The following is a 114,889-nucleotide window of genomic DNA, read 5'->3' as shown; positions in this document are numbered from 1 at the left end:
CGCCCTGCCCACCACCATCGCCGCCCAGCGCTTCGTCACCGTGCCGGGCGAGACCGTCCTGGGCTTCACCGACGCGGACGCCGTGCAGCGGACCGTGCCCGTGGTCGCCTCGGACGGGACGGAGGACGCGCCGGCCGTCGTCTGGCGCACCGGCCCCCGCTCCACCGAGCCGCATCTGCTGGTCGTCGGCCAGCCGGGCAGCGGCACGACCTCCCTGCTGCGCTCGATCGCGCTCCAGGCCCTCCCCCACGGTGACGTCCTGATCGTCGAGGGCGGTGGCACCGGCGAGTACGCGTGCCTCACCGGCCGCGACGGCGTCCTGGCCGTCGAGTGCGGGCTCTCCGGCTCGCTGGCCACCCTGGAGTGGGCGGCGCACGAGACGGAACGACGGCTGATCGCCGCCAACCGGGCCCGGCAGGCGGGCCACCCGGCCCCCGAGGACACCCGACGGCCGCTCTGGATCCTCTTCGACCGGCCGAGCGTGCTCGGCGACCTGGCGGCCGCCGACGGCCGTCCCGACCCGCAGGAGCTGCTCCAGGTACCACTGCGGCACGGCCGCGCGGCCCAGGTCACGGTGGTGGTCGCCGAGCAGTTCGACAGCGCGGACACGCTGAGCGAGGCGGTACGCAGCCACACCAGGGCCCGGATCGTGCTCGGCCCCGCCACCCCCGACCGGATCGCCTCCGTCCTCGGCGCCGAGCCGCACACCACGCCGACGCCCCAGGTCCCCGCGGGCCGCGGCTACGCGCGCCTGGGCACCGGACCGGTGCTGCGCCTCCAGGTGCCGGCGACCCCCGACCCGTACGACGACGCGACCAGCGAGGCGCACCGGCAGGCGGTGCTCGAACTCCTCCCGGAGCGCCGCACGGAGACGACCATGGCGATCGAGACGGTCACCGTGAAGAGTCCCGAACCGGCCCCGGCGCCGCGCGCCGAGCCGGACCCCGGCCCGGCCCCGCTGCACGCTCCCGTTCCCGCGGAGGGCTGAGCACCACGCGTACGCGGAGAGGCCGGTGCGGACCCAGGTCCGTACCGGCCTCTCCGCGTGACACGCGACCGCTCGGGCGGCTACGCCACGAACGAGCGCGGCGGTTCGGTTCCCCCGCCCGCGCCCGACTCGACCAGCCGGGCCGCGGCGGCCAGCCGGGCGGCGGCCTCGTCGGCGACCGGTCCGCCGACCGTGAAGGGCAGCCGGACGAAGCCCTCGAAGGCCCCGTCCACACCGAACCGGGGGCCCGAGGGAACCCGGACACCGACCCTCTCCCCCGCCTCGGCGAGCCGGGAGCCGGAGAGACCTCCGGTGCGGACCCAGAGGGTGAGGCCGCCGCGCGGCACCGAGAACTCCCACTCCGGGAGCTCCCTGCGGACCGCGGCGACGAGCGCGTCCCGGTTCTCCCGCGCCTGGTCGCGGCGGAGGGTGACGGCCTCCTCCCAGCCCCCGGTGCGCATGAGCCAGTTCACGCCGAGCTGTTCGAGGACGGGGGTGCCGAGGTCGGCGTACGCGCGCGCGGCCACCAGGGAACGGATGACGTCGGGCGCGGCCCTGACCCAGCCGATGCGCATGCCCGCCCAGAAGGCCTTGCTCGCCGAGCCGACCGTGAGGACGGTGGAGCCGGCCGGGTCGAAGGCGCAGACCGGCCGGGGCATCTCCAGGTCGTCGTCCAGGTGGAGCTCGGCCATGGTCTCGTCCACGACCAGGACGGTGCCGGCCGAGCGGGCGGCGTCCACGAGCTGCCGGCGCTGGTCCTCGTCGGCCAGCGCGCCGGTCGGATTGTGGAAGTCGGCCACCACGTACGCGAGGCGGGGTGCCGCGTCGCGCAGCACCTGCCGCCAGCGGCCCAGGTCCCAGCTGCCGAGCCCCTCGGACATGGCGACGGGCACGAGCCGGGCCCCGGCCTCCCGCATCAGCTGGAGGATGTTGGCGTACGACGGGGACTCGACGGCGATGCGCTCACCACGGCCCGCGAACAGGTGGCAGATGGCGTCGATGGCCCCCATGGCACCGGTCGTGACCATGATCTGCTCGGGCATCGTGGGGATGCCGCGCGCGGTGTACCGGTCGGCGAGCATCTGCCGCAGCGCGGGAAGACCCGCCGGGTAGTCGCCGTGCGTGTGGGCGTAGGGCGGCAGTTCCTCAAGGGCGCCCTGCACTCCGCGGGTGAGCCAGGGCTCGGGCGCGGGCAGCGCCGCGCAGCCGAGGTCGATCATCGAACCGAGCGCCTCGGGGGGCAGCGGTTCGAGTCCTCGCGCCGGCAGCGGGTTCCCGGCCGGTACGGCGGTCCAGCTGCCGGCCCCCCGCCGCGACTCCAGGAAGCCCTCGGCGCGGAGCGCCTCGTACGCCGCGGCCACCGTCGTACGGCTGACGGTCAGGGCGAGGGCGAGTTCCCGCTCGGCGGGCAGCCTGGCGGCGACCGGGACCCGGCCCTCCAGGACGAGCAGCCGGATGCCGTCGGCCAGGGCGCGGTAGGCGGGCGGCTTCCGCGTCCCGGGTCCGGCGGGCCGCGGCTGCTGCGCCTGGAGCTGCCGGGCGAGCTGAGCCGGTCCCACCGCCGAAGTCCACTGGGCCATCGAAATCAGTCCACCTTCCTCAAATTGGCCATGGTTGGCACCCGTTCCACCGCCACAGAGTGTCATGAGCCAGTCCACTACCACCACCCTGGGGGGAAGAACCTTGTCCATCGCCTCCGGCCTCCACGGCCGGCACCTCACCCGTCGGCTCGTCCAGCTCTACGTGGGGCTGACGCTGTACGGGGTCAGCTCGGCGCTGCTGGTGCGCAGCGGTCTCGGTCTGGAGCCGTGGGGCGTGCTCCACCAGGGCCTCGCCGAGAAGACGGGCCTGACCATCGGCGTGGTGTCGATCATCGTCGGGGCCGTGGTGCTGCTGCTGTGGATCCCGATCCGGCAGCGGCCGGGGCTCGGCACGGTCTCCAACGTGTTCGTGATCGGCCTGGCGATGGACGGCACCCTGGCGCTCGTTCCGGACGTCCACGGCCTGGCGGGGCGGATCCCGCTGCTCGTGGCCGGCATCGTCCTCAACGGGGTGGCGACCGGCCTGTACATCGCGGCGCGCTTCGGCCCCGGCCCGCGCGACGGCCTGATGACGGGTCTGCACCGGATCACCGGCCGTTCGATCCGGCTGGTGCGGACGGCGATCGAGGTGGCGGTGGTCGCCACCGGCTTCCTGCTCGGCGGCTCGGTCGGTGTCGGCACGGTGCTGTACGCGCTGGCCATCGGACCCCTCGCCCAGTTCTTCCTTCGCTGGTTCGCCGTTCCCGAGCCGGACTCCGGAAGCACCTCGGTCGCCCCGGCGACACCGGAAGGCGCCATACTGCGGCGGTGACTCGCGTACGCCACCCCTACCTCGACCATCCCGCGCCCCTCCCGTTCGCCCACCGCGGCGGTACGGCGAACGGCCTGGAGAACACCGCGGCCGCCTTCCGCCGGGCCGCCGCCGCGGGCTACCGCTACTTCGAGACCGATGTGCACACGACGGCGGACGGGGCTCTCGTCGCCTTCCACGACGCGACCCTCGACCGGGTCACGGACGCCTCGGGCCGGATAGGCGACCTGCCGTGGGCGGCGGTGCGGGAGGCCCGCGTGGCGGGCAAGGAACCGCTGCCGCTCTTCGCCGACCTCCTGGACGAGTTCCCGGAGGCCCGCTGGAACGTGGACCTCAAGGCCGAGTCGGCGCTGTATCCGCTGGTGAACCTGATCCGCAAGAAGCGGGCCTGGGACCGGGTCTGCGTGGGCTCGTTCACCGAGGCCCGGGTCGCGCGGGCCCAGCGGATGGCGGGCCCCAGGCTGGCCACCTCGTTCGGCGTGCGCGGGGTGATCGGGCTGCGACTGCGTTCGTTCGGCATCCCGGCGGCGCTGCGGGCCGGGGCGATCGCCGCGCAGGTCCCCGAGCGGCAGGGCGGCATCCCGGTGGTGGACCGCCGCTTCGTGCGGGAGGCGCACGCGCGCGGGCTCCAGGTCCATGTGTGGACGGTGAACGATCCCGCGCGGATGAACACTCTCCTCGACCTGGGGGTCGATGGCATCATGACCGATCAACTGGAGACGCTGCGCTCGGTGCTGACCGAGCGGGGTGTGTGGGTCTGAGCGCGCGTCCCGGTGGCTCCGGACCCGGATCACCGGGCCCGGTCACGGGGACGAACGAGGGGGCGCGGCCTTGACCGCTGGAACCACCGAACCGGAGGAGTACGCCTCCGATCCCGCCGAACGCAAGCGGGAACAGCGGGGCTGGTACTTCTACGACTTCGCGTGCTCGGTCTACTCGACGAGCGTGCTCACCGTGTTCCTCGGCCCGTACCTGACCTCGGTGGCCCGGGCGGCGGCGGACGCGGAGGGCTATGTGCACCCGCTCGGGATACCCGTGCGGGCCGGCTCGCTCTTCGCGTACGCCGTGTCGGCCTCGATCGTGGTCGCGGTCCTGCTGATGCCGATGGTCGGCGCGATCGCGGACCGTACGGGCCGGAAGAAGCCGCTGCTCGCGGCCGCGGCCTACGTGGGCGCGACGGCCACGGCCGGAATGTTCTTCCTGGCGGGCGACCGGTATCTGCTGGGCACGTTCCTGCTGATCGTCGCGAACGCCTCGATCTCGGTCTCGATGGTGCTCTACAACGCCTATCTGCCGCAGATCGCGGAGCCGGACGAGCGGGACGCGGTCTCCTCGCGAGGCTGGGCCTTCGGCTACACGTCCGGCGCGCTGGTCCTCGTACTGAATCTGATCCTCTACTCGGGCCACGACTCCTTCGGTCTCACCGAGGGCGAGGCGGTCCGGATCTGTCTGGCCTCGGCCGGTGTCTGGTGGGGCGCCTTCACCGTCGTACCGCTGCGACGGCTGCGGGACCGCCAGGTCGGCCCGGAGGGACGGGAGGGCGCCGGCGGGGGCACGGTCGGCAGCGGCTGGCGGCAGCTGCGGGCGACCCTCAAGGACATGCGCAGGCATCCGCTGACGCTCTCCTTCCTGCTCGCCTACCTGGTCTACAACGACGGCGTGCAGACGGTGATCTCCCAGGCCTCGGTGTTCGGTTCGGAGGAACTGGGCCTCGACCAGACCACGCTCATCACGGCGGTCCTGCTGGTCCAGGTGCTCGCGGTGGCGGGCGCGCTCGGCATGGGGCGACTCGCCCGGTCGTACGGCGCCAAGCGGACGATTCTGGCATCGCTCGCGGTCTGGACGCTGATCCTGGTGGCGGGCTATCTCCTGCCGGCCGACGCGCCCGTGTTCTTCTTCTGTCTCGCGGCCGCGATCGGCCTGGTACTGGGCGGAAGCCAGGCTCTGTCGCGCTCGCTGTTCTCGCATCTGGTGCCGCGCGGCAAGGAGGCGGAGTACTTCTCGGCGTACGAGATGAGCGACCGGGGGCTCAGTTGGCTGGGTCCACTCGTGTTCGGTCTCGCGTATCAGCTGACCGGGAGCTACCGGGATGCCATCATCTCCCTGGTGATCTTCTTCGTGGTCGGCTTCGTCCTGCTCGCCAGGGTGCCGGTACGGCGCGCGGTGGAAGCCGCCGGGAACCCGATACCCGACCGTATTTAGACGTGGCAGTGAAAGGGCGGTAGTGTACGCGTTTGGCCTGCCAGGCGGACCGTTACTGCGTGCTGCTTTGGTGAAGACACCGGGTCACATCTGCCGTCAGATGTGACAAAACGGGCACTGGTGGGTACAACAAGGGGCGGCACGACGGGCGACGCATGACCCGGCACGGGAATCTTTACCGCCGACCGGACGTTGACCGGATAACGACGACAGCGACACCTGTCCTGTGGGCGACAAGCCCGGGAGGCACGATTCATGAGTGAGCGAGCTCTTCGCGGCACGCGCCTCGTGGTGACGAGCTACGAGACCGACCGCGGCATCGATCTGGCCCCGCGCCAGGCCGTGGAGTACGCATGCGAGAAGGGCCATCGTTTTGAGATGCCCTTCTCGGTGGAAGCGGAAATTCCGCCGGAGTGGGAGTGCAAGGTCTGCGGAATCCAGGCACTCCTGGTGGACGGGGACGGACCCGAGGAGAAGAAGGGCAAGCCTGCGCGTACGCACTGGGACATGCTCATGGAGCGACGCACCCGCGAGGAATTGGAGGAGGTCCTCGCCGAGAGGCTGGCCGTCCTGCGTTCCGGCGCCATGAACATCGCCGTGCATCCGCGCGACAGCCGCAAGTCCGCCTAGCGGACGCACCGGTGGCACAACGCCGCGGGGCCCGGTACACGAACTGTGTACCGGGCCCCGCGGCGTTTCCGTGCCCCGGTCCTCCGTCGCGACGGAGGACCGGGGCACGGGTGGAGCATCAGGACGTCAGGGGCGGGCGGGGCTCGTCGGCCCGACGCGGGCCCTGAGCGGCGTCCTCGCGGATGACCTCACCCTGGACGACCTTGCCGTCCGGGCGGTGGATACGAGCCTGCTGGAAGGCGTCCTGGAGGCTGCCGGGAGGAGCGGCGGCCATCCGGCGTTCGGCCGCCCGGTCCGCGTACCGCCCGAGGAGCGAGCGGACCGGGGGGATCAGCAGGAACAGGCCGAGGACGTCCGAGATCAGACCGGGGATCATCAGGAGCAGACCGCCGAGCATCAGGAAGCCGTTGCGGTCCTCCGCCCCGGTCCGCTCCGGCGCCGACGGCATGGTGCCCGTCTGCGCGGCGGCCTGGGCCTGCTGGAAGGTCGAGCCGAGGTTGCGGAAGGCACGGCGGCCGGCCCGCTTGACGACGGCGGCACCGAGCACGATGCCGCCGACGAGCAGGGCGAAGACGGTCAGTCCGCCGGCCGCGTCGGCCACCACCGTGAGCAGCCAGATCTCGAGGACCAGCCAGGCGGCGACGGCGAGCGGAAGGAAGGTACGCGCGCGTGAGCGCTTCGGGGCGAGGGGAGGCGTTGCGCCGGTCGTCATGGACCCCAGTGTGCCTGGCGCCCCGCCGGAACGTCGTAAAGGAAAGATCAGTACAGAACGCCCCGGCAGGCGGTCAGGAGGCCTTGCGGCCGAGCTTCCTGCCGACCTTCTCCACTCGCGCCGACAGGCCCCAGCCGGTGACCCTCCAGAGCGCCTCGACCACGATGTTCCGGCTCATCTTCGAATCGCCGATCTCGCGCTCCACGAAGGTGATCGGGACCTCGACGACATGGAAGCCTGCGGCGACGGCGCGGCGGGCCAGGTCGACCTGGAAGCAGTAGCCGGCCGAGGCCACGTCCTCCAGGCCCAGGCCTTCCAGGGTCTCCTTGCGGAAGGCCCGGTAGCCGCCGGTGACGTCGCGGATCGGCACGTCGAGCATCACGCGCGAGTAGAGGCTGCCGCCGCGGGAGATGAACTCGCGGGACTTCGGCCAGTTCACGATGCGGCCGCCCGGCACCCAGCGGGAGCCGAGGACGAGGTCCGCGCCCTTGAGGGCGGTGAGCAGCCGCGGGAGCTCCTCGGGCTGGTGGGAGCCGTCGGCGTCCATCTCGACGAGGACGCCGTACCCGTGCTCGATGCCCCACCGGAAGCCGGCGAGGTAGGCGGCACCGAGCCCCTCCTTGCCCTTGCGGTGGAGGACGTGCACATGGTCGTCGTCGGACGCGATCTCGTCCGCGAACTTGCCCGTACCGTCAGGGCTGTTGTCGTCGGCGACGAGGATGTGCGCCTCGGGTACGGCTTCCCGCACCCGCGCGACGATCGGCTTGATGTTCTCCGCCTCGTTGTAGGTCGGAATGATCACCAAGGCCTTGCCGAGCGGGCCGTAACGCCTCTGGCCACCGTCGTTCACTACTGCCCCTTCGGATACATACACAGGCCCCCACCATAGCGAGGTCCCCGGAGTGCTCCGGCGCGGCGGGTCTTCCGTGAGGGGCGGGGCGGCTGCCCGAGGGAGTCGGGACCCGAGGGCGAGGCGGTGGCCGGCAGGGCCGTTCACGCGTGTGACGTGCGGTGCGGGGCCCGTCGTCCTTCGGTCCGACCCGGGATCCGCTGGCGGCGGATCGACCGAAAGCCGTTGTCTACTGAACGTCCGGGCCCCACCCGGGTCGCACCTTCCGCCGGAGAAACCTTCCCTCGCGGCCGAGGCGCGGGCGGCGTTCGGCGCATGCGTGGAGATCCTGTCCGGTCGGACGTCCTGTGGTGGACGCGGAGAACCTACCCGCCCCCGACGGTCGACTGTCAACACCCGCTTGACCTGCGGAGACTTCCCAAAAGGCCAGGCCGGAGGGGAAGATCCGCAGGTCGGGGACAAGCGTGCGGAAGGGCTGTCCCTGGTGGGACATATCCCTACATCACTCGTTCGGCCGTACGAACACCGACTGCCCGTGCACGACCGTACGCAGACAGACGGGGAGGTCCACTCCGGGGGACAGATCGGGCAGACCGGGCGTTCCGGAGCGCGGGTCGGTGGACCAGCGGGCCACCCGGTCGTCGGGAGCCTGGACGACGAGTTCCTCGGTGCGCCAGACCGCGTAGTCGGCCGGTGCGCCCGGTACCAGCGTCCCCGCGTCGTCCCTGCCCACGGCCCGCCAGCCGCCCCGGGTGTGCGCGGTGAAGGCGGCGCGGGCGGAGATCCGGTGCTCGGGGGTGCGGTGGAACGCGGCGGCCCGGACAGTGCCCCAGGGGTCGAGCGGGGTCACCGGGCTGTCCGAGCCGAAGGCCAGCGGCACACCGGCGCGCAGAAGCGCCGCGTACGGGTTGAGGGTGCGGGCCCGCTCGGCGCCGAGCCGGTCGGCGTACATGCCCTCCTCGCCGCCCCACAGAGCGTCGAAGGCGGGCTGGACCGAGGCGGTGAGGCCGAGCTCGGCGAAGGCGGCGATGGTCTCGGGGCTGAGCATCTCGACGTGCTCGACGCGATGCCGGGCGGCCCGGATCCTGGCCAGGCCGAGCTTCTCGGCGGCGGCCCTGACCCCCTCCACGACGGCGGTCACGGCGGCGTCCCCGATGGCGTGGAAGCCGGCCTGGAGGCCGGCCTCGGTACAGGCCACGACATGGAGGGCGATGGTGGCCGCGTCCAGGTGGGCGGCCCCCGTGTGGCCGGTGTCGGCATGGTCGGCGTACGGCTCGTGCAGGCAGGCCGTGTGGGAGCCGAGGGAGCCGTCGGCGAACAGGTCGCCGGCCGCGCCCAGGGCGCCGAGGGCGCGGGCCCGCTCGACGTCGAGGTCCGCCCAGTAGCCGACGACCCGGGGGCCGGCCTCGTCGCGGGCCAGGTCCAGAAGGCCGGTGAAGTCGTCCTCGGAGGAGATGCGGGGGCCGCCGCACTCGTGCACGGTGCCGATGCCGAGGGAGGCGGCCCGGCTCCGGGCCGCGCGCTGCGCCTCGGTGCGCTGGCGCGCGGAGACGGCGCCGAAGGCGGCGGCCCGCACGGCATGGTGGGCGTCGCCGGTGAGCGGCCGCTGCCCGTCGCGGAAGCCGTCCAGGTCGCGGACGCCGGGGACGAGGTCCAGGAGGGCGGTGGTGACGACGGCCGAGTGGACGTCGATGCGGGTGAGGTAGAGCGGGCGTCCGCCGGTGAGCTCGTCGAGTTCGGCGCGGGTGAGCGGCCGGCGCTCGGGCCAGCGGGAGGCGTCCCAGCCGTGGCCGACGAGGATGCGGTCCTCGGGGCGGGCGGCGGCGTGGGCGCGGATCAGCTCCGCCGCCTCGGCGAGCGAGACGGCGGCGGACAGGTCGAGCCCGGTGAGGGCGAACCCGGTGGCGGTGGTGTGGACATGCGCGTCGACGAACGCCGGGGTGACGAGCGCGCCCTCCAGGTCGACCACCTCGTCCACACCGGTGGCGAAGGCGTCGGCCGCGCCCTCCGAGCCCACCCAGGCGACGTGCCCGCGCTCCACCACCATGGCGGTGGCGAAGGGGTCGGCGGGGCTGTGGACTTCTCCACCGCGCAGCAGAACGGTGCGGTGCTCGGCGGGAGACGCAGGGGGCATGGACTCACTCATGCGACCAGGCTAGGACCTGCCGGGACCCGGTTTGTCCGGCAGGTCCCCCTTGAGGGCCCGACGCGCACGCCGTACGGCCCGCACCCGCCTCGGCCGCACGGCCCCCACGCGCGCGTCGCGCGGCCCCGGTCGGGCGTCGTACGGCCCCGCCCGTGGGCGGCCGTTCCGGTCAGATGCGCGGCGGCCGCGCCTCGTACGGGGTGGAGAGGACGACGGTGGTGCGGCTGGAGACACCGGCCTGGGAACGGATGCGGCTGAGCAGGTGCTCCAGCTCCAGCGGGGTGGCGACCCGGACCTTGAGGATGTAGTTCTCGTCACCGGCGACGCTGTGGCAGGCCTCGATCTCCGGGATGTCGGCGAGCCGGTCGGGGGTGTCGTCGGGGGCGCTGGGGTCGAAGGGTTTGACCGAGATGAAGGCGGTCAGCGGCAGGCCCACGGCCTCCGGGTCCACGACGGCCGCATAGCCGCGGATGACTCCGCGCTGCTCCAGACGACGGACGCGCTGATGCACCGCCGACGTGGACAGGCCCGTGGCCTTACCCAGGTCGGTGTAGCTCATGCGCCCGTCCTTGACGAGCAACTCGACGATCTGACGATCCAGCTCCTCCATGCGGTGACCTTATTGCTCCCGCAGGGGAGCGGCACCGGCGGGGTCGACCACAATCGGGCGGTATGGGTCATCACGGGGCACCTGCGGCGGGCATGTGACGAACGCCACAGGTTTGCGTCCGGCCTCGGGTACTGCCACACGATTATGCGGACGGCCGCATGGGAAGTGCTTGCTGTGGTCGAGGCCGTACAGATCCGGCCGACCCACCCGAGGGGGAGATTCTCCATGCAGGAGCCTGTTGATTCGGTCGACACGTCCGAAGAGCTCGACGCGTACGACACCTTTGAGATGTTCCGGGTCATCTGCCCGGAGTGCGTGCAGCCGATCGCGCTGCTCGCGGACGAGGACGCGCTGCCGGAGCACGCGCTCTGCCCGACGCCGTGGAACCCCTTCGTCCTGACGGTCTGCCCGGGCACGGGCCTGTCGGCGACCGAGGCCCGCCCGGCCGACGACACCCTGGAGATCCAGGAGCAGGACACCGCCCTGCTCCTGACGCTCCCCCAGGGTCTCGACTGGCGCACGCAGCCGTTCTCGCACGTCGGCGGACCGGGTTCGCGCCCGATCCGGGTGCCGCACATGCGGCGCGCGGCCTAGGCCCCGTCCGGACGGGGCCTCCGGGCCCCTCCGCTCACCAGTAGCTTCCCCGCACCATCGCCGCCAGGGTGGCGTGGTGCAGGATCAGGCCGTCGGGGTCCGCGGGTACCTCGACCTCGCCGAAGCGGGCCTGCCGGTACGCGATCCTGAGCATCACGATCGCGTGCCGCAGCGCCGCGTAGAGGGTGTGGAACTCCATGTCGCGCGGGGTGTGTCCGGTCAGTTCCGCGTAGCGCCGTTCGACCGCGTCGCGCCGCAGGAATCCGGGCAGCCCCGGCTGACCGAAGCCGACGGTCAGGTCCTGGAAGAAGCGGTGCAGGTAGACCGCCCAGCCCAGGTCGACCTCCCGCGGGACACAGGCCGCCATCTCCCAGTCGAGGACGGCGGCGGGGACGAATCCGTCGTAGACGATGTTCCCGATGCGCGCGTCGCCCCAGCCGAGGACGGCCGGGCCCTCGTCGGCCGGCCAGTGCGCCTCCAGCCAGTCGAAGGCCGACTCGATGAGCGGCGAGGGCGCGAGCCCGTCCACCACCCAGGCGTAGTAGGCGCGTTGGGCGTCGACATGCCGACGCAATGGCGTCCCCGGCCCGTCCGGGAGCAGGAACTCGGCCTCCTTCGCCGGGAACTGGTCGTGGAGCCGGGCGAGGACGGAGACGGACTCGGCCTCCAGCAGGGCGCGTTCGTCGTCGGTGGCGGCGTGCAGCCAGTTCCCCTCGTACGTGTAGGGCATGACGTCCGGCGGGACCCGGCCCTCGGCGCGGGCCATCACGAAGAAGGGCGCGCCGAGCGGCTCGGGGTCCTCTTCGAGCCACAGCACGCGCGGCACGGGGATGTCGGTGTGCTCGCCGACCAGCCGCATGACTCGGTGCTGGCGTGCCATGTCGTACACGGGGAACACGGTGTACGCCGCGGGGTCGGCGGCCAGCCGCAGAGCGCAGCCGCATACCGGGGCGTCCGGGTGGTCGAGGTCGAAGAGCAGGGTCTCGCTGGACATGCCGTTGGACCCGGGCACGGCGAGCCCGGTGACACGGGCACCGGGCAGATGCCGGTCCAGCCAGGCCGTGAGCCGGCGCCCGAGTTCCTCGGGGTCGCGGGTGGTCGTGCGGGGGCGGGGCGCAGAGGTCACGGGGAGCTCCTCGGAGGGCCGTTGACGCGGGAGGGTTCGGTACAAGGGGCCGCTGACTCGGGAAGACCGGAACGAGGGAAGGCCGGCTCGGGAAGACCGGCGCGAGGGGCCGTCGGCCCGGAAGGCCGGCGTGAGGGGCCGTCACCTCGGGAAGACCGGCGCGAGGGGCCTTCACCTGGGAAAGGCCGGCGCTGGGGCCGCCGCGGAGGCGCGTCGTCCCCCCGACGCGAGAGGACGACGACTCCTCGGCGGGCCGCTCGACGCGCGGCCGCGAAGGTTGCTCAGCGGGCCGTCGACGTGTGGTCGGCGAAGCCGCTGGGGTCGTGGCGGCCGAACGAGCCGTGCTCGAAGATTCCGTAGCCGGTGTGGCCGTCGAGGGTGAAGCGGGCGGCGTGGTCGGTGACGCCGTACGCCGCCATGGGGTGGGCGGCCGGATCCGTGAGGTCGTAGACACGCCGGTCGATCCAGCCGCGGCCCTGCCAGGTGCCGTGCTGCCAGTCGGTGGCGGGCGGATAGCCTGCGCCGACGGCGAGCGGGGACGAGGCGAGGATGTCGACGCCTATCTCCAGGGGCTTTCCGGTCGGGTCGGTGAGGTGGACGGTGGCGCGTTCCGGGTGGCGGGTGCCCGTGCGGTACGTGATCTCGGTGCGGGGCCAGCCGAGTTGGGTGTCGCGGTGGCCGTTCCGCACGAGCACGGCCTCGTTGAGGGTGCGGTAGCCGTCGGCGTCCTCCTGGGCGATGACCATGAGGAAGCGGTCCTCGAAACGCATCGGGATCCAGAGCCAGTGGAAGCCCTCGGGGCGGAACTCGGCGCCGCGGCCGGGCTCCTCGCCGGGGATCGGACGGACTCCCCAGCTGCGGTCGCGGGTGCCGGTCCACTCCCCCGGCGTGACCGCGAACTCCTCGCCGCCTGCCCTGATCGTGCCCGCGCAGTGGCCGGCCTGGACGAAGCGGCGGCCTTCCAGGGTGAGGCGGCCGCCGTGGCGCTGGGTGTGGTGGGGTTCCCAGACGGCGGGGAAGTCGCCGGTCCAGCTCAGGTCGTACGAGAGGCCCTCGGGGTCGTCCGGATCGGCCGCGCAGCCCAGGGAGAGACGCTTGAGGGGCTCGTCGACGGTGATCGTGAACGGGCCGACGGCGAGGTTCGTCCGGTCGTCGCCGAGCGCGTCGGAGGCCCGGACGGCGTGCAGCCGGTCACCGACGCGGAGAGTGGCGTAGGCGTCGATGACCCCGGTGTTCGGGTAGACCCCGAGACCGGCGATGAGCAGGGCGCGGCCGGTGTGGTCGAAGACGTGGAAGATGCACCGGTCGTACGCATTGCGGTCGCCGCTGACGTGGTGCTTCATCGAGAGCGGGGCCTGGTGCACGGGGTATTCGTCGAGTGCGACGGGCCGGTCGTCGACGTGCCGGTGCACGGACATGGCTGACCTCCTGGTCGGCGAGGGCTGTCTTCCGCGAGGGAACCTGACGGTACGTCAGGTTCGAGTCGAGGGGCCAGAGTCGTGCACCGGGTACCGGACGAACTGCCGCTCGAATCCCCTCGGCGGTGACCACGGCCGCCGGGGCGCGTTGGTCCGGGCATGACCACGCTGTACACGACGCCCAGCGGAATCGGTCGGCACCGACAGGCCGAGCCGCGCCTTGAAGAATCGGTTCCTCACCCGCCGTCGGCGCCCGCCCCGACGGCCACGCCGGCGCATCCCCCTGCGCCGGTCCCCATCCCCGTCCCCGTACCGGCGCAGGCGCAGGCGCCGACCCACCTCCCCGCCGACCCGCCCATCTACAAGGCCGTGCTCTCCCTCTGGGCGAGCCAGGGACGTACCCTCCCGGGCCACCGCGACCAGGAGTGGGCGCGGCTCGCCTCGGGCCCCGTCTGGGCGGACCGCACGGTACGTGTCAACGGGACTCTGGTCCGGCCGGGCCACGGACGGTGACCACCACCCGGCGGATCTGACGGGAACGGACGCGGACACGCGGTGCGGCCGGATGGATCCGGCCTGCCCGGCGTGCGGGTACGGCCTGCCCTGCGCGAACCGACATCGCCCGGCGCATGAACCCTGCCTGCGCCCTGCGCGCTGCGCGCGAACCGGCCTGCCTGGCGCGCGCCCTCGCCCGGCCCTGCGCGCGAACCGGCCTGGCGCGCCGCCCTGCCCGCCCCGCGCGCGATCCTGCTGCCTAGCGCGCCACGCGATAGCGGAGGTACACGACCCTGGGACCGAACGTACGGGTCTCGACGAGTTCGAGTTCCACCTGGCGCTCGTTCCGGGCGAAGAACGGAATGCCACCGCCGACCAGCACCGGGTAGACCATGACCTGGTACTCGTCGATCAGGCCGAGCACGGCCGCCTCGGCGGCGAGCGTCGCGCCGCCGATCGCGATGTCGCCCTCCCCCGGCTCGGCGCGCAACCGTTCGATCTCCTCCGCCAACCCACCGGAGGCAAGGCGGGCACGCCCCTGCACCTCCGACAGCGTGCGGGAGAAGACCACCTTGGGGAGGGGCTTCCAGAGCGCGGTCCACTCGCGCCCGGCGTCGTCGAGCGACGGATCCTCGGCGGCGGTCTCCCAATACAGCATCGTCTCGTACAGCCGTCGGCCCAGCAGGTGGACGCCGACACCTCGGATCTCGTCGATCCAGAAGCGGAAGACCTCTTCGTCGGGGACCGTCCAGTCGAAGCCGCCGTCCGGCCCGACGATGTAGCCGTCGAGCGAGGTGCTCATCGAGTACGCACGCTGCGCATCAGAAGTCCTCCTCGGGAACAGGAGCCCCGCGCGGAGATCGCCGCGAGGGCGACTCCGGCTGCCCTGCTACCTTCCACCCTTCAGCAGCGCTCGGCTGATCACCACCCGCTGGATCTGGTTCGTGCCCTCGACGATCTGGAGCATCTTCGCCTCCCGCAGATACCGCTCCACGGGGAAGTCCGCCGTGTACCCGTACCCGCCGAGCACCTGCACCGCGTCCGTCGTGATCTGCATGGCGGCGTCCGAGCAGAACAGCTTCGCCATCGCCGCGCAGCGGCCGAAGGGCCGCCCTTCGTCCCGGAGCCGTGCCGCCTCCAGATAGAGCGCCCGGCCCGCCTCGATCCGGGTCGCCATGTCGGCGAGGAGGAAGCGGAGGCCCTGGAAGTCGGCGATCGGCCGGCCGAACTGGCGGCGCTCCATGGCGTACGCGACGGCCACGTCCAGGGCCGCCTGACCGAGTCCGACCGCGCAGGCGGCGATGCCCAGCCGCCCCGAGTCCAGGGCGTCGAGCGCGATGGCGAAGCCCTGACCCTCCGCACCGAGGCGCCGCGCGTCGGGGACCCGGACCCCGTCGAAGTGGAGCTGGGCCGTGGGCGAGCCCTTCATGCCCATCTTGCGTTCGGGCGGAGCCGCGCTCAGCCCCGGCGCGTCCCCGGGCACCAGGAAGGCGGTGATGCCCCGCGCACCCTCCTCGCCGGTCCGGGCCATGACCGTGCAGAAGTCGGCGATCCCGCCATGGGTGATCCACGCCTTGGTGCCGTCGATCACCCAGTCGCCGCCGTCGCCGTCCCGGACGGCCCGGGTACGGAGCGCCGCCGCGTCCGATCCGGCGGCCGGTTCGGAAAGGCAGTAGGCGCCGAGAAGGCCACCGCCCAGCATCGCGGGCAGATGGGCGGCTCGCTGCTCGTCGGTGCCGTAGCGGGCGAGGGCATGACAGGAGAGGCTGTGGACGCTGACGCCGAGCCCGACGGTGAGCCGGGCGGCGGCCAGCTCCTCCAGGACCTGGAGGTAGACCTCGTACGGCTGACCGCCCCCGCCGTGTTCGGGGTCGTAGGGCAGTCCGAGCAGCCCGGAGCGGGACAGCAGGGCGAACAGCTCGCGGGGGAAGTGTCCGGCGGCCTCCTCCTCGGCGGCGCGCGGAGCGATCTCCCGCCGGGCGATGTCCCGCGTCAGGGCGAGCAGCTCGCGGGCCTCGTCGGTGGGCAGCCGGCGTTCGACGCCGTCCGGGGTGGTGTCGGCCATGGCCGGGCGCTCCTCCCTGCCGGGCGCGGGCACGGGCACGGGCGTGCGGGGCGCGCGCGGGGTCGCGGGGAGTATGCCCGTTCGAGGCATCGGGATCACCCGGCGACCGGGGGATCACACGGACGCCGAGGGGCACGGCCGACCGACGTGGCCGTGCGCAGCGGTCCCACCGGCTCCGGACGGGCCCGGGGAGGCACGGCGGACCGAGGCGGCACGGGCGGACCGAGGCGGCAGTGCGGAGCGCTCCCGTCGGCTCAGAACGGGCCCCGTGGAGGCACGGCCGACCGAGGAGGCGGCCGTGCGGAGCACTCCCGTCGGCTCAGCGCCGACGGTCCGCCGACGTCACATGAGGCCGGCCCGGGTGACGAGCACGGCCAGCAGGACGACCAGGGTCCAGCCGAGGACGTGCTCGAGGAGCTTGGGACCCCGGTCGTCCTTCGGGCCGCCCGTCCGGGCGCGGACGAGGAGTCGGGTGGCGGCGGCGGAGGTGGAGGTCATGGCGACCACCTTGCGGTACGGGGGCGGCCCCGGGGTAGAGACGTCGGTCACGTCCCCCGGGGCCGCACCGTCGCGCCGGACGACGCCGAGGGCCGCGACTGCCCTGCGTCGGGCGGGCGAGGGCCGGTCGGGGAGGCAGAGGGAGCGGCCCCCTCCTGTGCCGGAGACCACTCCCCCGCTCGCGTCGTGCCGCTCGGTGCGGAGCCGGACGGAATCGGCCCTCGATCGGCTCTCCGGACAAGACCGGTCCGTGTGATCACGGCCCCGGCACCAGGAGCGACGGGCGGGCTCCCTTCGCCCACCCGCCCGTCGATCCGACCGGCGCGCCGCAGGTCAGGCCACGAGATAGCGAACCGCGTCGACGACGTGCGGACCGTACCCGAACGCCGCGCCGAGCCGTTCGAGGCGACGGTACGTCACGGGCGACAGGCGCGAGCAGAGCTTGTCTGCGGCCCTCAGCAGAAAGCGGAACGCGAGCTCCGAGCACACCGTCTCGGCGCAGCGCACCAGTGCGTCCCGCACCGGTTCCAGCGGCGGTTCCAGCGGCACGTGGCTCCGGTCCGGCCGCTGGTCGAGGCTCCCGACCAGCTCCACCACCTCGGCCGCCAGCCGCCGATGCTCCACCGCCACCGCGCTCTGCCCGCCCACCCCGCACGGGGGGTACGAGGAGCAGTCGGCCTCCGACGCGCCACTCGCACGCGCCAGGGGAACGGCCACGACGAGGAGCCGCTCCAGCCACGCGCGCTCGGCGCCCCGGATCTCCGGCGACCCGCCGTACGGCGGGTCCGTGGCCCGCCACAACAGGTTGAGCTCCTCGCCGTCGAGCCCCGAGTCCCGCAGCCGCAGGATGTCCTCGACGAGAAGGATGAGGCCCGTGGGGTCGCCCTCCGGGGCGCCGAGGTACGCCCGGACATGATCCAGCTCGTCCTCGGCGTCGAGGACCCAGTCCCCGTGGAAGGAGGACCCCAGCGCGGTCACACCGAAGTCGAAGTCCATCCACTCGTGCTGAGATTCCCGGTCATGCACGGAACTGCTCCTCGTCACAGCGGGTAGGCGGTCAGGACGTAGAAGCCGCCGGGCTTGTGCCCCTGCTTCACGGCCAGCGTCACGGAGAAGCGGTTGCTCGTCGTCCTCGTATGGTTGCCGAGGTGGTCGACACTGTCACCGAGCGACCCGGTCCCGTAGGTCCCCGTCAGCGTGAGCTGCTGCGGCTTTCCGGGCTTGCCGGAATCCCGTACCCACTTGTCGATGCGGGCCTTGTTCTCGTCGACGAGCTGGTTGACCGCCTTCTGCGCCAGGTCCGCGCTCGACCACCGCGAGCTGGGCGTGGGCCTGCCGATCTTCTCGGTCTTCTTGATCGCCAGGTTCTTCATCTGCTGCAGGTCCACGTCGACATGCTCGTCGAGGGTGTGCGCGACGCCCGGGAACAGGCGCTGGGCACGCCCCAGGTCGGTGCAGTTGTGGACGAGGACGTCCTCGGTGCCGATCTCGACGTAGTAGCTGTCGATACCGCTCACGTCGAGGTCGTACGTGTCCTGGTGCGCGGCGAATCGGGCCGTCGCGGTCACCGCGACCTGCGCGCCCTCCGCCGTCCGCAGACGGTCGCCTGCCACCACGGTGCCGGCGGACACCCAGGACCGGCGCTCGGGCAGCCAGTACCGGTGGCCCTCGGTGGACGTCACGGACGACTCCGTGCCGTCGCCCGCGGTGACCGTGAGGCGTACGAACGTCTTGTCCGTCAGGGAGGAGGTGAACGGCACCGACAGGACCGGCCGGGGCTCGGTCGGCTCCGTGTCGCCGCCGGCTTCGGTCGCCAGGACCAGGTCGCCCTCCCGGACGTCCTGGATCGTCCGGTGCGATCCGTCTGCCATCAGGACCCGCGTGCCCGCCGGGAAGCTGTTGCACGCGAAGACGTCGTCGGCCTTGCGGGCGGAGCGGATGTCGTCGGGAATGAGCTTGCCGCCGGTCTTGAGCCAGCGCAGCATCGCGAGCGAGCCCAGGATCCGGTCGGTGGTGCTCAGTTGCTCGCCCGTGCCGGAGTCCTTGCCGGTGAGGGCGTCCAGAATGCCCTTGCCGTCGCCGATGCCCGGCAGCAGGTCGAGCAGCAGGGACATCCTGCGCTCCTGCGCGGCGAGCTCCGCGGGTGACATGCCGTTCGCGCCGATGTTGTCGGCGATCTTCGAGAAGTCGAAGTCGATGTCCGGCAGTTCGTGGAGGCGGTCCGCCGCCTTGTTGAAGTCGGAGACCGCCTTCTTCGTCTGGTCCATGCCCTTGTTGGCCTGGGCGACGCCCTTGTTGAGCTCCTTCATGCCCTTGTTGGCCTGGTTCAGGCCCTTGTTGACCTGGTCGATGCCCCGGTTGACGTCGACCATCGCGTCGTTCATCTGGTCGAGGCCGGCGTTCATCTGGTCCATGCCCGCGATGGTCTGGTCGAGGGCCTTGTTGATGTCCTTGAAGAACCCGCCGATGTCCAGGATCTCCACGTCGTAGTCCGGCAGGGGCCTGGGCGGCTGGTGGTACTCCGGGGCGGCGAGGGTGAGCAGGACGAGGGCCAGGACGGAGTCGTTGTGATCGCCGAGGATCCGCGAGGCGTCCACCAGGTTGCCGCGGAGCCTGTCCAGGTGCGGCTTGGACGCCTTGAGCGCCTTGACCGTCTGGTCGAGGATCTGGCGCCTCTTCTCGGGATCCGTCTCCTTGTCCGGGTCCAGCAGGGCGAGGGGCTGCAGGCTGTCGAGCGCCCGAAGTTCCTTGTTCAACGCGACGAACGACGCGCCGCCGTCCCGCATCGCCTTCTGCGAGATGTAGAGATAGAGCCCCACGCCGACGCCGATCTTGACGGAGGTGAGCGCGAACTCCTTGTAACACTTCGGCCGCTCGAGCAGCGGCTTCTCACCGCACTGGGAGTACTTCGAGAACCGTGCCGCGATCTCCAGCAGTGTGGGTTCCCGCTCGGCCTGCCCGGCCGCCGCCGCGGTCCCCGCGCCCCCGACGACGGTCAGGCACAGGACGGTGACGAGCGTGACGATCTTCTGTTTGATGTGCTGATACATGCGTTCCTTACGGCGCGGACCCCCCGGGCCCGCGCTCCCCCTGGCGGCGAATCCGCCGCCGTCAATGCCGTGCGCATGACACAGCGCACGTGGTCGCGGCCGAGCGTAGACCGTTACCGCAGGTCATGATCATTCGGCGTTCGGCGGGGGAACGAGGGCCGGTTCGCGGCGGGATGACGGCGGACCGGTACGGCCGCCTCGCGCAGGACTGACAGGAACGCTGCCGTCAGGTCGTCGAGGCGGCCGCCGGTCCGTGCATGCTCACGCCAGGCCGAGATCCTGCAGCGCGCGGCGTTGGGTCGGTGACGGTCTGTGCGGCCAGTAGACGTAGCAGACCCCGCCCGTACCGCTTCTGACCTTGCCGTTCGCGTCGTAGCGCTTGGTGCGGAGCCAGATGTTCTCCCACTCGCGGCGTCGGTAGACCCGGCGGACGGCCTCGTTGCTCGGGGAGGCGGGGTCGTTCGCGATGATGTCGCCGTCCGCCGTGAAGCCGATGACGGTCATGAGGTGGCCTGAGGTGCCGTAGCCGGCCCCGGTCAGTTCCTCCTTGAGGAAGGACTGGGACGTTATGGCCGGGATGCCGGCCCGGACGAGGCTCTCCAGTTCGGTGAGCGAGCGCAGCCGGGTGACCACGGCGTTCATGTCGGGGTACGTGGCCGCGTAGGCGGCGTTGAAGGGCCAGTTGCCGCAGCCCTCGTACTGGTGGTCGAAGGTGAAGCGGGCCGCGTGGCAGACCTGGGGGTCGGCGAAGGCCGGGTTCACCCAGTCGAGGTCCTCGGCCGAGGGACGGCGCCCCCAGTACTCGACGATCATCTGGGAGGAGGTCGGGCTGCACCACGCCTCGCCGCCGTTGTCGTACTCGGGGTACTGCCCGACGTGGGTGTTCTGCGAATAGCGCGGCACGGCCAGCTCGCGGGCGAGCCCCGGGCCGGAGGCCGGGACCGTGAAGCGGTCCGGGATGTCCGAGGCCATCGCGCCGATCCGCCAGACCGTGGGCGTGAGACCGCTGCCCGGGGCGCGGTAGAGCGTCAGCCGCAGGCGGTACGAGGCCAGCCGCAGCCCGCTCGCCGTGTCGTCGATCGCGAAGGTGTCGGTCCAGACGGTGCTCCTGCCGTCGGTCTGGTCGTCGACCGAGGTCCGCCGGATGTCGCCGTCCCCGGAGGCCCAGCGGCCCAGGACGTACCAGGGGGTGGCGGTCGCGTCGGTGTACGTGCCGGACAGCTCGACCTGGAGCCAGGTGCCGGGCGGGGTGTGGGCGTTCCAGGAGGCGATGACCTCGGCGGCGGGCACGGTCGGGGTGTGCTCGGGCGAGGTCCAGACGGCGTACTCCCAAGCGGAGGTCCGCCCGGTGTGCGGGTCGGTGTAGTCGGTGCGCCCGGCCGGGGCGGCGAGGACCAGACCCGGGCGGTGTCCGGCGACCGCCCTCGTACCGGCCGCGCTGCCGCACCTCCAGTCCGTGTACGAGGCCCAGAAGCGGTTGTCGACGAGGCCGGGTGCGGGGGCGTGGCCCCGCCCCGCGTCCCCGGCGGAGGCCGGGTCCGCGCCCGGGCGGCGGGCGGCACGGTCGGGGACGGCGGCAACGGCGGGAGCGGCCGTGGCCGCCGTTCCGGCGGCCGCGAGGGCCGCTGCGAGAACGGTTCTGCGCGGGGTGGAGCTGGTCATGGACGGTGACCCCCAGTCGAGAACGGTGGGCGTACGAACCTGTGGACGAGCCGGACGAGCGAGCGGCAGGGCGAGCGGGCGGGCGTGGGGCGGGCCGGGTCTTGAGGCAGGGGGCCGGCGGACCGGGCCGGGCCCGCGGGCGGGCGGGCACGCGGGCGTAGTGGCCTCCGGGCGCCGGGACCCGCAGGGCGCACGGACGGGCCGCGCGCGCCCCACTATCGCGGCTTCCACCACGCCTCCGCCAGCACTTCGCCCCGCGTCGCCGCACCAATATTGGTCTCTACCACTGACGGCGGTACCTCCCTGACCTGCGACGGTCCCCCACTCCCCTACCCTGGGCCCATGAACGACCTCGATCGCGCGGCCCACGCGCTGCTCCGGCTGCCGCCCTCCTGCGGACCGGTCCGGCTGATCGCGGTCGACGGCCACGCGGGCTCCGGCAAGTCCACGCTGGCCGCCCGCCTCTCCACCGCCCTGGGCGACGCCCCCGTCCTCCACCTCGACGACCTCGCCACGCACGAGGAGCTCTTCGAGTGGACCGGGCGGCTGCGGGAGCAGGTCCTCGGTCCCCTCGCGCGCGGCGAGAGCGCGTCGTACCGTCCGTACGACTGGAACCTCCACCGCTTCGGCGAGACGCGCGAGCTCCCGCCGGCCCCGGTCGTCCTCGTCGAGGGGGTCGGCGTGGGACGGGCGGTGGTGCGGCCGTTCCTCGCGTGGCTGCTGTGGATGGAGCGCGGTCCCGAGGAGTCGTGGGCGCGGGGCCGCCATCGGGACGGCCCGGACCAGGCCGCTTTCTGGGACGGCTGGACCGTGGCGGAGACTCGCCATTTCGCCGGGGACCCCTCCCGGCCCTTCGCCGACACCCTGGTACGCGAGCGCCACGAGGGGTACGACTGGCTCCCCGGGCCGGGTGTGACAGCGGGCACGGACCAGATCATCACGTACCGTGACGGCTTCATGTCCGTGAACTGAGGGGCCGAAAGTCCGCTTTCGCAAGTGCCTCAACTCCGCTTGACCCAAGGGGCGTACAGGTCTTACGTTCTGAATGTGCGGCTTTTCGGAGCCGCCGCGGACGCGAAGCCCCCGGTTGTTCCCCCGTGATCGGGGGCTTCGTTCTGCCCCTGACGGCCCTCCCAAGGGCCCTTCGCGGCCCCTGATGCTCACCCAGGGTCACCGCTTCCGGATCATGTGCTTCTCCTTAAGTACACACCCCCTGCGCAGGTACGATGCCCCCAGGTGCGGTCAAATCCCGTCCATGCGAAGACGGTTGTGGGGGACCCGATGGACATCGGCACGCAGGGCGCGCAGGCCCCGGCCGAGCTCGCCTGGCTGCGCGGAATCGACGCCTACACGATGGGCGCGTATCCGCAGGCGGAGGACGAGTTTCGGACGGCGGTAAGGATCGACCCCGGGATGGCGGACGCCTGGCTCGGGTTGCACGCGCTCCGGGTCGACACCACGACCGCGCTGTTACGCATGTACCGCAGCCGCGACCGCTTCGGCGAGCAGCGGACCCGGTACCGGCGCACCCTCAACTCCTGGTACTGGCTGGGCTGGTGGGTGCAGCCGGTCCTGGAGAGCCCGCGCGACCTGCTGCTCGCGCACGCCTCCCACTGGCTCGACGGGCGCCACGTACCGGAGCTGGACCGCGCCCTCGCGGGGCTCCCCCCGGTCGACACCGACCCCCAGGTCCGCTTTCTGCACGCCTGCCGGGCCTATCTCGTCAAGGACTGGGACCAGCTCGTCCGGTACACCGAGACCCTGGTCGACGATCCGCTGCTCGGCATCGAGGCCGGGCTCTTCGGCGGCATGGCCCGGGTGCGCCTGGAGATGTACGGGCAGGCCGAGCCGCTGCTGTCGGCCTCGCTGATGCGCTGCCGCAGCGAGCAGCCCCAGCGCAAGGAGCTGCGGTACTGGCTGGCCCGCGCCCACGAGGGGACCGGCCGCAGCGCCGCAGCCCTGCCCCTCTACCGGGCCGTGCACCGGATCGACCCCACCTTCATGGACACGGCGGCCCGGCTCGCGGCGATCGCCGAGTACGACGGCTTCGAGGGGTACGACGACCCGGCCGGGCTCGCGACGGTCGCCCTGGGCACCGCCGGCGGCGGTCTCGGCCAGGACACCGCGGACCCGGCGCCGGGCGCCGAGCCCGACCCGGCCGGCCCGCTGGGCGACGGAGTGCGCCTCGCGCCCGATCCCGTGCCGCCGATGGCCCCGGTGACGCCGCCGGAGACCGTACGCCAGAAGGCCCCGGTGCCGTCCCAGCCGGTGCCACCGCGTTTTCCCGCGGGCCCCACCGATCCGGTGCTGCTCGCGGAGGCGCTCGCCGAACTGGAGGGCATGGTCGGCCTGGAACCGGTGAAGCGTCAGGTCAAGGCGTTGTCGGCGCAGCTGGAGATGGCGCGGCTCCGCGCCGGCGAGGGACTTCCGGTCCAGCCGCCCAAACGTCACTTCGTCTTCTCCGGCCCCTCGGGCACCGGGAAGACCACCGTCGCGCGGATCCTCGGCCGGGTCTTCTACGCCCTCGGACTGCTCGGCGGCGACCATCTCGTGGAGGCCCAACGGGCCGATCTGGTGGGCGAGTTCCTCGGGCAGACCGCGGTCAAGGCCAATGAGCTGATCGACTCGGCCGTCGGCGGGGTGCTCTTCGTGGACGAGGCGTACGCCCTCTCCAACACCGGCTACAGCAAGGGCGACGCCTACGGGGACGAGGCCCTCCAGGTGCTCCTCAAACGGGCCGAGGACAACCGCGACCATCTCGTGGTCATCCTGGCCGGCTACCCGGAGGGCATGGACCGGCTGCTCAACACCAACCCCGGACTCTCCTCCCGGTTCACCACCCGGGTGGACTTCCCCTCGTACCGGCCGCTGGAACTCACCGCCATAGGCGAGGTCCTCGCCGCGGCCAACGGCGACGGCTGGGACGACGAGGCCCGCGACGAGCTGCGCTCGATCAGCGGGCACGTCGTCGAGCAGGGCTGGATCGACGAGCTGGGCAACGGCCGCTTCCTGCGCACCCTGTACGAGAAGTCCTGCGCCTACCGCGATCTGCGGCTCTCCGGCTACGCCGGCACGCCGACCCGGGACGATCTGGCGACCCTGCGGCTCGCCGACCTGATGCAGGCCTACGGCGAGGTCCTGTCGGGCCGGGGCCCGGTCGACCGCGGCCCCCAGCAGGAGCCCCCGGGCTACTAGGACCCGGGCTGCCGGAACCCGGGCCCACTGCCCTGGCGAGGGACCCGACGACCGTCGGGGCGGGCCCCGGAGGGACCGCCCCGACGTGCGCACCGCTCCTACGCGGTGGGCACCCGGTCCGACGCCACCCGGTGGGCGGGGTCGCGGACCTCGCCCACCAGCATCTCCAGGACGTCCTCCAGGGCGACCAGGCCGAGCACCCGGCCCGAGCCGTCCGCGACCTGCGCCAGATGGGTCGCGGCGCGACGCATCACGGTGAGGGTGTCGTCGAGGGGCAGTTCGGCGCGGAGCGTGGCCATCGGCCGCCACAGCCGCTGGGGCACCGCCCGCTCCCGTTCGTCCAGGTCGAGGACGTCCTTCACGTGCACGAAGCCCATGAAGACGGTACCCGGCTCGGCGCGGACCGGGAAGCGTGAGTACCCGGTGCGTACGGTCAGCTCCTCGATCTCGCGCGGGGTGACCGTCGGCGGGACCGTGACCAGGGAGGACGAGGTGATGAGGACGTCCGTCACCGGGCGGGTGCCCAGTTCGAGGGCGTCCTCCAGGCGCTCCTGCTCCGCCGGGTCGAGCAGTCCGGCCTGGCCGGCGTCCTCGACGAGGCGGCCGAGCTGGGCGCTGGTGAAGACCGCCTCCACCTCGTCCTTCGGCTCGACCTTGAACGCCCGCAGGACCAGCCGGGCGCAGGCGCCGAGCGCGGCCGTCACGGGCCGGCAGAGCCGGGCGAAGCCGACCAGGCCGGGGGCGAGCCAGAGCGCGGTCCGCTCGGGCGCGGCCATCGCCAGGTTCTTCGGGACCATCTCGCCGATGACGAGGTGGAGGAAGACGACCGCGGCGAGGGCGATGACATAGCCGAGCGGATGGACGAGCCCGTCCGGGACCCCGACCGCGTGGAAGACGGGTTCGAGGAGACGGGCCACGGTCGGCTCGGCGACGGCGCCGAGCGTCAGCGAGCAGACGGTGATGCCGAACTGCGCGGCCGCCATCATCTGCGGCAGATTCTCCAGACCGTGCAGGACCTGCTTGGCACGGGCGCCGCCGAGCGGCTCGATCTGGCTGCGGCGCACGGAGACGAGCGCGAACTCGGCTCCGACGAAGAAGCCGTTGGCCAGGACGAGGAAGACGGCGAAGAGAAGCGGCAGGGTGCTCATCGGACCGCCTCCGCCCCGACGGGAACGGGCCCGTCCAGGTGGCCGGCCACCGGATCCGGAACCGGCTCGGACGCCGGGCCCGACAGCGGTTCCGACGTCGGATCGGACACCGGATCGGACGCCGGGTCCGTCCGCACGATCCGTACGCGCTCGGCGCGGTAGCGGTCGACCTGGCGCACCGAGAGCCGCCAGCCGGGCAGTTCGGCCCGGTCGCCGGGGGCGGGGATGCGCCCCAGGAGATCCGCGACGAGCCCGGCGACGGTCTCGTACGGCCCGTCGGGCACGTCGAGGCCTATCCGGCGCAGGGTGTGGACCCGGCAGGACCCGTCGGCCTCCCAGGCGGGCCGGCCGTCCTCGGCGGGAGCGGCGGCCAGCTCGGGCCGTCCGTCGGCCACCGTGTCGTGCTCGTCGCGGACCTCGCCGACGAGTTCCTCGACGATGTCCTCCAGAGTGACGACACCGGCCGTGCCGCCGTACTCGTCGACGACCACCGCGATCGGCTGCTCCCTGCGCAGCCGCTCCAGAAGGGTCTGGGCGGGCAGCGTCTCGGGCACGAGGAGCGGCGGGACCGCGATCCGGCCGACGGGGGTGCGCAGCCGGGCGTGCGGCGAGACGGCGAGCGCGTCCTTGAGGTGGACCATGCCGACGATCTCGTCGATGCGGTCGCGGTAGACGGGGAAGCGCGAGAGGCCGGTGGCCCGGGTGAGGTTGAGGACGTCGGCCGCGGTGGCGTCCCACTGGAGGGCGCTCACCTTCACGCGCGGGGTCATGACCTGCTCGGCGGTGAGGCCGCCGAGGGACAGGGTCCGTACGAAGAGGTCGGCGGTGTCCTGTTCGAGCGCGCCCGCCAGGGCGGAGTGCCGGGCCAGGGAGACCAGTTCGCCGGGGGTGCGGACGGAGTCCAGCTCCTCGGTGGGCTCGACGCCCAGGAGTCGTACGAGCCGGTTCGCGACCTGGTTGAGCAGCGAGATCACCGGCCGGAAGAGGGCGGAGAAGTACCGCTGCGGGGTGGCGACGAAACGGGCCACCTGGAGCGGCCGGGAGACCGCCCAGTTCTTCGGTACGAGCTCGCCGACCACCATCTGGACGGCGGAGGCGAGCAGCATCCCGATCACCACCGCGATCCCGGAGACGGCCCCGGAGGGCAGTCCGGTCGCGGTGAGCGGTCCGTGCAGCAGTCCGGCGAGCGCGGGCTCGGCGAGCATGCCGACGACCAGGGAGGTGATGGTGATGCCCAGCTGGGTGCCGGAGAGCTGGAAGGACAGCTCGCGCAGGGCGGTGACGACGGTGCGGGCGCGCCGGTCGCCGGCGGCCGCGGCCCGCTCGGCCTCGGCGCGCTCGACGGTCACGAGTCCGAACTCGGCGGCCACGAAGAAGCCGTTGGCGAGGATCAGGACGAAGGCCGCGACGAGCAGCAGAAGGGAGACGATCATGCCGCCGCCTCCTGGGAGGGGGCGGCGCAGGTACTACCGGACGATCCGTCCATTGCTGGAGGGAGTCACTCCTCGGGTCGAAGGGTGGCCTCACGGGCCGCGAGACCGCGGCCCTGCACACGCGAGGCGGTGGTGCCGCTCGGCACCACCGCCTCCAGAGTAGTCACGCGAAGGCCCCGAGGGGCAGGGGGTCGGCCCCCGGATGGGGTACGTCACGCCCCCGGCCGTCGGACCGTCCGCTCTCCCCGGGCCGTCAGGCCGTACGCTCAGCCCCCGGCCGTCAGGCCGTCTGCTCCGCGCCCGTGCCGCGGCTGTCGGCCAGGGCACGCAGGGCGCGGGCGTCCCGGATGGCCGCCTCCTTGGCGATGCCGGGCTGGATGCCCAGCACCGGCAGGCTGGTGCCGTCGCTCAGGTCGAGGAAGACCCAGGGGTCGCCGGGGCGCAGGTTGACCTTGAGGATCTCCGCCCAGGCCAGCCGCCGGGTCCGGGTGATGTTGACGACCGTGACGCCCTCGTCGTCGGCGACGACCTTGGGGCGGCTCAGCAGCGCAAGGATTCCCGAGAGCAGCGCGGCGGTGAAGAAGAAGCTGGCGCGCTCCCCCGGGCCGAGCCGCTCCAGCAACACCGCGACGACGCTGATGACAACGAAGATCGCGACGCTCATCGTGATCAGGACGACCCGGGTGCGCCCGGGGCGGAACGTGACCGGCAGGACGGGCGTCTGTGCTTGGGACATCGGTGGTTCCTCGGAGCCTTCGGTGCGGGCGGTCCGTGCCGTCAGAGGCGGCAGGCGTGGATGGCGGTGGTGAGGATGGCGCGGGCACCGATCTCGTACAGGTCGTCCATGATCCGCTGCGCCTCCTTGGCGGGGACCATCGCGCGGACGGCGACCCATCCCTCGTTGTGCAGCGGGGAGACGGTCGGCGACTCCAGGCCCGGGGTGAGGGCGACGGCCTGCTCCAGGTGCTCGGCGCGGCAGTCGTAGTCCATCATCACGTACGAGCGGGCGACGAGGACGCCCTGGAGGCGGCGCATGAACTGCTGGACCTGCGGGTTGTCGTCGGTGGCGCCGTGGCGGCGGATCACGACGGCCTCGGAGGTGAGGATCGGCTCGCCGATGACCTCGAGTCCGGCGTTGCGCAGGCTGGTGCCGGTCTCGACGACGTCCGCGATGATCTGGGCGACGCCCAGCTGGATCGCGGTCTCGACGGCGCCGTCCAGGTGCACGACGGAGGCGTCGATGCCCTGGTCGGCGAGGTGCTTGGCGACGATGCCCTCGTAGGAGGTGGCGATCGTCATGCCGCCGAAGTCCTCCGGGCCGTTCGCGGTGCCCGGGCGGGTGGCGTACCGGAAGGTGGAGCGGCCGAAGTTCAGCGCGAGGATCTCCTCGGCGCTGGCGCCGGAGTCCAGCAGCAGGTCACGGCCGGTGATGCCGATGTCCAGCTTCCCGGAGGCGACGTAGATCGCGATGTCCTTCGGGCGCAGGTAGAAGAACTCGACCTCGTTGTCGGGGTCGATGACGACGAGCTCCTTGGACTCCTTGCGCTGGCGGTAGCCGGCCTCATGGAGCATTGCCGACGCAGGTCCGGAGAGGGAACCCTTGTTGGGGACGGCGATGCGCAGCATGGGGTGAGCTTCCTTTGCCTGGGAGTGGTGGGGAGTCCGGGGCGGCACGCGCCCGGAGGGGTGTGCTCAGAGGTGGGCGTAGACGTCGTCGAGCGAGATCCCGCGGGCGACCATCATCACCTGGACGTGGTACAGCAGCTGCGAGATCTCCTCGGCGGCCGCTTCCTTGCCCTCGTACTCGGCGGCCATCCAGACCTCGGCGGCCTCTTCGACGACCTTCTTGCCGATGGCATGAACACCCTTGTCCACCAGTTCCGCGGTGCGGGAGGTGGCCGGGTCGCCGGTCTCGGCCTTGAGCTTGAGCTCGGCGAAGAGCTCTTCGAAGGTTTTACGGGTTCCGTTCGCCATGATGGTCCTAAGAGTACGGGGTAAGGGTCGCGTCATCAGCGCCAGGGTTCGCTCACCGTGCGCAGCGTGGTCGCGGTGGCGACGGCGGCGGTGACGGCCTCGTGGCCCTTGTCCTCGCTGGATCCTTCGAGGCCGGCCCGGTCGAGAGCCTGCTCTTCGGTGTCGACGGTGAGGACACCGAATCCGACGGGTACGCCGGTGTCGATCGAGACCTGGGTGAGGCCGTGGGTGACGCCCTGGCACACGTACTCGAAGTGCGGCGTTCCGCCGCGGATGACGACGCCGAGCGCCACGATGGCATCGTAGCCGCGCCCCGCGAGGACCTTCGCCACGACCGGGAGCTCGAAGCTGCCGGGGACGCGGAGGAGGGTCGGCTCCTCGATGCCCAGCTCGCTCAGGGCGCGCAGGGCGCCGTCGACGAGACCGTCCATGATCTTCTCGTGCCACTGCGCCGCGATGACCGCGACCCGCAGGTCGCCGCAGTTCTTCACGCTGAGGACGGGTGCGCCCTTGCCGCTCATGATTCTCCTTGCAGGTGGATACGTACGTGATTACTGGTTGGCGCAGGTGGAGGCCGAGGAGCCGTCCAGCCAGGGCAGGTCGTGCCCCATCCGGTCCCGCTTGGTGCGCAGGTAGCGGAGGTTGTGCTCGCCGGCCGTGACGGGCATGGGCTCGCGGCCCTCGACCGTGAGGCCGTGCCGGGTCAGGGCGTCGATCTTGTCGGGGTTGTTGGTCATCAGACGCAGGCTCCGGACGCCGAGGTCGACGAGGATCTGCGCACCGGCCGCGTAGTCGCGGGCGTCGGCGGGCAGTCCGAGTTCCAGGTTGGCGTCGAGGGTGTCGCGGCCGCGTTCCTGGAGCTCGTACGCGCGGAGCTTGGACAGCAGGCCGATGCCGCGGCCCTCGTGGCCCCGGAGGTAGACGACGACGCCTCGGCCGGCCTCGGTGATGCGGTCCATGGAGGCCTGCAGCTGGGGGCCGCAGTCGCAGCGCAGCGAGTGGAAGATGTCGCCGGTCAGGCACTCGGAGTGGACCCGGACCAGGACGTCCTCGCCGTCGCCGATCTCGCCGTGGACGAGGGCGACGTGCTCGACTCCGTCCACGGTGGAGCGGTAGCCGTACGCGGTGAAGTCGCCGTGTGCGGTGGGGAGCTGGACCTCGGCCTCGCGGCGGACGGTCGGCTCGGCGGAGCGCCGGTAGGCGATCAGGTCCTCGATGGAGATGATCGTGAGGCCGTGCTTGCGGGCGAAGGGGACCAGCTCGGGCAGGCGCAGCATGACGCCGTCCTCGCCGGCGATCTCGACGATCGCGCCGGCCGGGCGGAGGCCGGCGAGGCGGGCGAGGTCGACGGCGGCCTCGGTGTGGCCGTTGCGGGCCAGGACGCCGCCGGGCTTGGCGCGGAGCGGGAAGATGTGGCCGGGCCGTACGAAGTCGGAGGCCTCGTGGTTGCCGCTCGCGAGCATCCGCAGGGTGGTGGCGCGGTCGGCGGCGGAGATGCCGGTGGTGACGCCGTGGGCGGGGCCCGCGTCGACGGAGACGGTGAAGGCCGTGCTCATCGACTCGGTGTTGTGCTCGACCATCTGCGGGAGCTGGAGACGCTCCAGTTCGTCGTTCTCCATGGGCGCGCAGATCAGTCCGCGGCACTCGCTCATCATGAAGGCGACGACCTCGGGGGTGGCCTTCTCGGCGGCGATGACGAGGTCGCCCTCGTTCTCGCGGTCCTCGTCGTCGACGACGACGACGGGGCGGCCGGCGGCGATGTCGCGGATGGCCTGCTCGACGGGGTCGAGGGCGAGGTCGGTGGCGTCCCAGAGGGGAAGGGCGGCGCTCATGCGTGGGCTCCTTCCAGAGCGGTGTCGGGGGTCGTGCGCGTCCGGAGCCACCAGTCGCGCATGCCCCAGACGACGAGGGCGAAGTAGATGACGTAGACCAGGCCGGAGAAGGCGAGGCCGCTGTTGAAGGCGAGCGGGACGCCGACGAGGTCGACGAGGAGCCAGGCGAACCAGAACTCGACCAGGCCGCGGGCCTGGGCGATCATCGCGACGAGGGTGCCGACGAAGATGTACGCGTCGGCCCACGGGCTCCAGGAGAGCGACGGGTAGAGGGTGAAGAGGCCGCCGACGGCGAGGGTGCCGACCGTCGCGCCGGCGAGGAGCAGTCCGCGCTCCGTCCAGGTGGCGAAGCGGACGGCGATGGAGCCGTCCTGGGCCTGCCGCCTGCCCCGGTTCCACTGCCACCAGCCCCAGGCGGCGACGCCGATGACGAGGAGCTGCTTGCCGACGCCGCCGGAGAGGTGGGCGGAGGCGTAGGCGCCGACGAGGATCAGGCCGGAGAGCAGCTGGGCGGGCCAGGTGAGGATGGAGCGGCGCCAGCCGAGCGCGAGGGCTATGAGTCCGATCGTGTTGCCGATCATGTCGGACCACATGATGTGCTGACCGAAGGCGCTGAAGGCCTCGGAGTTGAGCCAGCTCACTTGTCGCTCTCCTTGGCGTTCGGGCCGAGCAGCCGCTCGACGTACTTGGCGATGACGTCCACTTCGAGGTTGACCGGGTCGCCGGACTGCTTGATGCCGAGCGTGGTCAGGTCGAGGGTGGTGGGGATGAGGCTGATGGTGAACCAGTCGTCGGTGACCTCGACGACGGTGAGGCTCACGCCGTCGACCGTGATCGAGCCCTTCTCGACGACGTACCGGGAGAGGTGGGCGGGGAGGCCGACCTTGACGAGCTCCCAGTGCTCGGACGGGGTGCGCTCCAGGATCGTGCCGGTGCCGTCCACGTGGCCCTGGACGATGTGACCGCCGAGGCGGCCGCCGACGGCCATGGGACGCTCCAGGTTGACGCGGGAGCCGACCTCCAGGGCGCCGAGGCTGGACCGCTTGAGGGTCTCGGCCATGACGTCGGCGGTGAACTCGCCGTCGCCGAACTCGACGACCGTGAGACAGACACCGTTGACGGCGATGGAGTCGCCGTGCTGGGCGCCTTCCGTGACCAGGGGACCGCGCAGGCGGAAGCGGGAGGCGTCCTCCAGCTGCTCTACGGCGGTGACCTCGCCCAGTTCTTCGACGATTCCGGTGAACACGGTCAGGCTCCCTTGAGGGTGGCGGTGAGGTGCGGGGTGGCGGTGATGCGGAGGTCGGGTCCGACGCGCACGGTCTCGGTGACGTCGAGCCGCAACGCTTCGGTGATGGTGCCGATTCCCGCCTCGGCGAGCGCGTTCGGGCCGGCGCCGAGGAGGACGGGGGCGAGATAGCCGACGACCTGGTCGACGGCGCCGGCGGCGACGAAGGCCCCCGCGAGGGTGGGGCCGCCTTCGAGGAGGACGGAGCGGACGCCGCGCGCGTGGAGGGCGTCCAGGAGGGCGGGTACGGACAGGCCGCGCTCGGCCCTGGGGAGGCGTACGACGTCGGCGCCGTCGAGGGAGGTCCCGGCGTCGTCCGCGATCGCGATCAGGGTGGGGGCCGCGTCGTCCAGGACGCGGGCACCGGGCTGCACGGCGGTCGCCTCGGTGTCGACGACGACCCGGAGCGGCTGGACGGCCCCCTCGATGCCGCGTACGGCCAGATGGGGGTCGTCCGCGCGGGCGGTGCCGGAGCCGACCACGACGGCGTCGGCCTCGGCGCGCAGCCGGTGGACGTCGGCGCGGGAGTCGGCGGAGGTGATCCAGCGGGAGGTGCCGTCGGCGGCGGCGATCCGGCCGTCGAGGGTGGCGGCGTACTTCCAGCGGACGAAGGGACGGCCGTGCCGTACGGAGGTGAGCCAGGCGATGTTGCCGGCCTCGGCCTCGGCCTCCAGGAGGCCCTGCTCGACCTGGGCCCCGGCGGCGCGCAGGGTGTCGGCACCGCCGGTGGCCTGCGGGTTCGGGTCACCGACGGCGTAGACGACCCGGCTGACGCCGGCCTCGATCAGGGCCTGGGCGCAGGGGCCGGTGCGGCCGGTGTGGTTGCAGGGTTCGAGGGTGACGTAGGCGGTTCCGCCGCGGGCGAGGACGCCTGCCTCGCGCAGGGCGTGGACCTCGGCGTGGGGGCCGCCGGCGCGCTGGTGGAAGCCCTCACCGACCACGTGTCCGGAGGCGTCGGCGATGACGCATCCGACGACCGGGTTGGGGCTGGTGGCGCCGAGACCGCGTGCGGCGAGCTCGACGGCGCGTCGCATGGCGGTGATGTCGGCCTGCTGGGCCACCGGGTCCTCCTGCCTCTTCGGGCACGGACTCCGGGGCCTGTCGATGACGACAGAGAGCGGGACGACGCCTCGTGCAGGGTGCGCCGAGGCCGCGGCCCTCCGGGTACGCCGATCGATGTCGATACGGCGACCAGCGGACGTACGGCCGGCACACCCCTGACAGGGTTCGCCCGCCGCGCACTGCCTCCCATCCGGACTTTCACCGTCGGTCCAGGAATTTCACCTGGTCAACCGGCCGCTGGCTGCGGACGGGTCGCGGACTATACCGCCGGTTCGGAATTACACCGACCCCGGAGTGCGCTGCTGCTGATACAGGGCCAGTGTGCCACGTCCCGCGAGGGGCGATGCGGCCGAGTTCCTGTGGTCTGGCTCACAGGATCCCGCAGAACTCTTCGATGGTCCAGACCTATTGACGCACTGGTCTAGTCCTCTTAATCTCCGTGTCACCTCCTAGGAACGGTCCGGCGGCGTGCGCACTCCACGGGCCCAACACGACCCACCCCTTTGTTCGTTGTGTTCCATGACCTCCCCAGGAGGACCCGATCGTGCTGTCCCCCACCGCGAAAAGAGCCTCGCTGCTCTCCTCCGGCGCGGCCGTCGCCGGACTTCTGCTCAGTTCGCTCTCCGGCGGCGTCTCGTACGCCGCCGACAACGAGTCCTGTCGCCCCGACGGGCTCTACAAGACCCCGGGCGTCGACGTCCCGTACTGCTCGGTCTACGACACCGCGGGCCGCGAGAAGATGGGTGCGGACCACCAGCGCCGGGTCATCGGCTACTTCACCGGCTGGCGCGACGGCAAGAACGGCCAGCCCGCCTACCTGGCCAAGGACATCCCGTGGGAGAAGATCACCCACATCAACTACGCCTTCGGCCACATCGGCGGGGACAACAAGCTCTCCGTCGGCACGGACGGTCCGACCAACGCGGCGACCGGGATGACCTGGCCCGGTGTCGCCGGCGCCGAGATGGACCCCGCGTACGCCTACAAGGGCCACTTCAACCTGCTCAACAAGTTCAAGAAGCAGCACCCGAACGTGAAGACGCTGATCTCGGTCGGCGGCTGGGCCGAGACCGGCGGCTACTTCGCCGACAACGGCGACCGGGTCGACTCCGGCGGCTTCTACTCGATGGCCACCAACGCCGACGGTTCGGTCAACCAGGCCGGGATCGACACCTTCGCCGCGTCGTCCGTCGAGTTCATCCGGAAGTACGGGTTCAACGGCGTCGACATCGACTACGAGTACCCGACGACCATGAAGGACGCCGGAAACCCGCTCGACTGGCAGCTCGCCAACGCGCGCCGCGCCGGACTCGTGCAGGGCTACGCGGCCCTCATGAAGACCCTGCGCGAGAAGCTCGACGCGGCCGGCGCCGCCGACGGCAAGCACTACCTGCTGACCGTCGCCGCCCCCTCCTCCGGCTACCTGCTGCGGGGCATGGAGACCTTCCAGATGCAGAAGTATCTGGACTACGTCAACATCATGTCCTACGACCTGCACGGCGCCTGGAACGAGTACGTCGGGCCCAACGCCTCCCTCTTCGACGACGGCAAGGACGGCGAGCTCGCCGCCGCCAACGTCTACGGCTCGGCCCAGTACGGCAACATCGGGTACCTCAACACCGACTGGGCGTACCACTACTTCCGCGGCTCGATGCCGGCCGGCCGGATCAACATCGGTCTGCCCTACTACACCCGCGGCCACAAGAACGTGCAGGGCGGCACCGACGGCCTGTGGGGCAAGGCCTCCGCGACCACCTGCCCGGCCGGAGCCGGTCTGACCAAGTGCGGTGACGGCGCCACCGGCATCGACAACCTGTGGCACGACAAGGACACCAACGGTGTCGAGTCGCCCGCCGGCTCCAACCCGATGTGGCACGCCAAGAACCTCGAGAAGGGGATCGTCGGCGACTACGTCACGCAGTACGGCTTCCCTGCGAACACCACCCTGACCGGCACCTACGCCCGCAAGTACGACTCGACCCTGGTCGCGCCGTGGCTGTGGAACGCGCAGAAGAAGGTCTTCCTCTCCACCGAGGACGAGCAGTCGGTGGCCGCCAAGGCCGACTACGTGGTCGACAAGGGCATCGGCGGCACGATGGTCTGGGAGATGGCCGGCGACTACGCCTGGAACGCCGCCAAGGGCCAGTACGAGATGGGCTCGACGCTCACCTCCCTGATGTACGACAAGTTCAAGGCGGCCGCCCCGTACGGCGCGAAGAAGTCCAACGCGGCCCTGCCGACGCAGGCCGTGAAGATCGACGCTCAGTTCACCGAGTTCAAGCTGGGTGACTCGAACTACCCGATCACCCCGAAGATCAAGATCACCAACAACACCGCGGCGACCCTCCCGGGCGGCACGGAGTTCCAGTTCGACTACGGGACCTCGGCCCCGGCCAACGCCTCCGACCAGTCGGGCTTCGGCACGAAGGTGATCAGCAGCGACCACACGGGAAGCAACGTGGGCGGTCTGAAGGGCGACTTCCACCGCGTCTCCCTGAAGCTCCCGGCCTGGCAGTCGCTGGCCCCGGGCGCCACGGTCGACCTGGCGTTCAACTACTACCTGCCGGTGTCCACCCCCTCCAACTGGACGGTGAACATCAACGGCACGACGTACGCCCTCGCCGGTGACCTGGCGCGCGGCACGACGGTGGTGGAGCCGGGCACGACGACCCCGCCGACCACGCCGCCCACCACGCCGCCCACCACGCCGCCGACGACCCCGCCCACGACTCCCCCGACCACGCCGCCGACGACGCCGCCCACCGGCTGCGGCACGGTCCCGGCCTACGTGGCCGGCACGGTCTACAACGCGGGCAACGAGGTCTCCCACAACGGCCGCAGGTACAAGGCCCAGTGGTGGACCCAGAACGAGACGCCGGGCACGACCGGCGAGTGGGGTGTCTGGAAGGACCTGGGTCCCTGCTGACGCACCCCCTCTGAACCCCCGGCGGCGGAACATCACGGCCCTTGCCGCCGCCGGGCCCCCAGCGCCGCGCCCCCCTGTCCGGGGCGCGGCGCCTCCGCATGTGCGGAGGAGACCGAGGGCGGTCAGTCTTGAGACATGAGCACGATCCTGGTGACCGGTGGCACGGGAACCCTCGGCCGGCCCGTCTGTGAGCGGCTGCGCGCGGACGGCCACGACGTACGGGTCCTCAGCAGGCACTCACCGCCCTACGCGGTCGACCTCCGGCAGGGCGGGCCGCTGCTCGACCGCGCCGTCGACGGGGTCGACGCGGTCGTTCACTGCAGCAACATCCTGCGCGGCGACAAGGACGCCGCCCGCGTCCTGATCGAGGCGGCCCGGCGGGCCGGAGTGCCCCATCTGCTCTACATCTCGATCATCGGGGTCGACCGGGTGCCGCTCGGCTACTACCGCACCAAGTACGCGGTCGAGCGCATGATCCAGGGCTCGGGCATCGGCTGGACGCTGCTGCGCACCACGCAGTTCCACGACCTGGTCCTCCAGCTGCTGCAGGGCCTGGCCAAGCCGCCCGTGATGCTGCTGCCCAAGGAGGTACGGGACCAGCCCCTGGAGGTGACGGAGGCGGCCACGCGCCTCGCCGAGCTGGCCGCGGGCCCGCCGTCGGGCCGGGTGGAGGACCTGGGCGGCCCCGAGATCCGGACCTTCGTCGAGCTGGCCCGCTCCTATCTGCGGGCGAGCGGCCGGCGGCGCCGTCTCGTCGAGGTGCCGCTGCCGGGCAGGGTCTACCGGGGGCTGCGGCGCGGCGAGCACCTGGCACCGGACCGCGCGGTGGGGCGGATGACGTTCGACGAATTCCTGACGCGGCGGTTCGGCAGGGCGGGCGGCACGGCGAGGGGAGCCTGAAGCCCTGTTCCGCACGAAGCCCCGCTCCGGAGTACCGCCGTTCCTGGGTCACACCGTTCCGGAGTCACACCGTTCCGAGGTCCGGGCCGTTCCGGAGTCCCGCCGTTCCACGGTCCGGGCCGTTCCGGAGTCCCGCCGTTCACGGTCCGGGCCGTTCCGGAGTCCACCGTTCCGGAGTGCCGCCGTTCTAGAGTCCCGCCGCCCGCGCCCCGAAGAGCGCGTCCTGCGCCGTGTCCCGGGCCAGGAGCAGGGCGCCGCGCAGCACCGCCGCGCCCCCCAGGGCCGTCGCGCGGACCTCCGTACGGAGTGGGGAGAGGGCGGCGAGTTCGGCCTCCACGCGCGCGGCGAGCGGGGCGCCGCCCTGGTGTCCGGTCTCCCCGGCGAGGACCACGCAGCCGGGGTCGAGGACCGACACGACGGCGGCCGCACCGATCGCGAGGCGGCGGGCCAGGGCGTCGAGGAAGGCGGCGTGTCCCGAGCCGAGCGCCGCTCCCGTGGCCGGGCCCACCCCTGCCAGCGCCTCCGCCGCCGTGAGGCCGTGGGTGGCGGCGAGGGACTCGACGGCCGCCGCGCAGGCCAGCTCGTGGAAGCCGCCGTCGCAGCCGGTGGCCGAGGGGAGCCCCGAGGTACCGGGCACGGGCAGGAAACCGATCTCGCCCGCGCCGCCCGAGGCCCCGCGGCGCAGTCGCCCGCCGAGGACGACGGCCGCGCCGACGCCCTGGCCGAGCCAGAGCAGGACGAAGTCCTCGCGGTCGCGGGCCGCTCCCCCGCGCAGTTCGGCGACGGCGGCGAGGTTGGTCTCGTTCTCGACGAGGACGTGGGCGGGCAGCCGTTCCTGGAGGACGCCGACGAGCCGCCGGTGCCAGGCGGGCAGTCCCGAGGAGTCGCGGAGTTCGCCGGAGGCCGGGTCGATGAGGCCGGGGGCGCCGACGGCCACGCTGTGCAGCCGGTCGGCGCCCGCCTCCTTCACGGTCCGTTCCAGGAGCGCGACCGCGTTCTCGACGGCGGGGCCGGTGTCGCTGTCGTCGCCGACGGGCACGGAGGCCTCGGCGAGGGTGGTGCCGAGCAGGTCGGCGACGGTGACGGAGACCGAGCGGGTCCGTACGTCGAGGGCGGCGAGGTGCGCGCGGTCGGCGACGAGCCCGTACAGCTTGGCGTTGGGTCCCCGGCGTTCGGCTCCGGACTCCCCGACGACATGGACGAGCCCGGAGCCCTGGAGCCGCTCGACGAGGTCGGCGACGGTGGGCCGGGAGAGTCCGGTGAGGGTCTTGAGCTGAGTGGCCGTCAACGGGCCTTCGTCCTGGAGCAGTCGCAGGGCGAACCGGTCGTTGATGGCTCGTGCGGTGCTCGGGGATGCGGCCATGCGGCGATCCTCTCAGACGCGCTCGGGTGCGGATGCCGCACGGCGGTCTATTTATCAGGCAGGGTTCCTGATAGTTTACGGCCGCACCACCCGACAACGCCACATCACCACCCAGGGAGGGCCCATGGCGGCGGAGACCGTCACCAGCACCGAACGCCTGCGGCGGGCGCGCTTCGCCGTCGCCGCCGTCTTCTGCGTCCACGGCTCCGTCACCGGCAGTTTCGCCACGCGCATCCCCTGGATCCAGGAGCACGCGGGCGTGAGCGCGGGGCAGCTGGGGCTCGCGCTCGCCTTTCCGGCCCTCGGCGCCTCCGTCGCGATGCCGCTGGCCGGAGCCGTGTCCCACCGGTTCGGCGCCCGCACGGCGCTGCGCGGCCTGCTGACCCTCTGGACGCTCGCCCTGACGCTGCCCGCGCTCGCCCCGAACATCTGGGGCCTGTGCGCCGCGTTGTTCGTGTACGGCGCGACCGCCGGCATGTCCGACGTGGCGATGAACGCGCTCGGGGTGGAGACCGAGAACCGGCTCGGCAAGTCCATCATGTCGAGCCTGCACGGCATGTGGAGCGCGGGCGCCCTCATCGGCTCCGCCGCCGGTACGGTCGCCGCCCACCTCGGCGGCGACGCCCGGCTCCACCACCTGATCGCGGCCCTGGTCCTCACCGCTCTCGGCCTGCTCTTCTGCCAGGGCGTCCTGGACATGAGGAGCACGCCGGACGAGGAGCCGCCACCGCGCTTCTCGCTGCCGCCGAAGTCCGCGCTGATCATCGGCGCGATCGGCTTCTGCGCGGTGTTCGCGGAGGGCGCCAGCCTCGACTGGTCGGCCGTCTACCTCCGGGACGAGCTGGGGAGCTCCGCCGGGCTCGCGGCCGCCTCCACGACCGCCTTCGCACTGACGATGACCGTCGCGCGCCTGGCCGGCGACCGGGTCGTGGACCGGTTCGGGGCGGTCCGTACGGTACGGGTCGGCGGCGCCGTCGCCACCCTCGGCGGGGTCCTGGTCGTCGTCGCCCCGCACGCCGCGGTCGCCATGGCCGGATTCGGTCTCATCGGGCTCGGGGTCGCGGTCGTCGTCCCGCTCGCCTTCGCCGCGGCCGGGCGCAGCGGCCCGAACCCGAGCCAGGCCATCGCGGGCGTCGCCACCATCACGTACACCTCGGGGCTCATCGCCCCCTCGGCGATCGGCGGCATCGCCGACGCGACCTCTCTGGTCTTCTCGTTCGGCCTGGTCACCCTGCTCGCCCTGGGGCTCGTCGTGGGCGCGGGGGTCCTCAGGACCGGCGGGCGGGAGACCGCACCGGCGAAGCCCGCTCCGGAGAAGGCCCCGGGGCCCGTCGGGTAGCGGTCCCGGGCCGGGGCGGGCGGCTGGACCGGGCCCCGGCAACCGTCCCCGACCTCCGGCGGCGCATACCATGTGGCTGATCTTTTACGGTCACGACACGACCGCCTGAACCGGAGAACGGGAGCCACCTCATGAACCTCGGCGTGCGCTGGACCTTGCACGGCGACGGGAAGACACCCGCTCCCGGAGCCGTCGTCCGCCCGGACGAACGGCTCTCCTGGCCCCGTACCGCCGGTCTCGGCGCCCAGCACGTGGTCGCCATGTTCGGGGCGTCGTTCGTCGCCCCCGTGCTCATGGGCCTCGACCCGAACCTCGCGATCATGATGTCCGGTGTCGCGACCGCGATCTTCCTGCTCGCGACCCGCGGCACGGTTCCCTCCTACCTGGGCTGCTCGCTCTCGTTCGTCGGTGTCGCCGCCGCGATCCGGGCCTCCGGCGGCACCAGCGCCACCGTGACCGGCGCGGTGCTCGTCGTCGGAGCGGTGCTCTTCCTCGCCGGTCTCGCGGTCAGGAGGTTCGGCGCGCGGATCATCCACGCGGCGATGCCGCCGATCGTGACCGGCGCCGTCGTCATGCTGATCGGCTTCAACCTGGCCCCGGTCACCGCGGCGACGTACTGGCCGCAGGACCAGTGGACGGCCCTCCTCACGATGCTGTTCACCGGCCTCGCCGTCGTCTGTCTGCGCGGCTTCTGGTCCCGGATCGCGATCTTCCTCGGCCTGATCTTCGGCTACGGCATCTCGTGGATCTTCGACCTGGTCTTCGGCAGGATCAACTCGATGTCCGCGAGCGGCCAGGTCACCGACCACTGGCGGCTCGACCTCTCCGGCGTCTCCCAGGCCGACTGGATCGGCCTGCCCTCGTTCCACGGCCCGAGCTTCGAGTGGTCCGCGATCCTGGTCGCGCTGCCCGTCGTCATCGCCCTGATCGCCGAGAACGCCGGACACGTCAAGGCGGTCGGCGAGATGACCGGCAGGCCGCTGGACGACCAGCTCGGTACCGCGATCGCCGCCGACGGCGCCGCCTCGATGCTGTCGACGGCCGTGGGCGGCCCGCCGAACACCACGTACTCCGAGAACATCGGTGTCATGGCCGCCACCCGGGTCTACTCGACGGCCGCCTACTGGGCCGCCGCCGGCTTCGCCCTGCTCTTCGGCCTCTGCCCGAAGTTCGGCGCGGTCGTCGCCGCCATCCCCGGTGGTGTCCTCGGCGGCATCACCGTGATCCTGTACGGCATGATCGGCCTGCTCGGCGCCCAGATCTGGATCAACGCCAAGGTCGACCTGCGCAACCCGCTGAACCTGGTCCCGGCCGCCGCGGGCATCATCATCGGCGTCGGCGGGGTGAAGCTGACCTTCACGGACACCTTCGAGCTGGGCGGCATCGCGCTCGGCACGATCGTCGTCATCACCGGCTACCACGTGCTGCGGGCCTTCGCCCCGGCCCACCTCAAGCAGCAGGAGCCGCTGCTCGACTCCGGCACCAGCTCGTACGAGGGCACGTCGGGCGAGAGCACGTCCGGCGACGAGCCGCTGTCGAAGAACTGAGTGATTCGCCCGTTCTGGGTAAGCCGGGCCGGAGGAGTTCCCTCCCGGGCCCGGCGACTGGGAGCCTGCCCGCATGGCGCAGACCCAGCAGATCGGGCAGAGCGAACAGACACAGCGGGTCGGGCGGCAGCCCGGCCCGTTCCTCGCGGTCGACCCCGTGGTGGACCGGATGCGGGCGTTCCGGTCGGCCTGGCATCCGGCCGACGGGGTCGCCGTCTTCAACCGGGTCTATCTGACCGTCACCGAGGAGATCGGCCATGCGATCGAGGCGGGCGGCTTCGCCGACCGGCGTGCCGCCGCCACCCTCGACGTGCGGTTCGCCGAGCGGTACCTGACCGCGGTCGACGCGGCCGCGACCGGCCGCCCCTCCCCCGCCTGCTGGCGGCCGCTGTTCCGCTACCGCCGCCATCCCGGCGTCCGGCCGCTGCAGTTCGCGCTGGCCGGGATCAACGCCCACATCGGCCACGACCTGGCCCTCGCGGTGGTCGACACCTGCCGGGTCCTGGAGTGCGCGCCGGCCGACCTGGAGGACGAGTTCGACCGGGTCGGCGACGTCCTGGTCCTCCTGGAGGAGCGCATCCGGGAGGAACTGATGCCGGGCCCGGACCTCCTGGAGATCGCGGACCCGCTGACACATCTGCTCGGCTGCTGGAGCCTCGACCGGGCCCGCGACGGGGCCTGGCTGGCGGCGCGCTCGCTGTGGCAGCTGCGCGGCCTGCCCGAGCTGGCCGAGGAGTTCACGGAACGCCTCGACCGCTCGGTGGGCCTGGTGGGACGGATGCTCCTCACGCCCCTGACCAGGCCCTGACCCGCGGGGGGGATCAGTCCTCCGGCAGCTCGACCGGCGCGATCTCGTCGTACACGTCGCCCGGACCCGGGTTGGTGGCGTCGGTACCGCCGCCGAAGTGGTGCATCACGCCCCACACCGCGTTGAGGGCCGTCTGGACCGCGCCCTCGGCCCAGCCGGCCGTCCAGGAGATGTCGTCGCCCGCGAGGAAGATGCCCCGCTTGTCCTCGGGCAGCCGGTCCTGCATGAAGTGGGTGAACAGGCGCCGCTGGTAGCGGTAGTGACCGGGCAGGTTCGCCTTGAACGCGCCCATGAAGTAGGGCTCGTTCTCCCAGGAGACCGTCACCGGGTTGCCGATGATGTGCTTCCGGATGTCGACCTTGGGGTAGATCTCGCCGAGCGACTTCAGCATGACCTCCATCCGCTCGTTCGCGGACAGCGGCAGCCACTTCAGGCTGTCGTCGCACCAGGTGTACGACAGGCAGATGGTGGCCGGCTTGTCCGGGCCGTCGTCCAGGAGGTACGTGCCACGGGTCATCCGGTCGGTCAGCGTCATCGACATGACGTCACGGCCGGTCTCCTCGTCCTTGTCCAGCCAGAACGGCCGGTCCACGGGCACGAAGAGCTTGGACGACTCCATGTAGTGGGTGCGCTCGATCGCCGTCCAGTGGTCGATCGGGAAGAGCGAGTCGTCACAGGCGATCTTGGAGAGCAGCATCCAGGACTGGGCGGTGAAGATCGCCGCCTGGAAGGTACGGATGTCGCCGGAGGCGTCGGTGACGGTGATCCGGTTGCCGGCGGTCCGGTTCAGCCGGGTCACGGCGGGCTTCGGGGTGCCCTCGTGCAGGGAGCTGAGCGAGGTGCCCTGCGCCCAGTGGACGATCTTCTCCGGCTCGCGCTCCCACAGGCGCAGCGGCAGCTGCTGCGAGCCGCCGACGATGCCGCGGTGGTGGTCGTCGGCCTCGGTGTAGACGACGCGGAGGATCTCCAGGATGGAGTTGGGGAAGTCGGTGTCCCAGCCGCCGGTGCCGAAGCCGACCTGGCCGAAGATCTCGCGGTGCCGGAAGGACTTGAAGGACTCCGACTCGCAGAGGAAGCCGTAGAAGGTCTGGTTGTCGAGCTTCTCGACGAGCTTCGACCAGATCTCACGGATGCGCGGGACATCGCGCTCGCGCATGGCCTGGTTCATGTCGGAGAAGTCGGCGCCCTCGTCGAGGCAGGCGTTCCACGCGTTCATCACGTCGCGGTAGACCTGCGGGAGGTCGTCGACGGTGGTGGCGTAGTGCGACTCGCCCTTGAGGTCGACGACGGTCGAGGGGGTCGTCTCGGCCAGCGGGTTCGGGAAGGGCGTGGTCTCCAGGCCGACCAGGTCGATGTAGTGCTGGAGCGCGGTCGAGGAGGGCGGGAAGCGCATGGCGCCCATCTCGGCGGTGAGGCCCTCGGTCGCGGTGCCCTCGAAGCCGACGGTACGCAGCCGGCCACCGATCTCGTCGGCCTCGTAGACGACGGGCTTGAGGCCCATCTTCATCAGCTCGTACGCGGCGATGATGCCGGAGAGTCCGCCGCCGATGACGGCGACCTCGGTGCCGTGCTCGGTCGCCGGTATCTGGCCGAGACCGGCCGGGTGGGCCAGGAAGTCGTCGTAGGCGTACGGGAAGTCCGGACCGAACATGGTGATCGGCGGCTGGCCGTCGCTGTGGGGGACGGCGGTCGTGGGCACCGTGGACGTCATGGGGTACGGACTCCTTGCACGGAAAGGGGGTGAGTCTTGGCGACTGCGCGAGGTGGGGGCGGGGCGGCTCAGACGAGAGAGCCGTAAAGGCCCGGGCGCCGGTCGCGGAGATAGGGGTTCTCGCCGCGGGAGGCCGCGAGGAAGGCCGGGTCGACGTCGCCGAGGACGAGGTCCTCGCCGCGCCCGGCGCGGGCCCGGGCGGTGCCGTCGGGGCCCGCCAGGGTGGAGAGGCCGACGAACTCGAACGCGCCCTCCGGGCCGGTCCGGTTGGCGTAGGCGATGTAGAGCTGGTTCTCGAAGGCGCGGACCGGCACCACGGACAGGGGCACGACCTCGGCGGGGTGCATGAGCGCGGTCGGCACGAGGAGGAGGTCCGTACCGGCCAGCGCGTGCGCCCGCACGTTCTCGGGGAACTCGACGTCGTAGCAGATCATCATGCCGACGGTCAGGCCGTCGAGCTCCGCCTGGACGACGGCCCGGTCACCGGGGGTGAACCACTTCAGCTCGAAGTCGCCGAAGAGGTGGGTCTTCCGGTACTGCGCGAGCGGGACGCCGTCGGCGCCGATGAGCTGCGCGGAGTTGTACAGGACCCCGTGCTGCTCGGTGTCCCGCTCCGGGTAGCCGTAGCCGACGGCCAGGCCGTGGCGCACGGCGATCGCCGCGACGGCGCGGGCGGAGGGGCCGTCGACAGGCTCGGCCAGTCGGGCGATGTCGGCGCCGATGGCGTACCCGGTGAGGAAGAGCTCGGGGACGAGCAGCAGTCCCGCTCCGGCGGCGGCGGCGCGTCCGGCGGCCTCGTCGAGGATCTTGAGGTTGGCGGCCACGTCACCGAGTTCGCCGGAGCTCTGGAGCAGGGCGGTGCGCAGCGCGGGCATGCGTGATCCTCGGAGGTCGGAGTACAGGGGGAAGACGTCAAAAACGGTACGGTTTCGCGCTTGCTCGGGACAAGACGGCAGCGTTGCGGACCGACCGTCGAACCGTTGCGCGATCGACCGGTGGGGCGGCGATTCGTTGCGTACGGCTCCGCCCGGGGTCGCGGTCCGCCTCCGCCGCGCGGCGGAGGCGGAACCGTCCTGCGGCTCGACGCCGTGCGCCGGGCGCCGCGGAAGAGTGGTGGTCGTCCGGAGGGAACCCCCGGACGACCTGCCGAAAGGACCGAGTAGCCATGAACCGCCGTACGAAGATCGTCGCCGTCTCCGCCGCCGTCCTGCTCACCCTGGGGGCCGGGGGCATGGCCGCCGCTTCGGCGGAGGACAGCCACCGCTCCGCCGCGGCTCCGGCCGCCGTATCGGAGGCCGCCGCGCTGACCGGCTCGGCCAAGCTGTACCGCCCGGCCGGGGACGACATCACGTTCTCCTTCGACGCGCATCTGGCGGAGAAGGACCGGCAGGATCCGATGAAGGCCACCGGCACCTTCCGCTTCAGCCACTACAAGGGCGACTGGGGCGGGTACGCCAAGGTGAAGGTCGACTGCCTCACCACGGGCGGCAAGGTGGCCGTCGTGTCCGGTGTCGTCGTCGAGACGGACGTGAAGGAGTTCCGGAAGGCGCGGGTGGGCGTCACGGTGCACGACGCCCCCGGCGGCGACCGGCTCGGCTACACCTGGATGACCGCCGACCCGCAGAAGGACAAGGTGCCGCCGTGCATCAGCGGCGCGCCGTTCGAGAAGGTCGAGAAGGGCACGGGCGACTTCGAGGTCGTGCCCTGGGAGTTCGTCTACCCGACCGAGTAGACCGCCCCACGGGGGTGGGCGGGCGGAGGGCGGTGCGGGAACCACGGCCCGCACCGCCCCGCCGGCCGGCGTCCCCGCGGGGCTACGCGGGCGAACCCGAGGAGAAGCGTCGCAGCAGCGGCGACAGCACCAGGACGGACTTGGTGCGCTCCACGAAGGGCTCGCCCGCGATCCGCTCCAGGACCCGCTCGAAGTGGCGCATGTCCGAGGCGAAGACCTGGACGACGGCGTCCGCGTCGCCGGTGACGGTCGACGCGGACACCACCTCGGGGTACCGCTCCAGACCTCGCCGGATGTCGTCCGGCGAGGTGTTGTGGCGACAGTAGATCTCGACGAAGCCCTCGGTCTCCCAGCCGAGCGCCGCCGGGTCCACCCGTACGGTGAATCCGGTGATGGCGCCCTCGGCCCTGAGCCGGTCCACGCGCCGCTTCACGGCGGGGGCGGAGAGTCCGACGAGCGAGCCGATGTCGGCGTAGCTGCGGCGGGCGTCTTCCGCGAGGGCGTGGACGATGCGTTCGTCGAGGTCGTTGAGTCGCACTACGGGTGGATCACTTCTCTGCTGAGGTCTCTGCCACGGTCGGCGCGGAGGCCAGTCGGGAGCGGCGCATGCCGTACAGGAAGTAGAACACGAGGCCCGCGGCCATCCAGCAACCGAAGACCACCCAGGTGACCGAGTCCAGGCTGAACATGTTGTACACGCAGAACAGGAAGCCCAGGACGGGGAAGGTCCAGCCGAGCGGCACGCGGAAGGTGCGGTCCATGGTCGGACGGGTGCGGCGAAGCACGATCACCGCGATGTTGACCAGGGCGAAGGCGAACAGGGTGCCGATGCTGGTCGCGTCGACGAGCTTGCCCAGCGGGATGACGGAGGCGAGCGCGCCGCAGAACAGCGACACGAGGACGGTGTTCACCCGCGGGGTGCCGGTCTTGGCGTTGACCTTGCCGAAGACCTTGGGAACGAGGCCGTCGCGGGACATCGCGAAGAGCACACGGGTCTGGCCGTAGAGCACGGTGAGCACGACGCTGGCGATCGAGATGACGGCGCCGGCGGCGAGCAGGGTGCCCCAGAACTTCTGGCCGCTGACGTCGTTCATGATCGCGGCGAGCGTGGCCTCGGAACCGTCGAAGTCCTTCCAGTTCCACGCGCCGACGGCGACGGCCGCGACCAGGACGTAGAGGACCGTGACGATGAGCAGCGAGAGCATGATCGCGCGGGGCAGGTCACGCTTCGGGTCCTTCGCCTCCTCACCGGCGGTGGAGGCGGCGTCGAAGCCGATGTACGAGAAGAAGAGGCTCGCGCCGGCGGCGCTGACGCCGGCCATGCCGAGCGGCATGAAGTCGGCGTAGTTGCCGGACTTGAAGCCCATGAAGCCGATGGCGCAGAAGAGCACGAGCGCGGCGATCTTCACGAAGACCATGATCGTGTTGACCACGGCGGACTCACGGGCGCCGCCGAGCAGGAACACCATGGCGAGCAGCACCACGATGAGGCCGGGCAGATTGATCACGCCGCCCTCACCCGGGGCCGAGGAGAGCACGTCGGGGATGGTGACGCCGATCGTGCCGTCGAGCAGCTCGTTGAGGTACTCGCCCCAGCCGACGGCCACGGCGGCGACCGAGACGCCGTACTCCAGGACCAGGCACCAGCCGCAGACCCAGGCGACGAGTTCACCCATCGTTGCGTAAGCGTACGAGTAGGAGGAACCCGCGACCGGTATGGAGCCGGCCAGCTCGGCGTACGAGAGGGCGGAGAACAGAGCCGTGAGGCCGGCGATGACGAAGGCGATGGTGACCGCGGGGCCGGCCTTCGGAACGGCGTCGCCGAGCACGACGAAGATGCCGGTGCCGAGCGTGGCACCGATGCTGATCATGGTCAGCTGCCACATGGAGAGCGAGCGGCGGAGATTGCCACCCTCGCCCTGCCCACCCTCTGCGACCAGCTGTTCCACCGGCTTGCGCCGGGTCAGTGCGCCGAGAGCGGAGGTCTTGCGGGTGGCCGATTCCTCGACCGGTGGGGCTGCGCCATGGTCCAGCACTGCGGAGGCTCCTTATCGCTGCCTGTCGTCGTGACGTGGGACCGCGGCGGTACGCGGGCATGACGAAAGAAGCCCACGGGGGAGGGGAACCGCCGAGCAGGCGGTCCCCGCCACTCCTGGTACGAGGCATGAGCCTAAGGGGCGGAGGTTCGCACTCGTAATGCAGGGTTGTTGCGCACTGCCGAATGATCATTGCGCGCTCGGGTCGCAGACGGGGAAACATTGCGCTCCCCCGCATGAATCCACACATTGGGGGTGTGAACCGGCCTCTTCCGAGCATTGACTCCTCATGCCCCATGACCCACGCTGCGAGGCCACGACGACCCCCCGATCGGAGGCACAGGTGGGCTGGCTCGACCCGGCGCCGTTCCTGCGCGGTACGGCCTGGCTGGACGGGAACCGGCCGGTGCGCGCCGATCCCGACGACCTGGAACGCCTGCCGTGGGACATCGCCGAGCGGGCCGCGCTCCCCATCGGCGTACGCATCGAGTTCACGGCCGCCCCCGGCACGCGCGCGGTGCGGCTGCGCTACCGGGCGGCCGTCCCGGAGTCCGGCGACCCGCTCGCCGGACTCCGCCACTGCTTCGCCCTCTGGAGCGGTACGCGGCTCGTCGGCGAGGCCTGTGCCGCCCCGGCCCCCGAGGCCACCGTGACGCTCCCGCTGCCCCCGGGCGGCGGTGTGTTCACCCTCCACCTCCCGGAGGGCCAGGCGCCGGTGCCGCTCGCCCTGCAGGCCCTCGGCGGGGCGCTTTCCCCCGCCCCCGCGCAGCCCCGCTGGCTGGTCCACGGCGATTCGATCACCGAGGGCTGGTGGTCGACCCGCCCGGCCCACTCCTGGCCCGCCACGGCGGGACGGCTCCTGGGCCTCGACGCGGTGAACCTCGGGTACGCGGGCGGGGCACGCGGCGAGCTCCCGCTCGCCGAACACCTGGCGCGGCTCCCCGGCGAGGTGATCACCCTCGCGTTCGGCACCAACTGCTGGTCCACGGTGCCCGCGACGGCCGACTGGCTCTACGCCACCGTCCGGGCCTTCGTGAGCCTGGTCCGCCAAGGCCACCCGGACACCCCGCTGCTGATCGTCTCGCCCGTGCTGCGCCCGGCGGCCGAGCACACCCGCAACGTCCTGGGAGCGACCCTCACGGAGCTGCGCAGGGCCATGGAGCGGGCCGGCCGGGATCTGGCGGCCGAGGGCGACACACGGCTCCTGGTGCTCCCGGGACGGCCCCTGCTCGGCCCTGAGCACCTGGCGGACGGACTGCACCCGGACGACCGGGGCCACGCCAGGATCGCGGCGGCGGTCGCGGAGGTCCTCGGCGGCGTCCTGGAACCTCCGCTCAGGCGTCCGGCGTCGTGAGGTCCCTGACCAGGAAGGTGCAGGGATCGGCTTCCTCGTGCGTGCGCCCGTCCGGGTCCGTCCAGCTCCAGCGGTCGGTGTACGCGACGACGGGCCCGTAGCCGAGCCGGCGGTACAGCGCCGCCGCCCGTGGGTTGTCGTGCCCCACGCCGAGCCCCAGGGCCGTCCCGCCGCGTTCCCGCGTCAGCTCTTCGGCCGCGTGGATCAGGGCCGTGCCGATGCCCTGTCCCCGAAGCTCCGCCCGTACGTCGAGGCCGTTGAACTCGGGGCACTCCCCGACCGCGGCCCGCACCCCGGGGGCCGCGCAGCCGTCCCAGCGGACCTGTCCGTGGCCGATGGGCACCCCGTCCCGCCAGGCGAGGAGGTACGTGCCCGTCCCGGCCTCCTGGCGCGCGAACCGGTCCGCGTGGCGCGTCGGCGCCCCCGGCGTGGGAAGGTGCCGGTCGAGCAGGGGCAGGTCGGCGGCGCGGCAGGGCCGGATCTCCGTACGGTCCACATGGTCCATGCGGCGACCGTACGGGACGACAGCGGGCCCCCGGGAGGGAGTTTCCCGGGGGCCCGCTGGTGTCACGACGTGACGGGACTAGCTCCAGCTGGCGTGCAGCGGCTTGCCCTCGGCGTAGCCCGCGGCGGACTGGATGCCGATCACGGCCTTCTCCTCGAACTCGGCGAGCGAGCCGGCACCGGCGTAGGTGCAGGAGGAGCGGACACCCGCGATGATCGAGTCGATCAGGTCCTCGACGCCCGGGCGGGCCGGGTCGAGGAACATCCGCGAGGTGGAGATGCCCTCCTCGAAGAGACCCTTGCGGGCGCGGTCGTAGGCCGACTCCTCGCTCGTGCGGTTCTGCACGGCGCGGGCCGAGGCCATGCCGAACGACTCCTTGTACGGGCGGCCGTCGGCGGTGTGCTGGAGGTCGCCCGGGGACTCGTACGTCCCGGCGAACCAGGAGCCGATCATCACGTTGGACGCGCCCGCGGCGAGCGCCATGGCGACATCGCGCGGGTGCCGGACGCCACCGTCGGCCCAGACGTGCTTGCCGAACTTCTTGGCCTCGGCGGCGCACTCCAGGACGGCGGAGAACTGCGGGCGGCCGACGCCGGTCATCATGCGCGTGGTGCACATGGCGCCGGGGCCCACGCCGACCTTGATGATGTCCGCGCCGGCCTCGATGAGGTCGCGGACGCCCTCGGCGGCGACGATGTTGCCGGCGACGATCGGGACCTGCGGGTCGAGGGCGCGCACGGCCTTGATCGCGGCGATCATCGACTCCTGGTGGCCGTGCGCCGTGTCGATGACGAGCGTGTCGACGCCCGCGTCGAGCAGCTGCTTGGCCTTGCCCGTGAAGTCGCCGTTGATGCCGACGGCGGCGGCGATGCGCAGCTTGCCGTCGGCGTCGGTGGCCGGGGTGTACAGGGTCGCGCGGAGCGCCCCCCTGCGGGTCAGGATGCCGACCAGACGGCCGTCCTTGTCCACGGCCGGCGCGTAGCGCCGGTTGGCGTGGTCGAGCGTGTTGAAGGCGTCGCGCGGCTCGATGTCGGCGTCGAGGAGCAGCAGGTCCTTCGACATGACCTCGGAGAGCTGCGTGAAGCGGTCCACCCCGGACAGGTCGGCGTCGGTGACGACACCGACCGGACGGCGGTCCTCGTCGACGACGACGGCGGCGTCGTGCGCCCGCTTGGGCAGCAGCGAGAGCGCGTCGGCGACGGTCTGGTGGGGGGCGAGGACGATCGGGGTGTCGAGCACGTGGTGACGGCTCTTGACCCACGAGATCACGTCGGTGACGACCTCGATCGGGATGTCCTGCGGGATGACGACCAGTCCGCCACGGCGGGCGACGGTCTCGGCCATACGGCGGCCGGCGATGGCGGTCATGTTGGCCACGACCAGCGGGATCGTGGTCCCGGTTCCGTCCGGCGAGGAGAGGTCCACCGCCTGGCGGGAACCGACGGCCGAGCGGCTCGGCACCATGAACACATCGTCGTACGTCAGGTCGTAGGGCGGCTTGACGTCATTGAGGAAACGCACGTGCTGACATCCCAGTCGTTCGGATCGGCCCCTAGGCATTTCAGCCAGGGGAAAAAGCACGTAGTTCATTGTCCCACGCCTGTACGAATACCAGCCCCGGGCTAATCATCCGAGGCTTGCGGCAGGGGCTTCGTCGGATCCTCCGAAAGCCTCCCCCAGGGCGACGAGGACCGTGAGGTGGGTGGGGCGCTGATCGACGGCTGTGGCGAAGACGTCCTGGGCGGTCCGCCACTCACGCGGGCGCGTCCCGGCGTACTCCTGCCAGCCGGTGACGACGAGGGTGACCGGCTCGGGCAGATCGGTGAGGCAGTCGGCGAGGGCGTCCCAGTTCCGGCCGAACCAGTCGGGCAGGGCGAGGACGGCGGCACACCGGTCCATGAGTCCGGCCTTGTCCGTGACGCCGGTCAGGTCGAGGACGACGGGATCGTCAATTCTCATCCGTGATCACCTCCCGGAAGGTCTCGTAGTGGTCGTCGGTCCAGTAGATCTCGCCGCCCCGCCCGGCGACGATCCGGCGCGCTCCGCGGTCGCGTTCACCGGGCGTCCTCACGGTGTACTCGCGGTAGTAGCCGCGTGGCTCACGGGGCAGGATCCGCTCGAAGTCGGAGAAGACGGCGCCGTCCTTGGCGTACGGGTAGGGGCCGCCGCGCGCGATGAGGTCGAGTGTCTTCCGCGCCTCGGGCGGCAGGTCGGCGGCCCGCACGGTCGGGAGTCCTGAGGTTCCGGTGGGCGCGACGGCCTCGGCGGTGGCGCCGGTGGCGGTACGGGCGGGAGCGGCCGGGCCGGCACCGCCGCTCGACGAGGAGCACCCGGCCAGGAGGACACCGAGGACGAGCGCGAGGAGCATGCGCGAGGGCCGGAGCGACATGTCCCGAACATACCGTTACGGGATGGCTCCGGCCCTCGACCGACTCGACTGACGCGACTGACGCGGTCCTCGTTCAGACGCCGTCCGGGTCCGTCCGGTCGAGCGCCGGGTGGGTACCCGGGCTGGACTCGGTGAGCAGGTAGTCCGCCGCCGCGCGGTCGGTGACCAGGCTGGTGACGAGGCCGGAGCGGAGCACCGCGCCGATCGCCGCCGCCTTCCGCTGGCCGCCCGCGATGGCCACGACCTCGGGGATCCGGCGCAGCCTGTCCGCCTCGACGGTGATGCAGCGCTCGCCCAGATCGCGGCCGACCCGGCGCCCCTCGGCGTCGAAGAGGTGCGCGGACATCTCGGCGGCGACGCCGAGCGAGGCGTAGTGGGCGCGCTCCTCGTCCGAGAGCATGTCGTGGACGGTCGAGATGCCCGGTTCCCAGGAGCCGATGGAGACGCAGGCGACGGTCACCTTGTCGAAGTACTCGAAGGCCCGCGCGATGCCGGTCTGGCTGCGCAGGGCCGCCGCGGTCGCCGGGTCCGGCAGCAGCATGGGCGCGTAGATCGGGTGCGCCTCGCCGCCGGAGACCTGGGCGGCGCGGCGGACGGCCTCGACCGAGCCGCGCTCGGCGGTGCCGGCGTCGTACACACCGGTGAGCTGCACGACGGTGCACGGGGGCAGCCGGTCGAGCGCCGCCGCCATGTGGATGGTGGAGCGGCCCCAGGCGAGGCCCAGGACGTCGCCCTCGGTCACGAGCTCGCCGAGCAGGTCGGCCGCGACCTCGCCGAGGTTCTCGGGGTCGGGCGACTCGTCCTCGCCCTCCGCAGGGGACTCGACGACGACGGCGTGGCGGAGCCCGTAGCGGGCACGGAGCGCGTCGGAGCGCTCGGCGTCCAGCTCGGCCGGTACGCGGATCTCGATGCGTACGAGATCGCGCTCCAGGGCGGTCTCCAGGACCCGGGCCACCTTGAAGCGGCTCACGCCGAACTCCTCGGCGATCTGGATCTTGGACTTGCCCTCGAGGTAGAAGCGACGGGCCATGGCCGCCGCCTGCACCAGCTCCGCGGGGCCCATCCGCAGGGCTGACCGTCCCGCCGACATACCCGCCACCGCGATCTCCTCACCTGTTCACGTACCGCTGTTCACGTACCGACGTTCATGTAGCGCTGTTCGCGTACCGCTGTCGTTCACACTCTGGACTCGCCGTCCATCCTGTCAGATGCGGCGGGCCTTGATCAGTCCTGTCGGCGGCCCGACGGACCGCGTTCATCAGCCGGAGGCTCAGTGGCCACATGCCCACGGGGCGGTGGCCGTCACGGCCTCCGCGCGGGCCCGCAGCGAGGCGACGGCGGCGGCCGGGTCGGCCGCGCCGTAGACCGCGGAACCCGCCACGAAGACATCGGCGCCGGCCTCCGCGCACCGCTCGATCGTGGACTCGGCGACCCCGCCGTCGACCTGGAGCCACAGCTCAAGACCGTGCTTGGAGATCAGCTCACGGGTACGTCGGATCTTGGGCAGCATGATGTCGAGGAAGGCCTGGCCGCCGAAGCCGGGCTCGACGGTCATGATCAGCAGCATGTCGAGCTCGGGGAGCAGGTCCTCGTAGGGCTCGATGGGCGTGGCCGGCTTGAGCGCCATCGAGGCACGCGCGCCCTTGGCCCGGATCTCGCGCGCGAGACGGACGGGCGCCGCGGCCGCCTCGACGTGGAAGGTCACCGAACCGGCGCCCGCCTCGACGTACCGGGGCGCCCAGCGGTCGGGGTCCTCGATCATCAGATGGCAGTCGAGGGGGGTGTCCGTCGCACGGGCGAGCGACTCCACGATCGGCACACCCAGGGTCAGGTTGGGCACGAAGTGGTTGTCCATCACATCGACGTGGAGCCAGTCGGCCCCGTCGACGGCCTTCGCCTCATCGGCGAGCCGGGCGAAGTCCGCGGACAGAATGCTGGGGTTGATCTGCGCCATGAGCCAAGCCTCCCACGTTCTTGGGCACTTCTTTGCCGCCGAGCGGTTTCGGTTGCGGTCCAGACCACTTTCGGTGCGAAGCGACGAGCCGGGACCGGCGCAGACCGGGAGATTACGGTCAGGTGATCGAGGGGTCGGCGGACCGCGGGGTCATGCCGTGCGGCGGATGAGCGCCAGATACATGGCGTCCGTACCGTGCAGATGCGGCCAGAGCTGGAGATCCGGACCGTCGCCGAGCGCCGGAACGCCCGGCAGCAGCGGGCGGGCGTCGATCAGCTCGGCGCCGCCGACCTTCTTCAGGACGTCGTCGACGACCACCCGGGTCTCGGCGAGGTGCGGCGAACACGTCGCGTACCCCACGACACCGCCGACGCGGACCGCGCCGAGCGCCTCGGTGAGCAGGGCGCGCTGGAGCGGCGCGAAGCCGTCGAGATCCTCGGGGCGACGGCGCCAGCGGGCCTCGGGGCGACGGCGCAGGGCGCCGAGGCCCGAGCAGGGCACGTCCATGAGAACCCGGTCGAAGGAGCCGGGGCGCCACGGCGGGCGGGTGCCGTCGGCGGCGATCACCTGGTACGGGCCGGGGTTGCCGGCGAGGGCGCGCTCGACGAGGCGCGCGCGGTGCGGCTGCTTCTCGGAGGCGAGCAGAGCGGCGCCCCGCTCGGAGGCGAGGGCCGCCAGGAGCGCGGCCTTGCCGCCGGGGCCCGCGCAGCCGTCGAGCCAGCGGGCGTCGGGGCCGTCGAGCGGCGCGTCGGCGAGGGCGATCGCGACCAGCTGGCTGCCCTCGTCCTGGACGCCGGCCCGGCCGTCCTTGACCGCATCGATGGCGCCGGGCTCGCCGCCCTCGGCCATCCGCACGGCGTACGGCGACCAGCGGCCCGGCAGGGTCTCGGTGGCCTCGGCGAGCTCGTCGGTGGTGGACCGGCCGGGACGGGCGACGAGGGTGACCTCGGGGCGCTCGTTGTCGGCCTCCAGGAGGTCCTCGATCCCGGCGCGGCCGCCGCCGAGGGAGTCCCAGAGCGCCGAGACCACCCAGCGGGGGTGCGAGTGGACGACCGCGAGGTGGTCCTCGGGGTCCGCGTCGTACGGCGGGGCGACCTGCGCCACCCAGGCGTCGAGGTCCTGCTGCGAGATCTTCCGCAGCACGGCGTTCACGAACTTGGCCCGCCCGTCGCCGAGCACGACCCGCGCCAGCTCGACACTGGCGGAGACGGCGGCGTGGGTGGGGATCCGGGTGCCGAGCAGCTGGTGGGCACCGAGCGCGAGCACGTCGAGCACCGGCGGGTCGACCTCGCGCAGCGGCCGGTCGATGCAGGCGGCGATGATCGCGTCGTACGTGCCCTGGCGGCGCAGCGTCCCGTAGACCAGCTCGGTCGCGAGCGCCGCGTCCCGGCCGTCGAAGTTCCCGCCCTCGCGGGCCTTCTTGAGGAGCGGCGGCAGCACCAGGTTCGCGTAGGCGTCCCGCTCGTCCACCGCCCTCAGCGCCTCGAAGGCGAGCATCCGGACGGGGTCCTTCTGGGGCCGCCGGTAGGGCTTGTGGGGACGGCGACGTGCCTGCTCGCTCAAAGGTGCTCCGCGTGACGAAATGACGAGGTCGAACCCCCCAAGCCTACGTCCGCCGCGCCCCCGCCCGCTCCGGGGCCCTGAGGGGACCTCGCCTCCCGTCTCCCCCGGGGGGCTTCGGGGACCTCGTCCCCCGTCGGTCCCCGGGTCCGCGGGGGTCTCAGACCCCGAGGACCTCGCCCGGCGCGATCCGCACGCCGCGCGCCCAGTCGGCGGCCTTCATCGGCTTCTTGCCCTGGGGCTGGACCCAGAGGAGCTCGACGGCGTACGAGCCGGTGCCCGCGTACACGTTGTTCTTGCCCGCGGCGAGCTGCCCCGGGGCCAGGTCGGTACGGTCGGGCAGCGGGGTGACCTGGATCAACTTGAGGCGCTCGCCCCGGAAGACCGTCCAGGCGCCGGGGGCCGGGGTGCAGCCGCGGACCACGCGGTCCACCCGCAGCGCGGGGGCGGCGAAGTCGACGTGGGCGTCCTCGACCTGGATCTTCGGGGCGAGGGTGATCCCCTCGACCGGCTGCGGAACGGCCTGGAGCGCGCCGTCCTCGATGCCGTCCATGGTGGCGGCGAGCAGCCCGGCACCGGCGAACGCGAGCCGGGTGAGCAGGTCGCCGCTGGTGTCGGTGGGCCGGATGTCCTCGGTCACGACGCCGTAGACCGGGCCGGAGTCCAGGCCCTCCTCGATCAGGAAGGTGGACGCGCCCGTCACCTCGTCGCCCGCCATCAGCGAGTGCTGCACGGGGGCCGCGCCCCGCCAGGCCGGCAGGAGCGAGAAGTGCAGGTTGACCCAGCCCCGGGCGGGGATGTCGAGGGCGACCTTGGGCAGCAGTGCGCCGTAGGCGACGACGGGGCAGCAGTCCGGGGCGATCTCCCGCAGCCGGGCGAGGAATTCCTCGTCGCGGGGCCTGGCCGGCTTCAGGACCTCGATCCCGGCCTCCTCCGCCCGCTGGGCCACCGGGCTGGCCACGAGCCGCCGGCCGCGGCCGGCCGGGGCGTCCGGCCGGGTGACGACGGCGGCCACCTCGTGCCGGCCGGAGGCGAGCAGGGCGTCCAGGGCGGGAACGGCGACCTCGGGGGTGCCTGCGAAGACGAGCTTCATGCGTGTCGACTGCCTGTCTCTCCGGGGGCTTTACGGGCAGCGCACCAGTCTAGAGGCCCCTGATGGAGGGGGCGTACGGAAGGACGAGCGCCCCGCGCATATGCGTGTACGCCCCCGCAGCGTGACCCAACCCCGGGTGGCGCGTTGGTCAAGAGAGATTGACCGAATCGGGTCGCCGTTCCCCCCTGCGACCCTTCCCCTTACATGCCGGTTCGAGAGGCTTTCACATGGCCGACCACGCAACCCACGACGCCCAGGCTCGGGCGAGTCTGCACCTGCTGGTGCGGGACATCGAGCGGGTCCGGCGGCAGGTGGACGCACTGCGCACGCTCACGGCCCAGCTGGGCAATGTCTACCGCCCTCGCCGCTCCGGCCCGTCCACGGGCTTCGTCGTCTACGGGCGGGCCCCCGCCCCCACCGTTCGTCTCGCCCAGGAGCTGCGGGACAGTGTCGAGACCCTGGTGACCGCCGCGGTCGACTTCGACCGCTCGCTCGGGTTCTCCTGGGACGCGGTGGGCTCCGCGCTCGGAGTCACCAAGCAGGCCGTCCACCGCCGTTACGGTGCCCGGCGCGCCCCCCAGCCGGGCGTCGCCATCGACCAGGACCCGATCGTGGAGCCGACGCCGACCCGCACACTCCCCTCGGTGCCGGCCGCCCGCTCCATGCCCCCGCAGCCGACCTCGGGCAGTGCCTCCCTCCGCGAGGAGCCGCGGACGTCGGCCTTCCCCGGCCCGCGCAACGGCTGACCCGCGAGCGCCGTACGGCCGTCCGTCCCCCACGGGGGCGGGCGGCCGTCCCCTTGTACGGGGCCGCTCCACCGTGCGGGGCCCCACTGTGCGGAGCCCCACTGTGCGGGGCTCCACGCCCCGCGACCCGTCAGCCGATGTCCGGCGGGTCCACCCGGATCCGCACCGGGTCCCCGCCACCCCGCGTCATCCGCGCCGCCCTGGCCTGTTTGAGCGCGGTCGCCAGGGCCGCGCCACTGCCCGGCGGGACCCGCACCAGGGCGCGCTCCCACTGCTCGCCCGGCGGCGGGTCGCCCGGCCGCCGGGGTCCCCCGGGGCGGACCACCGGCAGCGGCACCGGGCCGAGCACCTCGGCGTCGGCGGGCAGCCCCGCCGCCGCGAGCAGGCCTGCGACCGCCTCCGGCGGACCCGTGACCGCCGCCATCCGGGAGACAGGCGGGAAGCCCAGCTCGGCACGTTCGGCCAGCTCGCGCTGGGCGTGCCCGACCGGGTCCCAGCGGACGAGCGCCTGAACGGGCCGGAGCGTCGGCTCTGCGACCACGACCACGGTGCCGCCGTCGGGCTGACCCCGGACGAGCGAGGCCGCGTCGATCCAGCGGCGCAGGGCCTCCTCGCCCGCCCGCAGATCAGGCCGGCCGAGCATGGCCCAGCCGTCGAGGAGCAGCGCGGCCGCGTAGCCGCCCTCGGCGACCGGCTCGGCGCCGGGGGTGGAGACGACGAGCGCGGGGCGGCCCGGCACGGTGTCCAGGATGTGGTCCCGTCCCGAGGTCCTCACCGGCACCGCGGGGAACGCCCGGCCGAGCTCCTCCGCCGTCCGGCGCGCGCCGACGACCTGGGCCCGCAGCCGGGTCGAGCCGCACTCCACGCAGTGCCAGTCGGAGGCCCCGCGCCCGCACCAGCCGCAGTGCAGCTCCTGCTGCTCGGGAGCCTCCAGGGGTCCGGCGCAGTGGCGGCAGCGGGCGGGCGTACGACACCGCTCGCAGGCGAGCCTCGGTACGTACCCCCGGCGGGGCACCTGGACCAGGACCGGCCCGGTCTTGAGCCCTTCGCGCACGGTCTGCCAGGCCAGCGAGGGGAGCCGCGCGGCGCGCGCGGCCTCGTCGCGGGCCAGTTCGCCGTCGCCCACGGTCCGGATCAGCGGGGCGGCCCTGCGGACCTGCTCGCGTCCGGCGAACAGCGCCTTGGCCCAGCCGGACTCGACGAGCTGGGCGGCCTCGACGGTGCAGCCGGTACTGCCGAGGAGGAAGGCGCAGCGGTCGTGGGCGGCGCGGAGCAGCAGGACCTCACGCGCGTGGGGCTGCGGTGCGTGCGGTTCGCTGTGGCTGCCGTCGCCGTCGTCCCAGATGACGACGAGCCCGAGGTCCCGGACGGGCGCGAACATCGCGGCCCGGGTGCCGACGACGGCCCGCACCGCGCCGCGCCGCACGGCGAGCCACTGCGCGTACCGCTTCTCGGGGCCCGCCTCGGCGGTGAGCAGGGCGTGCCGCCCCTCCCCCAGGACGGCGGTGAGCGCCGCGTCGACCCGCCCCGCCGCACGCCCGTCGGGTACGACGACGAGGGCGCCCCGGCCGGAGGCCAGGGTGGCGCCGACGGCGCGGGCGATCTCCTCGGCCCAGTGCGGTCCCGGGAGCGCGTTCCAGACGGCCCGGGGTGCCCCACCGCGCGCGAGTGAGTCGAGGAACGCGGGCCCCCGCTCGTACCGCGTCCAGCTGCCGGGTTCCGGAGTGGCGGGCGGCGGCAGCGGCTCCGGCGAGGGGCGCCCCTCGGCTCGGGCGCTGCGCGGCGGCACGGCGAGCTGGAGCACGTCGGCGAGGCTTCCGGCGTACCGGTCGGCGACGGCACGGGCGAGCCCGAGGAGTTCGGGGCCGAGGACCGGTTCCGGGGACACGACGTCGGCGAGGGCGGCCAGGGGTCCGGAGTAGTCGGAGGTGGCCCGGCGCTCGACGAGGAAGCCGTCGATGAGCCGGCCGCCCTCCCGGCGTCCGTTCTTGACCTGGTGCGCCCCCGCGCCGAACCGCACCCGGACCCGCACGCCGGGCTGTGCGGCCTCGTCCAGTTCCTCGGGGACCGCGTAGTCGAAGAACTGGTCGAGATGGAGCGACCCCTTGTTCACCACGACCCGCGCGACGGGCAGCTCCTTGGCCAGCGCGGCCCCGCGCCAGGTCCGCGGCTTGGCACGCGGCACCTTCGCCTGCCGCACGGTCTCCCGGATGAGCGCGAGCTGCTCGGGTTCAGCGGTCTCGCCGGGGTTCTCTTTCTCGCTGCTCACAGCCCCATACCTACCAGACGCCACCGACAGCCGGACATGCCGAAGCCCGGCACCCCGAGGGGTGCCGGGCTTCGGTCACGTGTGTCCGGGGACCTACAGGCCGGCGGCCTGCTTCAGGGCGTCCACGCGGTCCGTGCGCTCCCAGGTGAAGTCCGGCAGCTCGCGGCCGAAGTGGCCGTACGCGGCGGTCTGGGAGTAGATCGGGCGGAGCAGGTCGAGGTCACGGATGATCGCGGCCGGGCGGAGGTCGAAGACCTCGGCGATGGCGTTCTCGATCTTCTCGTTGTCGACGGTGTTGGTGCCGAAGGTCTCGACGAAGAGACCGACGGGCTCGGCCTTGCCGATCGCGTAGGCGACCTGGACCTCGCAGCGCGCGGCGAGGCCGGCGGCGACGACGTTCTTGGCGACCCAGCGCATGGCGTAGGCGGCCGAGCGGTCGACCTTGGACGGGTCCTTGCCGGAGAAGGCGCCGCCACCGTGGCGGGCCATGCCGCCGTAGGTGTCGATGATGATCTTGCGGCCGGTGAGGCCGGCGTCGCCCATCGGGCCGCCGATCTCGAAGCGGCCGGTCGGGTTCACCAGGAGGCGGTAGCCGTCGGTGTCGAGCTTGATGCCGTCCTCGACGAGCTGCTTGAGCACGTGCTCGACGACGAACTCGCGGATGTCGGGCGCGAGCAGCGACTCCAGGTCGATGTCGGACGCGTGCTGCGAGGAGACGACGACCGTGTCGAGGCGGACGGCCTTGTCGCCGTCGTACTCGATGGTGACCTGGGTCTTGCCGTCGGGGCGCAGGTACGGGATGGTGCCGTTCTTGCGGACCTCGGTCAGCCGGCGGGAGAGCCGGTGCGCGATGTGGATCGGCAGCGGCATCAGCTCGGGGGTCTCGTCCGACGCGTAGCCGAACATCAGGCCCTGGTCGCCGGCGCCCTGCTTGTCCAGCTCGTCCTCATCGCCCTCGACCCGCTGCTCGTACGCGGTGTCCACGCCCTGGGCGATGTCCGGGGACTGAGACCCGATGGACACCGACACGCCGCAGGAGGCGCCGTCGAAGCCCTTCTTCGAGGAGTCGTAACCGATCTCGAGGATCTTGTTCCGGACGAGGGTCGGGATGTCCGCCCACGCCTTGGTGGTCACCTCACCGGCGACGTGCACGAGGCCGGTGGTGATCAGCGTCTCGACGGCGACGCGCGAGGTGGGGTCCTCTCGCAGCAGTGCGTCGAGGATGGTGTCGCTGATCTGGTCAGCGATCTTGTCGGGGTGTCCCTCGGTGACGGACTCCGAGGTGAACAGACGACGGGACACAACGCTCCCTGGGGTTGCAGCGGCTGCTGGCTCTTCTTTGACGGACCGGCAGGGGGCTGCGCCCCAAGACGTTCCGCGGACAGTCTATCGGTCGTGGTCGCGGGATGGACCAGGTGTCTCGCCTGGCGAATGCCCTGAGCGGGTGAATCCGGCCGCTTCACGGCGGGTGAACGCCCTGATGGGGCGTACATCACACGCGCCCCGCTGGATTCCTGGTCCCCCTGCGGCCGGATGCGTCAGGTCGTGGCGCGCAGCCGCGGCAGGACCAGGTCCCAGACCGTCTCGGCGAGCGCTTCCTTCGGACCGTACGGTACGGGGGTCTCGGCGCCGTCCGAGGCGAGCACGACGGCCTCGTTCTCCTCGGACCCGAAGGTCTTGCGCTCCCCCACCTCGTTGACGACGAGCAGGTCGCAGCCCTTGCGGCGGAGCTTCTCGCGGCCGTTGGCGAGGACGTCGTCGGTCTCGGCGGCGAATCCGACGACCACCTGACCCGGCAGGGCCCGGTCGGCGGAGATCTCGGCGAGGATGTCGGGGTTGCGGACGAGCTCGACGGTGGGCGCTCCGCCGTCGTCCTTCTTCTTGATCTTCCCGCCGGCGTAGACGGCCGGGCGGAAGTCGGCCACGGCGGCCGCCATCACCACGGCGTCGGCGTCGGCGACGGCCTTGAGCACGGCCTCCCGGAGCTGGAGGGCGGTGCCGACGTGCACGACGTCGACGCCGGCCGGATCGGGGATGCCGGTGTTGGCCTCGACGAGGGTGACCCTGGCTCCCCGGGCGGCGGCGGCCCGCGCGAGCGCGTATCCCTGCTTCCCGGAGGAGCGGTTGCCCAGGTAGCGGACGGGGTCGAGGGGCTCCCGGGTGCCGCCGGCGCTGACCACGACATGCCGGCCGGCGAGGTCGGGGGCCGCGGCGCCCCGGGCGAGGATCCGCCGGCAGACCTCGAAGATCTCCGCCGGGTCGGGCAGCCGGCCCTTGCCGGTGTCGACGCCGGTGAGGCGGCCGACGGCCGGCTCGATCACGACGGCGCCGCGGCGGCGCAGGGTCGCCACGTTCTCCTGGGTCGCCGGGTGCTCCCACATCTCGGTGTGCATGGCGGGGGCGAAGACGACGGGACAGCGCGCGGTGAGCAGCGTGTTGGTGAGCAGGTCGTCCGCGAGGCCGTGGGCGGCCTTGGCGAGCATGTCGGCGGTGGCGGGGGCGACGACGACGAGGTCGGCGGCCTGGCCGATCCGGACGTGCGGCACCTCGTGGACGCTCTCCCACACCTCGGTCGAGACGGGGTTGCCGGAGAGCGCGGACCAGGTGGCGGCGCCGACGAAGTGGAGGGCGGAGTCGGTGGGGACGACGCGGACGTCGTGGCCCGACTCGGTGAGCCGCCGGAGCAGCTCGCAGGCCTTGTAGGCGGCGATGCCGCCGGTGACCCCCAGAACGACCTTCGGCTTGCTCACCACTGCCACTCCCCGCGCTCGGATGCCTACGACTCCATGAGACACCACAGGCCCGGCGGATGTTCCGCCGGGCCTGTGGTGAAGAAACGTGACGTGCTTACGTGGCCGGGCCCTCGATGGCCTCGGACGTCAGCAGACCCGCGTTGATCTCGCGCAGGGCGATCGAGAGCGGCTTCTCGTGGACGTGGGTGTCGACCAGCGGACCCACGTACTCCAGCAGGCCCTCGCCGAGCTGGGAGTAGTACGCATTGATCTGACGCGCGCGCTTGGCCGCGTAGATCACGAGGCTGTACTTCGAGTCCGTGGCCTCGAGCAGCTCGTCGATCGGCGGGTTGATGATGCCCTCGGGCGCGGTGATGGAAGAGGACACGCTCTACCTTCCGAAGATGGAAAAAAGGATCGGACAGCCGTTGGGTGTCCGGGGGAACAAGTGGATCATTCCCCAGAAGTCAACAGCATCAACGTTAGCAGCTCACGCGCAACGTCCTCGACGGAGGTGTTGACGAGCGTGGTGTCGAACTCCGACTCGGCGGCCAGCTCGACCTTCGCCGCGGCGAGACGGCGCTCGATGACCTCGGGCGACTCGGTGCCGCGGCCGGTGAGGCGGCGGACCAGTTCCTCCCAGCTCGGCGGGGCCAGGAAGACCAGCTGGGACTCGGGCATCGAGTCCTTCACCTGGCGGGCGCCCTGGAGGTCGATCTCCAGGAGCACGGGCTCGCCGGCGTCGAGGCGGTCGAGGACCGCGCGGCGCGGGGTGCCGTACCGGTTGCCCGCGAACTCGGCCCATTCGAGGAGCTCACCGTTGGCGATCAGCTTGTCGAACTCGTCGTCCGTCACGAAGAAGTAGTGGACGCCGTGCTTCTCGCCGGGGCGGGGCTTCCGTGTCGTCGCCGACACCGAGAGCCAGACCTCGGGGTGGACCTTGCGCATATGAGCGACGACCGTGCTCTTGCCGACCCCTGAGGGGCCGGAGAGCACGGTCAGCCGCGGACGTACCTCTGCTGCCATGCAGCGATTATTCCAGCTTTACCGGGGTGCCCGGGACGCGAGTCCCGGATCGGTAGCCGGACCGGTCGCCGGATCAGGCGCCGGTGCTGCCGAACTCGCGCTCCAGGGAGGCGATCTGGTTGGAACCGAGACCGCGCACTCGGCGGCTCTCGGAGATGCCGAGTCGCTCCATGATCTGCTTGGCGCGGACCTTGCCCACGCCGGGCAGGGACTCGAGCAGCGCGGAGACCTTCATCTTGCCGATGACGTCGTTCTCCTGGCCGGTCTTGATGACCTCGTGGAGGGAGGCGCCGGAGTGCTTGAGTCGATTCTTGACCTCGGCCCGCTCCCGGCGAGCCGCGGCGGCCTTTTCGAGCGCGGCTGCGCGCTGTTCAGGGGTAAGGGGCGGAAGAGCCACGCCTACGTCACCTCGGATGTCGATCTGTCGGATACGGACCGGTGAGGAACCTCGCGCCCCACACCAGTGGAGCGACGCTCAACGGAGTGGTCGTTGAACGCCTGCTCTGCCCCGGAGACTAGCGGCCGAGGCCGCTCCAGTCAGCGAGAACGAAGGAAAAGTCCTGGTCAGCATCGACCGACCGGGACTTTTCCGGCATAACGACCCGGTTTTGAGCCAAGTTTTCGTCAAGTAGTGAGACGGCCCGGTGGGACGGGTCGTCCCACCGGGCCGAAACAGTGCCGACATCCGGGTCGGTCCGCTCCGACCTGCGGAGAGACCGTGAAGCTCGTTACCCGCCGACGGCCGCGCGGATCTCGTCCGCGTACCGGTGCGCCGAGTCCCGCAGGGCGGCCGCGTCGGGTCCGTGCCTCAGCACCCCGCGACTGACGTTCGGGACGACGTTGCCGACGGCCGCGCCGAAGACGGCCCGGAGGTCGGCCGGGGTCGCGCCCTGGGCACCGATGCCGGGGGCGAGGAGCGGGCCGTTGATGTCCAGGTCGAACGAGGACAGGTCGCCGAGCGTGGCACCGACGACCGCCCCGAAGGAGCCCATCGGGGTCTCCCCCGCGTTCTCCGCGGCGAGGTGGCCCAGCATGGTGGCGCCGATCGTGCGGCCGTCCTCACGGACGGCCCGCTGGACCTCCGCGCCCTCCGGGTTGGACGTCAGGGCCAGGACGAAGAGACCGGCGCCGGACTCGCGGGCCAGGTCGACGGCCGGCTTCAGGGAGCCGTAGCCGAGGTACGGGGAGACCGTGAGCGCGTCGGAGAAGAGCGGGGAGTCCTTCCGCAGGTAGGTCTCGGCGTACGCGGCCATGGTCGAGCCGATGTCGCCGCGCTTGGCGTCCATGACGACCAGGCCCCCCGCCGCGCGCAGATCGGCGGTGGCGCGCTCCAGGACGGCGATGCCGCGCGAGCCGAAGCGCTCGAAGAAGGCGGACTGCGGCTTGAAGACGGCCACGGTGTCCGCGAGCGCCTCGACGACGGTGAAGGTGAACCGCTCCAGACCGGCGATGTCGTCGGTCAGGCCCCAGGAGTCGAGCAGGGCGGCGTGCGGGTCGATGCCGACGCAGAGCGGGCCGCGCTCGTCCATGGCGGAACGCAGGCGGGTGCCGAAGGAGAGGGTCACTTGGCGGCCTTTCGGGAGTCGGCGCCGACGGCCTCGGCGAGGGTGGCGTAGGGGGAGGCCGCGAGGCGCGCGGCGAGGCCCTTGTGGATCGCGCGGGCGTAGAACGGACCCTCGTAGATGAAGGCGCTGTAGCCCTGGATCAGGGTGGCGCCGGCGAGGATGCGCTGCCAGGCGTCCTCGGCGTTCTCGATGCCGCCGACGCCCACGAGGACCAGCCGGTCGCCCACGCGCGCGTGGAGGCGCCTGAGGACCGCGAGGGAGCGCTCCTTGACGGGCGCGCCGGACAGACCGCCGGTCTCCTTGATCAGCGCGGGGTCGGACTTCAGGCCGAGGCCCTCGCGCGCGATGGTGGTGTTGGTGGCGATGATGCCGTCGAGGCCGAGCTCCAGGGCGAGGTCGGCGACCGCGTCGACGTCCTCGTCGGCCAGGTCGGGGGCGATCTTGACCAGGAGCGGGACCCGGCGGTCGGTGACCGTGCGGTCGGCGGCTTCCCGTACGGCGGTGAGGAGCGGTCGCAGGGACTCGGTGGCCTGGAGGTTGCGCAGGCCGGGGGTGTTCGGCGAGGAGACGTTCACGACGAGGTAGTCGGCGTGCGCGGCGAGGCGCTCGGTGGACTTCACGTAGTCGGCGGCGGCCTCGGCCTCGGGGACGACCTTCGTCTTGCCGATGTTGACGCCGACGACGGTCTTGAAGACCGGTACGCGCGCGTGGAGGCGTTCGGCGACGGCGGCGGAGCCCTCGTTGTTGAAGCCCATGCGGTTGATGAGCGCGCGGTCCGGGATCAGCCGGAAGAGGCGCTTCTTCGGGTTGCCGGGCTGGGCCTCTCCGGTGACGGTGCCGATCTCGACGTGGTCGAAGCCGAGCATCGACATGCCGTCGATGGCGACGGCGTTCTTGTCGAAGCCGGCGGCGAGCCCGAAGGGGCCGTGCATCCGCAGGCCGAGGGCCTCGGTGCGCAGCTCCTTGTGACGGGGCGCGAGGACGGCGGCGGCGAAGGTCCGCAGGACGGGGACGCTGGCGGCGAGGCGGATCCAGCGGAAGGCCAGGTAGTGGGCCTTCTCGGGGTCCATGCGCTTGAAGACGAGGTCGAAGAAGAACTTGTACATGTGGGTGTCCTCAGCAAGAGGGGGACACCGTTTCCGGTGTCCCCCTCGTGGGTTGCTAGTCGCGGGCCGCGGTCAGGTGTTCCGCGTGTTCCTGGAGCGAGCGGACCCCGACATCGCCCCGGTTGAGCGCGTCGATGCCCTGGACGGCCGCGGCGAGCGCCTGGACCGTGGTGAGGCACGGGACGCTGCGCGCCACCGCGGCCGTACGGATCTCGTAGCCGTCGAGGCGGCCACCGGTGCCGTACGGGGTGTTGACGATCAGGTCGACCTGGCCGTCGTGGATGAGCTGGACGATCGTCTTCTCGCCGTTCGGGCCCTCGCCCTCGCTCAGCTTGCGCACGATCGTGGCGTTGATGCCGTTGCGCTTGAGGACCTCGGCGGTGCCGGAGGTGGCGAGCAGCTCGAAGCCGTGGGCGACGAGCTCGCGCGCCGGGAAGATCATCGAGCGCTTGTCGCGGTTGGCGACGGAGATGAACGCGCGGCCCTTGGTGGGCAGCGGGCCGTAGGCGCCGGCCTGCGACTTGGCGTACGCCGTGCCGAAGACCGCGTCGATTCCCATGACCTCGCCGGTGGAGCGCATCTCCGGGCCGAGGACCGTGTCGACGCCGCGGCCGTGCACGTCGCGGAAGCGCGACCACGGCATCACGGCCTCCTTGACGGAGATCGGCGCGTCGAGCGGCAGGGTGCCGCCGTCGCCGGTCTTCGGCAGCAGGCCCTCGGCGCGCAGCTCGGCGATGGTGGCGCCGAGCGAGATGCGGGCGGCGGCCTTCGCGAGCGGGACGGCGGTCGCCTTCGAGGTGAAGGGGACGGTCCGCGAGGCCCGCGGGTTCGCCTCGAGGACGTAGAGGATGTCGCCGGCCATGGCGAACTGGATGTTGATCAGGCCGCGCACGCCGACGCCCTTGGCGATGGCCTCGGTGGAGGCGCGCAGGCGCTTGATGTCGAAGCCGCCGAGGGTGATCGGGGGCAGGGCGCAGGCCGAGTCGCCGGAGTGGATGCCGGCTTCCTCGATGTGCTCCATGACGCCGCCGAGGTAGAGCTCGTGGCCGTCGTAGAGGGCGTCGACGTCGATCTCGATGGCGTCGTCGAGGAAGCGGTCGACCAGGACCGGCCGGGTGGGGCTGATCTCGGTGGACTCGGCGATGTACGACTCCAGGCGGGTCTCGTCGTACACGATCTCCATGCCGCGGCCGCCGAGCACGTACGAGGGGCGTACGAGGACGGGGTAGCCGATCTCGTCGGCGATGGCCTTGGCGCCGGCGAAGGTGGTCGCGGTGCCGTGCTTGGGGGCCGGGAGGCCCGCGTCGGCGAGGACCTGGCCGAAGGCGCCGCGGTCCTCGGCGGCGTGGATGGCCTCCGGGGAGGTGCCGACGACCGGCACGCCGTTGTCCTTGAGCGCCTGCGAGAGGCCCAGCGGGGTCTGGCCGCCGAGCTGGACGACGACACCGGCGACGGGGCCCGCGAGGGTCTCGGCGTGGACGATCTCCAGCACGTCCTCGAGCGTCAGCGGCTCGAAGTACAGGCGGTCGGAGGTGTCGTAGTCCGTCGAGACGGTCTCCGGGTTGCAGTTGACCATCACGGTCTCGTAGCCGGCGTCGCTCAGGGCGAAGGAGGCGTGGACACAGGAGTAGTCGAACTCGATGCCCTGGCCGATGCGGTTCGGGCCGGAGCCCAGGATGATCACCGCGGGCTTGGTGCGGGGCGCGACCTCGGTCTCCTCGTCGTACGAGGAGTAGAAGTACGGCGTCTTGGCGGCGAACTCGGCGGCGCAGGTGTCGACCGTCTTGTAGACCGGGCGGACGCCGAGGGCGTGCCGGACCTCGCGGACGACGTCCTCGCGCAGACCGCGGATCTCGGCGATCTGGGCGTCGGAGAAGCCGTGGCGCTTGGCCTCGGCGAGGATCTCCGGGTTGAGCTTGTCGGCGGCGCCCAGCTCGTCGGCGATCTCCTTGATCAGGAAGAGCTGGTCGACGAACCACGGGTCGATCCTCGTGGCGTCGAAGACCTCCTCCGGGGTGGCTCCGGCGCGGATGGCCTGCATGACGGTGTTGATGCGCCCGTCGGTCGGACGGACCGCGTCGCGGAGCAGCTCGGCCTTGTCGCCGGGCTCGCCGACGAAGGTGAACTGCGAGCCCTTCTTCTCCAGGGAGCGCAGGGCCTTCTGGAGGGCCTCGGTGAAGTTGCGGCCGATCGCCATGGCCTCGCCGACCGACTTCATGGTCGTGGTCAGCGTGGAGTCGGCGGAGGGGAACTTCTCGAAGGCGAACCGCGGAGCCTTGACGACGACGTAGTCGAGCGTGGGCTCGAAGGACGCCGGGGTCTTCTCCGTGATGTCGTTCGGGATCTCGTCCAGCGTGTAGCCGACGGCGAGACGGGCCGCGATCTTGGCGATCGGGAAGCCGGTCGCCTTGGAGGCGAGCGCCGAGGAGCGGGAGACGCGCGGGTTCATCTCGATGACGATGATCCGGCCGTCGACCGGGTCGATCGCGAACTGGATGTTGCAGCCGCCGGTGTCGACGCCGACCTCGCGGATGATCGCGATGCCGATGTCGCGCAGCCGCTGGTACTCGCGGTCGGTGAGGGTCATCGCCGGGGCGACGGTGATCGAGTCGCCGGTGTGGACGCCCATCGGGTCGAAGTTCTCGATGGAGCAGACGACCACGACGTTGTCGTTCTTGTCGCGCATCAGCTCCAGCTCGTACTCCTTCCAGCCGAGGATGGACTCCTCCAGGAGCACCTCGGTGGTCGGGGAGAGCGTCAGGCCCTGGCCGGCGATGCGGCGCAGCTCCTCCTCGTCGTGGGCGAAGCCGGAGCCGGCGCCGCCCATGGTGAAGGAGGGGCGGACGACGACGGGGTAGCCGCCGAGGGTGTCGACGCCCTTGATGACGTCGTCCATCGAGTGGCAGATGACCGAGCGGGCGGACTCGCCGTAGCCGATCTTGGCCTTGACGGCCTCGACGACGCCCTTGAAGAGGTCGCGGTCCTCGCCCTTGTTGATGGCCTCGACGTTGGCGCCGATGAGCTCGACGCCGTACTTCTCCAGGACGCCCTGCTCGTGCATGGAGATCGCGGTGTTGAGCGCGGTCTGGCCGCCGAGGGTGGGCAGGAGGGCGTCGGGGCGCTCCTTGGCGATGATCTTCTCGACGAACTCGGGGGTGATCGGCTCGACGTACGTGGCGTCGGCGATCTCCGGGTCGGTCATGATCGTGGCCGGGTTGGAGTTGACCAGGATCACCCGCAGGCCCTCGGCCTTGAGGATGCGGCAGGCCTGGGTACCCGAGTAGTCGAACTCGGCGGCCTGGCCGATGACGATCGGGCCGGAGCCGATGACCAGGACGGACTGGATATCGGTGCGCTTAGGCACGCTCGGCCTCCATCAGGGATACGAAGCGGTCGAAGAGGTACGCGGCGTCGTGCGGGCCCGCGGCCGCCTCGGGGTGGTACTGCACGGAGAAGGCCGGCTGGTCGAGCAGCTGGAGGCCTTCCACGACGTTGTCGTTCAGGCAGACGTGCGAGACCTCGGCACGCCCGAAGGGGGTCTCGGAGACCTGGTCGAGGGGCGCGTCGACGGCGAAGCCGTGGTTGTGCGCGGTGATCTCGACCTTGCCGGTCGTACGGTCCTGGACCGGCTGGTTGATGCCCCGGTGGCCGTACTTCAGCTTGTAGGTGCCGAAGCCGAGCGCGCGGCCGAGGATCTGGTTGCCGAAGCAGATGCCGAACAGCGGCGTCCTGCGCTCCAGGACCGCCTGCATGAGGGCGACGGGGCCGTCCGCGGTGGCCGGGTCGCCCGGGCCGTTGGAGAAGAACACGCCGTCCGGGGCGACCGCGTACACGTCCTCGACGGTCGCGGTGGCGGGCAGCACGTGGACCTCGATGCCGCGCTCGGCCATGCGGTGCGGGGTCATGCCCTTGATGCCGAGGTCGATCGCGGCGACGGTGAACTTCTTGGTGCCGATCGCGGGGACGACGTACGTCTCCTTGGTGGCGACCTCGGCGGAGAGGTCCGCGCCCTTCATCTCGGGCTGCTGGCGGACCTCGGCGAGCATGGTGCCCTCGTCGGGCAGCGCGCTGCCGGAGAAGATGCCGACGCGCATGGCGCCGCTCTCGCGCAGGTGGCGGGTGAGGGCGCGGGTGTCGACGCCGGAGATGCCGACGACGCCCTGGTCGCGGAGCTCCTCGTCCAGCGAGCGCCGGGCGCGCCAGTTGGAGGAGACGCGGGCGGGGTCGCGGACGACGTAGCCGGAGACCCAGATGCGGCCGGACTCGGGGTCCTCGTCGTTGACGCCCGTGTTGCCGACGTGCGGGGAGGTCATGACGACGACCTGGCGGTGGTACGACGGGTCGGTGAGGGTCTCCTGGTAGCCGGTCATGCCGGTGGAGAACACGGCCTCGCCGAAGGTCTCCCCCACGGCCCCGTAGGCGCGGCCGCGGAAGATGCGGCCGTCCTCCAGGACGAGTACGGCGGGAACCTTGCTGGTTCCCCGGGTGGAGGTCGTCATCGTGCGATGCCTTCCGTCGTGGTGGTCATGGAGTTGATGGCCTCGACCCAGGCGGTGTGCTCGGCCGCCCGGTCGGACCGGAAGCCCGAGTCGAGCAGCGTGCCGCCGTGCGTCCAGGTGACGATCAGCAGGCCGCCCTCGGCGAGGACCTTGCCCGCGATGCCCTTGTCGAGGCGGGCCTCGCGCAGGGCCTCGGCCGGGACGAAGAAGTCGTTCGCCCCGGGGCGTACGACCGCGAGCCCGGCGTCGGTGAGCGTGAGCTCGACGCGGCTGCGGGTGCCGAGGCCGTGGGCCACGATCCGGTCGAGCCACTGCCCGGCGGTCGTGGAGCCGTGGTAGCGCCCGCTGAGAGTCAGTGTCGCCGTACCGGCCGTCTCGGGCGCGGTGGGGAGTTCGGGGAGGTCCGACTGGAGGCTGCCGCGCCACTTCCAGCCCTGGCGCATCAGCCAGTACACGAAGGCGATGAAGAGCAGCAGTCCGGCGACCCAGCCGAGCCGTCCGGCCCAGTCGGTCACCTCCGCCGACTTCTGATCGGCAGCCTCTGCGGCGATTGCGATGAGTGGTGTCACGCCAGCTTCCCGTCCACGACCGTTGCCCGGCCCCGCAGGAAGGTGTGGGTGACGCGTCCCGGCAGCTCACGGCCCTCGTAGGGGGTGTTTCGGCTGCGGGAGGCGAAGTCCGCGGGGTCCACGACACCACGGTAAGCCGGATCGACCAGCGTCAGGTTCGCGGGCTCACCAGCCGAGACGGGTCGTCCGTGGCCCTTGGCCCGTCCGATGCGGGCGGGCGCGAAGGACATCCGGTCGGCGACGCCGGCCCAGTCGAGGAGGCCGGTCTCGACCATCGTCTGCTGGACGACGGAGAGCGCGGTCTCCAGGCCGACCATGCCCATGGCGGCCGCGGCCCACTCGCAGTCCTTGTCCTCGTGGGGGTGCGGGGCGTGGTCGGTGGCGACGATGTCGATCGTGCCGTCGGCCAGCGCCTCGCGGAGCGCGAGGACGTCCTTCTCGGTGCGCAGCGGCGGGTTGACCTTGTAGACCGGGTTGTAGCTCCGGACCATCTCGTCGGTGAGGAGGAGGTGGTGCGGGGTGACCTCGGCGGTGACGTCGATGCCGCGGGACTTGGCCCAGCGGACGATCTCGACGGAGCCGGCGGTGGAGAGGTGGCAGATGTGGACGCGGGAGCCGACGTGCTCGGCGAGGAGGACGTCGCGGGCGATGATCGACTCCTCGGCGACGGCCGGCCAGCCGCCGAGACCGAGCTCGGCCGAGACGATGCCCTCGTTCATCTGGGCGCCCTCGGTGAGGCGGGGCTCCTGGGCGTGCTGGGCGACGACGCCGTCGAAGGCCTTCACGTACTCCAGGGCGCGGCGCATGATCACGGCGTCGTCGACGCACTTGCCGTCGTCGGAGAAGACGGTGACGCCGGCGGCGGAGTCGTGCATGGCGCCGAGCTCGGCGAGCTTCCTGCCCTCCAGGCCGACGGTGACGGCGCCGATGGGCTGCACGTCGCAGTAGCCGGACTCCTTGCCGAGCCGGTAGACCTGCTCGACGACACCGGCGGTGTCGGCGACCGGGTGGGTGTTGGCCATGGCGAAGACGGCCGTGAAGCCGCCGGAGGCGGCGGCACGGGTGCCGGTGAGGACGGTCTCGGAGTCCTCGCGGCCGGGCTCGCGCAGGTGGGTGTGGAGGTCGACGAGGCCGGGCAGCAGGATCTGGCCGTCGGCCTCGATCACGGTGGCGCCCTCGGCGGAGAGACCGGTACCGACCTCGACGACGGTCTCGCCGTCGATCAGCACGTCCTGGACGGCGCCGCCCAGCACCTGCGCACCGCGGATAAGAGTCTTGCTCATGGTTACTTGTTCTCCTCGGTACGGGTGTGGGTGACGGCGGAGTCGTTGCCGCCCAGAAGCAGGTAGAGGACCGCCATCCGGACGGAGACGCCGTTGGCGACCTGCTCGACGACCGTGCAGCGGTCGGAGTCGGCGACCTCGGCGGTGATCTCCATGCCGCGGACCATGGGGCCGGGGTGCATGACGATGGCGTGCTCGGGCATCCTCGCCATCCGCTCGCCGTCCAGCCCGTACCGGCGCGAGTACTCGCGCTCGGTGGGGAAGAAGGCGGCGTTCATCCGCTCGCGCTGCACACGCAGCATCATGACCGCGTCGGACTTCGGCAGCACGCGGTCGAGGTCGTACGAGATCTCGCAGGGCCAGGTCTCGACGCCGACGGGGACCAGGGTGGGCGGGGCCACCAGGGTGACCTCGGCGCCGAGGGTGTGCAGCAGGTCGACGTTGGAGCGGGCGACCCGGCTGTGCAGGACGTCGCCGACGAGCGTGATCCGCCTGCCCTCGAGGTCGCGGCCGAGCCCGGCGTCCCGGCCGACCAGGCGGCGGCGCATGGTGAAGGCGTCCAGGAGGGCCTGGGTGGGGTGCTGGTGGGTGCCGTCGCCGGCGTTGATGACGGGGGCGTCGATCCAGCCGGAGGTGGCGAGTCGGTACGGGGCCCCGGAGGCGCCGTGACGGATGACGACCGCGTCGACGCCCATGGCCTCCAGGGTCTGCGCGGTGTCCTTGAGGGACTCGCCCTTGGAGACGCTGGAGCCCTTGGCCGCGAAGTTGATCACGTCGGCGGAGAGGCGCTTCTCGGCGGCCTCGAAGGAGATCCGGGTCCGGGTGGAGTCCTCGAAGAACAGGTTGCAGATGGTCCGGCCGCGCAGGGTCGGCAGCTTCCGGATGGGCCGGTCGGCCACCCGGGCCATCTCCTCGGCGGTGTCGAGGATCAGGACGGCGTCGTCGCGGGTGAGGTCGGCGGCCGAGATGAGGTGACGCATCATCGGGGTGTCTCTCCGTGGTGGGGAGGTGTGAGGGCATGCGGGGGCGCAGGGGGGTGCCCCGGCCCCGCGGGGGAAAGCCGGTCCGGCTAGGCGGTGGGCCGGGCGCCGAGCAGGACGGTGTCGCGCCCGTCCTCCTCGGCGAGCTGGACCTTGACCGTCTCCCGCAGCGACGTGGGGAGGTTCTTGCCGACGTAGTCGGCGCGGATCGGAAGCTCGCGGTGGCCGCGGTCGACGAGGACGGCGAGCTGGACCGCACGGGGGCGGCCGATGTCGCCGAGGGCGTCGAGGGCGGCGCGGATGGTGCGGCCGGAGAAGAGCACGTCGTCGACGAGGACGACCAGGCGGCCGTCGATGCCGTCACCGGGGATCTCGGTGCGGCCGATGGCACGGGCCGGCTTCATCCGCAGGTCGTCCCGGTACATGGTGATGTCCAGGGATCCGACCGGGATCTTGGTGCCGGTGATCGATTCGAGCTTCTCGGCGAGCCGGCGGGCGAGGAAGACACCGCGGGTGGGAATGCCGAGGAGAACCACGTCGTCTGCGCCCTTGGCGCGCTCGACGATCTCGTGTGCGATGCGGGTCAGGACCCGCGCGATGTCCGGGGCCTCGAGAACGGGCCGCGCGTCGTCGCCGTACTGCTGCTGGGTGTCCATGAAGAAACGGACCTCCTTCTCCGCCTCACGGGACGGCTCTTAAAGGACGTCGGATTTGCGACGTCAACGATACCAGGGGTGGACGGAGGCCTCCCTCGCACCCCTGGCGCCACTCCGGGCACCGTCCCCCGGGAGGGGGCGGTACGGACCGTTCGGCTTGACGGGAAAGAGTAACGCTGCGTAACCTCACAGTGAGTTACCAGCCGCGCGGCGCAGCCGCATGTCGTCACAGCGTCCGGGAGCGTTATGTCCAGCGAATACGCAAAGCAGCTCGGGGCCAAACTCCGTGCCATCCGCACCCAGCAGGGTCTCTCGCTCCACGGGGTGGAGGAGAAGTCCCAGGGCCGCTGGAAGGCCGTGGTGGTCGGTTCGTACGAGCGCGGCGACCGCGCGGTGACCGTGCAGCGTCTTGCCGAGCTGGCCGACTTCTACGGGGTGCCGGTGCAGGAGCTCCTGCCGGGCACCACGCCGGGCGGGGCCGCCGAGCCGCCGCCGAAGCTCGTCCTCGACCTGGAGCGTCTGGCGCACGTCCCCCAGGAGAAGGCCGGCCCGCTCCAGCGCTACGCGGCGACGATCCAGTCGCAGCGCGGCGACTACAACGGCAAGGTGCTGTCGATCCGTCAGGACGACCTGCGTACCCTCGCCGTGATCTACGACCAGTCCCCCTCGGTCCTCACCGAGCAGCTCATCAGCTGGGGCGTCCTCGATGCCGACGCGCGCCGCGCGGTCGCCCACGAGGAGAACTGACCCCTTCCGGGGAACCAGCAGAAACGTACCGCCGGGCCCGTGGACGTCATCCGACGTCCACGGGCCCGGCTGCTTTCTCCCCCGCTGCTTTCTCCCCGGCTGCTTTCTCACCGTCCTTCTCAGCGGCTGCTTTCTCACCGTCGCGAACCCCGGTCCTCCCGCCGTCGCGACCCCGCCGCTCTCGCCGTCGCGAACGATGAGCCGGGAACACGCCGAAGGGGCCCGCAGCACGAGTGCTGCGGGCCCCTTCGACTGCCGGTGACGTCTTCGGACTCAGACGTCCGCGTCCCGGCGCAGACGCGGCTTCAAGTCCTTGAAGCGCGCCAGCAGACCGTTGACGAAGGTCGGGGACTCGTCCGTGGAGAACTCCTTGGCGAGCTGCACCGCCTCGTCGATCGCGACCGCGTCCGGCGTGCCGTCCTCCCAGATCAGCTCGTACGCACCGAGGCGCACGATGTTCCGGTCGGCGACCGGCATCCGGTCGAGGTCCCAGTCCACCGCGTAGGTCGCGATGAGCTCGTCGATCCGAGCCACGTGGGACGCGTAGCCCTCGACCAGCTGCATGGTGAAGTCGTTCACCGGCGGCTGGCGGTCGTCCGACCGCGCGTGCCGGACCTGGTCCGCGAGAACCTCCTGGACGGAGGCACCACGCTGGTCCGCCTCGAAGAGGATCTGGAAGGCGCGCTTGCGGGCCTTGCTCCGAGCGGCCACGGTTACTTGTTCACCCGGCCGAGGTAGTCGCTGGTGCGGGTGTCGACCTTGATCTTCTCACCGGTGGTGATGAAGAGCGGGACCTGGATCTCGTGGCCGGTCTCCAGCGTCGCGGGCTTGGTGCCGCCGGTGGAGCGGTCGCCCTGGACGCCCGGGTCGGTGTGCTTGATCGTCAGCTCGACGGCGGCCGGGAGCTCGACGTAGAGCACCTCGCCCTCGTGCTGCGCGACGGAGGCGGTGAAGCCCTCGATGAGGAAGTTGGCGGCGTCGCCGACGGACTTGCGGTCGACCATCAGCTGGTCGTAGGTCTGCTCGTCCATGAAGACGAAGTAGTCGCCGTCCATGTAGGAGAACTGCATGTCGCGGCGGTCGATGGTGGCCGTCTCGACCTTCACGCCGGCGTTGAAGGTCTTGTCGACGACCTTGCCGGACAGCACGTTCTTGAGCTTGGTGCGCACGAAGGCCGGGCCCTTGCCGGGCTTGACGTGCTGGAACTCGACGACGGACCAGAGCTGGCCCCCGTCGAGCTTGAGCACCATGCCGTTCTTGAGGTCGTTCGTGGAAGCCACGGTTGCGGAATCTCCTGGACTGACGCGGGACCGCGGAGACGTCCGCGCCCTACAGCGCGAGCAGCTCCTTGGTCGTGATGGTGAGTAGCTCGGGTCCGCCGTCCGCCTCCTGGCGCACGACGAGCGTGTCATCGATCCGGACCCCGCCCCGTCCCGGGAGGTGAACCCCCGGTTCGACGGTGACCGGCACACAAGCGTCCAGTTTACCCATGGCCGAGGGTGAGAGCTGCGGGTCCTCGTCGATTTCGAGCCCCACGCCGTGCCCGGTGAGGGGTACGGCGGCCTCTCCGTGCCCCGCCGAGTCCAGAATCTGGCGGGCCGCCCGGTCCACGTCGCGGTACTCGGCTCCCGGTGCGAGAGACTCCCGACCGGCCCGCTGAGCGGCGAAGACGAGCTCGTACAGCTCGATCTGCCAATCGGCCGGCGTCGTGCCGATGACGAAGGTACGGCCGATCTCACAGCGGTAGCCGCGGTAGTCGGCACCGAGGCAGACCGAGAGGAAATCGCCCTCCTCGACCCGGCGGTCGGAGGGCCGGTGTCCCCGGCGGCCGGAATGGGGACCGGTCGCCACCGACGTCGGGAAGGCAGCCCCGTCGGCACCGTGGTCGACGAGCCGCCGCTCCAGCTCCAGGGCGAGGTGCCGCTCGGTCCGCCCCACCAGGATCGACTCCAGGAGCTCTCCGAGCGCCTGGTCGGCGATCTCGGCGGCGATCCGGAGACAGGCGATCTCGTCCTCGTCCTTGACGATCCTCAGCTGCTCCACGGCGCACGCGAGGTCGGCGAGGCGCAGTCCGGGCGCGACGGCGGCCATGGCCCGGTGCCGGGTCACGGTCAGATCGTGCTCCTCGACCGCCAGCGCGTCGGCGCCCGCCCGGCGGGCGAGATCGATCGCGGCGACGGCCGGATCGCCTCCGCCCGCGGGCAGCACCTGCCGGCGGAGAAGTTCGTCGAGCCGTCCGTCGGCCGGTTCGCCGGTGGGCGCGACCGGACAGAGCAGCATGTCCGCTTCGGGCTCGGGCCCGACGAGGAGGACCGCGCCCGGCGGCGAGCCGCCCGCGAGATAGCGGACGTTGGCAGGGCGGGAGACCAGGGCCGCCGGGCTGCCCGCGGCCGCGCACCGATCGCGCAGCCGTACACGGCGGTCCGCATACACCTCTGACATGCTCCGAGCGTACGAGCAGCGGGGCGCGGTGGCCTGTTCAGGACGGCCGACCGGGCGGGAACCCCGCCAGGTCGTGGGCGTGCGCCCCGGGCCGGGCCTCCCGAGCCCGGCCCGGAGGTCACCAGGTGGGCGGGCTGGCGATCGCGCGGGCCAGGACGTCGTCGAGGACGCGGGCGGTGGTCTCGACGTCGTACGTGGAGTTGTCGATGATCGGCAGGCCGGAGCCGTACCAGCCGGCCATCCGGCCGTGGATGGCGGCGACCTCCTCGTCCGAGAGGCGCCGGTTGCCGCTGCGCTCGGCGTTGCGCTCCAGGACGATCTCCAGACCGGGCAGAAGCACCACGGGCAGCAGCCCGGGGCCGACGTGCCGCTTCCAGCCGCCGAGGCCGACGACGGGCCGGTCGGGGAAGACGGCGTCGTCGACGATGCAGGAGATGCCGTTGGCGAGGAAGTTGCGCGCGGCGAAGCCGCAGGTGCGGCGGGCGAGCCGGTACTGCGCCTCGGAGTGCTCGTTCCACCCGGACTGCGGGTCGGCGAAGCCCGAGCAGACCCACTCGCGGACGTCGTCGAGGCTGATGTGCGCGGTGGGCACCCGGCGGCGCTGCGCCCAGTGCCGGGCGACGGTGGTCTTGCCGGCGCCCGCCGGGCCGATCAGCAGCACGGCGAGGGTCGCGGCCCCGGTGCCGCCGCCGTGCTCCACGGCGGGCGCGAGCGGCGCGCTTACGGGCGGCAGGGGCACGTGGCCTGTGAGGTCGGCGCGCGGGGGCTGCCCGCCGGGGTACTGCGATCCGCCCGGGTGCTGCGGACCGCCGGAATGCTGCGGTACGGCTCCGGAACGGCCCCAGCCGGGCGTCCCGGGCCCCGCGGGAGGCGCGGAGTGCGGAGGCGGGGCGGCGTGCGGAGGCCGGGGCGCGCCGCTCTGGACGGTCGGGTGCACGCCGAGCCGGGATCCGGCGGGAGGACTCGAGTACGGGGCGCCGGGCGGAGCCGGCGGTATCGGCGGCCGCTCTCCCGGGGCGCTCCCGGCCGCGGCGGACACGGGCCCGGCCCCGGCTCCGGGTCCCGGGCCGGTGCCGCGCCCCGGGGCGCTCCCGGGCGCGGAAGCGGAATCGGGAACGAGTCCCGGGCCGGTGCCGGGGCCGGTCGCCCGGCCCGGTCGCTCCGGCGGTGGCAGCGGACCCCCCACTGCGTGCTGCATCCGGTCCCACTCCGTCTCGTACGCCTGTTGTAGCCGGTTATCCGGTGCGCCGGAACGTTACCGTCCCCGGCCCCCGCAGGGGGAACGGCCGGGGCCTCCCCCTGGTGCCCTGTCAGCCCGTCAGTTCCTCGGCGAGCGCCCGCAGCGCCAGCCGGTAGGAACCGATCCCGAACCCGGCGACCGTCCCGGTCGCCACGGCCGCGACGACCGAGGTGTGCCGGAACTCCTCCCGGGCGTACGGGTTCGAGATGTGGACCTCGATCAGCGGCGCGGTCCGCTGGGCGGCCGCGTCCCGCATCCCGTACGAGTAGTGCGTGAACGCACCCGGGTTGATCACCACCGGGATCGAGCGGTCCGCCGCCTCGTGCAGCCAGCGGATCATCTCGCCCTCGTCGTTCGTCTCCCGGACCTCGACGTCGAAGCCGAGCTCCGCGCCGAGGGTCCTGCAGGACTCGACGAGCCCCTTGTAGGAGGTGGCGCCGTAGATGTCGGGCTCGCGGGAGCCGAGCCTGCCCAGGTTGGGGCCGTTGAGCACCAGAACGGGACGGGGCTCGCTCACGCGGACACCTCGCCGTACGCGGCGATCAGGACCGCCGGGTCGGGGCCCTCCAGGACGGTCGGCTTGCCGATCCCGTCGAGGACGATGAAGCGGAGCAGGTCGCCGCGGGACTTCTTGTCCACCCGCATGGTCTCCAGGAGCTTGGGCCACTGGTCGCCGCGGTAGGTGAGCGGCAGTCCGACGGACTCCAGGATCGCGCGGTGCCGGTCGGCGGTGGCGTCGTCGAGGCGCCCGGCGAGACGGCCGAGCTCGGCGGCGAAGACCATGCCGACGGAGACGGCGGCGCCGTGGCGCCACTTGTACCGCTCGTTCTTCTCGATCGCGTGGGCGAGGGTGTGGCCGTAGTTGAGGATCTCCCGGCGGCCGGCCTCCTTGAGGTCGCCGGAGACGACCTCGGCCTTGACCCGGATCGAGCGGACGAGCAGCTCGGCGGTGTGGGGACCGGCGGGGGTACGGGCCGCCTGCGGGTCCTCCTCGATGAGGTCGAGGATCACCGGGTCGACGATGAAGCCGGCCTTGATGATCTCCGCGAGTCCGCTGACGTAGTCGTGCACCGGCAGCGAGTCGAGCGCGGCCAGGTCGCAGAGGACGCCGGCGGGCGGGTGGAAGGCACCGACGAGGTTCTTGCCCTCGGCGGTGTTGATGCCCGTCTTCCCGCCGACGGCCGCGTCGACCATCGCGAGGACGGTGGTCGGTACGGCGATCCAGCGGACGCCCCGCAGCCAGCTCGCGGCGACGAAGCCGGCCAGGTCGGTGGTGGCGCCGCCGCCGACGCCCACGATGACGTCGCTGCGGGTGAAGCCGGTCTGGCCGAGCGCCTTCCAGCAGTAGGCGGCGACCTCGACGGTCTTCGCCTCCTCGGCGTTCGGCACCTGGATGGCGACCGCCTCGTAGCCCTGCTCGGCGAGGTCCGCGCGGAGCGCCTCACCGGTGTCGGCGAGCGCCTCCGGGTGGATCACGGCGACCCGCTTGGCCTGGTTGCCGATGAGGGCCGGGAGCTCGCCCAGCAGCTGCCGGCCGACCAGCACCTCGTACGGATCCGTGCCGGCACTGCCCGCGACGTGGATACGGGTGACTTCCTGGTCCGTCGTCATGCGTCCTTCTTCAGATCCAGTGCCGCGAGGACCGCGCCCGCGACCTCTTCGGGGGTGCGGTCGTCGGTGGTGACGACGGCCCGCGCGACTTCGGTGTACAGATGGCGGCGCGCCTCCATCAGCTCGCGCCACTGGCGGCGCGGATTGACGGCGAGCAGCGGGCGCGCGGTGTTGAGGCCGACGCGCCGGACCGCCTCGTCGACGTCCATCGAGAGGTACGCGACGGGCAGCCCGGCGAGCAGGGCACGGGTTCCGGCGTCGAGGATCGCACCACCGCCGAGGGCGAGGACGCCCTCGTGCCCGGCGAGGGCCGCGGCGACCGCGTCCCGCTCCAGGGCGCGGAAGTGCTCCTCGCCGTCCTCGATGAAGATGTCGGAGATCTCTCGGCCCTCGGCGGCGACGATGTCGGCGTCGGTGTCCCGGTAGGGCGCGCCGAGCCGTTCGGCCAGGAGCGCGCCCACCGTGGACTTGCCGGAGCCCATGGGCCCGACGAGGACGACCAGGGGACCGCCGGTCACCGGATGCGCAGGTTCTCGAGGTACGACCGCACGTTGCGGCGGGTCTCGGGGACGCTGTCGCCGCCGAACTTCTCGACGACGGCGTCCGCGAGGACGAGCGCGACCATGGCCTCGGCGACGATGCCGGCCGCGGGGACCGCACAGACGTCGGAGCGCTGGTGGTGGGCCTGGGTGGCCTCGCCGGTGACGACGTCGACGGTGGCGAGGGCGCGCGGCACGGTCGCGATGGGCTTCATCGCGGCGCGGACCCGCAGCAGCTCGCCGGTGGTCAGGCCGCCCTCGGTGCCGCCGGAGCGGCCGGAGGTGCGCTTGAGGCCCTCCTCGGTCTTCACGATCTCGTCGTGGGCCTTGGAGCCGGGCACGCGGGCCAGCTCGAAGCCGTCGCCGACCTCGACGCCCTTGATGGCCTGGATGCCCATGAGGGCGGCGGCGAGCCGCGCGTCGAGACGCCGGTCCCAGTGGACGTGGGAGCCGAGGCCGACGGGAACGCCGTAGGCCAGCACCTCGACGACACCGCCGAGGGTGTCGCCGTCCTTGTGGGCCTGGTCGATCTCGGCGACCATCGCCTTCGACGCGTCGGCGTCGAGGCAGCGGACCGGGTCGGCGTCGAGCTTCTCGACGTCGGCGGGGGTCGGGTACACGCCGTACGGCGCCTTCGCGGCGGCCAGTTCGACGACGTGCGAGACGATCTCGATGCCCGCGGTCTCCTTGATGAAGGAGCGGGCGATCGCGCCGAGGGCGACACGGGCGGCGGTCTCCCGGGCGCTGGCGCGCTCCAGGATGGGCCGGGCCTCGTCGAAGCCGTACTTCTGCATGCCGGCGAGGTCGGCGTGACCGGGGCGCGGCCGGGTCAGGGGGGCGTTGCGGCCCGTCTCCTTGAGCTCGGAGGGGTCGACCGGGTCGGCCGCCATGACCTTCTCCCACTTGGGCCACTCGGTGTTGCCGACCATGACGGCGATCGGGGAACCGAGGGAGAGCCCGTGCCGGACTCCACCCAGGAAGGTGATCTCGTCCTGCTCGAACTTCATCCGGGCGCCACGCCCATAGCCGAGGCGTCGCCGCGCGAGGTGGTCCGCCACCAGCTCAGTGGTGACCGGGACGCCGGCGGGAAGGCCCTCCAGTGTCGCGACCAGCGCGGGTCCGTGGGATTCCCCAGCGGTCAGCCAACGCAACCTGCTCAACGATGCTCCTCATGCTCGCGCCTGGGTACTGCGACGGCGCGACCGGGTGCGCGGCCCTGGCCCGCCATCCCTGATCCTCCCACGTCCGCGGGACGAACCCGTCCTCCGGTCCAGCTGTCGGACGCGGATCCCGCCGTTCTGGACGATCTCGGCGCTCTCGGCCCGGACACGAGCCGGCCCTGGCGGACTCCCGACCGCCCGGCCGGGCCCCGCGACGGTCCCTCCGCCGCGCGCCCGCTCGGTCCGACCCTCGGTGGCCCTAACGGGCCGCCAGGGCCTGCTCCCCCGCCGCGCGCATCGCCGCGAGCGGCGCCCTGGGGACGCCGGTCATCTGCTCGACCTGGAGGACGGCCTGGTGGACGAGGAGGTCGAGTCCGCCGACCACCTTGCCGCCGCGGTCGGACCAGGCCGCGGCGAGCGCCGTCGGCCACGGGTCGTACAGGACGTCGAAGAGGGTGCCGACGGCATCGGGGACGGTGCCCGCGAGGGCGTTCGTCGTACCGGCGGGGGTGGTCGCGACGACCAGCGGGGAGGCGAAGGCCTCCGCCGCGTCGTCCCAGGCGGCCGTACGGACCTCCACGCCGAGCCGCTCGCCCCAGCCTCGCATCTCCTCGGCCCGCGCCTCGCTCCGCACGTACGCGGTGACGGGTCCGTCGCAGATCCGGGCGAGTGCGGCGAGCGCGGAGGAGGCGGTGGCGCCGGCCCCGAGGACCGCCGCCGACTCCACCTTCTCGACGCCCCGCTCCCGCAGGGCCGCGAGCATGCCGGGGATGTCGGTGTTGTCACCGACCCGGCGACCGTCCTCGCGGAAGACGACCGTGTTCACGGCCTCGACCGAGGCGGCCGTGTCGCTGATCCCGTCGAGCAGCGGGATGATCGCCCGCTTGAGCGGCATGGTCAGCGACAGCCCGGCCCAGCTGTCGTCCAGCTCGCCGACGAAGCGGGGCAGCCCGGCCTCGTCGACCTCGAAGCGTTCGTACGCCCAGTCGTCGAGGCCGAGCGCGGCGTACGCGGCCCGGTGCAGGACCGGGGAGAGCGAGTGCGCGATCGGCGAGCCGAGGACCGCCGCGCGGCGTGCCAGGGTCATCGTCAGCTCCCCGCGTTGAACTTGTCGACGAGCTTCTGGTGCTCGGCGAGCGTCTTGGCGAATTCGGTCTTGCTCATGCCGTCGGTGGCGACGAAGTAGATCCAGCCGTCCTTCGTCGGGTCGAGCATGGCGGCGAGGGCGTCGTTGCCCGGGTTGCTGATCGGACCGGGCGGCAGGCCCTTGTGTTTGTAGGTGTTGTACGGGTCGGTGTTGGTCTGGGTCTCCTTCTCGGAGATCTTGATCTCGCTCTGACCCTTCAGGTAGTTCAGGGTCGAGTCGAACTGCAACAACTGGAACGTCTCGCGGTTGTCCGGCGAGAGGCGGTTGTAGATCACCTCGGACATCTTGCGGAAGTCCTCGTGCGTCTTGCCCTCGGCCTGGACCAGGCTGGCGATGGTGAGGAGTTCCCACGGCCCCTTGACGCCGAGCCCCTTCGCCCTCGCGTCGAGCTCGAGCTTGGCGTACTCCTGGTTCGCGCGCGCGACCATCTTGCGCAGCGCGTCCTCGGGCTTGCTGCCCTTCCCGACCGGGTAGCTCGCCGGGAAGAGGAATCCTTCCAGCGGGTCCTTGATGTCGGGGTGCTTCTGGGCCCATTCCGGGAGGCCGAGGCTGTCCGCCTTCGCGAGCGCGATGCCCTTCGTGGTGCCCGGCTTGAGGTCCAGACGCTGATCGAGCTTCTCGTAGACCCAGGCGTTCCGCCTGCCCTCGGGGATGATCAGGTTGGCCTGGCTGGCCGGGTTCAGCATCAGCGTCACCGCGCTGTCCGCCGACATCTCCTTCTTGAGCGTGTACACGCCCGCCTGGATCGAGATGCCCTTGGGGTTCTTCTGCTGCGCGGACACGAAGGCGTCGACGCTCTTGACGACGCCCGCCTTCTTCAGGATGTTGCCGATCTCGTTGCCCAGCGCGCCCTTCGGGATCTCGACCTGGACCTCGCCCGAGCCACCGCCCGCGTAGTCCTCCGCCGCGCCGAACTGGCCCTGCCAGAACTGGTAGCCGAAGTAGCCGACGCCGCCGACGCCGCCCGCGAGGACGAGTGCGACGACCAGGCAGGCCACGCCGTTCTTGCCCTTGCGCTTGCTCGCCTTGCTCCGGCGTTCGCGGTCGCCGTCGCGGGAGCCCCGGCCGCGGCCCGGCTCCTCGTCGTACTCGTCGTCGTACTCGTCGTCGTCCGGGCCTTCCTGGCCGGTGAAGAAGGGGTGCTTCTCCTCCTCCGGCTCCGGGCGGGCCTCTTCCTCCGGCGCCCAGTCGATGACCGGCTCCGGCGGGTTCTGCCGGCGGCCGGGAGGCTGGGGCGGGGGGTACGCCTCGGGCGTGCCGTACAGGTCGGGGTTCTGGCCGCCGTACGGATCGGCCGGAGTCCCGCCGTACGGCATCGCCGCCTGGCTCGTCTCCCAGTTGCCGTCGTACTGCTGTCCGAGGTGCCCGGGCGTGTCGTACTCGCCCTGGCCCTGGTACCCCGACCCGTACTGCTGCTGGTACTGCTGGTGCTGCTGCTCGTACGCCTGCTGGTACTGCTGCTGCGCGGCGTGCTGCTGCACCTGCTGCTGGTACTGCGCCTGCGGATCCACGTACCCCTGCGGCTGCTGCTGGTACTGCTGCTGCGCATGCTGCTGCTGCTGGTTCTGCTGGTACGGGTCGCCCTCGTACGCCTGCGGGACCTGGCCGGTCTGGCCGCCCTGCCCGTACGGGTCCTGGTAGCCGTGAGCGCCCTGGCCGTACTGGTTCGCCTGCTGCGGGTGCGGGTAGTGCTGCTGCTGGCCCTCCCACCCCTGGTCCCCGAACAGCGGGTCCCCGGGGTGCCACGGTTCGGAGCCGGAGCTCCGGCCATACTCAGTCATCGATCCCCAAAACAGCCGCGAGGCTTCCGGACGATCCGCCTCTACGTAGTGCGGCAGCTGTTCGAACACCGCCGCATCGCGCGAGACGTTACCGTATCGCGATCAGATGACCACTTCGACGCCCTCGCCAGGCGGATTACCTGATACCCGTTCGGACTCAAGAGCGTTCTGAAGGATGATCACAGCGGCGGCCTGATCGATGACGGACCGCCCCTTCTTGGCCTTCACTCCGGAGGCCCGCAGCCCCTGGGTCGCGGTGACGGTGGTCATCCGCTCGTCGACCAGCCGGACCGGCACCGGTGCGATGCCCTTGGCCATCTCCCCGGCGAAGGCACGGACTTTGGTCGCGGCCGGACCCTCCCGCCCGCTGAGCGAGCGGGGCAGGCCCACGACGACCTCGATCGGCTCGTACTCCTCGACGATCTGGCGGAGCCGTCGGTGGGCGGCCGGGACATCGCGTCCCGGCACGGTCTCCACCGGCGTGGCGAGGACCCCGTCGGGGTCGCACGAGGCGACCCCGATCCGGGCGTCCCCGACGTCGACCGCGATGCGGCGGCCGCGACGCATCGTCACGCCGTCTCCACCACGAGACGCTCGACGGCGGCGATGGCCTCGCCGACGGCCGACGGGTTCGTGCCGCCGCCCTGGGCGACGTCCGGCTTGCCGCCGCCACCGCCGCCCAGGGTCTTGGCAGCCGTGCGGACCAGCTCGCCGGCCTTGAGACCGCGCTCACGGGCGGCCTCGTTGGTGGCGATGACCGTGAGCGGCTTGCCGTTGGCCGTGGTGAACAGGGCGACGACGGCCGGACGGTCGGACGGGAAGCGGCCGCGGATGTCGAGGACCAGCTTGCGCAGGTCGTCGGCGCCCGTGCCGTCCTGGACCTGGCCGGTGACGAGGGCGAGGCCGCGGATGTCCTGGGCGGAGTCGACGAGACCGGCGGCGGCCTGGAGGACCTTCTCCGCGCGGAACTTCTCGATCTCCTTCTCGGCGTCCTTCAGCTTGCCGAGCATGGCGGAGATCTTCTCCGGCAGCTCCTCCGGACGGCCCTTGACGAGCTCCTGGAGCTGGGCGACGACCGTGTGCTCGCGGGCGAGGAAGTTGTAGGCGTCAACACCCACGAGGGCCTCGATACGGCGCACGCCGGAGCCGATGGAGGACTCGCCGAGCAGCTTCACCAGGCCCAGCTGGGCGGTGTTGCCGACGTGCGTGCCGCCGCACAGCTCCTTGGAGAAGTCGCCGATGGTGACGACGCGGACCTGCTCGCCGTACTTCTCGCCGAACTCGGCGATGGCGCCCTGGCGCTTGGCCTCGTTGATCGGCATGACCTCGGCGTGGACCTCCAGCTCGCGCGAGAGGACCTCGTTGATCTTCTGCTCGACGTCGGTGAGGACCGTGCCGGGGACGGCGTTCGGCGAGCCGAAGTCGAAGCGGAAGCGGCCGGGCTGGTTCTCGGAACCGGCCTGGGCGGCCGTCGGGCCGAGGGCGTCGCGCAGCGCCTGGTGGGTCAGGTGGGTGGCCGAGTGGGCGCGGGCGATGGCCCGGCGGCGGCGCACGTCGATGGTGGCGTAGGCGGTGGCGCCCACGGTCACCTCGCCGACCTGCACGGAGCCCTTGTGCACGGAGACACCGGGGACGGGCTGCTGGACGTCACGGATCTCGATGACCGCGCCGCTGTGCAGCTTGATCCGGCCCTGGTCGGCGATCTGACCGCCGCCCTCGGCGTAGAACGGGGTGCGGTCGAGGACGACCTCGACCTCGTCGCCCTCGGAGGCGGCCGGCGAGGAGACGCCGTTGACGAGGAGACCGACGACCGTGGTCTCGCCCTCCAGGTTGGTGTAGCCGGTGAACTCGGTGGCGCCGTTGCTGTCGGCGATCTCCCGGTACGCGGTCATGTCGGCGTGACCGGTCTTCTTGGCCTTGGCGTCGGCCTTGGCCCGGTCCCGCTGCTCCTTCATCAGGCGGCGGAAGCCGTCCTCGTCCACGGAGAGGCCCTGCTCGGAGGCCATCTCCAGGGTGAGGTCGATCGGGAAGCCCCAGGTGTCGTGGAGCAGGAACGCCTTGTCGCCGGAGAGGACCGTGCCGCCGGCGGCCTTGGTCTCGGTCACGGCGGTGTCGAGGATGTTCGTGCCGCCCTTGAGGGCCTTCAGGAAGGCGGCCTCTTCGGCCAGGGCGACCGTCTCGATGCGCTTGCGGTCGGTGACCAGCTCCGGGTACTGCTCGCCCATCGTGTCGATCACGGTGTCGACGAGGTCCTGGACGACCGGGCCGGTGGCGCCGAGCAGGCGCATGTTGCGGACGGCGCGGCGCATGATGCGGCGCAGCACGTAGCCGCGGCCCTCGTTGCCGGGGGTGACGCCGTCGCCGATGAGCATGACGGACGTACGCATGTGGTCGGCGACCACGCGCAGCGAGACGTCGCTGTCGTGGGCCTTGCCGTAGGCGACGCCGGTGAGCTCGGTGGCCTTGTCGATGACGACCTGGAGGGTGTCCGTCTCGTACATGTTCTGGACGCCCTGGAGGATCATCGCCAGGCGCTCGAGACCGAGGCCCGTGTCGATGTTCTTCGACGGCAGCTCGCCGAGGATCGGGAAGTCGTCCTTCCCGGTGCCCTCGCCGCGCTCGTACTGCATGAAGACCAGGTTCCAGATCTCCACGTACCGCTCGTCGTTGACGGCCGGGCCGCCCTCGACGCCGAACTCGGGGCCGCGGTCGTAGTTGATCTCGGAGCACGGGCCGCAGGGGCCGGGGACGCCCATGGACCAGTAGTTGTCCTTCTTGCCGAGGCGCTGGATGCGCTCGGCGGGGACGCCGACGACGTCGCGCCAGATCTGCTCGGCCTCGTCGTCCTCCTGGTAGACGGTGATCCAGAGCTTCTCCGGCTCAAGCCCGTAGCCGCCGTGCTCCACCGGGGTGGTCAGCAGCTCCCAGGCGAGCTTGATGGCGCCTTCCTTGAAGTAGTCGCCGAAGGAGAAGTTGCCGCACATCTGGAAGAACGTGCCGTGGCGGGTCGTCTTGCCGACCTCTTCGATGTCCGGCGTACGCACGCACTTCTGCACGCTGGACGCGCGCGTGAAGGGCGGCTTGACCTCGCCCAGGAAGTAGGGCTTGAAGGGCACCATGCCGGCGGGGACGAGCAGCAGAGTCGGGTCGTCCGCGATGAGCGACGCCGAAGGGACGACGGTGTGCCCGCGCTCCTCGAAGAAGCTCAGCCAGCGGCGGCGGATTTCAGCCGACTCCATCAGTGGTCCTCATTCCGGTTGTACGAGATCGTGGGGATTGAACGCGTGGTGTACGGGGTGGGGCCGAGCGCGCCCCTGCGGCGCGGCTCCGGAAGCTCCCGGGCCTGGGCCGTGCCCGGCTCGACGGGTGCGTCGAGGCCGAGGGCCTCCTCCAGCTCGGCCTCCCGCTGGACCATGCCCGCCCTCACGTCGAGGGCGAAGTCCTTGAGGCGGTGGCCGGTCTCGATCGCCTTGTTCGCCGCCTGCGCCGCGAGGCTCTCGGGGGTCAGCTGCTTCAGCTTCCGGTTGACCTTGGTGGTGGCCCACACGCCGGCGGCTGCGCCGGCCGTGAACCAGAACGTGCGGCGGAACATCGCGGCTCAGCCCTTCTGCTTCCGGCGTCGCGAGGACGGCACGGTACGGCCGACGATCACAGTACGTCGCGAGGAGACCCGCGGCACGTCCGCACCGTCCCCGCCGCGGCCCAGTGCCTTGCGCACCCCGTAGCCGAAGGCCGCGACCTTGACGAGGGGGCCGCCGAAGGTGGAGGCGACGGTGGAGGAGAGCGCGGAGGCGTTGGAGGTGACCTCCTGGACGTCCGAGGCGATGGCGTCGACCCGGTCGAGCTGGGTCTGTGCCGAGCGGACGGTCGCGGAGGCGTCGGCCAGCAGGGGAACGGCCTGCTCGGTCACGTCCGCCACCATCTTGGTGGTCGCCCTGAGCGTCTGCGCCAGCCTCACCAGAACCACGGCGAGGAAGGAGACCAGGATCGCCCAGAAGACGGCCACCAGGATCCCGGCAACCTCTCCACCGGTCACTCTGCACCGCTCTCTGCTGTCGTTGGGCTCTTGCTGAAAGTCGTCCCCCGACCCTATCGCGCCCGGGCTGTCGCCCCGTACCGCATTACCGCCTGCGCGACGGGAGTTACGGGAACCGATTGTACGGAGCGCGTGGGGGTGAGTACGCTCCGTGTCCCATGCGACGGAGCAATCTCCCGGCGGAGCTCAACCGGTTCGTCGGACGGACCATCGAGCAGGCCGCACTGACGGCGCTCCTCGATGCGTCCCGCCTGGTCACGGTCGTGGGCGTGGGCGGGGTCGGCAAGACCCGGCTCGCCCTGAGAGCTGCCGCGGCGGCGCAGAAACGCTACAGCGACGGGGTACGGCTCGCCGAGCTCGCGCCGCTGCGCGACCCCGATCTGATCGAGTACGCCCTGGTCGAGGCGCTCGACCTGACCGACCACACCCCGCGACCCCCGCGCGAGGCGCTCGTCGAGCACCTCGCCGAGCGGCGGACGCTGCTGGTCGTGGACGGCTTCGAGCACCTCGTGGAGCACTGCGCGCCGCTGGTACGGGAACTCCTCGAGCACGCTCCCGGGCTCACCGTCCTCGCGATCGGCCGGCGGCCCCTGCGGGTGGCGGGCGAGGTCGTGTTCCCGCTGGCGCCGCTGGGCGAGGAGGACGCGATGACGCTGCTCGCGGAGCGGGCGGCGGAGGCGGGCGCGCCGAGCCTGCCGGGGGCGGAGGCCGACGCCTTCCACGGGGTTCCGACGCCCGCGGGCGCGCCCGTCCACCCGGGCACGGCCGCGGCCCGGCCCGGAGGGCCGGCCAGGGGCCCGGCCCGGACCGGCGACCGGGACGCCGTACGCGAGTTGTGCCGGCGCCTCGACGGGATTCCGCTCGCCCTCGAACTGGCGGCCGGGCGGCTGCCGCTGCTCTCCGTCGAGCAGATGCTGTACCGCCTCGACGACCGCTTCCGGCTCCTCACGGACGGCGCGCGCGGGGCACTCCCCCGCCATCAGACGCTGCGCACCGCCATCGGCTGGAGCCATGAGCTGTGCACCCCGGAGGAGCGGCTCCTCTGGGCCCGGCTCTCGGTCTTCCCCGGCCCCTTCGACCTGGAGGCGGTGGAGTACGTCTGCGGGGGCCCCGAGCTGCCGCCTGAGCGGATCCTGGATCTGCTCGGCGGGTTGCTCGCGCAGTCGCTGCTCACCCGGGAGGACACCCCGGCCGGTCCCGCGTACCGGATGCTCGACACGGTCTCGGCGTACGGGGCCGAGTGGCTCGCGGCGCTCGACGACACCGATCGGATGCGGCGGCGGCACCGCGACTGGTACATGGGCCTGGCCACCTGGTGTGAGCTGGAGTGGTTCAGCCCGCGCCAGCCCGAGGTGGCGGCCCTGACGGAGGCGGCGCTGCCGCATCTGCGGGCAGCCCTCGACCTGTGTCTCGAACTGCCGGAGGACGCGCATCTCGCCCAACACCTGGCGGGCACGCTCTGGTTCGCGTGGGTGGGTTGCGGGCGTCTCTCGGAGGGCCGGCACTGGCTGGACCGCGCGCTGGCGCTCGAATCCGGTCACGAGGAGGCGCGGCTCAAGGCGCTGTGGGTACTCGGGTACGTGGCGGTGCTGCAGGGCGACGGCACGGCGGCGGTGGCGGCGCTCCACGAGTGCGGTGAGCGGGCGCGGTCCTCGCGGAACGCGCTGGCGGAGGCGTACGCGACGCACCGGATGGGCTGTCTCGCGCTGCTCACGGACGACATGCCGCGGGCCGAGGAGCTGATCGGGCGGGCGCTCGACGCGTACCGGGAGCTCGGCGAGCTGAACAGCAATGTGCTGATGGCGCAGATCGAGCTGGCGATGGCGCGGGCCTTCCGGGGCGACCAGGAGGGGGCGGGCGTGCTGTCCCGGGAGGTCAGGGAGGTCTGCGAGGAGCGGGGCGAGCTGTGGGCCCGGGCGTACGCCCTCTATGTGCTGGGGTACCTGGCATGGACCCGGGGCGCGTTCGGGGAGGCGCGGGAGCTGCTCACGGAGTGCGTGTCGATCAACGACAGCTTCCGTGATCTGGTCGGCCTCGTCCTGGCGATCGAGCTGCTCGCCCTGGTGACGGTGAGCGAGGGCGATGCGGAGGAGGCCGCGGTCCTCCAGGGGGCGGCGGTCCCGGTGTGGGACACGGTGGGTATCCGGCTCTTCGGCTCGGAGGCGTTCGACGTGCCGAGGTCGCTGTGCGAGCGGCAGGCCGAGGAGGCGCTCGGTGCGGAGGCGTACGGCGCCGCGTTCCGGGCGGGTCAGGGGCTCTCGGCGGCGGAGGCGGTGGAGCGCGCGCTCGTGGCCGGCCGGAATCCCGCCGTCGGCGGCCCGGCGGAGGAGTCCGCACCGCGTCCGTTCCGTACCGCCGGCACGGCGACGGTCCCGGGAACGCGGAAGCCCGCCGGCTCCCCCACCGGAAAGGGCGGGGAAGCGGCGGGCTGAACACCGCGGGGGTGGTACTACCTCCCCCGGCTTCCGCCGGGGGCCCGAATCAGCGGGCGTAGTACTCGACGACCAGCTGCTCGTCGCAGATGACCGGGATTTCCTTGCGGTTCGGGTCGCGGTCGAGGCGGAAGGCCAGGGCCTTCAGGTTGACCTGCAGGTAGCGCGGGGTCTCACCGTCGGCGGCGAAGCCACCCTCACGGGCGACCTCGAACAGCGGCTTGGTGCGGCTGCGCTCGCGGACCATCACGACGTCGTCGGGACGGACGCGGAACGACGGCTTGTCGACCTTGCCACCGTTGACCTGGATGTGGCCGTGGACGACCATCTGACGGGCCTGGTAGATGGTGCGGGCGATGCCCGAACGCAGGACCAGGGCGTCGAGACGACGCTCGAGCTCGACGACCAGCGCCTCGCCCGTCTTGCCCTCGGCCTTCTTGGCGCGGTCGTAGGCGCGCGCCATCTGGCGCTCGCTGATGTCGTACTGGGCGCGCAGACGCTGCTTCTCGAGCAGACGGACCTTGTAGTCCGAGTTCTGCTTGCGGCCACGGCCGTGCTCGCCCGGCGGGTAGGGGCGGGCCTCGAAGTACTTGACGGCCTTCGGGGTCAGCGCGATACCGAGGGCACGCGACTTCTTGACCTTGGGACGGGACTGGTTCGGCATGAACCAACCTCTCTACTGGTACGAAACGGCTTCACCAGGGTTAGGGGAGGTCGCATCCGCAGCCGGGAAACCCGTCGGGTCCGTACAGGACGGACCGTGCCGGGCAGCCGCTCCCAGGTCTGGGCACATACGTGCAGCACGCGAACGACCCACCGCCGCTCCCGGGATCCCGGGTGGTGGTGGGTGGCACGCGACACCTTCGAAGGTGCGCGACGCTCCTGGAAACCCCGCCCGAGGGCCGGGTCTCCGGCTGACTGTCCCGTTCTGGTGGTGCCGACCGGAGCCGGACACGGGACGCAGCAATCCCGACCAGTGTACCGGGTCCTCGGGGCTCCCTCGCACGCGCTCCGGCGGCCTCGGCCGCGGGTGCCCGGAAGTCTCGGGGAGGAGCGAACGCCCGCGGCCGGGGTCCTACTCGTCGCCCTTCAAGCGGGCCCTCACGCGCTCCACCACGTCGGCGTATCTCGCTTCCGCGCCGTACCGCGTGGGTTCGTAGTACTGACGGCCGTGGATCGTGTCCGGGGCGTACTGCTGGGCCGCGATGCCGCCCGGGACGTCATGGGGGTAGACGTAGCCCTGGGCGTGACCGAGCTTGGCCGCGCCCTTGTAGTGGCCGTCGCGCAGATGCGGCGGGACCGATCCGGCGAGGCCGTTGCGTACGTCCGCCAGGGCGGCGCCGATCGCGGTGGTCGCCGCGTTCGACTTCGGAGCCAGGGCCAGGGCGATCGTCGCGTGGCTCAGGGTGAGCGCCGCCTCGGGGAAGCCGATCATGGCGACGGCCTGCGCGGCGGCGACGGCGATCGGCAGCGCGTTCGGATCGGCGAGGCCGATGTCCTCGCTGGCGGAGATCATGAGGCGCCGGGCGATGAACCGCGGGTCCTCCCCCGCCTCGATCATCCGGGCCAGGTAGTGCAGGGCCGCGTCCACGTCCGAACCGCGGATCGACTTGATGAGGGCGCTGGCCACGTCGTAGTGCTGGTCGCCGTCCCGGTCGTACTTCACGGCCGCCCGGTCGACGGTCTCCTCGACCGTCTCCAGAGTGATCTCCGGCTCGCCCTTGGCGATGGCGGCGCCCGCGGCCGCCTCCAGTGCGGTCAGGGCGCGCCGGGCGTCGCCGCCCGCGACACGCAGGAGGTGGGCCTCGGCGTCCTCCGGCAGGGTCACCGCCCCGCCGAGCCCGCGCTCGCCGGTGAGCGCCCGGGCCATCAGGCCGCGCAGGTCGTCGTCGGTCAGCGGCTCCAGGGTGAGGAGCAGGGAGCGGGAGAGGAGCGGGGAGATGATCGAGAAGTACGGGTTCTCGGTGGTGGCCGCGATGAGCGTCACCCAGCGGTTCTCGACGGCGGGCAGCAGCGAGTCCTGCTGGGCCTTGGAGAAGCGGTGGATCTCGTCGAGGAAGAGGACGGTCTCCTTGCCGTAGCCACCGACCGCGCGGCGGGCTCCGTCGATGACGGCGCGGACCTCCTTGACGCCCGCCGTGATCGCCGACAGCTCCACGAACCGCTTGTTGGTCGCCTTGGAGACCACGTACGCCAGGGTCGTCTTCCCGATGCCGGGCGGGCCCCAGAGGATCACGGAGGAGGCACCGGCGGGGCCGCCGTCGCCGTCGCCCACGAGCCGGCGCAGCGGCGATCCGGGCTTGAGCAGGTGCTTCTGCCCCACCACTTCGTCGAGGGTGCGCGGGCGCATCCGGACGGCCAGCGGGCTGCTGGCGGGGTCCTTCTCCTGGCGGTCTTCGGCTGCTGCGGTAAAGAGGTCGGGCTCCACAGTCATGAAGCCTAGGTCACGCCACCGACAGCGCCGGCTCCGCCGGCGGTCCGCCGGCGGACGGTCAGCCGGTCCAGAAGTCCCACCAGCGGGTCAGGATCAGCATGCCGATGATCCCGATGTGCAGGACGGGGAGGACCCAGGTGAACTCGTCGAAGAAGGTCCTGATGCCGCGGGGGGCGGGGATGGCGCCGCTGCGGACGTTCTGCGAGGTCACGTACCAGAACATGACGATGGTGGCGACCCAGGCGAGGCAGCACCACAGGCACAGCGAGTTGATCTCGTACAGCGACTGGTACATCAGCCAGGTGCAGAATCCGACGCCGAAGAGGGTGCCGGCGTTGAGGCCGAGCCAGTACCAGCGGCGGTAGCGGGCCCCGGCGAGCAGGGCGAGACCGATCGCGACCACCATGGCGTACGTGACGAGGCCGAGCATCGGATTCGGGAAGCCGAAGACCGAGGCCTGCTCGCTCTTCATGATGTTGCCGCAGGAGACGATCGGGTTGAGGCTGCACCCGGGGACGAAGTTCGGGTCCTCGAGGAGCTTGAACTTGTCGATCGTGATGACCCAGGCGGCGAGCACCCCGGCCGCTCCGGTGATCACGAGCATCCAGGCGAAGGCCTTGCTCGCCCCGATCGTGCCGCCGTCGTGCCGGCCGGACGCGGCCTCGTCCACCGCTGCCTTCGTCATGTCGCCTTTTCCCTCGCTCGCGAGCCTTGTGGGCACGGTCATTCTGCCGCACGGGGCAGCGCGCCCACCGTTCGCCGGAGATAAGTGAGGCGAACATAAGGACGACGGGCAGGGGCCCGGACCCACGCGCGTGCGTGGGTCCGGGCCCCTGCTCCGGAAGGTCCGTCAGGCCAGCTTGGCCCGTACCGCGTCGAGCAGCGCGTCCACGGCGACCGCCTGCTGCTCGCCGGTCCCCATGTCCTTGAGCTGGACGACACCCTCGGCGAGGTCGCGCTCACCGGCGACGACGGCGAAGCGGGCGCCGGAGCGGTTGGCGTCCTTCATCGCGCCCTTGAGGCCCTTGCCGCCGAACGAGAAGTCCGCGGAGACGCCCTCCCTGCGCAGCTCGGTGACCTTGCCGAAGAGGGTCCGGCGCGCCTCCTCGCCGATGGCCACGGCGAAGACGCTGGTGACGGCGGGGAGGTCGAGCTCGATGCCCTCCGCCTCCAGGGCGAGGACCGTGCGGTCCACGCCGAGCGCCCAGCCGACGGACGGCAGCGCGGGGCCGCCGATCATCTCGGAGAGGCCGTCGTAGCGACCGCCGCCGCCGACCGCCGACTGCGAGCCGAGGCCGCCGTGGACGAACTCGAAGGTCGTGCGGGTGTAGTAGTCCAGACCGCGCACCAGCTTGGCGTCGTCCTCGAACTCCACGCCCGCCGCGGTGATCAGGGCGCGCACCTCCTCGTGGTACGCCTTGCAGGCGTCACAGAGGTAGTCGCCGAGCAGCGGGGCGCCGACGAGCTGCTTCTGCACGGACTCGCGCTTGTCGTCGAGGACGCGCAGCGGGTTGATCTCGGCGCGGCGCAGGGTCTCCTCGTCGAGGTCGAGCCCGCGCAGGAAGCCCTGGAGCGCCTCGCGGTAGACGGGACGGCACTCCTTGTCGCCCAGCGAGTTGAGCAGGATGCGGAAGTTCCGCAGCCCGAGGGAGCGGTACGCCTGGTCGGCCAGGATGATCAGCTCGGCGTCGAGCGCCGGGTCCTCGGCGCCGATGGCCTCGGCACCGACCTGGGAGAAGTGGCGGTAGCGGCCCGCCTGCTGCCGCTCGTAGCGGTAGTACGAGCCGGAGTACCAGAGCTTCACCGGCAGGTTGCCCTGCTTGTGCAGGTTGGCCTGGAGCGCCGCGCGCAGCACGGACGCGGTGCCCTCCGGACGGAGGGCGAGGTGGTCGTTGCCCTTCGTGGTGAGGGTGTACATCTCCTTGGTCACGATGTCGGTGGACTCACCGACACCGCGGGAGAACAGCTCGACGTTCTCGAAACCCGGGGTCTCGATGTAGCCGTAGCCGGAGTTCCTCAGCGGCGTGGAGATCGCGTCCCGGACCGCCAGGAACGTGGCGGAGCGGGGCGGGATCAGGTCGTACGTGCCCTTGGGGGCCTGAAAGGTGCTCACGAAAGTCTCGTCACATTCCTCGTCGGGGAGCGTCCGTGCTCCCGAGACCGGCGGCCACATCCCGCAGATAGGGGTTCGTGGCGCGCTCCTGGCCGATGGTCGTCTGGGGACCGTGTCCCGACAGCACCACGGTCGAGTTGTCGAGCGGCAGGCACACACGGGCCAGCGAAGCGAGCATCTCGTCCATGTCACCGCCGGGAAGGTCGGTGCGTCCGATGGAGCCGGCGAACAGCAGGTCCCCGGAGAAGAACACGGAGGGGATCTCCGTGGTCTCCGGCATCCTGAAGGTCACCGACCCCTTGGTATGACCGGGCGCGTGGGCGACGGAGAAGTCCAGACCGGCGAGCTTCAGCTCGGCGCCGTCCGTCAGTTCTCGCACGTCGTCGGGCTCTCCCACGGTCAGCTCGCCCATGAGGGGCATCCCGATGGAGCGGCCGAGGGCCTTCTCCGGGTCGCTCATCATGTAGCGGTCGGACGGGTGGATCCACGCGGGGACGTCATGGGCGCCGCATACCGGGACGACGGAGGCGACGTGGTCGATGTGTCCATGGGTGAGGACGACGGCGACGGGCTTGAGCCGATGCTTCTTCAACGTCTCCTCGACACCCTGGGCGGCCTGGTGGCCCGGGTCGATGATGACGCACTCCTCGCCTGCGGCGGGGGCGACCAGATAGCAATTGGTCCCCCAGGCCCCGGCGGGGAACCCGGCAATCAGCACGTTCGTCCTTAAATGTCGTCCGGCACGAGGGCGCGGAATTCGCGGAACCCGCGGAAAACGCGGAATACGGCAGATCAGAGCCTACCGGCGGTGCCGGTTCCACAGCCAACCCGTATACGGTACGGGCACACCCGGCCAGGACAGGAACAGACGAGCGACAGGAGCGGAACCGGTGGTCACCAGCGATCAGCGGCGGCGGCAGCTTGCCAGGGAGAAGTACGCGCGGCAGCAGCTGCGGCGGGAGGAGAACCGGCGCAAGGCGAAGCGCCGCAACGCCGTCATCGCGGCAGCCCTCGCGGTGGTCCTCGCGGCGGGCGGCGCGGTGTACGCGTCCGTGGCGCTGACGGGCGACGACTCCAAGGACGACACGGCGGGCTCCGACAACTCGGCGAGCAGCTCGCCCAGCAGCCCTGCGCCCTCGCAGAGCGAGTCGTCGAGCGCCGAGCCGAAGATGTCGGTGGACGCCAAGGCCACGTACGCCATGGCGCTCAAGACGAACGAGGGCGACATCACGATCACCATGGACGCGGCGAAGACCCCGCGCACGGTGAACTCCTTCTCGCACCTCGCCGCCAAGAAGTACTTCGACGGGACGAAGTGCCACCGCCTCACCACCAGCGGCATCTTCGTGCTGCAGTGCGGTGACCCCAAGGGCGACGGCACCGGCGGCCCGGGCTACACCATCCCGGACGAGAACCTGGACGCCCTGGGCAAGGCGGGCCCGGAGGGCTCGGTCACCTACCCCGCGGGCACCGTGGCGATGGCGAACACCGGGCAGCCGGGCAGCGGCGGCTCGCAGTTCTTCCTCGTCTACAAGGACACCAAGCTGCCGCCGAGCTACACGCCGTTCGGAAAGATCGACGCGGCCGGCCTCGAAGTGGTCAAGGACGTCGCCGAGGCGGGCGTCACGGGCGGCGCCACCGACGGTGCCCCGAAGAAGGCCGTCACCATCGAGAAGGCGACCGTCGCGAAGAAGTGAGCCGGGTCCGCACGCGCGCGTGACCGCCGAATCTCGGTCGTCACGCGCGCGTGACCGCCGAATCTCGGTCGCGCTGAGTGCGGACAGCCGGGCCGCCGTTCGCCTAGATTGGCGTTGTGCAGCGTTGGGCCGTCGGCCGCGCTGCGGAAGGCGGGCGAGGCCCGCCGGGAAACTGTGGACGATGCCCGCGGGGTACGACCCCGCGACGGCATCATGGTGAGGAGGCGCTGTGAGCAGCGACCCGTGGGGCCGCGTCGACGAGACGGGCACCGTGTACGTGCGGACGGCCGAAGGCGAGAAGGTCGTCGGATCGTGGCAGGCCGGCACCCCTGAGGAGGCTCTGGCCTACTTCGAGCGCAAGTACGAGGGCTTGGTTGTCGAGATCGGCCTCCTCGAGAAGCGGGTGAAGACCACCGACCTCTCGGCGAAGGACGCCACCGCGGCGATCGAGCACATCCGCCAGCAGATCGACGAGCACCACGCCGTCGGTGACCTGGCCGCGCTCGCGACCCGCCTCGACAAGCTCGTCGAGACGGTCGACTCGCGCCGCGAGGAGCGCAGGGCTCAGAAGGCCAAGCAGACCGACGAGGCGCGCTCCGCCAAGGAGAAGCTCGTCACCGAGGCCGAGGAGCTGGCCCAGAGCGAGCAGTGGCGCTCCGCGGGCGAGCGGCTGCGCGCGCTCGTGGACACCTGGAAGGGCCTGCCCCGGCTCGACCGCAAGTCCGACGACGAGCTGTGGCACCGCTTCTCGCACGCCCGCTCGGCGTTCTCGAAGCGCCGCAAGGCCCACTTCGCCTCGCTCGACGCCCAGCGCGAGGACGCCCGCAAGACCAAGGAGCGCCTGGTCGCCGAGGCGGAGTCGCTGTCGAACTCCACCGACTGGGGCACCACGGCGGCCCGCTACCGCGACCTGATGACGGAGTGGAAGGCGGCCGGCCGCGCCCAGCGCGAGCACGAGGACGACCTGTGGAACCGCTTCCGCGGCGCCCAGGACGTCTTCTTCGCGGCGCGCGGCGAGGTCTTCGCCGAGCGGGACGCGGAGCAGTCCGAGAACCTCAAGCTCAAGGAGGAGCTCGCGACCGAGGCCGAGAAGCTCCTGCCGGTGTCGGACCTGAAGGCGGCCCGCGCCGCCTTCCGTTCCCTCAACGAGCGGTGGGAGGCCATCGGCCACGTCCCGCGTGACGCCCGTCCCAAGGTCGAGGGCCGGATGCACACCGTGGAGCGGGCCATCCAGGAGGCCGAGGAGACCGAGTGGCGCCGGACGAACCCGGAGGCACGCGCGCGTGCCGCGGGTCTGACCGGTCAGCTCCAGGACGCGGTCGAGAAGCTGCGCAAGCAGATCGACGCGGCCCGCGCCGCCGGCAACGACGCCAAGGCCGACAAGCTCTCCCGTGAGCTGGAGGGCCGCCAGGCCCTGCTCGACCAGGCCATGAAGGGCCTGGAGGAGTTCGGCGGCTGACACGGCCGTGACCGTACGAGGAAGGCCCCCCGGCTCACTGCCGGGGGGCCTTCCTCGTACGTGCGGTTACGGCCTGCGGGCCGAGGTCACGCGGTAGACGTCGTAGACGCCCTCCACGCCGCGTACGGCCTTCAGGACGTGGCCCAGGTGCTTCGGGTCGCCCATCTCGAAGGTGAAGCGCGAGGTGGCCACCCGGTCGCGGGAGGTCTGGACGGCCGCCGAGAGGATGTTGACGTGCTGGTCCGAGAGGACCCGGGTGACGTCGGAGAGCAGCCGCGAGCGGTCCAGGGCCTCGACCTGGATCGCGACGAGGAAGACCGAGGACTGGGTGGGCGCCCACTCGACCTCGAGGATCCGCTCCGGCTCCCGGGAGAGCGACTCCACGTTGACGCAGTCGCTGCGGTGAACCGATACGCCACTGCCGCGGGTGACGAAGCCGATGATCGGGTCGCCGGGCACGGGGGTGCAACAGCGGGCCAGCTTCACCCAGACGTCCTCGACGCCCTTGACGACGACCCCGGGGTCGGTGCTGGAGCGGCGCTTGGAGCGGCCGCGGGTGGGCGGGGCCGTCTCGTCGATGTCCTCGGTGGCCGCCTCCTCGCCGCCGAGTGCCTGGACGAGCTTCTGCACGATGGACTGGGCGGTGACATGGCCCTCGCCGATCGCCGCGTACAGCGAGGAGATGTCGCTGTAGCGCATCTCGTGGGCCAGGGTGACGAGGGAGTCGCCGGTGAGGATCCGCTGGATCGGCAGGTTCTGCTTGCGCATGGCCCGCGCGATGGCGTCCTTGCCCTGCTCGATGGCCTCGTCGCGGCGCTCCTTGGAGAACCAGGCCCTGATCTTGTTGCGGGCGCGCGGGGACTTGACGAAGCCCAGCCAGTCGCGGGAGGGCCCGGCGCCGGCGGCCTTGGAGGTGAAGACCTCGACCAGGTCGCCGTTGTCGAGGGTCGATTCGAGCGGCACGAGCCGCCCGTTGACCCGCGCTCCTATGGTGCGGTGGCCGACCTCGGTGTGGACGGCGTACGAGAAGTCGACGGGGGTCGCCCCGGCGGGCAGCGCGATGACGTCGCCCTTGGGGGTGAAGACGAAGACCTCGTTGCGCGAGAGGTCGAAGCGCAGGGACTCCAGGAACTCGCTGGGGTCCTCGGTCTCCTTCTGCCAGTCGAGGAGCTGGCGCAGCCACGCCATGTCGTTGAGGTGGTCGTCCTTGCCGGCCTTCTTCGGCACGTCGGCGCGGACCTTGGAGGCACCGGCGACGGCCTCCTGCTTGTACTTCCAGTGCGCGGCGATGCCGTACTCGGCGCGCCGGTGCATGTCGAAGGTGCGGATCTGCAGCTCGACCGGCTTGCCGTTGGGTCCGATGACCGTCGTGTGCAGCGACTGGTACATGTTGAACTTCGGCATCGCGATGTAGTCCTTGAACCGGCCGGGGACCGGGTTCCATCGCGCGTGGACGGTGCCGAGGGCGGCGTAGCAGTCCCGCACCGTGTCGACGAGGACACGGATGCCCACCAGGTCGTAGATCTCCGCGAAGTCACGGCCGCGGACGATCATCTTCTGGTAGACGCTGTAGTAGTGCTTGGGGCGGCCGGTGACGGTGGCCTTGATGCGGGCGGCGCGCAGATCGGTCTGGACCTCGTCGGTCACTATCGCGAGGTACTCGTCCCGCTTGGGGGCGCGCTCGGCGACGAGCCGGACGATCTCGTCGTACATCTTGGGGTAGAGGATCGCGAAGGCGAGGTCCTCCAGCTCCCACTTGATGGTGTTCATGCCCAGGCGGTGAGCCAGGGGCGCGTAGATCTCGAGGGTCTCGCGGGCCTTCTTCTCCTGCTTCTCCCGCTTGAGGTAGCGCATGGTGCGCATGTTGTGCAGACGGTCGGCGAGCTTGATGACCAGGACGCGCGGGTCCTTGGCCATCGCGACGACCATCTTGCGGACCGTCTCGGCCTGTGCGGCCTCGCCGAACTTGACCTTGTCGAGCTTGGTGACGCCGTCGACGAGCAGCGCCACCTGGTCGCCGAAGTCGCGGCGCAGGGTGTCGAGGCCGTACTCGGTGTCCTCGACGGTGTCGTGCAGCAGTCCGGCCATCAGGGTCGCCGGGTCCATGCCGAGCTCGGCGAGGATGGTGGTCACGGCGAGCGGGTGGGTGATGTAAGGGTCGCCGCTCTTGCGCTTCTGGCCGCGGTGCCAGCGCTCGGCGACCTGGTAGGCCCGCTCGACCTGGCGGAGCGTCGCCGTCTCGATCTTCGGGTCGTTGGAGCGGACGATCCGCAGCAGCGGTTCGAGGACCGGGTTGTACGGGGAGGAACGCTGGACGCCGAGCCGGGCCAGGCGGGCGCGGACGCGGTTGGACGAGCCGCCCGAGCGTGCGGGCGCCGCCGGCGCGGGCCGCGTGGGGGCCGGGGCCTCGGGTGCCGGGGGCTTGGGGGCCGGCGACGCGGACGCGGCAGGCGCGGGCCCGGTCTCCGCGGGCTTGTTCTGGGGCGTGCCCGTACCCGGCGCGGCCTTGTCGGCCTTCGGGTCGGGCTGCGCGGCGGAGAGTGACTGGGCCTCGTCTGGCAAGAGCGCTCCTCTGGCGGTCCCCCCGGACGGAGTCTGGGGGAGGTACCGGGTCCCCCGGTCAGGCCCGGAAAGGCCATCGTATCGAGCCCGGACACGCACTGCTCACGCGGCCGTGACGGGGACGGGAGCCCGACGGCGGGCGCGCCACGTCCCCCGGCTCCCGGACCGGGACACTCCGGAAAACCGACGGGGCGCTCCGGGGATTCCCCGGAGCGCCCCGTGCGGGGTGAAGCCCGATGTCAGACGGTGATCAGCGCCGTGAGCGGAGCGCCGTTCAGAGCCGGCTCCAGGCGGGCGCGGCCCGGGAGGAAGCCGAGTTCCATCAGGACCGCGACGCCCGCCACCTCGGCGCCCGCGCGACGGATGAGCTCGATCGAGGCCTCGGCCGTACCGCCGGTGGCGAGGACGTCGTCGATGACCATGACGCGGTCGCCCGCGGCCAGGTCCTCGGCGTGCACCTCGATCTCGGCGGTGCCGTACTCCAGCTCGTACGCCTGGCGGAGCGTCGCTCCGGGGAGCTTGCCGGCCTTGCGGACGGGGATGAAGCCCAGTCCCGCGCGGACGGCCACCGGGGCGGCCAGGATGAAGCCGCGCGCCTCGAGACCGACGATCTTCGTCGCGCCGTGCGCGGAGCACAGTCCGGCGAGGGCGTCGGTGAGCGCCGTGAACGCTTCCGGGTCCGCGAGCAGCGGCGTGATGTCCTTGAACAGCACGCCCGGCTTCGGGTAGTCCGGCACGTCGCGGATGCGGCTGAGCAGGAGGTCGGTGGCGTCCTGAGCCTCGGCGGTCATCCTCGGTGCTCCGAGGAGCGGCCGTGACGGCTCGCCCGCGGGCCGACGACGGCGATCTCGTTCTCGTCGGCGGACCCGTCGTACGACTCGCCCTTGGCGGCCGCACCGGCCCGCTTCGCCATGATGCGCTTCTTGAGTGCCCTGATCGCCGGCTCGCGCTCCTTGAGGTCGGCGACGAGCGGGGTGGCGATGAAGATCGAGGAGTACGCACCGGCGGCGAGGCCGACGAACAGCGACAGCGAGATGTCGTTGAGCATGCCGGCGCCGAGGACGCCGCCACCGATGAAGAGCAGGCCGGCGACCGGCAGCAGCGCGACGACGGTGGTGTTGATCGAACGGACCAGGGTGCCGTTGATCGAGCGGTTGGCCAGCTCGCTGTACGTGAAGCGGGTCTGCTTCGTGATGTCCTTCGTCTGTTCCTTGAGCGAGTCGAAGACGACGACCGTGTCGTACAGCGAATAACCGAGGATCGTCAGCAGACCGATGACCGTACCGACGGTCACCTCGAAGCCGACCAGCGAGTAGATGCCGACCGTGATCGTGAGGTCGTGGATCAGCGCGATGAGCGCCGCGATCGCCATTCTCCACTCGAAGGCGATGGCCAGATAGATCACCACGAGGATCATGAAGATCCCCAGACCGGTCCAGGCCTTGGTGGCGATCTGCTCACCCCAGCTGGGTCCGACCAGCTCCGCCGCGATCTTGTCCTCGGCGACGTTCAGGTCCTTCGCGAGCTCCGTGCGGACCTTGTCGGACTGCGCGGTGTCGAGGCCGCCGACCTGGATGCGGAGGGAGCCGTTGCCGAGCTGCTGGACGATCGCGTCGTGGCCGGAGGCCTCTTCCGCGTACTCCTGCGCCTGGCTGACGGAGACTTCCGACTTCGGGGTCGTGAAGACGGCACCGCCCTGGAACTCGATGCCCATGTTCAGGCCGCGGACGGCCAGGGCGACGATGGCGGTGATGGTGATCAGGATGGACAGGCCATACCAGATCTTGCGGTTGCCGATGAAGTCGTAGCCGACCTCACCACGGTGGAGCCGGGCGCCGAGATCGCCGAGCTTCGACATCTCACGCCTCCTTCGGGTCGACAGGGCCAGCGACAGAGGCATTGGCACGACGGGTGCGGCGCAGCGGCGGCTTGGCGCCGAGTCGCTTCGGGTCGAGGCCGGACCAGGCGTGGCCCTCGCCGAAGAACTTGGTCCGCGCGAGGAGCGTCATGACCGGCTTGGTGAAGAGGAACACCACGACGACGTCGAGCAGGGTGGTCAGGCCGAGCGTGAACGCGAAGCCCTGGACCTTGCCGACGGTGACGATGAAGAGCACGGCCGCGGCCAGGAACGACACGAAGTCGGAGACCAGGATGGTGCGACGGGCGCGCGGCCAGGCGCGCTCGACGGCCGGGCGGAGCGTACGGCCCTCGCGGAGCTCGTCACGGATGCGCTCGAAGTACACGATGAACGAGTCCGCGGTGATACCGATGGCGACGATGGCGCCACAGACGGCCGGCAGGTTCAGCGCGAAGCCGATGGCCGGGCCGAGCAGGGCCATGATCACGTAGGTGAGCAGCGCGGAGACGCCGAGGCTGAGGATGGCGATCAGCGACAGGCCGCGGTAGTAGGCGACCAGGTAGATGATGACCAGGGCGAGGCCGATGGCGCCGGCGATCAGACCGGCCTCCAGCTGCTCGCCGCCGAGCGCGGCGGTGACCGTGTCGACGCTCTGCGTCTCGAAGGTGAGGGGCAGGGCACCGTACGACAGGATGTTGCCGAGGTCCTGGGCCGACTGCTGGTTGAAGTTGCCGGAGATCTCGGCGCTGGCGCTCAGCGTCTGGCGCACCGACGGGGCCGAGACGACCTCGCCGTCCAGGACGATCGCGAACCGGTTCTGCGGGTCGGCCTGCGCCGACAGCTTGCTGGTGATCGCCTGGAACTTCTTCGAGCCCGCGTCCGTGAAGTCCATGGTGACGATCCACATGCCGCGCTGCTGGTCGAGCTGGCCCTTGGCGTCGTCGACGTCACGGCCGTCCACCTCGGCCGGGCCGAGGAGGTACTTCGACCACACGCCCGGCTCGTCCTCGCCACAGGCCACGGTGGGCTGCGTCGGCAGGACGCCCTGGCCGGCGGCGGAGCGCTGCTTGGGGTCGAGGCAGTTCAGGGAGGTGAACTTCTGCTGGAGCGCCGCGGTGGCGGCGTCCGGCGTCGGGGTCGCCGACGGGGTACCGGTGGCCTTCGGCTTCGCGGAGGCGCTGCCGGTCGGCGTCGGGGTGGGGCTCGGGGCCTTGAGGGCCTCGGTGAGCGCGCGGCCCTGGGCGGAGCCGGTGGCCGTCGGCGTGGCCGACTTCTCGCCCACGGTCGAGCCGGAGGCGGAGGAGGACGGCTTCGGCGTGGCGGAGGGAGAGCCGGAGGAGCTGGCGCTGGGCGCCACGGCGGGTCCACCGTTCGTCACCGCGAGAACCGGCCGGAAGTAGAGCTGGGCGGTGGTACCGACCTGCTCCCGGGCCTGCTTCTCGTTCGTCCCGCGAGGGATGTTGACGATGATGTTCTCTTTGCCCTGCGTCTGGACCTCGGCCTCGGAGACGCCGAGGCCGTTGACACGGCGCTCGATGATGCCGACGGCGGTGTTCATGTTGGTCTCGTTGACCGCCGACTCCTGGCCAGGATCAGCCTTGGCCTTGAGCGTGATCGACGTACCGCCGGCGAGGTCGATGCCCAGGCGCGGGGTGGTGTGCCCCGACCAGAACATTCCGCCGGTGAGCGCGACCATGGCGATCAGGATGAGTGCCAGGGCGCGGCCCGGCCGGCTCTGTCCCCCCGCCGGCCTTCGGCCCTTCTTCGGTGCTGCCACCTGTCGTATCTCCCTGTCCAACCGCCCCGCGCCGGGTGTGCGCGGGACGGCCACGAAGTGTGTGTGGGGACCTTCCCCCGCAGACGTGGAACCGTTCCGAGAAACGCGCACGCCCGGTGGGCGTGCGCGGTGTCCTCGGCCGCGACTACTTCGCGTCGGTCTCGCCGTCGGCCTTGCCGTCCTTCTGGCCCTCCGCAGCGTCGGTCACGTCCGACTTCTTCGTCAGATCGGCCTTCGGCGCGTCCTCGACGGTCTCCGTGGCCTCGACGGCCTCGGTCAGCGACGAGGCGTCGTCCGGGACGACGGTGTCGGAGTCCGAGTCCTCGTCGTCACCGTGGACGATGCGGTTGTACTCGGAGTCCTCGAGGACGGCGCCGATCGCGTTCTTCGCGTAGACGGCGTGCACGCCGGGCGCGACCTCGAGGAGGACGGTCTCGTCGCCGATCTCCTTGACGGTGGCGTACATCCCCCCGATCGTCCGTACGCCGGTGCCGGGCTGCATCTCGTTGCGCATCTGCGCCGCCGCCTGCTGCTTCTTCTTGGCAGAGCGGGTCATCAGGAACATGGCCCCGATGAGGACGATGAAGGGGAGGAGGGTCACGATGCTCACGGGACGGGTTTCCTTCGCACGGTCGCGGAGAACCCGCGGCCTGATCTTCGGGGGTGGGCGCGCCGACCAGAAAGGGCGGCATCGGCGGAGTCTAGGCGAGTCCGCATCGACTGAACAACGTCCAGCATCGCACCCCGGTTCCTGTCCGGGCGAGTGTCAGCACCGTCACGCCCCGAAGAGCCCCTGTTGTCCGCTTCCGGCCGCCCCCGGGCCCGCTGCCTGCGGCGGAACGAGTCCGAGGTGCGCCCATGCCGCTGGGGTGGCGACCCGACCACGGGGCGTACGGGCCAGCAGACCCTCCCGTACGAGGAAGGGTTCGGCGACCTCCTCGACGGTCTCGCGCTCCTCCCCCACCGCGACGGCCAGCGTGGAGAGACCGACCGGGCCGCCGCCGAAGAGCTTGAGCAGGGCCTCCAGGACGGCGCGGTCGAGCCGGTCGAGGCCGCGGCCGTCGACCTCGTAGACGCTGAGGGCCGCCTCGGCGATCTCCCGGGTGATGACGCCGTCGGCCCTGACCTGCGCGTAGTCGCGGACGCGGCGGAGCAGCCGGTTGGCGATGCGGGGGGTGCCGCGGGACCGGCCGGCGATCTCGGCGGCGCCCGCCGGGTCGATCTCGACGTCGAGGAGTCCGGCCGAGCGGTGGATCACGCGCTGGAGCTCGGCCGGGTCGTAGAACTCCATGTGGCCGGTGAAGCCGAAGCGGTCGCGCAGCGGCGGCGGCAGGAGTCCGGCCCGGGTGGTCGCGCCGACCAGGGTGAACGGCGGCAGTTCGAGCGGGATGGCGGTGGCGCCGGGGCCCTTGCCGACGATGACGTCGACGCGGAAGTCCTCCATCGCCATGTAGAGCATCTCCTCGGCGGGCCGGGACATCCGGTGGATCTCGTCGAGGAAGAGGATCTCGCCCTCCTGGAGGGAGGAGAGAATCGCGGCGAGGTCGCCGGCGTGCTGGATGGCGGGTCCCGAGGTGATGCGGATCGGCGCGTTCATCTCGGCGGCGATGATCATCGAGAGGGTGGTCTTGCCGAGGCCGGGTGCGCCGGAGAGCAGCACGTGGTCGGCGGTGGCGCCGCGCTGACGGGCGGCCTTGAGGACGAGGTCGAGCTGCTGGCGGACCTTCTCCTGGCCGACGAACTCACTGAGGTCCTTGGGCCGCAGAGCCGCCTCGACGGCCTGGTCGTCGCCCTCGGCCGATGCCCCGACGATGCGCGCCTCGTCGTCGCCGGTGGTCTCGTCGTCCCAGTTCACGGTTCTTCTGCCTTCTCGGTGGTGGTGCGGTGGTCTGTGCGGCGGGGCGGGGAGGGCCCGCCCCCGCGCGGCGGGGCCCGTCAGCGGGCGCGGTTCAGGGACTGCAGGGCCGCCCGCAGGAGCTGCGGCACCGGCGCCGAGCCACCCGCCGCGATCGCCTCCTCCGCCTGCGGCGTCACCGCCGCCACCGCCTCCTCCGCCTCGCGCGACGCGTAGCCGAGTCCGATGAGCGCGGCGGACAGCTGCTCCGTCCACGGCGCGGGCCCGGAGGCCGCCGCCCGCTGTGCGCCGACCATGCCACTGCTGCCGAGCGGCGCGCCGAGCTTGTCCTTCAGTTCGAGGAGGAGTTTCTGCGCGCCCTTCTTGCCGATGCCGGGGACGGCCATGAGGGCCTTCTCGTCACCGGTGGACACGGCGACGCGCAGGGCGTCGGGGCTGTGCACCCCGAGCATGGCCTGGGCGAGGCGGGGGCCGACGCCGCTGGCGGTCTGGAGGAGCTCGAATACCTGCCGCTCGTCGTCCTCCGCGAAGCCGTACAGGGTGAGGGAGTCCTCCCGTACGACGAGGGAGGTGGCGAGCCGGGCGTCCTCGCCGATCCGCAGTCCCGCGAGCGTTCCCGGGGTGCACTGGACGGCCATGCCCACACCGCCGACCTCGATGACGGCCGTGGTGGGGGCGAGCGCGGCGACCGGGCCGCTGACGAAGGCGATCATCGGGTTCGGCCTTTCACTGCGGCCGCCTGCCGGGCGACCGCCTGCTGGAGACGGTTCTCGGCGACGGCCTGCTGGAGACGGTTCTGGGCGGGGGCGCGCCAGATGTGGCAGATGGCGAGGGCGAGGGCGTCGGCGGCGTCGGCCGGCTTGGGCGGGGCGGAGAGCCGGAGCAGCCGGGTCACCATGGCCCCGACCTGTGCCTTGTCGGCCCGTCCGCTGCCGGTGACCGCGGCCTTGACCTCGCTGGGCGTGTGCAGGGCGACGGGGATGCCGCGGCGCGAGGCGCACAGCATGGCGACGGCACTCGCCTGGGCGGTGCCCATCACCGTACGCACGTTGTGCTGGCTGAACACCCGCTCCACCGCGACGAGTTCGGGCGAGAAGCGGTCGAGCCACTCCTCGATGCCGCGCTCGATGCCGACGAGGCGCACACCGATGTCGTCGTCCGCGGCCGTCCGCACCACGCCCACACCGAGCATGGTGAGGGGCCGCCCGGCGACACCCTCGACGACGCCGATGCCGCACCGGGTCAGACCCGGGTCCACCCCGAGAACACGCACGCCGCACCCCCTCCTCGCTCACCTGTTTGTGCAGGCTATCGGCTGCCACCGACAACGCCGCACGAACGACAGCGGGCCGACGGGGGTGTGTCCCCGTCGGCCCGCTGCGGAACCGCTTCGGTCGACGACCGCGATCAACGACCGCGATCAGGCGTCGACCTTCTCCATGACCTCGTCGCTGACGTCGAAGTTGGCGAAGACGTTCTGCACGTCGTCGCTGTCCTCCAGCGCGTCGATCAGCTTGAACATCTTGCGCGCGCCCTCTTCGTCGAGCTCGACCTGCATGGTCGGAACGAAGCTGGACTCGGCGGAGTCGTAGTCGATACCGGCCTCCTGGAGGGCGGTGCGGACCGCGACCAGGTCGGTGGCCTCGCTGATGATCTCGAAGGAGTCACCGAGGTCGTTGACCTCCTCCGCGCCGGCTTCGAGCACCGTCTCCAGGACGTCGTCCTCGGACAGCTCGCCCTTGGGGAGCACGACGACGCCCTTGCGGTTGAACAGGTACGAGACCGAGCCCGGGTCGGCCATGGAACCGCCGTTGCGGGTCATGGCCACGCGCACGTCGGAGGCGGCGCGGTTGCGGTTGTCGGTGAGGCACTCGATGAGCACCGCGACACCGTTCGGGCCGTAGCCCTCGTACATGATCGTGGCGTAGTCGGCGCCACCGGCCTCGAGACCCGCTCCGCGCTTGAGCGCGGAGTCGATGTTCTTGTTCGGGACCGACTGCTTCTTCGCCTTCTGGACGGCGTCGAACAGCGTCGGGTTACCGTCCAGGTCGGCGCCGCCCGTGCGGGCCGCGACCTCGATGTTCTTGATCAGCTTCGCGAAGAGCTTGCCGCGCTTGGCGTCGATCACGGCCTTCTTGTGCTTCGTCGTAGCCCATTTAGAGTGGCCGGACATCTGCCTGTCTCCTTCGCGTAACCCATTTCTGAACGAACCCCAGAGATCCTACCGGGATCGGATCAGCCTGCCGCGCGCACCATGTCGACGAACAGGGCGTGAATGCGGTGATCCCCGGTGAGCTCCGGGTGGAACGAGGTCGCGAGCACCCGGCCCTGTCGCACGGCGACGATGTGGCCCTCGTGCTCGGCCAGGATCTCGACCTCGGCGCCGACGGACTCCACCCAGGGGGCCCGGATGAAGACGCCCTCGACGGGGCCGTCCTCGATGCCCGCGACGGTGACACCGGCCTCGAAGGACTCGTTCTGTCGCCCGAAGGCGTTACGGCGGACGATCATGTCGATGCCGCCGAAGGTCTCCTGGCCCGAACGCGGGTCGAGGATCTTCTCGGCGAGCATGATCAGACCGGCGCAGGTGCCGTAGACCGGCAGGCCGGCGGCGATGCGCTCGCGCAGCGGCTCCGCCATGCCGAACAGCTCGGCCAGCTTGGAGATGGTGGTGGACTCCCCGCCGGGGATGACCAGACCGTCGATCTCGGCCAGCTCTTCGGGGCGCCGGACCGGCCTGGCCACGGCGTCAGCCGCGGCCAGGGCGATCAGGTGCTCCCGTACGTCGCCCTGGAGTGCCAGGACACCGATCACGGGTGTGCTCATGAGTGATTACCAGCCGCGGTTGGCGTAGCGCTCGGACTCGGGGAGGGTGTCGCAGTTGATGCCGACCATGGCCTCGCCCAGGTTGCGGGAGGCGTCCGCGATGATCTTCGGGTCGTCGTAGAAGGTGGTGGCCTTCACGATGGCGGCGGCGCGCTTGGCCGGGTCGCCCGACTTGAAGATGCCGGAGCCGACGAAGACGCCCTCGGCGCCGAGCTGGCGCATGAGCGCGGCGTCGGCGGGGGTGGCGACGCCACCGGCGGAGAACAGCACGACCGGGAGCTTGCCGAGCTCGGCGACCTCCTTGACGAGCTCGTACGGCGCACGCAGGTCCTTGGCGGCGGCGAACAGCTCGTTGTTGTCGAAGCCGCGCAGCCTGGCGATCTCGTTCTTGATCTGGCGCAGGTGGCGGACGGCCTCGACGACGTTGCCGGTGCCGGCCTCGCCCTTGGAGCGGATCATGGCCGCGCCCTCGGCGATACGGCGCAGGGCCTCGCCCAGGTTGGTGGCGCCACAGACGAAGGGGGTCGTGAAGGCCCACTTGTCGGAGTGGTTGACCTCGTCGGCCGGGGTGAGGACCTCGGACTCGTCGATGTAGTCGACACCGAGGGACTGCAGGACCTGGGCCTCGACGAAGTGGCCGATGCGGGACTTGGCCATGACCGGGATGGAGACCGCGCCGATGATCTCTTCGATCATGTTCGGGTCGGACATGCGGGCCACGCCGCCGTCCTTGCGGATGTCCGCGGGGACCCGCTCCAGGGCCATGACGGCCACGGCGCCGGCGTCCTCGGCGATCTTCGCCTGCTCGGCGTTGACCACGTCCATGATCACGCCGCCCTTGAGCTGCTCGGCCATGCCGCGCTTCACACGGGCGGTGCCGGTCTCGGGGGACTGGGGGGAAACGGAAGGCGTGGTGGACACGGGTACCTCACTCGTGACAACAGGGGTTGACGACTAGGTCGAGGAAACAGTCCACGTGCAGTCCACAGCAAGGGCCAATGTGGACCCGGTGGATCGTTTTCGCAGGCTGAGAGCGTCAGGCCGGGCGGTCGGCAAGGGCCACCGGCGCTTCGTCGTCCATTTCGAAGGCCAGCGGGAAGGGCGCGTGGCCCGCGAGCCGGAACCAGCGGACCGTACGGTGGCGCCGCAGGGCGCGGGCGGCGCGGACGGCGTCGTTGTGGAAACGGCGGGCCATCGGCACCCGGCGGACGGACGCGGCAAGCTCCTCCGCGGCCTCCTCGCCACCCGGAGCCTCCCGTACGAGCTCCACCTGCTCGGGCTCGCCGAACACCACCCGCAGGGCCTGGCTCAACTCGCTCTCGGCGACCTCCCGGTGGTCCTCCTCGGCCTGCCGTGCGGCGTGCGCGGCCTCGTACAGCACGATCGAGGCGGCGGGGTCGAGGACACCGGAGGTGGCCAACTCCTGGGTGACCGAGGCCCGGCGCAGCAACTGCGCGTCCAGGGCCGCGCGGGCGGCGTCGATACGGGAGTGCAGCCGGTCGAGCCGTCCGGCGGTCCAGCTGAGATAGACGCCGATGAGAATCAGCGCGACGACGGTCCAGATCAGGGTTTCGGTCACGGGCGGAAAGGCTACCGGGGCGGCGGCAGCACCCCTTCCCAAAGGTCGTGGTCATGGGCGAACAGGACACGCGCGGGCCGGCCCGCGGCGAGCTCGGCGAGCCGGTCGAGCCACGGCCGGTGGGGAGTGCCGAACTCGTGGGCGAAGTCGTACGCCTGCCCCGCGAGGACGGTCACGCGGTCGCCGTGGTCGAGGAAGAGCGACTGGTGGCCCTCGGTGTGGCCGGGGGTGGGCACGATCCGTACGCCCGGAGCGATCTGGTGCTCGCCGTCGAGCTCCTCGTACCGGACGCCGGGCAGCAGCGAGTCGATGGTGTGCCCGCCGGCGCGGGCGAGGGCGAGCTCGGTGCGCTGGACGAGGACGGGAACGGTGGGGAAGCGCTGGTTGCCGCCGATGTGGTCGAAGTGGAGGTGGCAGTTCACGACGGTGTCCACGTCCGCGGGGCCGACGGTGAGGGGCTTGCGGACGGGCCGGTAGTGGGCGTCGGTCTCGGCGGAGCCGGTGCCCATGCCGGTGTCGAAGAGGAGGGCGCCGCGGGGGTGCCGCACGAGATAACCGAGAACGGGCTCCACACGGGGGTGGGGGCCGGCCCACTCGGCGGCGGGGCGGGTGAAGTGTCCGAGGTCGAGGGTGTCGACGGAGATCATGCGCCGAGCCTGCCCGGGAGCCGACGCGACAACCGCGACGGCCCAGGCGTCGCGCCCGCCGCCGGGCCCGGGGCACGGGCTCGGCGGCCGGGAGCGCGCTACAGGCCCAGTCTCGCGCGGAGGCCCACTCGTTCGTCGGTGTCCACCGCCGCCGCCCCGTCCGTCACGGTCTCGTAGACCGCCAGAATGTCCGCGCCGACCGTCGTCCAGTCGAAGCGCCGGACGTGGGCCGAGCCCCGGACGCTCAGTTCCGCGCGGCGCTCCTCGTCGCCGAGGAGGCGGATCGCCGCGTCCGCCAGCGCGTCCGCGTCCTCGTTGGCGAAGAGTTCGCCCGCCGACCCCTGGTCCAGGACCTGAGCGAACGCGTCCAGGTCGGAGGCGAGGACCGGCGCCCCCGCCGACAGCGCCTCGACGAGGATGATGCCGAAGCTCTCGCCGCCGGTGTTGGGCGCCACGTACACGTCGACACTGCGCAGCAGACGTGCCTTGTCCTCGTCGCTGACCATGCCGAGGAACTCCACCCGGGAGCGCATCTCCCGGGGCAGCGAGGCCACCGCCTCCTCCTCGTCCCCGCGCCCGGCGACCAGGAGCCGCGCCCCGGGACGCTCGGTGAGGATCCTGGGCAGCGCCCGCATGAGGACGGGCAGGCCCTTCCTCGGCTCGTCGATGCGCCCGATGAAGCCGAGCGTCTCGCCCTGCCACTCCTTCTTCGGTTCGGCGCGCGCGAAGAAGTCCACGTCGACCCCGTTGGGGATGACGACGGCGTCGCCGCCGAGGTGCTCGACCAGCGTGCGCCGCGCGTACTCGCTCACCGCGATCCGCGCGCTGATCTTCTCCAGCGCCGGCTGGAGGATCGGATACGCGGCGATCATGGCCCGCGAGCGCGGGTTCGACGTGTGGAAGGTGGCCACGATCGGCCCCTGCGCGGCCCAGCAGGTCAGCAGCCCGAGGGACGGCGAGGTCGGCTCGTGGATGTGGACGACGTCGAAGGTGCCGTCGTGCAGCCAGCGGCGCACCCGCGCGGCCGAGAGGAAGCCGAAGTTGAGCCGCGCCACCGAGCCGTTGTACGGCACGGGGACGGCCCGGCCGGCCGACACCACGTACGGCGGCAGCGGGGTCTCGTCGTCGGCGGGCGCGAGGACGGAGACCTCGTGCCCGAGCCGGACGAGGTGCTCGGCGAGGTCACGGATGTGGAACTGGACGCCGCCCGGCACGTCCCACGAGTACGGGCAGACGATCCCGATCTTCACTCGGTGCGCTCCCCGCCCCGCTCGGTACCCGCGGTCCCGGCCGCCGCGCCGGGCTCCGGGCGTTCCTCCAGGTCAGCGAGCCACAGTCGCTGCAGCATGTGCCAGTCCTCCGGGTGGTCCGCGATGCCGGTGGCGAAGGCGTCGGCCAGCGCCTGTGTCATCACGGACGTCTTCTCGGCCCGCGTACCCGACTCGGGTACGTCGATCGGCGCGTGGATGCGCCCCCGCATGACCGGTGTCTCGTCGTACCAGAGCGTCACCGGCAGGAGCAGCGCGCCCGTCTGCTGGGCGAGGATGGCCGGTCCCGCCGGCATCCGCGCCGTGTCCCCGAAGAACGTCACCTCGGTGCCGGAGGCGGACAGGTCGCGGTCGGCGACCAGGCAGACCAGGCCGCCCGCCCGCAGGCGCCGCGCCAGGGTGCCGAAGGCGGAGCCCCCGGTGTGCGGGAGGACCTCCATGCCGAGGGACTCGCGGTAGGCCACGAAGCGGTCGTACAGCGTCTCCGGCTTGAGCCGCTCGGCGACCGTGGTGAACGGTACGCCGAGACAGCGGGTGACCCACACGCCCGCGAGGTCCCAGTTCGCCAGGTGCGGCAGGGCCAGGACGACCCCGCGCCCGGCGGCGAGCGCCTCCTGGAGGTGGTGGACGTCCTTGATGTCTATCCCGCTCTCGACCCGCTCCTTGCTCCAGGTCGGCAGCCGGAAGGATTCCATCCAGTACCGCATGTACGAGCGCATGCCGGCCTTGGACAGCTCGGCGAGCCGCTCGGGCGTGGCGTCGGGCACCACGCGCGCGAGGTTGGCCTCGAGACGCAGGACGCTCTTGCCCCGGCGCTTCCAGGTGAGGTCGGCGATCCGCCGGCCGAGGCCGGCGGCCACCGGCTCGGGCAGCTTCTTGACGGTCGCCCAGCCGACGCCGTACAGCCCGTCGCTCAGTCGTTCCTTCAGCGTGCTGCCCGTGGACGTGCCGCCGTCCGACGTGCCGCCGTCCGAGGTGCCGCCCTCGGGCGTGCCACCGCCCGGCATTCCGTCCCCGGGCATGCCGTCCTTCGATGTGCCGTCCTTCAGCGTGCTCATGTCGTCGCCCCGCTCCCACCGGCCGCGGCGGCGTCCGCCTCGGCCGATTCCCGTCGTACGGTCACGACACGCTGGCCCAGCGTGACGGCGCTGCCGACGGCCACGATCCACAGCGCGATCGGCAGCAGGACCTCGACCCCGGGCACGCCGAACGTGTGCAGCCCGGCGAGGCCGGCCGCGACGAGCGAGATGACCAGGCGTTCGGCGCGTTCGATCAGACCGTTGACGGCGACGGGCAGGCCAATCGATTCACCTCGGGCCTTGGTGTAGGAGACGACCTGGCCGCTCGCCAGGCAGAAGATCGCCACGGCGCACAGCACGTTGTCGTCGCCCTTGCCCGCGTACCAGAGCGCGAAGCCACCGAAGATGGCGCCGTCGGCGACCCGGTCGAGCGTCGAGTCGAGGAAGGCTCCCCAGCGGCTGGAGATGCCCGCCTGCCGGGCCATGTTGCCGTCGACGAGGTCGGAGAAGACGAAGAGCGTGATGACGATGGTGCCCCAGAAGAACTCCCCGCGCGGGAAGAAGACCAGTGCACCGGCCATCACTCCCGCCGTGCCGATGAGCGTGACCGCGTCGGGGCTGACGCCCCTGCGGAGCAGAAACGCGGCGAACGGTGTGAGGACACGCGTAAAAAATGCACGCGCGT

106 protein-coding genes and 1 riboswitch (2 of these 107 cut by a window edge) are annotated in these 114,889 nt (G+C 71.8%); of the genes, 21 read left to right on the top strand and 85 right to left on the bottom strand.

The genetic code is table 11. The features are described from left to right. On the top strand, positions 1-988 hold the 3' portion of the coding sequence (locus tag IF00_RS0109810) for an ATP-binding protein (protein ID WP_030316418.1). 638 nt of this gene lie to the left of the window's left edge; the window shows 988 of its 1,626 coding nt (coding positions 639-1,626); its start codon lies beyond the left edge, outside the window; its stop codon occupies positions 986-988. A gap of 80 nt (positions 989-1,068) precedes the next feature. On the opposite strand, the gene IF00_RS0109805 is transcribed toward IF00_RS0109810, so the two are convergent. After that, positions 1,069-2,568, bottom strand: a complete 1,500-nt coding sequence (locus IF00_RS0109805; RefSeq protein ID WP_030316417.1) for an SCO1417 family PLP biosynthesis transcription factor — start codon at positions 2,566-2,568, stop codon at positions 1,069-1,071. 64 nt (positions 2,569-2,632) lie between these two features. On the opposite strand from IF00_RS0109805, the gene yczE reads away from it, so the two are divergent. The 4 genes from yczE to IF00_RS0109785 all read left to right on the top strand — a co-directional run bounded on the left by yczE (position 2,633) and on the right by IF00_RS0109785 (position 6,172). Next, a complete protein-coding gene (gene yczE / locus IF00_RS0109800; RefSeq protein WP_167346851.1) occupies positions 2,633-3,340 on the top strand; it encodes a membrane protein YczE in 708 nt (235 codons plus the stop codon). Beyond that, a complete protein-coding gene (locus tag IF00_RS0109795; protein WP_030316413.1) occupies positions 3,337-4,101 on the top strand; it encodes a glycerophosphodiester phosphodiesterase family protein in 765 nt (254 codons plus the stop codon). The genes yczE and IF00_RS0109795 overlap by 4 nt, the downstream gene beginning before the upstream one ends. Positions 4,102-4,171: 70 nt before the next feature. Next, the gene (locus tag IF00_RS0109790; protein ID WP_030316407.1) at positions 4,172-5,542 is read left to right on the top strand and encodes an MFS transporter; all 1,371 of its coding nucleotides are present in this window, start codon (positions 4,172-4,174) and stop codon (positions 5,540-5,542) included. A 255-nt stretch (positions 5,543-5,797) separates the two neighbouring features. Next, complete coding sequence (locus tag IF00_RS0109785) at positions 5,798-6,172, top strand: RNA polymerase-binding protein RbpA (protein WP_015032218.1); 375 nt, start codon at positions 5,798-5,800, stop codon at positions 6,170-6,172. Positions 6,173-6,290: 118 nt separating this feature from the next. Here the strand turns inward: IF00_RS0109785 and fxsA are convergent, their stop codons facing one another. From fxsA to IF00_RS0109765, 4 genes are all read right to left on the bottom strand, one after another. After that, a complete protein-coding gene (gene fxsA, locus IF00_RS0109780) occupies positions 6,291-6,884 on the bottom strand; it encodes an FxsA family membrane protein (RefSeq protein WP_030316405.1) in 594 nt (197 codons plus the stop codon). A gap of 73 nt (positions 6,885-6,957) precedes the next feature. Further along, positions 6,958-7,734 carry a polyprenol monophosphomannose synthase gene (locus IF00_RS0109775; RefSeq protein WP_030316403.1) on the bottom strand — a complete coding sequence of 259 codons (777 nt, stop codon included), beginning with the start codon at positions 7,732-7,734 and terminating at the stop codon, positions 6,958-6,960. 502 nt (positions 7,735-8,236) lie between these two features. Continuing rightward, on the bottom strand, positions 8,237-9,880 hold the full coding sequence (locus IF00_RS0109770) for an amidohydrolase (RefSeq protein WP_030316401.1): 1,644 nt from the start codon (positions 9,878-9,880) through the stop codon (positions 8,237-8,239). Positions 9,881-10,049: 169 nt separating this feature from the next. Beyond that, on the bottom strand, positions 10,050-10,490 hold the full coding sequence (locus IF00_RS0109765; RefSeq protein ID WP_017242178.1) for an Lrp/AsnC family transcriptional regulator: 441 nt from the start codon (positions 10,488-10,490) through the stop codon (positions 10,050-10,052). Between the two features lie 225 nt (positions 10,491-10,715). Here IF00_RS0109765 and IF00_RS0109760 point away from each other — a divergent pair, with 225 nt between their 5' ends. Then, positions 10,716-11,084: a hypothetical protein gene (locus tag IF00_RS0109760; RefSeq protein WP_037637860.1), complete on the top strand. Its 369-nt coding sequence runs from the start codon at positions 10,716-10,718 to the stop codon at positions 11,082-11,084. 34 nt (positions 11,085-11,118) lie between these two features. On the opposite strand, the gene IF00_RS0109755 is transcribed toward IF00_RS0109760, so the two are convergent. Further along, the gene (locus IF00_RS0109755; protein WP_030316396.1) at positions 11,119-12,210 is read right to left on the bottom strand and encodes a phosphotransferase family protein; all 1,092 of its coding nucleotides are present in this window, start codon (positions 12,208-12,210) and stop codon (positions 11,119-11,121) included. A 281-nt stretch (positions 12,211-12,491) separates the two neighbouring features. Next, complete coding sequence (locus IF00_RS0109750) at positions 12,492-13,628, bottom strand: Rv3169 family protein (RefSeq protein WP_030316395.1); 1,137 nt, start codon at positions 13,626-13,628, stop codon at positions 12,492-12,494. A 159-nt stretch (positions 13,629-13,787) separates the two neighbouring features. Between IF00_RS0109750 and IF00_RS47795 the strand changes: the two genes are divergently transcribed. Further along, positions 13,788-14,141 carry a hypothetical protein gene (locus IF00_RS47795; protein ID WP_342451029.1) on the top strand — a complete coding sequence of 118 codons (354 nt, stop codon included), beginning with the start codon at positions 13,788-13,790 and terminating at the stop codon, positions 14,139-14,141. A 241-nt stretch (positions 14,142-14,382) separates the two neighbouring features. Here the strand turns inward: IF00_RS47795 and IF00_RS0109740 are convergent, their stop codons facing one another. The 6 genes from IF00_RS0109740 to IF00_RS0109715 form a co-directional block, all read right to left on the bottom strand. After that, on the bottom strand, positions 14,383-14,925 hold the full coding sequence (locus tag IF00_RS0109740) for a dihydrofolate reductase family protein (protein WP_030316392.1): 543 nt from the start codon (positions 14,923-14,925) through the stop codon (positions 14,383-14,385). Positions 14,926-15,012: 87 nt separating this feature from the next. Further along, positions 15,013-16,188, bottom strand: a complete 1,176-nt coding sequence (locus IF00_RS0109735; protein WP_030316390.1) for an acyl-CoA dehydrogenase family protein — start codon at positions 16,186-16,188, stop codon at positions 15,013-15,015. Between the two features lie 342 nt (positions 16,189-16,530). Then, a complete protein-coding gene (locus IF00_RS44910; protein WP_106975784.1) occupies positions 16,531-16,686 on the bottom strand; it encodes an SCO1431 family membrane protein in 156 nt (51 codons plus the stop codon). 333 nt (positions 16,687-17,019) lie between these two features. Then, positions 17,020-17,712 carry a hypothetical protein gene (locus IF00_RS0109725; RefSeq protein ID WP_158710438.1) on the bottom strand — a complete coding sequence of 231 codons (693 nt, stop codon included), beginning with the start codon at positions 17,710-17,712 and terminating at the stop codon, positions 17,020-17,022. 14 nt (positions 17,713-17,726) lie between these two features. Beyond that, positions 17,727-19,736: an RNase A-like domain-containing protein gene (locus tag IF00_RS0109720; RefSeq protein WP_051820008.1), complete on the bottom strand. Its 2,010-nt coding sequence runs from the start codon at positions 19,734-19,736 to the stop codon at positions 17,727-17,729. Between the two features lie 261 nt (positions 19,737-19,997). Then, on the bottom strand, positions 19,998-21,398 hold the full coding sequence (locus IF00_RS0109715) for a peptidase C39 family protein (RefSeq protein ID WP_030316384.1): 1,401 nt from the start codon (positions 21,396-21,398) through the stop codon (positions 19,998-20,000). A gap of 342 nt (positions 21,399-21,740) precedes the next feature. Here IF00_RS0109715 and IF00_RS0109710 point away from each other — a divergent pair, with 342 nt between their 5' ends. Then, a complete protein-coding gene (locus tag IF00_RS0109710) occupies positions 21,741-22,370 on the top strand; it encodes a uridine kinase family protein (RefSeq protein WP_030316383.1) in 630 nt (209 codons plus the stop codon). Between the two features lie 309 nt (positions 22,371-22,679). Further along, entirely contained in the window at positions 22,680-24,593 is a 1,914-nt protein-coding gene (locus tag IF00_RS0109705; protein ID WP_030316381.1) for an AAA family ATPase, read from the top strand. A 98-nt stretch (positions 24,594-24,691) separates the two neighbouring features. Here IF00_RS0109705 and IF00_RS0109700 read toward each other — a convergent pair whose 3' ends face one another. From IF00_RS0109700 to ribD, 10 genes are all read right to left on the bottom strand, one after another. Next, a complete protein-coding gene (locus IF00_RS0109700; protein ID WP_030316379.1) occupies positions 24,692-25,741 on the bottom strand; it encodes a hemolysin family protein in 1,050 nt (349 codons plus the stop codon). Continuing rightward, a complete protein-coding gene (locus tag IF00_RS0109695) occupies positions 25,738-27,174 on the bottom strand; it encodes a hemolysin family protein (protein ID WP_030316377.1) in 1,437 nt (478 codons plus the stop codon). Before IF00_RS0109695 ends, IF00_RS0109700 begins: the two co-directional genes overlap by 4 nt. A 280-nt stretch (positions 27,175-27,454) precedes the next feature. Continuing rightward, the gene (locus IF00_RS0109690; protein WP_030316375.1) at positions 27,455-27,910 is read right to left on the bottom strand and encodes a PH domain-containing protein; all 456 of its coding nucleotides are present in this window, start codon (positions 27,908-27,910) and stop codon (positions 27,455-27,457) included. Positions 27,911-27,951: 41 nt separating this feature from the next. Beyond that, entirely contained in the window at positions 27,952-28,800 is an 849-nt protein-coding gene (gene hisG, locus IF00_RS0109685) for an ATP phosphoribosyltransferase (RefSeq protein WP_030316372.1), read from the bottom strand. Between the two features lie 66 nt (positions 28,801-28,866). Next, complete coding sequence (locus tag IF00_RS0109680) at positions 28,867-29,148, bottom strand: phosphoribosyl-ATP diphosphatase (RefSeq protein ID WP_030316370.1); 282 nt, start codon at positions 29,146-29,148, stop codon at positions 28,867-28,869. A gap of 35 nt (positions 29,149-29,183) precedes the next feature. Continuing rightward, positions 29,184-29,669, bottom strand: coding sequence for a 6,7-dimethyl-8-ribityllumazine synthase (ribH, locus tag IF00_RS0109675; RefSeq protein WP_030316368.1), 486 nt, complete (start codon positions 29,667-29,669; stop codon positions 29,184-29,186). A 30-nt stretch (positions 29,670-29,699) separates the two neighbouring features. Beyond that, positions 29,700-30,980 carry a bifunctional 3,4-dihydroxy-2-butanone-4-phosphate synthase/GTP cyclohydrolase II gene (locus IF00_RS0109670; RefSeq protein WP_030316366.1) on the bottom strand — a complete coding sequence of 427 codons (1,281 nt, stop codon included), beginning with the start codon at positions 30,978-30,980 and terminating at the stop codon, positions 29,700-29,702. Beyond that, the gene (locus IF00_RS0109665) at positions 30,977-31,573 is read right to left on the bottom strand and encodes a nicotinamide mononucleotide transporter family protein (protein WP_051820029.1); all 597 of its coding nucleotides are present in this window, start codon (positions 31,571-31,573) and stop codon (positions 30,977-30,979) included. Before IF00_RS0109665 ends, IF00_RS0109670 begins: the two co-directional genes overlap by 4 nt. 44 nt (positions 31,574-31,617) lie before the next feature. Continuing rightward, entirely contained in the window at positions 31,618-32,226 is a 609-nt protein-coding gene (locus tag IF00_RS0109660; protein WP_030316363.1) for a riboflavin synthase, read from the bottom strand. 2 nt (positions 32,227-32,228) lie between these two features. Next, positions 32,229-33,326, bottom strand: coding sequence for a bifunctional diaminohydroxyphosphoribosylaminopyrimidine deaminase/5-amino-6-(5-phosphoribosylamino)uracil reductase RibD (gene ribD, locus IF00_RS0109655; RefSeq protein ID WP_030316362.1), 1,098 nt, complete (start codon positions 33,324-33,326; stop codon positions 32,229-32,231). Positions 33,327-33,499: 173 nt separating this feature from the next. Beyond that, positions 33,500-33,629: riboswitch (FMN riboswitch) on the bottom strand. Positions 33,630-33,871: 242 nt separating this feature from the next. Here ribD and IF00_RS0109650 point away from each other — a divergent pair. Together IF00_RS0109650 and IF00_RS0109645 are read left to right on the top strand one after the other, a co-directional pair. Continuing rightward, entirely contained in the window at positions 33,872-36,253 is a 2,382-nt protein-coding gene (locus IF00_RS0109650) for a chitinase C-terminal domain-containing protein (RefSeq protein WP_030316360.1), read from the top strand. A 135-nt stretch (positions 36,254-36,388) separates the two neighbouring features. Beyond that, positions 36,389-37,153 (top strand): SDR family oxidoreductase, encoded by a 765-nt coding sequence (locus tag IF00_RS0109645; protein ID WP_030316358.1) that lies wholly within the window; start codon positions 36,389-36,391, stop codon positions 37,151-37,153. Between the two features lie 187 nt (positions 37,154-37,340). Here the strand turns inward: IF00_RS0109645 and IF00_RS0109640 are convergent, their stop codons facing one another. Beyond that, the gene (locus tag IF00_RS0109640) at positions 37,341-38,516 is read right to left on the bottom strand and encodes an ROK family transcriptional regulator (protein WP_030316356.1); all 1,176 of its coding nucleotides are present in this window, start codon (positions 38,514-38,516) and stop codon (positions 37,341-37,343) included. 124 nt (positions 38,517-38,640) lie between these two features. On the opposite strand from IF00_RS0109640, the gene IF00_RS0109635 reads away from it, so the two are divergent. The 3 genes from IF00_RS0109635 to IF00_RS0109625 all read left to right on the top strand — a co-directional run bounded on the left by IF00_RS0109635 (position 38,641) and on the right by IF00_RS0109625 (position 42,210). Next, positions 38,641-39,855, top strand: coding sequence for an MFS transporter (locus tag IF00_RS0109635; protein WP_030316354.1), 1,215 nt, complete (start codon positions 38,641-38,643; stop codon positions 39,853-39,855). 131 nt (positions 39,856-39,986) lie between these two features. Then, a complete protein-coding gene (locus tag IF00_RS0109630) occupies positions 39,987-41,402 on the top strand; it encodes a uracil-xanthine permease family protein (RefSeq protein WP_030316352.1) in 1,416 nt (471 codons plus the stop codon). A 73-nt stretch (positions 41,403-41,475) separates the two neighbouring features. Then, entirely contained in the window at positions 41,476-42,210 is a 735-nt protein-coding gene (locus IF00_RS0109625; protein ID WP_280922607.1) for a DUF5995 family protein, read from the top strand. A 13-nt stretch (positions 42,211-42,223) separates the two neighbouring features. Here IF00_RS0109625 and IF00_RS0109620 read toward each other — a convergent pair whose 3' ends face one another. After that, positions 42,224-43,921: a flavin monoamine oxidase family protein gene (locus tag IF00_RS0109620; protein ID WP_030316345.1), complete on the bottom strand. Its 1,698-nt coding sequence runs from the start codon at positions 43,919-43,921 to the stop codon at positions 42,224-42,226. 68 nt (positions 43,922-43,989) lie between these two features. Continuing rightward, on the bottom strand, positions 43,990-44,796 hold the full coding sequence (locus IF00_RS0109615) for a carbon-nitrogen hydrolase family protein (RefSeq protein WP_030316344.1): 807 nt from the start codon (positions 44,794-44,796) through the stop codon (positions 43,990-43,992). A gap of 290 nt (positions 44,797-45,086) precedes the next feature. Here IF00_RS0109615 and IF00_RS0109610 point away from each other — a divergent pair, with 290 nt between their 5' ends. Beyond that, positions 45,087-45,653: a hypothetical protein gene (locus IF00_RS0109610; RefSeq protein WP_030316343.1), complete on the top strand. Its 567-nt coding sequence runs from the start codon at positions 45,087-45,089 to the stop codon at positions 45,651-45,653. An 82-nt stretch (positions 45,654-45,735) separates the two neighbouring features. On the opposite strand, the gene IF00_RS0109605 is transcribed toward IF00_RS0109610, so the two are convergent. After that, on the bottom strand, positions 45,736-46,191 hold the full coding sequence (locus IF00_RS0109605) for an Lrp/AsnC family transcriptional regulator (RefSeq protein ID WP_015032260.1): 456 nt from the start codon (positions 46,189-46,191) through the stop codon (positions 45,736-45,738). 10 nt (positions 46,192-46,201) lie between these two features. After that, positions 46,202-47,689 carry an amino acid permease gene (locus tag IF00_RS0109600; protein ID WP_030316342.1) on the bottom strand — a complete coding sequence of 496 codons (1,488 nt, stop codon included), beginning with the start codon at positions 47,687-47,689 and terminating at the stop codon, positions 46,202-46,204. A 289-nt stretch (positions 47,690-47,978) separates the two neighbouring features. Between IF00_RS0109600 and IF00_RS0109595 the strand changes: the two genes are divergently transcribed. Beyond that, the gene (locus IF00_RS0109595) at positions 47,979-49,043 is read left to right on the top strand and encodes a GDSL-type esterase/lipase family protein (protein WP_078944595.1); all 1,065 of its coding nucleotides are present in this window, start codon (positions 47,979-47,981) and stop codon (positions 49,041-49,043) included. Here the strand turns inward: IF00_RS0109595 and IF00_RS0109590 are convergent. The 8 genes from IF00_RS0109590 to fmt form a co-directional block, all read right to left on the bottom strand. Then, positions 49,024-49,548 carry a GNAT family N-acetyltransferase gene (locus tag IF00_RS0109590; protein ID WP_030316339.1) on the bottom strand — a complete coding sequence of 175 codons (525 nt, stop codon included), beginning with the start codon at positions 49,546-49,548 and terminating at the stop codon, positions 49,024-49,026. The two genes, IF00_RS0109595 and IF00_RS0109590, sit on opposite strands and share 20 nt — an antisense overlap. 78 nt (positions 49,549-49,626) lie before the next feature. After that, complete coding sequence (locus IF00_RS0109585; protein WP_030316337.1) at positions 49,627-51,069, bottom strand: GuaB1 family IMP dehydrogenase-related protein; 1,443 nt, start codon at positions 51,067-51,069, stop codon at positions 49,627-49,629. 105 nt (positions 51,070-51,174) lie between these two features. Next, complete coding sequence (locus IF00_RS0109580) at positions 51,175-51,507, bottom strand: barstar family protein (protein WP_030316336.1); 333 nt, start codon at positions 51,505-51,507, stop codon at positions 51,175-51,177. Then, on the bottom strand, positions 51,497-51,937 hold the full coding sequence (locus IF00_RS0109575) for a guanyl-specific ribonuclease (RefSeq protein ID WP_030316334.1): 441 nt from the start codon (positions 51,935-51,937) through the stop codon (positions 51,497-51,499). The genes IF00_RS0109580 and IF00_RS0109575 overlap by 11 nt, the downstream gene beginning before the upstream one ends. A 73-nt stretch (positions 51,938-52,010) precedes the next feature. Beyond that, positions 52,011-53,027, bottom strand: coding sequence for a sugar-binding transcriptional regulator (locus IF00_RS0109570; RefSeq protein ID WP_030316333.1), 1,017 nt, complete (start codon positions 53,025-53,027; stop codon positions 52,011-52,013). 180 nt (positions 53,028-53,207) lie between these two features. Continuing rightward, positions 53,208-53,891 carry a ribulose-phosphate 3-epimerase gene (rpe, locus tag IF00_RS0109565; RefSeq protein WP_030316330.1) on the bottom strand — a complete coding sequence of 228 codons (684 nt, stop codon included), beginning with the start codon at positions 53,889-53,891 and terminating at the stop codon, positions 53,208-53,210. A gap of 150 nt (positions 53,892-54,041) precedes the next feature. Continuing rightward, positions 54,042-55,454, bottom strand: a complete 1,413-nt coding sequence (locus IF00_RS0109560; RefSeq protein WP_030316329.1) for an RsmB/NOP family class I SAM-dependent RNA methyltransferase — start codon at positions 55,452-55,454, stop codon at positions 54,042-54,044. A 157-nt stretch (positions 55,455-55,611) separates the two neighbouring features. Beyond that, the gene (fmt, locus tag IF00_RS0109555) at positions 55,612-56,544 is read right to left on the bottom strand and encodes a methionyl-tRNA formyltransferase (RefSeq protein ID WP_030316328.1); all 933 of its coding nucleotides are present in this window, start codon (positions 56,542-56,544) and stop codon (positions 55,612-55,614) included. Between the two features lie 227 nt (positions 56,545-56,771). Here fmt and IF00_RS0109550 point away from each other — a divergent pair, with 227 nt between their 5' ends. Beyond that, positions 56,772-57,290, top strand: coding sequence for a hypothetical protein (locus IF00_RS0109550; RefSeq protein WP_030316327.1), 519 nt, complete (start codon positions 56,772-56,774; stop codon positions 57,288-57,290). Between the two features lie 130 nt (positions 57,291-57,420). On the opposite strand, the gene IF00_RS0109545 is transcribed toward IF00_RS0109550, so the two are convergent. The 14 genes from IF00_RS0109545 to pyrR all read right to left on the bottom strand — a co-directional run bounded on the left by IF00_RS0109545 (position 57,421) and on the right by pyrR (position 73,975). Next, positions 57,421-59,559, bottom strand: a complete 2,139-nt coding sequence (locus IF00_RS0109545) for a primosomal protein N' (RefSeq protein WP_030316325.1) — start codon at positions 59,557-59,559, stop codon at positions 57,421-57,423. Positions 59,560-59,652: 93 nt separating this feature from the next. Continuing rightward, positions 59,653-60,861 (bottom strand): methionine adenosyltransferase, encoded by a 1,209-nt coding sequence (gene metK / locus IF00_RS0109540; protein WP_030316322.1) that lies wholly within the window; start codon positions 60,859-60,861, stop codon positions 59,653-59,655. A 236-nt stretch (positions 60,862-61,097) separates the two neighbouring features. After that, positions 61,098-62,309, bottom strand: a complete 1,212-nt coding sequence (coaBC, locus tag IF00_RS0109535) for a bifunctional phosphopantothenoylcysteine decarboxylase/phosphopantothenate--cysteine ligase CoaBC (RefSeq protein ID WP_037637857.1) — start codon at positions 62,307-62,309, stop codon at positions 61,098-61,100. 97 nt (positions 62,310-62,406) lie between these two features. Further along, positions 62,407-62,679, bottom strand: coding sequence for a DNA-directed RNA polymerase subunit omega (rpoZ, locus tag IF00_RS0109530; protein WP_030316319.1), 273 nt, complete (start codon positions 62,677-62,679; stop codon positions 62,407-62,409). Between the two features lie 65 nt (positions 62,680-62,744). Continuing rightward, a complete protein-coding gene (gmk, locus tag IF00_RS0109525) occupies positions 62,745-63,317 on the bottom strand; it encodes a guanylate kinase (protein ID WP_030316317.1) in 573 nt (190 codons plus the stop codon). Between the two features lie 73 nt (positions 63,318-63,390). Beyond that, on the bottom strand, positions 63,391-63,714 hold the full coding sequence (locus tag IF00_RS0109520) for an integration host factor (RefSeq protein WP_030204477.1): 324 nt from the start codon (positions 63,712-63,714) through the stop codon (positions 63,391-63,393). Positions 63,715-64,045: 331 nt separating this feature from the next. After that, positions 64,046-64,882 carry an orotidine-5'-phosphate decarboxylase gene (gene pyrF / locus IF00_RS0109515; RefSeq protein ID WP_030316314.1) on the bottom strand — a complete coding sequence of 279 codons (837 nt, stop codon included), beginning with the start codon at positions 64,880-64,882 and terminating at the stop codon, positions 64,046-64,048. Further along, positions 64,879-65,988 (bottom strand): quinone-dependent dihydroorotate dehydrogenase, encoded by a 1,110-nt coding sequence (locus tag IF00_RS0109510; RefSeq protein ID WP_030316312.1) that lies wholly within the window; start codon positions 65,986-65,988, stop codon positions 64,879-64,881. Before IF00_RS0109510 ends, pyrF begins: the two co-directional genes overlap by 4 nt. 55 nt (positions 65,989-66,043) lie before the next feature. Further along, positions 66,044-69,352 (bottom strand): carbamoyl-phosphate synthase large subunit, encoded by a 3,309-nt coding sequence (gene carB / locus IF00_RS0109505; protein ID WP_030316310.1) that lies wholly within the window; start codon positions 69,350-69,352, stop codon positions 66,044-66,046. Then, entirely contained in the window at positions 69,345-70,487 is a 1,143-nt protein-coding gene (gene carA, locus IF00_RS0109500) for a glutamine-hydrolyzing carbamoyl-phosphate synthase small subunit (protein ID WP_030316308.1), read from the bottom strand. Before carA ends, carB begins: the two co-directional genes overlap by 8 nt. Beyond that, a complete protein-coding gene (locus tag IF00_RS0109495; protein ID WP_030316306.1) occupies positions 70,484-71,056 on the bottom strand; it encodes a PH-like domain-containing protein in 573 nt (190 codons plus the stop codon). Before IF00_RS0109495 ends, carA begins: the two co-directional genes overlap by 4 nt. Continuing rightward, positions 71,053-72,339 (bottom strand): dihydroorotase, encoded by a 1,287-nt coding sequence (locus tag IF00_RS0109490; RefSeq protein ID WP_030316304.1) that lies wholly within the window; start codon positions 72,337-72,339, stop codon positions 71,053-71,055. The genes IF00_RS0109495 and IF00_RS0109490 overlap by 4 nt, the downstream gene beginning before the upstream one ends. A gap of 2 nt (positions 72,340-72,341) precedes the next feature. Continuing rightward, a complete protein-coding gene (locus IF00_RS0109485; RefSeq protein ID WP_030316302.1) occupies positions 72,342-73,322 on the bottom strand; it encodes an aspartate carbamoyltransferase catalytic subunit in 981 nt (326 codons plus the stop codon). Positions 73,323-73,408: 86 nt separating this feature from the next. After that, a complete protein-coding gene (gene pyrR, locus IF00_RS0109480; protein ID WP_030316301.1) occupies positions 73,409-73,975 on the bottom strand; it encodes a bifunctional pyr operon transcriptional regulator/uracil phosphoribosyltransferase PyrR in 567 nt (188 codons plus the stop codon). Positions 73,976-74,221: 246 nt separating this feature from the next. Between pyrR and bldD the strand changes: the two genes are divergently transcribed. Beyond that, positions 74,222-74,722 (top strand): transcriptional regulator BldD, encoded by a 501-nt coding sequence (gene bldD, locus IF00_RS0109475; RefSeq protein WP_015032294.1) that lies wholly within the window; start codon positions 74,222-74,224, stop codon positions 74,720-74,722. Between the two features lie 273 nt (positions 74,723-74,995). Here the strand turns inward: bldD and nusB are convergent, their stop codons facing one another. From nusB to IF00_RS0109405, 14 genes are all read right to left on the bottom strand, one after another. Beyond that, positions 74,996-75,433 (bottom strand): transcription antitermination factor NusB, encoded by a 438-nt coding sequence (gene nusB / locus IF00_RS0109470; protein ID WP_030316299.1) that lies wholly within the window; start codon positions 75,431-75,433, stop codon positions 74,996-74,998. Positions 75,434-75,435: 2 nt separating this feature from the next. Continuing rightward, positions 75,436-76,002 (bottom strand): elongation factor P, encoded by a 567-nt coding sequence (gene efp / locus IF00_RS0109465; protein WP_030316297.1) that lies wholly within the window; start codon positions 76,000-76,002, stop codon positions 75,436-75,438. A 49-nt stretch (positions 76,003-76,051) separates the two neighbouring features. Further along, positions 76,052-77,164 carry an aminopeptidase P family protein gene (locus tag IF00_RS0109460; protein ID WP_030316295.1) on the bottom strand — a complete coding sequence of 371 codons (1,113 nt, stop codon included), beginning with the start codon at positions 77,162-77,164 and terminating at the stop codon, positions 76,052-76,054. Positions 77,165-77,282: 118 nt separating this feature from the next. Beyond that, positions 77,283-78,101, bottom strand: coding sequence for an AAA family ATPase (locus IF00_RS0109455; protein ID WP_030316293.1), 819 nt, complete (start codon positions 78,099-78,101; stop codon positions 77,283-77,285). A 373-nt stretch (positions 78,102-78,474) separates the two neighbouring features. Further along, on the bottom strand, positions 78,475-78,921 hold the full coding sequence (gene aroQ, locus IF00_RS0109450; RefSeq protein ID WP_030316291.1) for a type II 3-dehydroquinate dehydratase: 447 nt from the start codon (positions 78,919-78,921) through the stop codon (positions 78,475-78,477). After that, a complete protein-coding gene (gene aroB / locus IF00_RS0109445; protein ID WP_030316288.1) occupies positions 78,918-80,015 on the bottom strand; it encodes a 3-dehydroquinate synthase in 1,098 nt (365 codons plus the stop codon). Before aroB ends, aroQ begins: the two co-directional genes overlap by 4 nt. Further along, positions 80,012-80,533 (bottom strand): shikimate kinase, encoded by a 522-nt coding sequence (locus IF00_RS0109440; RefSeq protein WP_030316286.1) that lies wholly within the window; start codon positions 80,531-80,533, stop codon positions 80,012-80,014. Before IF00_RS0109440 ends, aroB begins: the two co-directional genes overlap by 4 nt. Then, a complete protein-coding gene (gene aroC, locus IF00_RS0109435; RefSeq protein WP_030316284.1) occupies positions 80,530-81,714 on the bottom strand; it encodes a chorismate synthase in 1,185 nt (394 codons plus the stop codon). Before aroC ends, IF00_RS0109440 begins: the two co-directional genes overlap by 4 nt. 259 nt (positions 81,715-81,973) lie before the next feature. Next, the gene (locus tag IF00_RS0109430; RefSeq protein WP_030316282.1) at positions 81,974-82,801 is read right to left on the bottom strand and encodes a shikimate dehydrogenase; all 828 of its coding nucleotides are present in this window, start codon (positions 82,799-82,801) and stop codon (positions 81,974-81,976) included. 2 nt (positions 82,802-82,803) lie between these two features. Continuing rightward, on the bottom strand, positions 82,804-84,642 hold the full coding sequence (gene mltG, locus IF00_RS0109425; RefSeq protein ID WP_030316280.1) for an endolytic transglycosylase MltG: 1,839 nt from the start codon (positions 84,640-84,642) through the stop codon (positions 82,804-82,806). A gap of 102 nt (positions 84,643-84,744) precedes the next feature. Then, positions 84,745-85,209: a Holliday junction resolvase RuvX gene (ruvX, locus tag IF00_RS0109420; protein WP_030316278.1), complete on the bottom strand. Its 465-nt coding sequence runs from the start codon at positions 85,207-85,209 to the stop codon at positions 84,745-84,747. A gap of 2 nt (positions 85,210-85,211) precedes the next feature. After that, a complete protein-coding gene (gene alaS / locus IF00_RS0109415) occupies positions 85,212-87,881 on the bottom strand; it encodes an alanine--tRNA ligase (RefSeq protein WP_030316275.1) in 2,670 nt (889 codons plus the stop codon). Then, positions 87,881-88,234, bottom strand: a complete 354-nt coding sequence (locus tag IF00_RS0109410; RefSeq protein ID WP_030316273.1) for a DUF6167 family protein — start codon at positions 88,232-88,234, stop codon at positions 87,881-87,883. Before IF00_RS0109410 ends, alaS begins: the two co-directional genes overlap by 1 nt. Positions 88,235-88,240: 6 nt before the next feature. Continuing rightward, positions 88,241-88,678, bottom strand: a complete 438-nt coding sequence (locus IF00_RS0109405; RefSeq protein ID WP_030316272.1) for a DUF948 domain-containing protein — start codon at positions 88,676-88,678, stop codon at positions 88,241-88,243. Positions 88,679-88,836: 158 nt separating this feature from the next. Here IF00_RS0109405 and IF00_RS0109400 point away from each other — a divergent pair, with 158 nt between their 5' ends. Next, positions 88,837-91,110 carry an ATP-binding protein gene (locus IF00_RS0109400; protein ID WP_030316270.1) on the top strand — a complete coding sequence of 758 codons (2,274 nt, stop codon included), beginning with the start codon at positions 88,837-88,839 and terminating at the stop codon, positions 91,108-91,110. 49 nt (positions 91,111-91,159) lie between these two features. Here the strand turns inward: IF00_RS0109400 and rpsD are convergent, their stop codons facing one another. The 5 genes from rpsD to IF00_RS0109375 form a co-directional block, all read right to left on the bottom strand. Next, positions 91,160-91,774 carry a 30S ribosomal protein S4 gene (rpsD, locus tag IF00_RS0109395; RefSeq protein WP_024758279.1) on the bottom strand — a complete coding sequence of 205 codons (615 nt, stop codon included), beginning with the start codon at positions 91,772-91,774 and terminating at the stop codon, positions 91,160-91,162. Between the two features lie 411 nt (positions 91,775-92,185). Next, on the bottom strand, positions 92,186-93,538 hold the full coding sequence (locus tag IF00_RS0109390; protein WP_030316266.1) for a replication-associated recombination protein A: 1,353 nt from the start codon (positions 93,536-93,538) through the stop codon (positions 92,186-92,188). Between the two features lie 64 nt (positions 93,539-93,602). Further along, on the bottom strand, positions 93,603-94,229 hold the full coding sequence (locus IF00_RS0109385; RefSeq protein ID WP_030316265.1) for a vitamin K epoxide reductase family protein: 627 nt from the start codon (positions 94,227-94,229) through the stop codon (positions 93,603-93,605). Between the two features lie 165 nt (positions 94,230-94,394). Next, the gene (gene hisS / locus IF00_RS0109380; RefSeq protein ID WP_030316263.1) at positions 94,395-95,657 is read right to left on the bottom strand and encodes a histidine--tRNA ligase; all 1,263 of its coding nucleotides are present in this window, start codon (positions 95,655-95,657) and stop codon (positions 94,395-94,397) included. 10 nt (positions 95,658-95,667) lie between these two features. Further along, positions 95,668-96,375, bottom strand: a complete 708-nt coding sequence (locus IF00_RS0109375) for an MBL fold metallo-hydrolase (protein WP_030316256.1) — start codon at positions 96,373-96,375, stop codon at positions 95,668-95,670. A gap of 172 nt (positions 96,376-96,547) precedes the next feature. Between IF00_RS0109375 and IF00_RS0109370 the strand changes: the two genes are divergently transcribed. Further along, a complete protein-coding gene (locus tag IF00_RS0109370) occupies positions 96,548-97,354 on the top strand; it encodes a peptidylprolyl isomerase (RefSeq protein ID WP_030316254.1) in 807 nt (268 codons plus the stop codon). Positions 97,355-97,583: 229 nt separating this feature from the next. Further along, entirely contained in the window at positions 97,584-98,813 is a 1,230-nt protein-coding gene (locus IF00_RS0109365) for a DUF349 domain-containing protein (RefSeq protein WP_030316252.1), read from the top strand. Between the two features lie 66 nt (positions 98,814-98,879). On the opposite strand, the gene IF00_RS0109360 is transcribed toward IF00_RS0109365, so the two are convergent. The 16 genes from IF00_RS0109360 to pgsA all read right to left on the bottom strand — a co-directional run. Continuing rightward, entirely contained in the window at positions 98,880-101,375 is a 2,496-nt protein-coding gene (locus IF00_RS0109360) for a RelA/SpoT family protein (RefSeq protein ID WP_030316249.1), read from the bottom strand. A gap of 239 nt (positions 101,376-101,614) precedes the next feature. Beyond that, positions 101,615-102,166 (bottom strand): adenine phosphoribosyltransferase, encoded by a 552-nt coding sequence (locus IF00_RS0109355; protein WP_030316248.1) that lies wholly within the window; start codon positions 102,164-102,166, stop codon positions 101,615-101,617. After that, the gene (gene secF, locus IF00_RS0109350; protein WP_030316246.1) at positions 102,163-103,233 is read right to left on the bottom strand and encodes a protein translocase subunit SecF; all 1,071 of its coding nucleotides are present in this window, start codon (positions 103,231-103,233) and stop codon (positions 102,163-102,165) included. Before secF ends, IF00_RS0109355 begins: the two co-directional genes overlap by 4 nt. Before the next feature lies 1 nt (position 103,234). Beyond that, entirely contained in the window at positions 103,235-105,010 is a 1,776-nt protein-coding gene (secD, locus tag IF00_RS0109345) for a protein translocase subunit SecD (protein ID WP_030316242.1), read from the bottom strand. Positions 105,011-105,155: 145 nt separating this feature from the next. After that, entirely contained in the window at positions 105,156-105,620 is a 465-nt protein-coding gene (gene yajC / locus IF00_RS0109340; RefSeq protein ID WP_030316240.1) for a preprotein translocase subunit YajC, read from the bottom strand. Between the two features lie 165 nt (positions 105,621-105,785). After that, complete coding sequence (gene ruvB, locus IF00_RS0109335; RefSeq protein WP_030316238.1) at positions 105,786-106,865, bottom strand: Holliday junction branch migration DNA helicase RuvB; 1,080 nt, start codon at positions 106,863-106,865, stop codon at positions 105,786-105,788. A gap of 80 nt (positions 106,866-106,945) precedes the next feature. After that, a complete protein-coding gene (gene ruvA, locus IF00_RS0109330) occupies positions 106,946-107,578 on the bottom strand; it encodes a Holliday junction branch migration protein RuvA (protein ID WP_030316233.1) in 633 nt (210 codons plus the stop codon). Beyond that, positions 107,575-108,138 (bottom strand): crossover junction endodeoxyribonuclease RuvC, encoded by a 564-nt coding sequence (gene ruvC, locus IF00_RS0109325; protein WP_030316231.1) that lies wholly within the window; start codon positions 108,136-108,138, stop codon positions 107,575-107,577. The genes ruvA and ruvC overlap by 4 nt, the downstream gene beginning before the upstream one ends. 147 nt (positions 108,139-108,285) lie before the next feature. After that, the gene (locus IF00_RS0109320; protein ID WP_030316229.1) at positions 108,286-109,038 is read right to left on the bottom strand and encodes a YebC/PmpR family DNA-binding transcriptional regulator; all 753 of its coding nucleotides are present in this window, start codon (positions 109,036-109,038) and stop codon (positions 108,286-108,288) included. Positions 109,039-109,100: 62 nt separating this feature from the next. Beyond that, positions 109,101-109,691 (bottom strand): pyridoxal 5'-phosphate synthase glutaminase subunit PdxT, encoded by a 591-nt coding sequence (gene pdxT, locus IF00_RS0109315; protein WP_030316228.1) that lies wholly within the window; start codon positions 109,689-109,691, stop codon positions 109,101-109,103. 6 nt (positions 109,692-109,697) lie between these two features. Continuing rightward, positions 109,698-110,612 carry a pyridoxal 5'-phosphate synthase lyase subunit PdxS gene (gene pdxS / locus IF00_RS0109310; RefSeq protein WP_030204560.1) on the bottom strand — a complete coding sequence of 305 codons (915 nt, stop codon included), beginning with the start codon at positions 110,610-110,612 and terminating at the stop codon, positions 109,698-109,700. A 115-nt stretch (positions 110,613-110,727) separates the two neighbouring features. Then, complete coding sequence (locus IF00_RS0109305; RefSeq protein ID WP_030316227.1) at positions 110,728-111,270, bottom strand: membrane protein; 543 nt, start codon at positions 111,268-111,270, stop codon at positions 110,728-110,730. 11 nt (positions 111,271-111,281) lie between these two features. After that, positions 111,282-111,917, bottom strand: coding sequence for an N-acyl homoserine lactonase family protein (locus IF00_RS0109300; RefSeq protein ID WP_030316226.1), 636 nt, complete (start codon positions 111,915-111,917; stop codon positions 111,282-111,284). 98 nt (positions 111,918-112,015) lie between these two features. Continuing rightward, complete coding sequence (locus tag IF00_RS0109295; protein ID WP_030316225.1) at positions 112,016-113,167, bottom strand: glycosyltransferase family 4 protein; 1,152 nt, start codon at positions 113,165-113,167, stop codon at positions 112,016-112,018. Continuing rightward, the gene (locus IF00_RS0109290; RefSeq protein WP_030316223.1) at positions 113,164-114,114 is read right to left on the bottom strand and encodes a phosphatidylinositol mannoside acyltransferase; all 951 of its coding nucleotides are present in this window, start codon (positions 114,112-114,114) and stop codon (positions 113,164-113,166) included. The genes IF00_RS0109295 and IF00_RS0109290 overlap by 4 nt, the downstream gene beginning before the upstream one ends. Before the next feature lie 125 nt (positions 114,115-114,239). Then, positions 114,240-114,889 carry the 3' portion of a phosphatidylinositol phosphate synthase gene (gene pgsA, locus IF00_RS0109285; RefSeq protein WP_030316221.1) on the bottom strand. It continues 13 nt past the right edge of the window, so the window shows 650 of its 663 coding nt (coding positions 14-663); the start codon falls outside the window, past its right edge; it ends in the stop codon at positions 114,240-114,242.

The organism is Streptomyces flavochromogenes (assembly GCF_000717595.1).
Classification (GTDB): domain Bacteria; phylum Actinomycetota; class Actinomycetes; order Streptomycetales; family Streptomycetaceae; genus Streptomyces; species Streptomyces flavochromogenes.
Note: the sequence above shows the minus strand (reverse complement) of the source record. Positions and strands in the feature narration are given on the sequence as shown.

Bases quoted from the DNA above. Each gene is read 5' to 3' on its own strand.
- IF00_RS0109805 (WP_030316417.1), bottom strand. From the start codon at position 2,568: ATGGCCCAGTGGACTTCGGCGGTGGGACCGGCTCAGCTCGCCCGGCAG.
- yczE (WP_167346851.1), top strand. From the start codon at position 2,633: ATGAGCCAGTCCACTACCACCACCCTGGGGGGAAGAACCTTGTCCATC.
- IF00_RS0109785 (WP_015032218.1), top strand. From the start codon at position 5,798: ATGAGTGAGCGAGCTCTTCGCGGCACGCGCCTCGTGGTGACGAGCTAC.
- fxsA (WP_030316405.1), bottom strand. From the start codon at position 6,884: ATGACGACCGGCGCAACGCCTCCCCTCGCCCCGAAGCGCTCACGCGCG.
- IF00_RS0109770 (WP_030316401.1), bottom strand. From the start codon at position 9,880: ATGAGTGAGTCCATGCCCCCTGCGTCTCCCGCCGAGCACCGCACCGTT.
- IF00_RS0109765 (WP_017242178.1), bottom strand. From the start codon at position 10,490: ATGGAGGAGCTGGATCGTCAGATCGTCGAGTTGCTCGTCAAGGACGGG.
- IF00_RS0109760 (WP_037637860.1), top strand. From the start codon at position 10,716: ATGCAGGAGCCTGTTGATTCGGTCGACACGTCCGAAGAGCTCGACGCG.
- IF00_RS0109750 (WP_030316395.1), bottom strand. From the start codon at position 13,628: ATGTCCGTGCACCGGCACGTCGACGACCGGCCCGTCGCACTCGACGAA.
- IF00_RS47795 (WP_342451029.1), top strand. From the start codon at position 13,788: ATGACCACGCTGTACACGACGCCCAGCGGAATCGGTCGGCACCGACAG.
- IF00_RS0109740 (WP_030316392.1), bottom strand. From the start codon at position 14,925: ATGAGCACCTCGCTCGACGGCTACATCGTCGGGCCGGACGGCGGCTTC.
- IF00_RS0109735 (WP_030316390.1), bottom strand. From the start codon at position 16,188: ATGGCCGACACCACCCCGGACGGCGTCGAACGCCGGCTGCCCACCGAC.
- IF00_RS44910 (WP_106975784.1), bottom strand. From the start codon at position 16,686: ATGACCTCCACCTCCGCCGCCGCCACCCGACTCCTCGTCCGCGCCCGG.
- IF00_RS0109720 (WP_051820008.1), bottom strand. From the start codon at position 19,736: ATGTATCAGCACATCAAACAGAAGATCGTCACGCTCGTCACCGTCCTG.
- IF00_RS0109715 (WP_030316384.1), bottom strand. From the start codon at position 21,398: ATGACCAGCTCCACCCCGCGCAGAACCGTTCTCGCAGCGGCCCTCGCG.
- IF00_RS0109710 (WP_030316383.1), top strand. From the start codon at position 21,741: ATGAACGACCTCGATCGCGCGGCCCACGCGCTGCTCCGGCTGCCGCCC.
- IF00_RS0109705 (WP_030316381.1), top strand. From the start codon at position 22,680: ATGGACATCGGCACGCAGGGCGCGCAGGCCCCGGCCGAGCTCGCCTGG.
- IF00_RS0109700 (WP_030316379.1), bottom strand. From the start codon at position 25,741: ATGAGCACCCTGCCGCTTCTCTTCGCCGTCTTCCTCGTCCTGGCCAAC.
- IF00_RS0109695 (WP_030316377.1), bottom strand. From the start codon at position 27,174: ATGATCGTCTCCCTTCTGCTGCTCGTCGCGGCCTTCGTCCTGATCCTC.
- IF00_RS0109690 (WP_030316375.1), bottom strand. From the start codon at position 27,910: ATGTCCCAAGCACAGACGCCCGTCCTGCCGGTCACGTTCCGCCCCGGG.
- hisG (WP_030316372.1), bottom strand. From the start codon at position 28,800: ATGCTGCGCATCGCCGTCCCCAACAAGGGTTCCCTCTCCGGACCTGCG.
- IF00_RS0109680 (WP_030316370.1), bottom strand. From the start codon at position 29,148: ATGGCGAACGGAACCCGTAAAACCTTCGAAGAGCTCTTCGCCGAGCTC.
- ribH (WP_030316368.1), bottom strand. From the start codon at position 29,669: ATGAGCGGCAAGGGCGCACCCGTCCTCAGCGTGAAGAACTGCGGCGAC.
- IF00_RS0109670 (WP_030316366.1), bottom strand. From the start codon at position 30,980: ATGAGCGCCGCCCTTCCCCTCTGGGACGCCACCGACCTCGCCCTCGAC.
- IF00_RS0109665 (WP_051820029.1), bottom strand. From the start codon at position 31,573: ATGTGGTCCGACATGATCGGCAACACGATCGGACTCATAGCCCTCGCG.
- IF00_RS0109645 (WP_030316358.1), top strand. From the start codon at position 36,389: ATGAGCACGATCCTGGTGACCGGTGGCACGGGAACCCTCGGCCGGCCC.
- IF00_RS0109640 (WP_030316356.1), bottom strand. From the start codon at position 38,516: ATGGCCGCATCCCCGAGCACCGCACGAGCCATCAACGACCGGTTCGCC.
- IF00_RS0109635 (WP_030316354.1), top strand. From the start codon at position 38,641: ATGGCGGCGGAGACCGTCACCAGCACCGAACGCCTGCGGCGGGCGCGC.
- IF00_RS0109630 (WP_030316352.1), top strand. From the start codon at position 39,987: ATGAACCTCGGCGTGCGCTGGACCTTGCACGGCGACGGGAAGACACCC.
- IF00_RS0109625 (WP_280922607.1), top strand. From the start codon at position 41,476: ATGGCGCAGACCCAGCAGATCGGGCAGAGCGAACAGACACAGCGGGTC.
- IF00_RS0109620 (WP_030316345.1), bottom strand. From the start codon at position 43,921: ATGACGTCCACGGTGCCCACGACCGCCGTCCCCCACAGCGACGGCCAG.
- IF00_RS0109615 (WP_030316344.1), bottom strand. From the start codon at position 44,796: ATGCCCGCGCTGCGCACCGCCCTGCTCCAGAGCTCCGGCGAACTCGGT.
- IF00_RS0109610 (WP_030316343.1), top strand. From the start codon at position 45,087: ATGAACCGCCGTACGAAGATCGTCGCCGTCTCCGCCGCCGTCCTGCTC.
- IF00_RS0109595 (WP_078944595.1), top strand. From the start codon at position 47,979: ATGCCCCATGACCCACGCTGCGAGGCCACGACGACCCCCCGATCGGAG.
- IF00_RS0109590 (WP_030316339.1), bottom strand. From the start codon at position 49,548: ATGGACCATGTGGACCGTACGGAGATCCGGCCCTGCCGCGCCGCCGAC.
- IF00_RS0109580 (WP_030316336.1), bottom strand. From the start codon at position 51,507: ATGAGAATTGACGATCCCGTCGTCCTCGACCTGACCGGCGTCACGGAC.
- IF00_RS0109575 (WP_030316334.1), bottom strand. From the start codon at position 51,937: ATGTCGCTCCGGCCCTCGCGCATGCTCCTCGCGCTCGTCCTCGGTGTC.
- IF00_RS0109570 (WP_030316333.1), bottom strand. From the start codon at position 53,027: ATGTCGGCGGGACGGTCAGCCCTGCGGATGGGCCCCGCGGAGCTGGTG.
- rpe (WP_030316330.1), bottom strand. From the start codon at position 53,891: ATGGCGCAGATCAACCCCAGCATTCTGTCCGCGGACTTCGCCCGGCTC.
- fmt (WP_030316328.1), bottom strand. From the start codon at position 56,544: ATGAAGCTCGTCTTCGCAGGCACCCCCGAGGTCGCCGTTCCCGCCCTG.
- IF00_RS0109550 (WP_030316327.1), top strand. From the start codon at position 56,772: ATGGCCGACCACGCAACCCACGACGCCCAGGCTCGGGCGAGTCTGCAC.
- gmk (WP_030316317.1), bottom strand. From the start codon at position 63,317: ATGGCAGCAGAGGTACGTCCGCGGCTGACCGTGCTCTCCGGCCCCTCA.
- IF00_RS0109510 (WP_030316312.1), bottom strand. From the start codon at position 65,988: ATGTACAAGTTCTTCTTCGACCTCGTCTTCAAGCGCATGGACCCCGAG.
- carA (WP_030316308.1), bottom strand. From the start codon at position 70,487: ATGACGACCTCCACCCGGGGAACCAGCAAGGTTCCCGCCGTACTCGTC.
- IF00_RS0109490 (WP_030316304.1), bottom strand. From the start codon at position 72,339: ATGAGCAAGACTCTTATCCGCGGTGCGCAGGTGCTGGGCGGCGCCGTC.
- IF00_RS0109485 (WP_030316302.1), bottom strand. From the start codon at position 73,322: ATGATGCGTCACCTCATCTCGGCCGCCGACCTCACCCGCGACGACGCC.
- pyrR (WP_030316301.1), bottom strand. From the start codon at position 73,975: ATGGACACCCAGCAGCAGTACGGCGACGACGCGCGGCCCGTTCTCGAG.
- bldD (WP_015032294.1), top strand. From the start codon at position 74,222: ATGTCCAGCGAATACGCAAAGCAGCTCGGGGCCAAACTCCGTGCCATC.
- IF00_RS0109460 (WP_030316295.1), bottom strand. From the start codon at position 77,164: ATGTCAGAGGTGTATGCGGACCGCCGTGTACGGCTGCGCGATCGGTGC.
- aroB (WP_030316288.1), bottom strand. From the start codon at position 80,015: ATGACGACGGACCAGGAAGTCACCCGTATCCACGTCGCGGGCAGTGCC.
- IF00_RS0109430 (WP_030316282.1), bottom strand. From the start codon at position 82,801: ATGACCCTGGCACGCCGCGCGGCGGTCCTCGGCTCGCCGATCGCGCAC.
- mltG (WP_030316280.1), bottom strand. From the start codon at position 84,642: ATGACTGAGTATGGCCGGAGCTCCGGCTCCGAACCGTGGCACCCCGGG.
- ruvX (WP_030316278.1), bottom strand. From the start codon at position 85,209: ATGCGTCGCGGCCGCCGCATCGCGGTCGACGTCGGGGACGCCCGGATC.
- alaS (WP_030316275.1), bottom strand. From the start codon at position 87,881: ATGGAGTCGGCTGAAATCCGCCGCCGCTGGCTGAGCTTCTTCGAGGAG.
- IF00_RS0109410 (WP_030316273.1), bottom strand. From the start codon at position 88,234: ATGTTCCGCCGCACGTTCTGGTTCACGGCCGGCGCAGCCGCCGGCGTG.
- IF00_RS0109400 (WP_030316270.1), top strand. From the start codon at position 88,837: ATGCGACGGAGCAATCTCCCGGCGGAGCTCAACCGGTTCGTCGGACGG.
- rpsD (WP_024758279.1), bottom strand. From the start codon at position 91,774: ATGCCGAACCAGTCCCGTCCCAAGGTCAAGAAGTCGCGTGCCCTCGGT.
- IF00_RS0109385 (WP_030316265.1), bottom strand. From the start codon at position 94,229: ATGACGAAGGCAGCGGTGGACGAGGCCGCGTCCGGCCGGCACGACGGC.
- IF00_RS0109355 (WP_030316248.1), bottom strand. From the start codon at position 102,166: ATGACCGCCGAGGCTCAGGACGCCACCGACCTCCTGCTCAGCCGCATC.
- secF (WP_030316246.1), bottom strand. From the start codon at position 103,233: ATGTCGAAGCTCGGCGATCTCGGCGCCCGGCTCCACCGTGGTGAGGTC.
- ruvA (WP_030316233.1), bottom strand. From the start codon at position 107,578: ATGATCGCCTTCGTCAGCGGCCCGGTCGCCGCGCTCGCCCCCACCACG.
- IF00_RS0109320 (WP_030316229.1), bottom strand. From the start codon at position 109,038: ATGTCCGGCCACTCTAAATGGGCTACGACGAAGCACAAGAAGGCCGTG.
- pdxT (WP_030316228.1), bottom strand. From the start codon at position 109,691: ATGAGCACACCCGTGATCGGTGTCCTGGCACTCCAGGGCGACGTACGG.
- IF00_RS0109300 (WP_030316226.1), bottom strand. From the start codon at position 111,917: ATGATCTCCGTCGACACCCTCGACCTCGGACACTTCACCCGCCCCGCC.